Annotated in this window: 92 protein-coding genes, 5 tRNA genes and 4 pseudogenes (1 of these 101 running past the window's edge); 51 read left to right on the top strand and 50 right to left on the bottom strand. The window is 39.1% G+C overall.

Annotation, left to right across the window (positions count from 1 at the left end; genetic code table 11):
* Together adhE and L2735_RS02055 are read left to right on the top strand one after the other, a co-directional pair.
* Positions 1 to 1824, top strand: the 3' portion of a protein-coding gene (gene adhE / locus L2735_RS02060) for a bifunctional acetaldehyde-CoA/alcohol dehydrogenase (RefSeq protein WP_248983118.1). The gene continues 795 nt to the left of window position 1, outside the view; only the last 1824 of its 2619 coding nucleotides appear in the window; its start codon lies off the left edge, out of view; it ends in the stop codon at positions 1822 to 1824.
* A gap of 236 nt (positions 1825 to 2060) precedes the next feature.
* A complete protein-coding gene (locus tag L2735_RS02055) occupies positions 2061 to 2639 on the top strand; it encodes a DUF1569 domain-containing protein (protein WP_248983117.1) in 579 nt (192 codons plus the stop codon).
* Between the two features lie 78 nt (positions 2640 to 2717).
* Here the strand turns inward: L2735_RS02055 and L2735_RS02050 are convergent, their stop codons facing one another.
* The 6 genes from L2735_RS02050 to zwf all read right to left on the bottom strand — a co-directional run bounded on the left by L2735_RS02050 (position 2718) and on the right by zwf (position 9233).
* On the bottom strand, positions 2718 to 3239 hold the full coding sequence (locus L2735_RS02050; protein ID WP_248983116.1) for a GNAT family N-acetyltransferase: 522 nt from the start codon (positions 3237 to 3239) through the stop codon (positions 2718 to 2720).
* 116 nt (positions 3240 to 3355) lie between these two features.
* Complete coding sequence (locus L2735_RS02045; protein WP_248983115.1) at positions 3356 to 4354, bottom strand: hypothetical protein; 999 nt, start codon at positions 4352 to 4354, stop codon at positions 3356 to 3358.
* A gap of 198 nt (positions 4355 to 4552) precedes the next feature.
* Entirely contained in the window at positions 4553 to 5194 is a 642-nt protein-coding gene (locus L2735_RS02040; RefSeq protein WP_248983114.1) for a bifunctional 4-hydroxy-2-oxoglutarate aldolase/2-dehydro-3-deoxy-phosphogluconate aldolase, read from the bottom strand.
* A 19-nt stretch (positions 5195 to 5213) separates the two neighbouring features.
* Complete coding sequence (gene edd, locus L2735_RS02035) at positions 5214 to 7040, bottom strand: phosphogluconate dehydratase (RefSeq protein WP_248983113.1); 1827 nt, start codon at positions 7038 to 7040, stop codon at positions 5214 to 5216.
* A gap of 11 nt (positions 7041 to 7051) precedes the next feature.
* On the bottom strand, positions 7052 to 7750 hold the full coding sequence (gene pgl / locus L2735_RS02030; protein WP_248983112.1) for a 6-phosphogluconolactonase: 699 nt from the start codon (positions 7748 to 7750) through the stop codon (positions 7052 to 7054).
* A 10-nt stretch (positions 7751 to 7760) separates the two neighbouring features.
* On the bottom strand, positions 7761 to 9233 hold the full coding sequence (zwf, locus tag L2735_RS02025) for a glucose-6-phosphate dehydrogenase (protein WP_248983111.1): 1473 nt from the start codon (positions 9231 to 9233) through the stop codon (positions 7761 to 7763).
* Between the two features lie 330 nt (positions 9234 to 9563).
* Here zwf and L2735_RS02020 point away from each other — a divergent pair, with 330 nt between their 5' ends.
* Positions 9564 to 10418 carry a MurR/RpiR family transcriptional regulator gene (locus L2735_RS02020; protein ID WP_076541003.1) on the top strand — a complete coding sequence of 285 codons (855 nt, stop codon included), beginning with the start codon at positions 9564 to 9566 and terminating at the stop codon, positions 10416 to 10418.
* Positions 10419 to 10624: 206 nt separating this feature from the next.
* Positions 10625 to 12064, top strand: a complete 1440-nt coding sequence (gene pyk / locus L2735_RS02015) for a pyruvate kinase (RefSeq protein WP_248983110.1) — start codon at positions 10625 to 10627, stop codon at positions 12062 to 12064.
* A gap of 144 nt (positions 12065 to 12208) precedes the next feature.
* Here pyk and L2735_RS02010 read toward each other — a convergent pair whose 3' ends face one another.
* The 3 genes from L2735_RS02010 to smrA form a co-directional block, all read right to left on the bottom strand.
* Positions 12209 to 14485, bottom strand: coding sequence for an acyl-CoA dehydrogenase (locus L2735_RS02010; protein WP_248983109.1), 2277 nt, complete (start codon positions 14483 to 14485; stop codon positions 12209 to 12211).
* A gap of 9 nt (positions 14486 to 14494) precedes the next feature.
* Positions 14495 to 15139 (bottom strand): TetR family transcriptional repressor PsrA, encoded by a 645-nt coding sequence (gene psrA, locus L2735_RS02005; protein WP_248983108.1) that lies wholly within the window; start codon positions 15137 to 15139, stop codon positions 14495 to 14497.
* A gap of 1144 nt (positions 15140 to 16283) precedes the next feature.
* On the bottom strand, positions 16284 to 16874 hold the full coding sequence (gene smrA / locus L2735_RS02000) for a DNA endonuclease SmrA (protein ID WP_248983107.1): 591 nt from the start codon (positions 16872 to 16874) through the stop codon (positions 16284 to 16286).
* 128 nt (positions 16875 to 17002) lie between these two features.
* On the opposite strand from smrA, the gene L2735_RS01995 reads away from it, so the two are divergent.
* Both L2735_RS01995 and L2735_RS01990 read left to right on the top strand, forming a co-directional pair.
* Complete coding sequence (locus L2735_RS01995) at positions 17003 to 17620, top strand: YybH family protein (protein WP_248983106.1); 618 nt, start codon at positions 17003 to 17005, stop codon at positions 17618 to 17620.
* A gap of 95 nt (positions 17621 to 17715) precedes the next feature.
* On the top strand, positions 17716 to 18204 hold the full coding sequence (locus L2735_RS01990) for a YchJ family protein (protein ID WP_248983105.1): 489 nt from the start codon (positions 17716 to 17718) through the stop codon (positions 18202 to 18204).
* Between the two features lie 47 nt (positions 18205 to 18251).
* Here L2735_RS01990 and L2735_RS01985 read toward each other — a convergent pair whose 3' ends face one another.
* The 3 genes from L2735_RS01985 to L2735_RS01975 form a co-directional block, all read right to left on the bottom strand.
* Positions 18252 to 20429, bottom strand: coding sequence for a putative bifunctional diguanylate cyclase/phosphodiesterase (locus L2735_RS01985; RefSeq protein ID WP_248983104.1), 2178 nt, complete (start codon positions 20427 to 20429; stop codon positions 18252 to 18254).
* Positions 20430 to 20664: 235 nt separating this feature from the next.
* The gene (locus tag L2735_RS01980) at positions 20665 to 20952 is read right to left on the bottom strand and encodes a DUF406 family protein (protein WP_248983103.1); all 288 of its coding nucleotides are present in this window, start codon (positions 20950 to 20952) and stop codon (positions 20665 to 20667) included.
* Positions 20953 to 21084: 132 nt separating this feature from the next.
* Positions 21085 to 21588 (bottom strand): VC2046/SO_2500 family protein, encoded by a 504-nt coding sequence (locus tag L2735_RS01975; protein ID WP_248983102.1) that lies wholly within the window; start codon positions 21586 to 21588, stop codon positions 21085 to 21087.
* Between the two features lie 124 nt (positions 21589 to 21712).
* On the opposite strand from L2735_RS01975, the gene L2735_RS01970 reads away from it, so the two are divergent.
* The 4 genes from L2735_RS01970 (at position 21713) to L2735_RS01955 (ending at position 23383) form a co-directional block, all read left to right on the top strand.
* Positions 21713 to 21797: transfer RNA gene (locus L2735_RS01970), tRNA-Tyr, on the top strand.
* Between the two features lie 30 nt (positions 21798 to 21827).
* Positions 21828 to 21912: transfer RNA gene (locus L2735_RS01965), tRNA-Tyr, on the top strand.
* Between the two features lie 77 nt (positions 21913 to 21989).
* Positions 21990 to 22074 (top strand) — tRNA-Tyr (locus tag L2735_RS01960).
* A gap of 247 nt (positions 22075 to 22321) precedes the next feature.
* Positions 22322 to 23383 (top strand): PLP-dependent cysteine synthase family protein, encoded by a 1062-nt coding sequence (locus L2735_RS01955; protein WP_248983101.1) that lies wholly within the window; start codon positions 22322 to 22324, stop codon positions 23381 to 23383.
* A 125-nt stretch (positions 23384 to 23508) separates the two neighbouring features.
* On the opposite strand, the gene queE is transcribed toward L2735_RS01955, so the two are convergent.
* Positions 23509 to 24177, bottom strand: coding sequence for a 7-carboxy-7-deazaguanine synthase QueE (gene queE / locus L2735_RS01950; RefSeq protein WP_248983100.1), 669 nt, complete (start codon positions 24175 to 24177; stop codon positions 23509 to 23511).
* A gap of 248 nt (positions 24178 to 24425) precedes the next feature.
* On the opposite strand from queE, the gene queC reads away from it, so the two are divergent.
* Positions 24426 to 25118 carry a 7-cyano-7-deazaguanine synthase QueC gene (gene queC, locus L2735_RS01945; protein ID WP_248983099.1) on the top strand — a complete coding sequence of 231 codons (693 nt, stop codon included), beginning with the start codon at positions 24426 to 24428 and terminating at the stop codon, positions 25116 to 25118.
* A 104-nt stretch (positions 25119 to 25222) separates the two neighbouring features.
* Positions 25223 to 25858: a rhombosortase gene (rrtA, locus tag L2735_RS01940; RefSeq protein WP_248983098.1), complete on the top strand. Its 636-nt coding sequence runs from the start codon at positions 25223 to 25225 to the stop codon at positions 25856 to 25858.
* Between the two features lie 85 nt (positions 25859 to 25943).
* On the opposite strand, the gene L2735_RS01935 is transcribed toward rrtA, so the two are convergent.
* The 4 genes from L2735_RS01935 to L2735_RS01920 form a co-directional block, all read right to left on the bottom strand.
* A complete protein-coding gene (locus tag L2735_RS01935; RefSeq protein ID WP_248983097.1) occupies positions 25944 to 26411 on the bottom strand; it encodes a GNAT family N-acetyltransferase in 468 nt (155 codons plus the stop codon).
* A 55-nt stretch (positions 26412 to 26466) separates the two neighbouring features.
* The gene (locus L2735_RS01930; RefSeq protein WP_248983096.1) at positions 26467 to 27096 is read right to left on the bottom strand and encodes an FMN-binding negative transcriptional regulator; all 630 of its coding nucleotides are present in this window, start codon (positions 27094 to 27096) and stop codon (positions 26467 to 26469) included.
* Between the two features lie 52 nt (positions 27097 to 27148).
* Entirely contained in the window at positions 27149 to 27607 is a 459-nt protein-coding gene (locus L2735_RS01925) for an NUDIX hydrolase (RefSeq protein WP_248983095.1), read from the bottom strand.
* 76 nt (positions 27608 to 27683) lie between these two features.
* Entirely contained in the window at positions 27684 to 29063 is a 1380-nt protein-coding gene (locus L2735_RS01920) for a Na+/H+ antiporter NhaC family protein (RefSeq protein WP_248983094.1), read from the bottom strand.
* Positions 29064 to 29365: 302 nt separating this feature from the next.
* Here L2735_RS01920 and L2735_RS01915 point away from each other — a divergent pair, with 302 nt between their 5' ends.
* Together L2735_RS01915 and L2735_RS01910 are read left to right on the top strand one after the other, a co-directional pair.
* Entirely contained in the window at positions 29366 to 29839 is a 474-nt protein-coding gene (locus L2735_RS01915; RefSeq protein ID WP_248983093.1) for an Lrp/AsnC family transcriptional regulator, read from the top strand.
* A gap of 251 nt (positions 29840 to 30090) precedes the next feature.
* Positions 30091 to 31446 carry a sodium-dependent transporter gene (locus L2735_RS01910; RefSeq protein ID WP_248983092.1) on the top strand — a complete coding sequence of 452 codons (1356 nt, stop codon included), beginning with the start codon at positions 30091 to 30093 and terminating at the stop codon, positions 31444 to 31446.
* A 171-nt stretch (positions 31447 to 31617) separates the two neighbouring features.
* On the opposite strand, the gene L2735_RS01905 is transcribed toward L2735_RS01910, so the two are convergent.
* Positions 31618 to 32811 (bottom strand): cation:proton antiporter, encoded by a 1194-nt coding sequence (locus tag L2735_RS01905; RefSeq protein ID WP_248983091.1) that lies wholly within the window; start codon positions 32809 to 32811, stop codon positions 31618 to 31620.
* A 124-nt stretch (positions 32812 to 32935) separates the two neighbouring features.
* Here L2735_RS01905 and L2735_RS20140 point away from each other — a divergent pair.
* Positions 32936 to 33175: pseudogene (locus tag L2735_RS20140) on the top strand (hypothetical protein).
* A gap of 190 nt (positions 33176 to 33365) precedes the next feature.
* On the opposite strand, the gene L2735_RS01895 reads toward L2735_RS20140, so the two are convergent.
* The 7 genes and pseudogenes from L2735_RS01895 to L2735_RS01865 form a co-directional block, all read right to left on the bottom strand.
* Positions 33366 to 33782 carry a GNAT family N-acetyltransferase gene (locus L2735_RS01895; RefSeq protein WP_248983090.1) on the bottom strand — a complete coding sequence of 139 codons (417 nt, stop codon included), beginning with the start codon at positions 33780 to 33782 and terminating at the stop codon, positions 33366 to 33368.
* A 230-nt stretch (positions 33783 to 34012) separates the two neighbouring features.
* Positions 34013 to 35926 carry a S9 family peptidase gene (locus L2735_RS01890; RefSeq protein ID WP_248983089.1) on the bottom strand — a complete coding sequence of 638 codons (1914 nt, stop codon included), beginning with the start codon at positions 35924 to 35926 and terminating at the stop codon, positions 34013 to 34015.
* Between the two features lie 119 nt (positions 35927 to 36045).
* Positions 36046 to 36360, bottom strand: coding sequence for a hypothetical protein (locus tag L2735_RS01885; RefSeq protein ID WP_248983088.1), 315 nt, complete (start codon positions 36358 to 36360; stop codon positions 36046 to 36048).
* A 697-nt stretch (positions 36361 to 37057) separates the two neighbouring features.
* Positions 37058 to 37582 (bottom strand): VanZ family protein, encoded by a 525-nt coding sequence (locus tag L2735_RS01880; RefSeq protein ID WP_248983087.1) that lies wholly within the window; start codon positions 37580 to 37582, stop codon positions 37058 to 37060.
* 129 nt (positions 37583 to 37711) lie between these two features.
* Positions 37712 to 38474: pseudogene (locus tag L2735_RS01875) on the bottom strand (aspartate/glutamate racemase family protein).
* A 44-nt stretch (positions 38475 to 38518) separates the two neighbouring features.
* Positions 38519 to 38914 (bottom strand): annotated as a pseudogene (locus L2735_RS01870) (GFA family protein).
* A gap of 222 nt (positions 38915 to 39136) precedes the next feature.
* Positions 39137 to 40399 (bottom strand): metal-dependent hydrolase family protein, encoded by a 1263-nt coding sequence (locus L2735_RS01865; RefSeq protein ID WP_428848283.1) that lies wholly within the window; start codon positions 40397 to 40399, stop codon positions 39137 to 39139.
* A gap of 641 nt (positions 40400 to 41040) precedes the next feature.
* Between L2735_RS01865 and L2735_RS01860 the strand changes: the two genes are divergently transcribed.
* On the top strand, positions 41041 to 43074 hold the full coding sequence (locus tag L2735_RS01860) for a S9 family peptidase (protein WP_248983240.1): 2034 nt from the start codon (positions 41041 to 41043) through the stop codon (positions 43072 to 43074).
* Between the two features lie 77 nt (positions 43075 to 43151).
* Here L2735_RS01860 and L2735_RS01855 read toward each other — a convergent pair whose 3' ends face one another.
* Positions 43152 to 43466, bottom strand: a complete 315-nt coding sequence (locus L2735_RS01855; RefSeq protein WP_248983085.1) for a hypothetical protein — start codon at positions 43464 to 43466, stop codon at positions 43152 to 43154.
* A gap of 399 nt (positions 43467 to 43865) precedes the next feature.
* Here L2735_RS01855 and L2735_RS01850 point away from each other — a divergent pair, with 399 nt between their 5' ends.
* A complete protein-coding gene (locus tag L2735_RS01850; RefSeq protein WP_248983084.1) occupies positions 43866 to 44114 on the top strand; it encodes a hypothetical protein in 249 nt (82 codons plus the stop codon).
* A 220-nt stretch (positions 44115 to 44334) separates the two neighbouring features.
* Here the strand turns inward: L2735_RS01850 and L2735_RS01845 are convergent.
* The 3 genes from L2735_RS01845 to L2735_RS01835 all read right to left on the bottom strand — a co-directional run bounded on the left by L2735_RS01845 (position 44335) and on the right by L2735_RS01835 (position 47018).
* Positions 44335 to 44425: transfer RNA gene (locus L2735_RS01845), tRNA-Ser, on the bottom strand.
* Between the two features lie 280 nt (positions 44426 to 44705).
* Positions 44706 to 45107 carry a MerC domain-containing protein gene (locus tag L2735_RS01840; RefSeq protein ID WP_248983083.1) on the bottom strand — a complete coding sequence of 134 codons (402 nt, stop codon included), beginning with the start codon at positions 45105 to 45107 and terminating at the stop codon, positions 44706 to 44708.
* Between the two features lie 300 nt (positions 45108 to 45407).
* On the bottom strand, positions 45408 to 47018 hold the full coding sequence (locus L2735_RS01835; protein WP_248983082.1) for a BCCT family transporter: 1611 nt from the start codon (positions 47016 to 47018) through the stop codon (positions 45408 to 45410).
* A gap of 576 nt (positions 47019 to 47594) precedes the next feature.
* Between L2735_RS01835 and L2735_RS01830 the strand changes: the two genes are divergently transcribed.
* The gene (locus L2735_RS01830; RefSeq protein ID WP_248983081.1) at positions 47595 to 48215 is read left to right on the top strand and encodes a hypothetical protein; all 621 of its coding nucleotides are present in this window, start codon (positions 47595 to 47597) and stop codon (positions 48213 to 48215) included.
* A 968-nt stretch (positions 48216 to 49183) separates the two neighbouring features.
* The gene (locus L2735_RS01825) at positions 49184 to 49984 is read left to right on the top strand and encodes a hypothetical protein (RefSeq protein WP_248983080.1); all 801 of its coding nucleotides are present in this window, start codon (positions 49184 to 49186) and stop codon (positions 49982 to 49984) included.
* Between the two features lie 698 nt (positions 49985 to 50682).
* On the opposite strand, the gene L2735_RS01820 is transcribed toward L2735_RS01825, so the two are convergent.
* Positions 50683 to 50773 (bottom strand) — tRNA-Ser (locus L2735_RS01820).
* A gap of 81 nt (positions 50774 to 50854) precedes the next feature.
* Positions 50855 to 52132 (bottom strand): purine nucleoside transporter PunC, encoded by a 1278-nt coding sequence (punC, locus tag L2735_RS01815; RefSeq protein WP_248983079.1) that lies wholly within the window; start codon positions 52130 to 52132, stop codon positions 50855 to 50857.
* A 127-nt stretch (positions 52133 to 52259) separates the two neighbouring features.
* Between punC and punR the strand changes: the two genes are divergently transcribed.
* The 6 genes from punR (at position 52260) to L2735_RS01785 (ending at position 55637) form a co-directional block, all read left to right on the top strand.
* Positions 52260 to 53162 carry a DNA-binding transcriptional activator PunR gene (punR, locus tag L2735_RS01810; RefSeq protein WP_248983078.1) on the top strand — a complete coding sequence of 301 codons (903 nt, stop codon included), beginning with the start codon at positions 52260 to 52262 and terminating at the stop codon, positions 53160 to 53162.
* A gap of 320 nt (positions 53163 to 53482) precedes the next feature.
* On the top strand, positions 53483 to 54145 hold the full coding sequence (locus L2735_RS01805) for a Bax inhibitor-1 family protein (RefSeq protein WP_153913230.1): 663 nt from the start codon (positions 53483 to 53485) through the stop codon (positions 54143 to 54145).
* A 97-nt stretch (positions 54146 to 54242) separates the two neighbouring features.
* Complete coding sequence (gene tusD, locus L2735_RS01800) at positions 54243 to 54632, top strand: sulfurtransferase complex subunit TusD (protein WP_248983077.1); 390 nt, start codon at positions 54243 to 54245, stop codon at positions 54630 to 54632.
* 24 nt (positions 54633 to 54656) lie between these two features.
* Positions 54657 to 55013 (top strand): sulfurtransferase complex subunit TusC, encoded by a 357-nt coding sequence (tusC, locus tag L2735_RS01795; protein WP_248983076.1) that lies wholly within the window; start codon positions 54657 to 54659, stop codon positions 55011 to 55013.
* A 1-nt stretch (position 55014) separates the two neighbouring features.
* Complete coding sequence (gene tusB, locus L2735_RS01790; protein WP_248983075.1) at positions 55015 to 55305, top strand: sulfurtransferase complex subunit TusB; 291 nt, start codon at positions 55015 to 55017, stop codon at positions 55303 to 55305.
* On the top strand, positions 55299 to 55637 hold the full coding sequence (locus tag L2735_RS01785; protein ID WP_248983074.1) for a TusE/DsrC/DsvC family sulfur relay protein: 339 nt from the start codon (positions 55299 to 55301) through the stop codon (positions 55635 to 55637). Before tusB ends, L2735_RS01785 begins: the two co-directional genes overlap by 7 nt.
* A gap of 175 nt (positions 55638 to 55812) precedes the next feature.
* Here the strand turns inward: L2735_RS01785 and L2735_RS01780 are convergent, their stop codons facing one another.
* The 8 genes from L2735_RS01780 to lrp form a co-directional block, all read right to left on the bottom strand.
* Positions 55813 to 56946 carry a DcaP family trimeric outer membrane transporter gene (locus L2735_RS01780; protein WP_428848282.1) on the bottom strand — a complete coding sequence of 378 codons (1134 nt, stop codon included), beginning with the start codon at positions 56944 to 56946 and terminating at the stop codon, positions 55813 to 55815.
* 376 nt (positions 56947 to 57322) lie between these two features.
* Positions 57323 to 58027, bottom strand: coding sequence for a hypothetical protein (locus L2735_RS01775; RefSeq protein ID WP_248983073.1), 705 nt, complete (start codon positions 58025 to 58027; stop codon positions 57323 to 57325).
* A gap of 179 nt (positions 58028 to 58206) precedes the next feature.
* Complete coding sequence (gene serS, locus L2735_RS01770; RefSeq protein WP_248983072.1) at positions 58207 to 59493, bottom strand: serine--tRNA ligase; 1287 nt, start codon at positions 59491 to 59493, stop codon at positions 58207 to 58209.
* A gap of 18 nt (positions 59494 to 59511) precedes the next feature.
* On the bottom strand, positions 59512 to 59898 hold the full coding sequence (crcB, locus tag L2735_RS01765) for a fluoride efflux transporter CrcB (RefSeq protein WP_428848281.1): 387 nt from the start codon (positions 59896 to 59898) through the stop codon (positions 59512 to 59514).
* Complete coding sequence (locus L2735_RS01760; protein ID WP_248983071.1) at positions 59891 to 61222, bottom strand: replication-associated recombination protein A; 1332 nt, start codon at positions 61220 to 61222, stop codon at positions 59891 to 59893. The genes crcB and L2735_RS01760 overlap by 8 nt, the downstream gene beginning before the upstream one ends.
* Positions 61223 to 61228: 6 nt before the next feature.
* Positions 61229 to 61867: an outer membrane lipoprotein periplasmic chaperone LolA gene (gene lolA / locus L2735_RS01755; RefSeq protein ID WP_248983070.1), complete on the bottom strand. Its 639-nt coding sequence runs from the start codon at positions 61865 to 61867 to the stop codon at positions 61229 to 61231.
* A gap of 93 nt (positions 61868 to 61960) precedes the next feature.
* Positions 61961 to 64801 carry a DNA translocase FtsK gene (locus L2735_RS01750; protein ID WP_248983069.1) on the bottom strand — a complete coding sequence of 947 codons (2841 nt, stop codon included), beginning with the start codon at positions 64799 to 64801 and terminating at the stop codon, positions 61961 to 61963.
* 254 nt (positions 64802 to 65055) lie between these two features.
* Entirely contained in the window at positions 65056 to 65562 is a 507-nt protein-coding gene (gene lrp, locus L2735_RS01745) for a leucine-responsive transcriptional regulator Lrp (protein WP_055026025.1), read from the bottom strand.
* Positions 65563 to 65741: 179 nt separating this feature from the next.
* On the opposite strand from lrp, the gene ald reads away from it, so the two are divergent.
* The 3 genes and pseudogenes from ald to L2735_RS20135 form a co-directional block, all read left to right on the top strand.
* Complete coding sequence (ald, locus tag L2735_RS01740) at positions 65742 to 66857, top strand: alanine dehydrogenase (protein WP_248983068.1); 1116 nt, start codon at positions 65742 to 65744, stop codon at positions 66855 to 66857.
* A gap of 438 nt (positions 66858 to 67295) precedes the next feature.
* Positions 67296 to 67715 carry a secondary thiamine-phosphate synthase enzyme YjbQ gene (locus L2735_RS01735; protein ID WP_248983067.1) on the top strand — a complete coding sequence of 140 codons (420 nt, stop codon included), beginning with the start codon at positions 67296 to 67298 and terminating at the stop codon, positions 67713 to 67715.
* Between the two features lie 205 nt (positions 67716 to 67920).
* Positions 67921 to 68118, top strand: a pseudogene (locus L2735_RS20135) (hypothetical protein); the annotation flags it as partial.
* Between the two features lie 119 nt (positions 68119 to 68237).
* On the opposite strand, the gene L2735_RS01725 reads toward L2735_RS20135, so the two are convergent.
* From L2735_RS01725 to L2735_RS01710, 4 genes are all read right to left on the bottom strand, one after another.
* On the bottom strand, positions 68238 to 70484 hold the full coding sequence (locus L2735_RS01725) for a bifunctional diguanylate cyclase/phosphodiesterase (protein WP_248983066.1): 2247 nt from the start codon (positions 70482 to 70484) through the stop codon (positions 68238 to 68240).
* Between the two features lie 268 nt (positions 70485 to 70752).
* A complete protein-coding gene (locus tag L2735_RS01720; RefSeq protein ID WP_248983065.1) occupies positions 70753 to 71970 on the bottom strand; it encodes an RsmB/NOP family class I SAM-dependent RNA methyltransferase in 1218 nt (405 codons plus the stop codon).
* 202 nt (positions 71971 to 72172) lie between these two features.
* Positions 72173 to 73441 carry a sugar MFS transporter gene (locus tag L2735_RS01715; RefSeq protein WP_248983064.1) on the bottom strand — a complete coding sequence of 423 codons (1269 nt, stop codon included), beginning with the start codon at positions 73439 to 73441 and terminating at the stop codon, positions 72173 to 72175.
* Between the two features lie 109 nt (positions 73442 to 73550).
* Positions 73551 to 75179: an alpha-glucosidase family protein gene (locus L2735_RS01710; RefSeq protein ID WP_248983063.1), complete on the bottom strand. Its 1629-nt coding sequence runs from the start codon at positions 75177 to 75179 to the stop codon at positions 73551 to 73553.
* Between the two features lie 501 nt (positions 75180 to 75680).
* On the opposite strand from L2735_RS01710, the gene L2735_RS01705 reads away from it, so the two are divergent.
* From L2735_RS01705 to L2735_RS01690, 4 genes are all read left to right on the top strand, one after another.
* On the top strand, positions 75681 to 78407 hold the full coding sequence (locus tag L2735_RS01705; protein WP_248983062.1) for a TonB-dependent receptor: 2727 nt from the start codon (positions 75681 to 75683) through the stop codon (positions 78405 to 78407).
* A 142-nt stretch (positions 78408 to 78549) separates the two neighbouring features.
* Entirely contained in the window at positions 78550 to 80046 is a 1497-nt protein-coding gene (locus L2735_RS01700; protein ID WP_346348116.1) for a tryptophan halogenase family protein, read from the top strand.
* Between the two features lie 74 nt (positions 80047 to 80120).
* The gene (locus tag L2735_RS01695) at positions 80121 to 82019 is read left to right on the top strand and encodes a glycoside hydrolase family 13 protein (RefSeq protein ID WP_248983061.1); all 1899 of its coding nucleotides are present in this window, start codon (positions 80121 to 80123) and stop codon (positions 82017 to 82019) included.
* A 60-nt stretch (positions 82020 to 82079) separates the two neighbouring features.
* Positions 82080 to 84101, top strand: coding sequence for an alpha-amylase family glycosyl hydrolase (locus tag L2735_RS01690; protein ID WP_248983060.1), 2022 nt, complete (start codon positions 82080 to 82082; stop codon positions 84099 to 84101).
* Between the two features lie 181 nt (positions 84102 to 84282).
* On the opposite strand, the gene L2735_RS01685 is transcribed toward L2735_RS01690, so the two are convergent.
* The gene (locus tag L2735_RS01685) at positions 84283 to 84963 is read right to left on the bottom strand and encodes a TorD/DmsD family molecular chaperone (protein WP_248983059.1); all 681 of its coding nucleotides are present in this window, start codon (positions 84961 to 84963) and stop codon (positions 84283 to 84285) included.
* Between the two features lie 189 nt (positions 84964 to 85152).
* Between L2735_RS01685 and L2735_RS01680 the strand changes: the two genes are divergently transcribed.
* Positions 85153 to 85587, top strand: a complete 435-nt coding sequence (locus L2735_RS01680) for a hypothetical protein (protein WP_248983058.1) — start codon at positions 85153 to 85155, stop codon at positions 85585 to 85587.
* Between the two features lie 135 nt (positions 85588 to 85722).
* On the opposite strand, the gene L2735_RS01675 is transcribed toward L2735_RS01680, so the two are convergent.
* Together L2735_RS01675 and L2735_RS01670 are read right to left on the bottom strand one after the other, a co-directional pair.
* Entirely contained in the window at positions 85723 to 86265 is a 543-nt protein-coding gene (locus L2735_RS01675) for a 4Fe-4S dicluster domain-containing protein (protein WP_248983057.1), read from the bottom strand.
* Positions 86266 to 86289: 24 nt separating this feature from the next.
* Complete coding sequence (locus L2735_RS01670; protein ID WP_248983056.1) at positions 86290 to 88548, bottom strand: molybdopterin-containing oxidoreductase family protein; 2259 nt, start codon at positions 88546 to 88548, stop codon at positions 86290 to 86292.
* Positions 88549 to 89085: 537 nt separating this feature from the next.
* Here L2735_RS01670 and L2735_RS01665 point away from each other — a divergent pair.
* From L2735_RS01665 to L2735_RS01645, 5 genes are all read left to right on the top strand, one after another.
* The gene (locus L2735_RS01665; RefSeq protein WP_248983236.1) at positions 89086 to 91104 is read left to right on the top strand and encodes a glycoside hydrolase family 97 protein; all 2019 of its coding nucleotides are present in this window, start codon (positions 89086 to 89088) and stop codon (positions 91102 to 91104) included.
* Between the two features lie 528 nt (positions 91105 to 91632).
* Complete coding sequence (locus L2735_RS01660) at positions 91633 to 93216, top strand: MFS transporter (protein WP_248983055.1); 1584 nt, start codon at positions 91633 to 91635, stop codon at positions 93214 to 93216.
* 84 nt (positions 93217 to 93300) lie between these two features.
* Positions 93301 to 95826 carry a glycoside hydrolase family 15 protein gene (locus L2735_RS01655; protein ID WP_248983054.1) on the top strand — a complete coding sequence of 842 codons (2526 nt, stop codon included), beginning with the start codon at positions 93301 to 93303 and terminating at the stop codon, positions 95824 to 95826.
* 207 nt (positions 95827 to 96033) lie between these two features.
* Positions 96034 to 97104, top strand: coding sequence for an ABC transporter substrate-binding protein (locus tag L2735_RS01650; protein ID WP_248983053.1), 1071 nt, complete (start codon positions 96034 to 96036; stop codon positions 97102 to 97104).
* On the top strand, positions 97098 to 98441 hold the full coding sequence (locus L2735_RS01645; protein ID WP_248983052.1) for a GGDEF domain-containing protein: 1344 nt from the start codon (positions 97098 to 97100) through the stop codon (positions 98439 to 98441). The genes L2735_RS01650 and L2735_RS01645 overlap by 7 nt, the downstream gene beginning before the upstream one ends.
* A gap of 62 nt (positions 98442 to 98503) precedes the next feature.
* Here L2735_RS01645 and L2735_RS01640 read toward each other — a convergent pair whose 3' ends face one another.
* The 4 genes from L2735_RS01640 to L2735_RS01625 form a co-directional block, all read right to left on the bottom strand.
* Entirely contained in the window at positions 98504 to 99436 is a 933-nt protein-coding gene (locus L2735_RS01640; RefSeq protein ID WP_248983051.1) for a DUF808 domain-containing protein, read from the bottom strand.
* Positions 99437 to 99487: 51 nt separating this feature from the next.
* Positions 99488 to 100345, bottom strand: coding sequence for a transporter (locus L2735_RS01635; protein WP_248983050.1), 858 nt, complete (start codon positions 100343 to 100345; stop codon positions 99488 to 99490).
* Positions 100346 to 100721: 376 nt separating this feature from the next.
* Positions 100722 to 101762 (bottom strand): LacI family DNA-binding transcriptional regulator, encoded by a 1041-nt coding sequence (locus tag L2735_RS01630; RefSeq protein ID WP_248983049.1) that lies wholly within the window; start codon positions 101760 to 101762, stop codon positions 100722 to 100724.
* 89 nt (positions 101763 to 101851) lie between these two features.
* On the bottom strand, positions 101852 to 102550 hold the full coding sequence (locus L2735_RS01625; protein ID WP_248983048.1) for a DUF3334 family protein: 699 nt from the start codon (positions 102548 to 102550) through the stop codon (positions 101852 to 101854).
* Positions 102551 to 102844: 294 nt separating this feature from the next.
* Between L2735_RS01625 and L2735_RS01620 the strand changes: the two genes are divergently transcribed.
* The 13 genes from L2735_RS01620 to L2735_RS01555 all read left to right on the top strand — a co-directional run bounded on the left by L2735_RS01620 (position 102845) and on the right by L2735_RS01555 (position 115160).
* Complete coding sequence (locus tag L2735_RS01620) at positions 102845 to 104482, top strand: methyl-accepting chemotaxis protein (protein ID WP_248983047.1); 1638 nt, start codon at positions 102845 to 102847, stop codon at positions 104480 to 104482.
* 182 nt (positions 104483 to 104664) lie between these two features.
* Complete coding sequence (locus L2735_RS01615; RefSeq protein ID WP_102526216.1) at positions 104665 to 104922, top strand: HPr family phosphocarrier protein; 258 nt, start codon at positions 104665 to 104667, stop codon at positions 104920 to 104922.
* A gap of 11 nt (positions 104923 to 104933) precedes the next feature.
* Positions 104934 to 106628, top strand: coding sequence for a phosphoenolpyruvate--protein phosphotransferase (ptsP, locus tag L2735_RS01610; protein WP_248983046.1), 1695 nt, complete (start codon positions 104934 to 104936; stop codon positions 106626 to 106628).
* Between the two features lie 100 nt (positions 106629 to 106728).
* Positions 106729 to 107238 (top strand): PTS glucose transporter subunit IIA, encoded by a 510-nt coding sequence (gene crr, locus L2735_RS01605; protein WP_248983045.1) that lies wholly within the window; start codon positions 106729 to 106731, stop codon positions 107236 to 107238.
* A gap of 123 nt (positions 107239 to 107361) precedes the next feature.
* Positions 107362 to 107712, top strand: a complete 351-nt coding sequence (locus L2735_RS01600) for an ArsC family reductase (RefSeq protein ID WP_248983044.1) — start codon at positions 107362 to 107364, stop codon at positions 107710 to 107712.
* On the top strand, positions 107712 to 108845 hold the full coding sequence (dapE, locus tag L2735_RS01595; RefSeq protein WP_248983043.1) for a succinyl-diaminopimelate desuccinylase: 1134 nt from the start codon (positions 107712 to 107714) through the stop codon (positions 108843 to 108845). Before L2735_RS01600 ends, dapE begins: the two co-directional genes overlap by 1 nt.
* Entirely contained in the window at positions 108845 to 109534 is a 690-nt protein-coding gene (locus tag L2735_RS01590) for a M15 family metallopeptidase (RefSeq protein ID WP_248983042.1), read from the top strand. Before dapE ends, L2735_RS01590 begins: the two co-directional genes overlap by 1 nt.
* Positions 109535 to 109929: 395 nt before the next feature.
* Positions 109930 to 110745 carry an alpha/beta fold hydrolase gene (locus L2735_RS01580; RefSeq protein ID WP_248983041.1) on the top strand — a complete coding sequence of 272 codons (816 nt, stop codon included), beginning with the start codon at positions 109930 to 109932 and terminating at the stop codon, positions 110743 to 110745.
* Positions 110746 to 110887: 142 nt separating this feature from the next.
* Positions 110888 to 111517 (top strand): carbonate dehydratase, encoded by a 630-nt coding sequence (gene can, locus L2735_RS01575; protein WP_248983040.1) that lies wholly within the window; start codon positions 110888 to 110890, stop codon positions 111515 to 111517.
* A 257-nt stretch (positions 111518 to 111774) separates the two neighbouring features.
* Positions 111775 to 112959 carry an 8-amino-3,8-dideoxy-alpha-D-manno-octulosonate transaminase KdnA gene (kdnA, locus tag L2735_RS01570; RefSeq protein WP_248983039.1) on the top strand — a complete coding sequence of 395 codons (1185 nt, stop codon included), beginning with the start codon at positions 111775 to 111777 and terminating at the stop codon, positions 112957 to 112959.
* Between the two features lie 73 nt (positions 112960 to 113032).
* Positions 113033 to 114103 (top strand): 3-deoxy-alpha-D-manno-octulosonate 8-oxidase KdnB, encoded by a 1071-nt coding sequence (kdnB, locus tag L2735_RS01565; protein WP_248983038.1) that lies wholly within the window; start codon positions 113033 to 113035, stop codon positions 114101 to 114103.
* Between the two features lie 70 nt (positions 114104 to 114173).
* Entirely contained in the window at positions 114174 to 114911 is a 738-nt protein-coding gene (gene kdsB / locus L2735_RS01560) for a 3-deoxy-manno-octulosonate cytidylyltransferase (RefSeq protein ID WP_248983037.1), read from the top strand.
* A 27-nt stretch (positions 114912 to 114938) separates the two neighbouring features.
* The gene (locus L2735_RS01555; protein WP_248983036.1) at positions 114939 to 115160 is read left to right on the top strand and encodes a DUF2897 family protein; all 222 of its coding nucleotides are present in this window, start codon (positions 114939 to 114941) and stop codon (positions 115158 to 115160) included.
* The last annotated feature ends 183 nt before the right edge of the window (positions 115161 to 115343 follow it).

Below are 115343 nucleotides of genomic sequence, written 5' to 3'. Positions count from 1 at the left end.
TTCGCAACTCACGGTGGCTATATGCTAACAGTCGCTGAAACTAAAGCCATGCAAGATGTGATTCTTAAAAATGGTAATTTAAATGCTGACATAGTCGGACAAAGTGCTGCGACTATCGCTGCAATGGCTGATATAGAGGTACCAAGTTGGACTAAAGTGCTTATTGGTGAAGTGACTGAAATTAGTGATGCAGAAGCGTTTGCACATGAAAAACTATCACCACTTTTAGGCATGTATCGTGCAACAGACTTTAACGATGCCATGGATAAAGCAGAAGCATTAGTCACACTCGGTGGTATTGGCCATACATCAGGTTTATATACCGACCAAGATGGACAAAGTGAACGTGTTAAAGCTTTTGGTTTTAGAATGAAAACGGCTCGTATCCTAATCAATACCCCCGCATCACAAGGCGGTATCGGTGATCTGTACAACTTTAAACTCGCGCCATCATTAACTTTAGGTTGTGGCTCTTGGGGCGGCAACTCAATTTCTGAAAATGTCGGACCAAGCCATTTAATCAATAAGAAAACTGTCGCGAAAAGGGCTGAAAATATGTTGTGGCATAAACTACCTTCATCAATCTACTTCCGCCGCGGCAGCTTACCTATTGCACTTGAAGAATTAGAAACTAAAAAACGTGCCTTAATCGTGACTGATAAGTTTTTATTCAACAATGGCTACTGTGATGAAACCATCAAAATTTTAAAAGCTCAGGGTTTAGAAACAGAAGTGTTTTATGAAGTCGAAGCTGACCCAACACTTGCCATTGTTAAACAAGGTGCAAAAGTTGCTCAAAGTTTCCAACCTGATGTCATCATCGCTTTAGGTGGTGGTTCACCAATGGATGCAGCTAAAATTATTTGGGTACTATACGAGCATCCTGATGTCGATTTTGCAGACTTAGCACTTCGCTTTATGGATATTCGTAAACGTATTTATAAATTCCCTAAGTTGGGCGTAAAAGCACAAATGGTAGCCATTCCAACAACTTCAGGGACTGGTTCAGAGGTAACTCCGTTTGCCGTTGTTACTGATGAAGTCAGCGGTATGAAATACCCTATTGCTGATTATCAGTTAACGCCTAATATCGCGATTGTGGATCCAAACCTTGTTATGGATATGCCTAAATCACTCACCGCTTTTGGTGGCATTGATGCAGTAACCCATGCATTAGAAGCTTATGTTAGTGTTATGGCAAACGAATTCAGTGATGGCCAAGCACTGCAAGCGATGGATCTATTAGTTGAGTATTTACCCGCGGCATATGAACAAGGTGCAAATGCGCCTGTGGCTCGTGAAAAAGTCCATAACGGCGCAACCATAGCCGGTATTGCCTTTGCAAATGCTTTCTTGGGTATTTGTCACTCACTTGCTCATAAACTTGGAGCAGAGTTCCATTTAGCACACGGTTTAGCTAATGCCCTACTCATCAGTAATGTAATTAGATTTAATGCTACTGATATGCCGACTAAGCAAGCATCATTCAGCCAATATGATCGCCCTAAAGCATTGTGTCGTTACGCAACAATTGCTGAGCATTTAAAAATTGAAGGCGTTGATACGGTAGAAACGGATAGTGAAAAAGTTGAGTTGTTAATCGCTAAGATAGATGAACTCAAATCAGTAGTGGGCATTCCTGCTTCTATTCAAGAAGCTGGCGTTAACGAGGCTGATTTCTTAGCAAAACTGGATGAGTTAGCTGAACATGCTTTTGATGACCAGTGTACTGGCGCTAATCCACGTTACCCATTAATTAAAGAGCTAAAACAAATTCTAATTGATAGCTTTTACGGTACAAAGTATCAAGACGAACAAGCTTAATGATTACTTGATTTAAAACCTTGCTGCTTAGGCTTTATCCTTAATAAGAGTGTTAATAAAGCCAGTAATTAAGTCATAAACTAAAACGCTAGCCATTCAATTTGAATTGGCTAGCGTTTTTATTAGCGTATACTTTAAAACAACCATACTTAAAAACAACCAAGCAATGATTGCGACTAAACTCAGCTTCTGTTTTACTAATCATATTAATTCCAACAACTTTTAGTGAATGTTCAATGAATCGTCGTGTGTTTTTAAAAACCTTATTAGCTGGCGGGACTATATCTACTGCAGCGGTTGGAATAACTTGGTTTTCAATCGACATGGAAACTCAGCCACTTACTATTAAACACACACTGACAAAGTTAGCGAAGATAAAACAACAGTTACTAGCAATGACAAACACTGAAGATCTCATATCCTTTACAACTGGTAAGTGGGATTTAAATCAGATATTTAACCATTGCGCACAAAGTGTCGAATATTCGATGACGGGATATCCTGAGCATAAATCTGAAGTATTTAAACAGACAGTTGGAACCCTAGCATTTTCTGCCTTTGCAGCAAAAGGGAAAATGAAACACAATCTGAGTGAGGCAATACCAGGAGCCCCTGCATTGTTAGAAACAAAACCTTTGAGTACCGAATACATCCTAACTGCTTTAAGTCGTTTCACAACATCGTTAACAGATTTTGAGTCCTACACAGGGAAATTACAGCCCCACTTTGCCTATGGCGAACTTTCTAAACAAGAATATACTTTAGCCCATGCAATGCATTTCAATAACCATTTATTGGAATTAATTGTTGAATAACGTTATGTGCTAAAACCTGATTAATTACCTTTATCGCTTTATTAACTGAATACAGGCCTTAACAAGCACTAATTTACACTATAAGTTTAATTTCATTTCAACTAAGGTTTTGCTAAAACCAAGCTTTTTGTAAGCACGAATTGCAGCTTCGTTGTCATCATAAACATCAAGGTAAAAGTCATTAACTAATCGTTGTTTGCTCCATTGAACAAGTTTATCAATTAACAATTGATTAATTCCGTGCCCTCTATGCTCTGGAGCAACATACATAAAACCTAAATAGCCATGTTTATCGTGATTTAAAGATCGCTTTGAGGATCTTATTTGAACATAACCTGTAGCGATAATCCGGCCTTCTATTTCACCGACCAGTATGTAACTTTGATCATCTGTTAGTAAGCTTTCAAGATCATAGTAATATGCATTTTCAGATTTTATTGATGAATTAAAAGGTCGCTCTGCTTGCACAACTTGTTGCTCAAGTCCCTTCAATAAATCAATGTCTTGCGATGTTGCTTTTCTAAATTTAAGGTTCAATTGTTTTTCGCCTGCTATGAATAATCTGAAGTTTGCCAAAGTAGAACTTAGTGGTGCAGTCATTATTATTTACCAACATCACCAATACACTTCCCTAATACACGTCTCTGATATACTTCTTTGATACACGTCACTGTCACACACATGTAATTTAGCCAATTATTTTACCAAACTTCTGCTTATGACTGTCTACTACTTGTTACCGCTTCAATCAATGCATTAGGTCTGTCTACGCCAATGTAAATGCGAGTAATATCGGCCATTGGCCTTGATAGTGTTATTTCTATATTAGGAACGCCACTGAAATTATAACGTTTTACATGAGGTTGCCGTTTAATAAATTCATGATTCGTCGAGATACTTTGAATATTTAATATTGGAACGATCATAGTGTTAAACACCCCATAGCGAATAAATATGTTTTGTTTATCGATAGTGATGGGACGACGGGACATTGAAAGGTATTCAGCGATAAAAAACACTAAACTAAACAGAGTTAAAGCGGTAATGATATTTGCGGCGAAAGGCGACCAAATGAAATGTAAGACTAAATGCATTAATGGGATTTCAAATGCAATCATCAAAATAAAGCCAAGGGCATTAGATTGTTGGCTATCTTTCAAGTGATAGTAAAAAGCATGTTCACCAGAATAAAAATTAGATTTTATAAATCGACTACAAAAAATGAAGTACCAAACACGGACTTCTAGCAGCAATATATTAGCAATTGTATTATCACCAAACGTTGATTTAACGGCAGATTCAATAGCTAAGTCAGGATCTTCTTTTGTACTAACCGCTTGTTTAATCGCAACAAAAACACAGTAAATGGCACTTAGTTCCATAAAGACAAACAAGATCAATATGATGTAACGTAAATCTGTTAGATAGGGCCAAATAGATTGATGTTGCTCGGGAATAAAATAGCTTCCAAAGGTTACAAATAAAACAAAGTAACTAATAGACTTAATGAGAGCTTGCTTGACTGATTTAATGCATAACAAACAAATCAATGGCACTGTTATCGTGATATCAATTAAAAATAACCAGTCATGATTAGCTAAGCCATTGCTATTGAGCCAATTATCCGTGTTGAAGAAATAATACCAAGCACACAAAAGCAACAAGAAACTGATCAAAGGTATTTTTGATATCCAAACTTGAGACTGTGTTGTCATTCATAATCCTTCATGCATCATTCAAACATTAAGTGCTATGGCCTGAACAGGTATTTAGCATTGACTTAAAGCGGTAAATGGCTTTTTAAGCAATGCATTAACCAAGATAATTTTCACTCTGTTGATTATATTAATGATATATCAGGTATAAAAAAACCACCCAAAAGGTGGTTTTTTAACTAAGCAAAACGCTAACATCTAAAGAGCGCTAATTGCATCTTTACATAATTGAGTAATTCGTTCCCAATCACCCTGCTCCATTGCATCTGTTGGTGCGATCCAACTGCCGCCAATACAATCCACGTTTGGTAATGCTAAATAGTTTTTGTAACTATTAGGTGTAATACCACCAGTAGGACAAAAACGAATATTAGCTAATGGGCCAGAGAACGCTTTAAGCGCATTCACACCACCTGAAGCTTCAGCTGGGAAGAATTTAAAGTGGGTGTAACCCAATTCCATTCCTACCATGACTTCAGAAATACTTGCTACACCAGGAATTAAAGGCACATTGCCTTTCTTCGCAGCTTCAAGTAACCCTTTTGTCGCACCTGGAGTGATAATAAATTGTGAACCAGCATCAATCGCTTGCTGTAAATGAAGTTCATTTAAAATCGTACCTGCACCCACAATGGCTTCTGGTACTTCTTTAGCAATTAATTCAATTGCTTCTAAAGCACACTCTGTGCGTAAAGTAATCTCTAAAACACTTATGCCACCCGCAACTAATGCTTTCGCTAACGGTACAGCATGCTCAATTTTATTGATAACCATTACAGGAACAATCGGACTGCGTTTAAAAATATCTTGTGGCTGTAATGTCCAGTTATTCTCAAGCATTCGTTAATCTTCCTTACAATTAGTAAATTTCGTCAATGGCACTGGTACTGCGAGCGCCTGTTTCAGGACTGCTTAAACTACTTCGAAGTGCACCAAATAGTTCGCGTCCCATGCCATAACTTGAATGATGTAAATCCACTTTACCGGCAACCCGAGCAGCTAAGGTGGCTTCATCAACAAGTAAACTCAATTCGCCTGTATCGGCATTAACTCTTATTAAATCGCCATCTTCTACTTTGGCGATAATTCCTCCATCTAACGCTTCTGGCGTTAAATGAATAGCTGCTGGTACTTTACCTGACGCACCTGACATACGACCGTCGGTAACCAAGGCAACTTTAAAGCCTTTGTCTTGTAATGTTCCAAGGTACGGAGTTAACTTATGTAACTCAGGCATACCGTTAGCTTTAGGCCCTTGGCCTTTTACTACAACGACACAATCTCTATCTAGTTCGCCAGCTTGGAAAATAGCGTCCAATTTGTTTTGATCGTCAATCACAACAGCTGGACCTTCAACAATACGATTAGCACTAGGCACTGCAGATACTTTGATCACTGCTCGACCTAAATTACCTTTCAGTAATTTCAAACCGCCATTGTTTTGGAAAGGCGTACCAACATTGGTTAATACTTCTTTATCTAAACTGTCGGTAGGTCCATCAACCCATGTGAGTTTTCCATCTAAAATGCGTGGCTCTTGGGTATACTTACGAAGACCAAAACCTGCAACTGTATTGACATCTTCATGGATCAGACCTGCATCAAGCAATTCTTTTACTAAAAATGCCATTCCACCTGCTGCATGAAAATGGTTAATATCAGCGTGACCATTTGGATAAACCTTGGCCATTAATGGTACGCAGTCTGATAAATCAGAAAAGTCATCCCAGTTGACAATGATGCCTGCAGCACGAGCTGCAGCAACAATATGCATAGTCAGGTTGGTCGAGCCACCAGTGGCAAGGATACCGACGATGCCATTAACTACTGATTTTTCATTAACCACTTCACCAATTGGTGTATATTGCGTGCCCATTTCAGTTAAACGACACACTTGTTTGGCTGCCATCGCGGTTAATTCATCACGCAATGGATCATCAGGGTTTACGAATGAAGAACCAGGAAGCTGTAGCCCCATGATTTCTAACATCAACTGGTTCGAGTTTGCAGTACCATAGAATGTACAAGTACCGGCGCTGTGATAAGAGCTAGATTCAGCTTCAAGTAATGCAGCACGATCAACCTTGCCTTGGGCAAACTGCTGACGTACACGTGCTTTTTCTTTATTGGGAATACCAGACTTCATTGGGCCAGCAGGCACAAACATCATAGGTAAATGACCAAAACTCAACGCTCCAATTAATAAACCAGGGACGATTTTGTCACAAATACCCAGTAGTAATGCACCGTCAAACATGTTGTGAGATAACCCCACAGCTGTTGACATGGCAATCACTTCACGACTTAATAAACTCAATTCCATACCAGGTTGACCTTGAGTCACACCATCACACATTGCAGGTACACCCGCTGCAACTTGCGCGACGCTACCCACTTCTTGACACGCTTTTTTCAAAAAGTTTGGGTAATCTTCGTATGGTTGATGCGCTGAAAGCATGTCATTAAAAGCCGTTACAATGCCAATGTTGGCTTTTGTTAACTGGCGTAATGACTCTTTATCAGCGGGCTGACACGCTGCAAAACCATGGGCTAAGTTGCCACAGCTTAACGCGCTACGATGAACGCCTTTAGCGCTTGCATCATTTAAAGCTTGTAAGTATTTTTCACGAGAATCTTTGCTACGTTCGATAATTCTATCGGTAACAGCTTGAACTACTGAGTGCATAATTGACTCCTTTAAGCGCTATAGAACACATCAACGGGCGTTTTACGCTGCGCTAATACTGCTCTGATAGGCATTTCGTTCACATCGTCAGCTTGTAGTGCTTGGCGATAAACGGATAATTTTGATTCACCAACAAGATGTAGGTAAATTTGACGACTATTTAAAATCGCACCTTTAGATAAGGTAATGCGAGCATGTGGTGCAGTAGTTGGATTAACCGCCGCGCACAATGCATCAGTTGTAAATGCATTTTCTAACTCAGCACTGCATGGGAACCACGAACAAGTGTGGCCATCAGTACCCATGCCTAATACCACTACATCGAATGGCTTAGGGAAGTTAGCTAAAGATTCAATCGTCATATCACAGCCCTTCTCTGGGCTTTCAAACATATTTTTTAAACCGCGAAATTTGGCACTGGCCGCGCGGTTTTGTAATAAATGTTCACGAACTAAGCGCTCGTTAGAATCATTAGCTTCAGCATCAACCCATCGCTCATCCGCTAAAGTGACGTATACATCACTCCAATCAATGGCTTTATTACTTAATAACTTAAACAATTTAAGTGGCGTAGAGCCACCAGATACGACAAGGCTAGCCTTACCACGACTATCGACAGCATCTTGCAATTGAGTTGCAATTTTTTCAGCAAGCTTGGCTTCTAAATCGCTTGGCGTATCAAATGACTTAAATACAGATTCTTTAATCATCTTAAAATCCTTACTCGTCCCAAGAACGACCGTCTTTAGTGATAAGTGCTACAGAAGCAACTGGGCCCCATGTACCTGCAGGATAAGGCTTTGGTTTTTCACCGCCATTTTCCCAAGAGTTCATAATTCCATCGACCCATGTCCACGCTTCTTCAACTTCATCACGACGAACAAACAATGCTTGGTTACCAATCATAGCTTCAAGCAATAAACGCTCATAAGCATCAGCAATACGCTCGTTCTTAAACGTATCCGTGAAACTTAAATCGAGTTTAGTCGTTTGAATACGTTGCTTTTCTTCCAAACCTGGGACTTTATTCATCATTTGAATTTCAACGCCTTCATGAGGCTGTAAACGAATAGTCAACTTGTTCGGCGGAAGGTTGCGCATACTGTCGCGGTATAGGTTTAACGGTGGGTTTTTGAAGTACACCACAATTTCTGAACTCTTGAACGGCATGCGCTTACCACTACGTAGGTAGAATGGTACGCCTGCCCAGCGCCAATTATCGATGTCTACTCTTAACGCGACGAAAGTTTCAGTACTTGATTTAACGTTAGCACCTTCTTCTTCTAAGTAACCCGGAACTGGGCTGCCTTTTAAGAAGCCAGCTGTGTATTGGCCACGTACGGTATTTTCAAAAACATTATAAGGAGTGATAGGACGTAATGATTTAAGTACTTTTACTTTTTCATCACGAATGCTGTCCGCATCAAGATTGACTGGAGGATCCATCGCTACAAGGGTTAACACTTGCAATAAATGGTTTTGGATCATGTCACGCATTTGACCAGCAGTATCAAAGTAACCCCAACGTCCTTCAATACCCACTTCTTCAGCAACCGTAATTTGTACATGATCAATCGTACGGTTATCCCACTTAGAAGCAAACAAAGAATTAGCAAAACGAAGAGCAATCAAATTTTGTACCGTTTCTTTACCTAAGTAATGATCAATACGATAAACCTGATTTTCATTAAAATATTCTGAAACTTTGTTGTTAATGACTTTTGAAGACTCAAGACACGTCCCGATTGGCTTTTCAAGTACAATACGCGTATCAGGGTGTATTAAGTTTTGTTCGTTAAGACAACGACAGATATCACCAAAGATAGAAGGAGGAGTTGCAAAATAACTTACCATTACGCGCTTTGTTGGTTCTAGTAAGTCATGGAAAGCTTTATAACCTTCAGCTTCCGTAAAATTAGTGCCGATATAATGGCAACGAGCAATAAATCTTTCGAGGGTTTCTTCACATAATTCGTCTTTAACAAAAGTGTTTAAAGCTTTTTGAACTAAGGCGATAAACTCTTCTTGAGTGAAAGCATCTTTGGCGACACCAATCACTTTCGTATCTTTATCTAGCAGGTTTGCTTTATCTAATTGATAAAGTGAAGGCAGTAATTTACGTCTCGCGAGATCGCCCTTCGTACCAAAAAGTACAAAATCGCAAGCCTTAGCCCCTGATGATGAGTTACTCATTGCTTTACATACTCCTTTATATTGTGTGTCCATTGGCTATTATTTTTAGTTGCCGATGATTTAAAACACACTTTTGTTGTAATATAACAACAGAATTTGATTTGTGCATCTATAATTTGAAAATATTCGTTTGTCTTGTATCTAGCCTTTTTAACATAAAACCTGATAGTATTTTGGTGATAAAATTACTGAACTCGCTGTTTATAGTTACAGAAAAACTCGGTAAAGTGACTACATATCGTTTATAGAAGTACGAAAATTACTTCATTTACCCTTAAAATGTAATTTATGATATAAAATTACATCATCCATTTTAGCGGACAATTGCTTATGAATACCCTTGAAAAGGTGCAAAAAAGCCTTACACAATTTAGTAAGTCAGAGCGTAAAGTGGCAGAAGTTATCTTATCTTCGCCACAGACAGCTATTCACTCAAGTATAGCGACGCTAGCAAAAATGGCTGACGTCAGTGAGCCAACGGTGAATCGCTTTTGTCGTCGTTTAGATACTAAGGGTTTCCCTGATTTTAAATTACATCTGGCACAAAGTCTCGCTAACGGTACACCTTATGTTAGCCGCCATGTTGAAGAAGATGATTCACCAGAATCTTATACAACAAAAATCTTCGAATCTTCAATGGCATCCCTTGATACAGCGCGTCAGAGCTTAGATGTAGTCGCTGTCAACAAAGCAGTTGATATTCTTACACAAGCTAAAACAATTTCATTTTTCGGACTGGGTGCTTCTTCTTCTGTTGCCCATGATGCTCAAAATAAATTTTTCAGATTCAACGTACCTGTCATATGTTTTGATGACGTTTTAATGCAACGTATGAGCTGCATTGGATGTGATGAAGGCGATGTAGTGGTACTTATTTCTCATACAGGTCGCACTAAATCCCTTATTGAGATTGCCCGTATCGCCCGTGAGAACGGTGCAGCCGTAATCGGTATCACAGCGCGTAACTCTCCTCTTTCTCATGAATGTACCCTGCCAGTGACCATGGAAGTACCAGAAGACACAGACATGTACCTTCCAATGGCTTCTCGTTTAGCACAGCTTGTTACTATCGATGTTTTAGCAACAGGCTTTACCCTGCGTAGAGGCCCTCGTTTCCGTGACAATTTGAAGCGAGTTAAAGAAGTTTTAAAAGAATCTCGCGTTAATAAAGATCTTACTATTTAAATATTGCCTTTAAATTACAGGTCTAAAAAGCCGAACAGTATTGCCTGTTCGGCCTTTTTATTGTCTAAAGATCGATTCTGTCACAAAAATAAAACACTAAAACCGTTCTTTTTGTTTGTAACTTTCCTACAAAATGCCAAAATCTCTGTTAATATAGTTTCATTATTTGTACCGAATTCTTTTTCTTTAAATTAACGGAGTATCTTATGTTCCGCAGAACTAAAATCGTTACTACACTAGGCCCAGCAACTGACCGTGATGACAATCTACGTAAAATCATCGCAGCGGGTGCAAATGTGGTACGTCTTAACTTCTCACATGGTTCACCAGAAGATCACCTCAAGCGTGCTACAGACGCTCGTAACATCGCTAAAGAGTTAGGCGTTCATGTTGCGGTATTAGGCGATTTACAAGGTCCTAAAATTCGTGTTTCTACTTTCAAAGATAACAAAAAAGTTCAATTGAACTTAGGTGATACCTTTGTATTAGACGCAGCCTTAGGCAAAGGTGAAGGTGACGAAAAGCAAGTTGGTATTGATTACAAAGAATTACCAAACGATGTCACAATCGGCGATATTCTAATGCTTGATGACGGTCGCGTTCAACTACGTGTTGAATCAGTTGATGGGCAAAAAGTTTTCACTACTGTTACTGTTGCAGGCCCTTTATCAAATAATAAAGGTATCAACAAACAAGGCGGCGGATTAACCGCTCCTGCATTAACTGATAAAGACAAAGCAGACATTTTAACTGCGGCGCAAATTCAAGTTGATTACCTAGCTGTTTCATTCCCACGAACAGGTGCAGATTTAGATTTAGCCCGTAAACTTGCTGAAGATGCTGGTAGCTTCGCGCTAATCGTATCTAAAGTAGAGCGTGCTGAAGCTGTTGGTACTGATGAAGCAATGGATGATGTGATTAAAGCATCTGACGCTGTCATGGTTGCTCGTGGTGATTTAGGTGTTGAAATTGGTGACGCAGCATTAGTAGCTGTTCAAAAGAAACTCATTAAACGCTCTCGTCAGCTAAACAAAGTCGTTATTACTGCAACGCAGATGATGGAATCTATGATTTCTAGTCCTATGCCAACACGTGCAGAAGTGATGGACGTTGCAAACGCCGTACTTGATGGCACTGATGCTGTAATGCTTTCAGCCGAAACTGCTGCTGGTGACTTCCCTGAAGAAACAGTATTAGCAATGAGCAATGTGTGTAAAGGCGCAGAGCAACATCCTTCTGTTATGTCTTCAAAACATAGGCTTGATCAAAAGTTTAATTCTATTGAAGAAACGATTGCGCTTTCGACTATGTATGCAGCAAACCACCTTGAAGGCGTTAAAGCTATCATTAGCTTAACTGAATCTGGTGAGACAACTAAGTTAATGTCTCGTATCAGTTCTGCATTGCCGATTTTTGCTTTATCTCGTCATCAGAAAACTTTAGCTAAATTAGCTTTATTCCGCGGTGTTATGCCTGTTCAGTTTGATTCAACTGCAGTAGCTGCAGATGCATTAGCAACAGAGGCTTTAAAAGCTGTAGCGAAAGCTGGTTACCTTAAAACAGGTGACATGGTATTAATGACTAAAGGCGACGCAATGGAAACTGTTGGCGGCACTAACACTTGTAAAGTATTGGTCGTAGCATAATAGCCATTGACGCTTATATGTAATCTTTAAGTCTTTATTTAGTACAGTTTAAAGACATAAAAAAACCACCTCAATGAGGTGGTTTTTTAATATGTGTGTTTTAAATTGATCCAGGACTACGGAAGTCCTAGCTAGTGATGCAAACTATAACGTCTCAAAGTCATTAACGTTAATTGCGGCTAAGCGCTTTGCATCAGCATCAGTTAATAAATCATGCTCTTCTTGAGTAATGACATTTTTCTCTAACGCTTCTGCGAATGTCGCAAGTGCAGGTAGTTTAGGTGTTAATTCCCCTGCTTTTTGTGATTTTCTTATTTTAGCGTATAAGTGCTTACAGTTAATTTTTGCTAAAAACGCTGACTCGACCTCAGCAATCCCGCTCTTATCGCCTTCTAAGTCAGCACACAAGAAAGTGATTCTATCTCTTGCAGGTGAAGGTTGTAAGAAATTATCAGCTAATGTCGTTGCTTGTTTATCTGTTGGCGCATTAAAGTGATTACCAATAGGGAAGATAATCACTTTTAATAAAATACCAACAAGCTTGCTTGGGAAATTACGCGTCGCATCCTGTAAAGCTTTAGCTGCTAGATGCAAACGTTCAGTCATAACGTAATGAACAATTGGCAAGTCATCTTGCTGACGTCCGTTATCTTCAAACTGTTTAAGCGTCGCAGATGCAAGATACAATTGACTTAGTACATCACCCATACGCGCTGAAATCATTTCTTTACGTTTTAAATCACCACCCATTATCAACATCGATAAATCTGTCATGATAGCTAAGCCAGATGATAAACGACTCATATCTTTATAATATTGCTGGGTTGTTCCACTGACAGGTGAAGAGTTAGTTTTACTCGCTGTTAATGCATTAAATAAAGCCATCACGCCGTTTCTCGCTGCATAACCCATGTGACCCATTAGCAAAGAATCAAAACGGTTAATAGCCGCTTTTTGATCTTCCATTGCTGCTGTTTCCATTTCAGCTAATACATATGGATGACAACGGGTCGCACCTTGACCAAAGATCATCAATGAGCGGGTTAAAATATTGGCACCTTCAACAGTGATAGATATAGGGCTAGACATATAGGCATGACCTAGATAGTTTTTCTCGCCTAGCTGAATACCTTTACCTGATTGTATATCCATTGCATCTTCAACGACATCACGACCCAATTCAGTCATGTGGTATTTTGCAATTGCGGTAACCACAGACGGTTTAACTTTTAAATCAATACCGGTTGTTGTTAAGCAACGGGCAGCTTCTAGCTGATAAGTGTTAGCAATAATGCGTGCTAACGCTTCTTGAACCCCTTCAAACTTGCCTATTGGCATGCCAAACTGTTGTCTAACATAACTGTAAGCTGTTGTTGTTTTGGTTGCCATTTGCGCTGAAGCAGTAGCTAACGCAGGTAAAGAAATACCACGACCCGCTGACAAACATTCAACTAACATACGCCAGCCTTTACCTGCAAACTGAGGTCCACCAATGATCCAGTCAAGTGGAATGAACACATCTTTACCACTCGTTGTCCCGTTCATAAAGGCCATCATTAATGGATTATGACGACGACCGATTTCAACACCTTCATGATCTGTCGGGATCAGCGCACAAGTGATACCAATGTTTTCTTCATCACCTAATAAGCCATCAGGATCACGCATTTGAAATGCTAATCCTAATACCGTTGCTACAGGTGCAAGCGTAATATAACGTTTATCCCAAGTCAGACTTAACCCTAAAGTGTCTTCACCGTTAAACTCACGGCGACACACAATGCCTAAATCGGGGATAGCCCCCGCATCAGAACCAGCTTCTGGTCCTGTTAATGCAAAACATGGTAGCTCTTCGCCTACAGCAAGTGGTGGCAACCAACGTTCTTTCTGCTCTTGTGTACCGTAATGCGTTAGAAGCTCACCTGGGCCCAATGAATTTGGCACCATTACTGTTACAGCCGCACTAATACTTCTTGTCGCGATTTTACTGACAATCGTTGAGTTTGCATAAGCTGAAAACTCACGACCACCGAACTTTTTCGGAATGATTAAGGCAAAAAAACCTTCTTTTTTGAAGTAATCCCATAATTCAGGTGGTAAATCCTTACGGTTATGAACAATGTCATAATCATCAATCATGGTGAGTGCTGTCATCACTTGATTGTTGATAAAGTCTTGCTCTTCAGCTGAAAGGGTCGACTTTCCATAATTATGTAGGGTATTCCAATTTGGATTACCGCGAAATAATTCACCTTCCCACCAAACATCACCCGCTTCCATTGCTTCTTTTTCAGTACTTGAAAGAGGTGGTAAAACTTTCTTGAAAAAACTAAATACAGGACGCGTAATGAAACGCATCCTTAAATTACGCACACCAAACAACACGAAGAGTGCTATTAATACTAGTATTAGGACAGTCATGTTAATCCCTTATTCCTTTGCTAAAATTGGTACTGAAACGCCAGCGGCCATGTAAGGTATCACCTTACGGATAATTGCTTCGGTGTCGTTATGTTCACCATAATCAGCCTCTGCAATTTCATTCAATGCATCTGCTGAAGCCATAGTGAAAACGATAGTCCCTAAGGTAAAGTGTAGTCGCCAGAACATTTCTGCAGGCGGAATATGTGGGGCACTGGCTGAAACCGCTTTAACAAAAGCTTCGAGGTATTTACCATAATGAGTTGTGATAAACCATCTCAAATGCCCTTGGCTTTCAATGTAACCACGTCCTAATAACTGTAAAAAAATCGTGGTACCGCCATGACGAACTTGGTTCAATTCCAGCAAAGGCTTAATCAGTGATGAAAATATTTCATTTAAGTTTGCCAGCTCTGGATTTTTAAATAACCTTTGTATTTCAGCAGCTGCACTAGGCATGAAGACATCTAAATATCTTGCTAATACGGCACGAATGAGTTCTTTCTTTGAACCAAAATGATAATTAACTGAAGCTAAATTGACTTCAGCTTTACTGGTTATTAATCTTAACGATGTTTCTGAAAAGCCTCTTTCGGCGAATAACTTTTCAGCAGCATCTAGAATTCTTGTTTTTGTATCTGTTCTGCTTGCCATTCCATGACCCATTTTAATTTAAAACACCCGTTTAAATTAAACATTGAGCGCACAGTTGTCAATCTAATTTACTGAACTCACGATAAAGAAATCGAAGGGTTTGAGCTTTCATAACGGTGGCCTTCACAAGAAAATAGTAAACAGCATATTTATATATATTACCCTCGGGGAAAATGAGATGAATGCTGTAAGTTGAAATACCCTTTTAAACACCTGTCTAAGATACACAAATAATTAGCATTCTTGGATCTTGATGTAAGCCTATATCTGATAATTTATACAGGTTATGTTTGAAGAGGATTATTTTCCATTTATACAAGCTAGTAAGCCCTAAACAGTAGACTCTTTATAAAAGTGGTTTCACGCTTTGTTGGATACACCTTTGTAAAAATAAGAGCTGATTAGCTGTAGTAGCTTAGCCATTAATTCATCGACCTCGATTTAAACGATTCATTTCGAACCAAACTCAAAAAACCATTAAGCATTTTTATTTATCAGAACAGTGTTTTACTGTTCATGTGTTCATAATTCAGTAAGGCACATCTTTTATAATGAACAAATTGGTCGCTCAGCGCCCTTACCAAGTTAACTTTTTGCTAAAGCAGTAAAACCTCAAAAACACCAACCGGCAACATTACCAAAACGAACTACACAACAAAGTTACAACCATTGTGAAAAACTGTTCAATTCACTTCTAGTCTCACAATATTAACTAAAACTAGGTTATTTTAAGCTTCAAAATGACTAAGTTAATCGTCATTTAAATTGAGTTTTATCTAATAACTAAATTGTGGGTAAACCACAAAGGATTCTTCCAACTGTAAATTCGAAAACTAAAAAATATCGCCAGAGTTTAATTATTCGGTTTCATAGTTAGAAACCAAGGTCCCGTATGAAAAAAAGCAGTTATGTAAAATATCGAAAAAAACGAACCAAAAGACTCAACAATGAGATTGATGAAAAAGATAGTAACTTAGCCTCAATAGCTATTTTTGTTGGCTTATTATTAGTGTTAGCCTATTTATTCGTTTAAAACTATTTTTAAGAGACAATCAAAATTTTTTATTCATGAAAATATGAAAGCCCGTTGTACGGGCTTAATTATGGGTGTTGCAGTTATTGTCTGAATTCTGGCATACCATCACTACCTAAAGCCGCTCCCTTTTCTATTCGTTTCACTTGCAACAACTCTTTGCTGCTCTGATTTAACTAACATGACAAATAACGCGCCAGTGCCTCCATGTTCACGAGTCGCACTATGAAAAGCCTGAACTTCTTCAAGTTGTTCTAACCAGTTGTTTACTGCAGTCTTCATCAAAGCTGGGTAAGGTTTACTGTTAAAACCTTTACCATGAATAACCAGTAAGTTTCGCTCGCCTCTATTGTGCGCCTTTAGGACTAAATCAATAAGCGCCTCTCGGGCTTGTGACAAACTGTAAGCATGTAAATCAATCACCGATTTGATTTTATACTTACCTAAACGTAAGTGACGAAATACTTCTTCCTGAACACCATTCTTTTTATAACTGAGAACATCATCTGGTTTAACAGGTTCAAATATTGCGGGCGCTAGTGAAAGCTTTTGTAAATATTCATTTTGCTCGGCTGCTGCCCTTCTAGCGAGCTGTGCACCTGTAACACCCAGGGAGGACGCATGAAAGTGATTGTTGTTTGCTGTTAATGGTTTAACATCAGCCATTGCGGCCATAAATAAATCATCGTCTTGTTGCTGCATAATCCCCCTCCTACACACTTTGTAAAGATTCGACGCTTTTGATACTAGTAAGAATAATTTATAGTGTCACCCATATTTTGAAGATGTTGCATTCAATTAGAAATTATAATTAAGAGCATTATATTTACATGAGCCAAATCAAACTGTTGTTTATTAGTTATATCTCTTTCATGAGTTTTTTCGTATCTGCTGAACAAACAACAGATAATGAAGCGCTTAATGCAAATTATAAAGTTTTCTCTGCGGCATTTGAAAATTTAGACCTAAATAAAATCAATAATATATATACAAATGACGCAGTGTATATATCTGAAACCCTTGATAAAGAAATTATCACAGGCAAAGAGGCTATTCTTGGCCTTTATTCAGGTTTCTTTAAAAAAATAGCAAAAAAGTCTGCGCATATTGATGTGGACTTTAGAGTGATTAACCGTGAGTTGTCTGATAAAAATGCCACCGATGTTGGTTATTATCTGGTTCGCTTTCATCCAAGAAAAGAAACAGGTGAGCCAACAAGCGTCTTTTCCGGCAAATTTGTTTTAGTTTCAAGAAAAGGGAAAGACAACCAATGGCAATTTATTGTTGATTCAAACACAAAAGCCAATCCAGATTTCTACTTTTCAGCCAAACCTGTTTCTAATCTTTACTTTGGTCGTCAATTCAACCCTACTCTTGAGCCTGTTGAAGAAGTCGTTGTCGAGCTTGAAGTAGTCACTGAACCTGAGCCTGATACTCAAAATCACTAGACGTATTAAGCTAGGTTAGCTGTTCATTTCCTGCCGTTTTAGTAATAATGCTCCTATAGCGCATATTCCCGTAAAAACCTTTAGTAACTAAACCAATGAATTCAGATACCACTCTTTTATGCCCATGTGGCAAACCAAACAACTATATAGACTGCTGTCAACCTTACCATTTGGCCCAAAAATCGGCTAAGAATGTTGAAGACCTTATGCGTTCGCGTTATTCCGCTTTTGCGTTACAAGAATTTCAATATTTATTGGATACTCATCATCCTGATTACAAAAATGGATTAACCTTGCAATTGCTTGCACAGGGAGCTAACGAAACACAGTGGTTAGGATTAGATGTTGAACAGTCAAATCAAGACCCTAGTATTGGATCGGGTACAGTGACTTTTAAAGCCTGGTATCTCAATGAAGGGTGTATTGATGCAATATATGAATGTTCGCAGTTTAAGTATATAAACGGAAGTTGGTTCTACACTGAAGGACAGCAAAAACAGGCTCAATTACCTAAAAGAAATGACAAATGTATCTGCCATAGTGGTAAAAAATTCAAAGCTTGCTGTATGAAGAAACAATACTGATCTGAATATTTTGATTTAAATACTAGATATTAATCATTACTTAAATATTAATGAACCACTTTATTCTGTTCAAAAATGAACTTTGAAAACTCATTTTCTCTAATCGCAGGACTATACAAGAAGCCTTGAGCGTGATGACAACAGCTATCTTCTAGAAACAGTTCTTGTTCTTTGGTTTCGACCCCTTCCGCTGTTAACGAAATATTCAACGCTTTTGCCATAGCGATAATCGCACTGACGATTTCTCGGCTTTCGTGACTTGTGGTTAAATCGGAAATAAATGAACGATCAATTTTAAGCTTACTGATTGGGAATTGCTTAAGATATCGCATTGAGCTGTAACCCGTTCCAAAGTCGTCAATGGCAAGCCCGACGCCTAAATCAGCAAGTTCCTGACATAATCGTGTCGCATGACGTATATCACCCATTAATTCAGTTTCAGTTATTTCAAGAATTAAACTTTGCGGTTTTAAGCGATAACGAGTCACTAAATTCCATACTTGCTCAAAAAGGTTACCACTAAAGAACTGTCTCGCTGCGACATTAACGTGCATAACTATATCGACATTCTTACGTTGCCATAAATTCAATTGCTTACAAGCAGCCTCTAGTACCCAATCGCCAATCGCGTTAATCATTCCTGACTGTTCGGCGATCTCAATAAAAGCCCCTGGATATAACACACCTTTTTTAGGGTGATGCCAACGAATCAGGGCTTCGGCGCCGATGAATTTATGATTATTTAAATCCATTAAAGGTTGATAATAAAGCTCGAACTGTCTGCCACGAATAGCTGTCATTAAATCTCGTTCAATATCAGCATTATTTTTAAAAGTCGCCAGTAAATCATCATTAAAGATTTGATAATTCATCATGGCTTTCTTTTTAGCATATTGCAGGGCAATATCTGCACATGATAGCGGTGAAAACTGCGATGCGACCGCTGCCACATCAACAACTGCGATAGCAGCTTTAGGGTCAACTTTCTCGCGGCCAATAACAGAAGGTACAGCAAGTTTTTGATACAACTTAATGATTTTCTCTTCTAATATTTCAGCTGAAGCTAATTCAGGTAACAACACAGCAAATTCATCACTACCTACTCGAGCCACATCTACAGCATCATTACTTTGAGCAAAATGTTTTAATCGTCTTGCGACTTCAGTTAGTAGTGCATCACCTTGTTCATGACCACTAGTATCATTAAAGCGTTTAAAGCCCATCAAATCGATTAAAATTAATATGCCTTTGGTTGCTCTATCAAGTTGCTGAGTAAAATGAAGGCGGTTATGCAAACCTGTTAATGTGCAATTCCAAGCAAGGTTTTCTAATTCGTCTTTATGGCGACGTTGATCCGAAACATCAATACAAGATACTAGTGCATAATAGTTACCCTTCTGAGTAACAAAACGATTTGCTTGGTATTGTACCCAATATCTGCTGCCATCTTGCCTTACTAATTCTGTTTCACCCTTTACCATTTCTCCAGCAATGAGCTTTTCAGTTAGTTCATTTGCTAAGTCACGTTTACCACGAAAAAAATCTAGGGTGATTAATTCATTGTCTTGAACGACTTCTCGGCTAAGCCCGGTTAATTTCTCATGAGCCGGGTTGATATATTCTATAATTTGGGTTTTAAGATTAACCAACATCAAAACATGCTGAGCTTGTTCTGTCGCACTATGAAACAAAGTTAACCGTTCATCATTATCATAAGCGTACTGAGTGGCTAAAGTTAATGCCAATTGATCTGCAAATTGGCATGCGAACTCTATCGTTGGAATTGAAAGTTCTACATGATGATCAAACTCAATACACAGCAAACCTTCAATATGGCCGTTAATTCGAATAGCGACATCAAGGTTCGATTGAATACCAGACTGTTTATAATAATCTGAAAAGCAGGCTAAACGTTTGTCTGAGGCAGAAATGCTACTGGCAATGTGTCTGTAGCGGCGGATTTCTTCAAAATAGGTTTCAGAGGCAAAGTTATCATGCCTTAGTTGCTTAATAGCGTCACTGATGGCAACAACAGGCGATAAACAAGCAACCACTTTTTGCTCAAGTGCTTTATTACGCAGAGAAATGACTGACACGCAGGTTGCGTTGAAGTGTTTCAATAACAATTTACATGCTAATTCAGAGGTTCGGGTAAAATCCCCTTTCTCTTTAGCGACAGAGTTAACAATTAACTCTAATAAATGTTGTTGCTCAGTTTGTTTCATTATTATTCCCAACAAGACAGCATAGCAATCGGGTTGACCTCATTCTTAGGAGGTTTTATCGCATTTAAAGTCAGGGTAAGTAACTTACCCATTAAATTACAGTCACATAACTGTATGTATGATTAAGCTAAAAAGGCTTAATCCAAAAGTAGTACTGTTACGCAGGTTACACTTACAACAAAAAAATACAAGATGTAACCGGCGAATTAAAGATAACAATCTATAACTTGAGTGTTTATAGACTATTTTCTAATTGAAAAATCATTTTTTCGGCTGTGAACTCAAAATCGATGAAGACAGTTAAATGAGTTTCTGTTTTATCTAGACGAGTATTCACGTTATCAAAACGTGTCTTTGCCTTATTAATAATACTTTCAGCATCAGCTGCCGCATTATCGCCTTCTACTTGAAGGATAAGTTGAGTATCTTGTTCATCTATCACGGTACCAATATCAACAAATGAGCCACAGTCATTGCAACTATCACTGACTTGAACTTCTTGCTTAGTAATCGTTTTAATCATTCCAATCGCCTTTCAGTTCGTTAAAGCGTCAGCATATCGTAAAAACTGTAATTAATAATCTAGTTAGTTCACACAATTAGCAGAACATAATATTCAACAAATATTACAGAAAGAAACATTATTGCTTATTAATCAAGCAACTGCATAAAGTTGGTTAGCTAATGTTTCACTAATTTTACGTTGAGTGGCTAATTGATCTAAAAAATGTATTTGGTTTAAATCTGAAATGTCAGGCGCTTTCTGTTGATGCTTTAATTTAGTTAACTCGTCACAATTGGCTAAGACTATTTGCATCTCATCTTCATACTTACCACGGGTGACTAATGCTTCTGGGTGTAAAGCTTGTTTCAAATGAAATTGAGAGGCGCCACTTATATGAAAATCATTAGCATGGTTAACTGCCTGCTGCTCACTTAAATCGCATACGAGTTGCTGCTTTTGAGGTAGTTCAAAAGCTTTGTACAATTTTTCATCTACATTAAGTTCTTTATCAAGCTGAAATTGACACATGTCTCTTGCGTCAGTTGAAAGCATAGATAAAAGAAGTGCAAATTCACCACGTCGATCATGTTCAATCGCATCATTTAAGCGATTGCCCAGTTGTAGTTCATTGACTAAAGGAAACTCAATTTGCATATAAAAACATCATTAATAACAGCGATTGTTATTTTATCGACCACTTGAACAAATACTTGAGAGTTATTTTCGATTTTGGCTTTACTTATATTTAATTCGTGACTATTATTCTCGCCGCAATTGAGGAGGGGTTCCCGAGTGGCCAAAGGGATCAGACTGTAAATCTGACGGCTCAGCCTTCGAAGGTTCGAATCCTTCTCCCTCCACCATTTGCACTAGTGATAAATATACCGTTTCGTGGAGGGGTTCCCGAGTGGCCAAAGGGATCAGACTGTAAATCTGACGGCTCAGCCTTCGAAGGTTCGAATCCTTCTCCCTCCACCATTTATCGGTATGGTTAACACTTATATTTATTGTTGTGGCCAACAATGAATAACATAGCAAGACAAATAAGAAAATGTGGAGGGGTTCCCGAGTGGCCAAAGGGATCAGACTGTAAATCTGACGGCTCAGCCTTCGAAGGTTCGAATCCTTCTCCCTCCACCACTTCTTATACTTCCTGTTAATTTCAGATCAAATTCAACTCAATAAATTTTTAATCAATTTCCTTACATTTATATCAATATTTTATATTTAAATATTTCTTTGCCTATTTAATTCTCCCAATAAATTGATCCTAAAAAAATTACTTCACAATTAATTCAACAATTTTTATTAAAATTAGATGCAAACACTGTTAGCCGCTAATAATTGTGATTAAGATGATTCTTTTATTGTTCTATAGGGCTACACAATGTCAAAGCTATGGGTAAACCAAGCCATCGCGAAAATCGAAGCCGACTTTCAGCGAAGTGCCGATACACACTTAATCAAATTAGACCTCCCCCAGCTTGACGGTATCGATATTTATTTAAAAGATGAAAGCACCCATCCAACGGGTAGCCTTAAACATCGTTTAGCCCGTTCATTGTTCTTGTACGCTTTATCAAATGGTTGGGTAAAAGAAGACACCACTATAATTGAGTCCTCTTCAGGAAGCACTGCGGTATCCGAAGCATACTTTTCACGTTTATTAGGGCTGCCCTTCATTGCGGTCATGCCATCTTCTACTGCGAAGACCAAGATTGAACAAATAGAGTTCTACGGTGGACAATGTCACTTTGTCGACCACAGCAGTAAAATATATGCAGAGTCTCAACGTCTTGCAGAAGAGTTAAATGGCCATTACATGGATCAGTTTACTTATGCAGAGCGTGCAACCGATTGGCGCGGTAATAACAATATTGCCGACTCCATTTTCAACCAAATGAAGAAAGAGCCATACCCTATTCCCACTTGGATTGTAATGAGCCCAGGTACAGGCGGTACATCAGCAACTATCGGTCGCTATCTCAACTATCAGCAACTCCCAACACAATTATGTGTTGTAGACCCTGAAAACTCGGTTTTTTACGACTATTTTTACAAACGAGATTTATCATTAACCTGCGAAAATGGCAGTAAAATTGAAGGGATCGGAAGACCGAGAGTTGAGCCTTCATTTATAGCCGGTGTCGTTGACGAAATGATTAAAATTCCTGACGCGGCATCTCTTGCCACAATGAACTGGTTAGCCAGACTCATTGGCCGTAAAGTGGGCCCTTCTACTGGCACCAATTTATTCGGGATTATGCAACTGGCTTGTAAGATGAAGCAACAAGGGCAACGAGGCTCATTAGTCACTTTACTGTGTGATTCAGGTGAACGATATCTAGATACTTACTATGATGCACAATGGATTGCTGACAACATAGGCTCAACTGAGCAATATGATGAGTTACTGGCAAAGTTTGATAAAACAGGCAGCCTTAGCTAATCACATACGCTTTAGCTAAATAAGCTTGCAAACGTCATGTTTAATTAAATCTCATAGTAAAAAACCGCTTAAATAAGCGGTTTTTGATTTGTAAAATCATAAAAATTCAATATTGTTGCCATGCACTAGTCAATATCTAAGTATTTATGTGTTTGGATGGACAAGCGCCAGTTTCGAGCAATACAGGTTTTCATAGCAAGTTCTGTTGCCCTAGTTTTTTGACTGATAGGCTGCAAGCAAATTGTTTTATCGCTGATATCGATCGGAGCAAGTAAATTATCTAATTCATCAATATGTTTCTGTGTTGCAATAGGATGCTTAATTTCATTGGCGCGATTTAGTGCTTGTTCAAGTACTGCATAACCACCCTTCATGTTTACTTTTGGTGAAACCGTCACCCAAACATCTTGATGGCAAAGTATTTCAAATGTGCCACTGGTTTCAATTTGAATATCGTAACCTGCTGCAATGAAATCATTTGTCAAAGTCGTAACATCATATAAGCAAGGTTCGCCACCTGTTAATACAATATGCTTAGCGGTAAACCCCTTGGCTTTAAATGCATTAATAAGACTCGATGCATCATGCTCAGCCCAGCGCCCAATGGTGCCATCAACTTGGATCACTTGTTCTTGAGCAACTTTATTCTCAGCTAATACTTCCCATGTTTGTTTAGTGTCACACCAAGAGCAACCTACAGGACAACCTTGTAGACGAACAAAAATAGCTGGCACCCCCGTAAACGTCCCCTCACCTTGGATTGTTTCAAAAACTTCGTTTACAGGATACTTCATTGGCTAACCTTATTTAAAATGGCACTAAATCTCGTTGGTCTTGTAAAGTGCAGACCGATTCAAAGGCGCATTTATAGATGATTTTCGAACCAGCTGCAAGTTTTTGCTATCGCAAGCTGCATTAAGTTAAAATACATCTAAATTAATAATTAATTGAGTAATAACGGTATAATTTTTCTATTGAAACAAACTCTTTAAAACCAGTACTTCAGTAGCAAAGTGCAGTTATTATTTTTACGGTAAAATTTATGTCTAAAGCAATTGTAGTTTTCTCTGGTGGCCAAGACTCCACAACCTGCCTAATCCAAGCCATGACTCAATATGATGAAGTCCATGCTATTACTTTTGACTATGGCCAACGTCATCGTCAAGAAATTGAAATTGCACAGTCGTTAGCGAAGCAACTTAACATTGCGAGTCATAAGGTCATGGATGTTAGCCTGCTTAATGAATTAGCGATTTCATCACTGACTAGAGATGCCATTCCCGTTTCACACGAGCTAATGGACAATGGATTGCCGAGCACCTTCGTACCGGGTAGAAACATTTTATTTTTAACTCTCGCAGGTATTTATGCTTATCAACTAGGCTGCGAAGCAATCATTACCGGGGTTTGCGAGACTGATTTCTCAGGATACCCCGATTGCCGTGACGAGTTCATAAAATCAATGCAGCAATCTTTAGCATTGGGTATGGATAAGCCATTAAAGATAGTGACGCCATTAATGTGGCTCAATAAAGCTGAAACATGGGCACTAGCGGATAAGTACCAGTCGCTATCTTTAGTTACTGACGAAACATTAACTTGCTATAACGGTATCAAAGGCAGTGGTTGTGGCGATTGCCCAGCATGTTTACTCAGACAGCGTGGTTTAGATGAATACCTAAACAACAAGCAAAGCGTTATGGACTCTTTAAACGCTAAGCAATTAGCTGAGTAACATAGTCGTTGATAATTTTTAATGTTTAAACATTAAAGAAACCAATGAAAATTTGAGTGTTAACTATAATAAACAGCAATGTGAAGTGTAAATGGATTTAAAACATGGCAAGAAGAAGTAATAAAAGTGCAGGCACCTACTATTTCGCCATCATGGTCAGTGTATGTTGTTGTGTTTTGTTTGTTTTATCAATTAGCCCAATGGGTGCAGTTGATGTTAACAATCTATTCAGTTATCGCTATGACAACATTAGTGACGGGCAATATTGGCGAATAATTACAGGTAACTTGTTACATACCAATTTATGGCATTTGCTCATGAACCTCGCTGGTTTTTGGGTCATTTTATTTCTACACGAAATGCATTACAAAGGCAGTGCTAACAAATTCATCAGCTTGTTTTTAAGTCTCTGTGTATTTGAGGGGTTAGGGTTATATTTCTTTTACCCTGAACTTAAAGGATATGTTGGATTAAGTGGACTGTTACACGGTTTATTCACCTTCGGCGCTCTATTAGATATCCGTAAAGGTTACTTTTCTGGCTATCTGTTACTTATTGGTGTCTTTACAAAAGTCGGCTATGAAATGTATTTTGGAGCAAGTGAAAGTGTTAGTGCCATCATCAATGCTCGAGTTGCTACGGAGTCACATTTTATCGGCGTAATAAGTGGATTACTTTGTGGCTTAGTCTGGTTGCCGCTAACACGATTTTTTAAGCACAATAAAACTATCACTTCTTAAACGAAACTTATTGCCACCAGCTAAATATTTATTTAACTATATTTCGAAAACAGCAGCTAAGGTTGCTGTTTTTGTTTTATTGCTTTTAATCTTCAATCCCAGCACCTAAGTATATATTTGGCCGCCAAATCTGCATTAAAATTTCAGGATTTTCAATCGGTAGAAAACCATTTTGAGCGTATAAACCATGGGCGTCACGGGTGGCAAGCATCATTCTACGTAATCCAACCACGTTGTCATGATTAACAATCACATCGATAAGCCACTTACTTAACCCCTTACCTCTATGGTCATCCAAAATAAAAACATCAGCAAGGTAGGCAAAAGTTGCTTGATCAGTGATAAGCCTTGCAAAGCCAACCTGCACATTTGAATCTGTGAACACACTAAAACAAAATGAATGCTTAATCGCTTTTTGTAATGTTTTCATTGGAATGTCTTTAGCCCAATAAGAGCTAGAAATAAACGTGTGCACGATATCAATATCAATTTGGGCATTGTCGGTACTGATGTAATAACCATTAATATCATTGTGCCGTGTTTTATTTTCCAACGTTATATCCCTTGCCTATCTTTGATTGCAAGCCAGCTTGTATACAAACTAATATTTAGTCCACTTCTGTATGCCGCTTGGTATAAGCCAATAAGGCTTGGTCATCGAGTCTCGTAGATTGATTCAATCCAGCAATCACCCCAAGCTGATCTGCTGTTGTTCTGTGCTGACCAAGCTTAAGCTTTCCTTCAATGGATGTTATCGAGATTTTAAAACCAATAATAGCTTTCGAAAGCTTGGCTTTATATTCAGCTGGAATAAAGCCATGTTCACTTGCACTGTTATTTAAAGGTGACAGTAAACCTGATTCATATTTATCAATAGTATCTGTTAACACCTGCAACGTGGTTTCTTCATCCGTTAAAGACACCTCACCTTTTATATGAACAGCAGCATAATTCCAGGTTGGTACCGCAGGAAACGAATCGTACCAGGTTGGTGAGATATAACCGTGAGGTCCGGAAAAAACCGCTAAAATTGGCTCACAGTCCATTGATTTCCAGTGGCTGTTTGCTTTGGCAAGGTGGCCATATAGGGTACCCAATTCCCCCTCTTCACGTTTTAACAGTAATGGTAAATGTGATGCCGTTAAATTTGAGGTTGTTAGCACTGCAAACCCAAATTCATCGATAAAATCGTGAATTTGCTGCTGTGATTCCATTTGTAACTTTTTGGGGATATACATAGTTTATTACCTGGTTTCCTGCTTGGTATTTTGGATTTTTAATCGACTAAACTTAATCAATGATTTTTGTTTGAAGATATTCGGTTAGTCGCTGTTGTAAAGGGAGAATTGCATCTTGATTTATCAAGTACTCAGCTATCGGCATCAATCGCCAATATTGACCTTCATTACCAAAATGGATTGATTCAATTTCATTGCAAGTAGCTATCGCAGTGAAGAAATACGAATATCCATTTGCTGTTTGATTATTTCCCCGTTGTTTATATATCAACCTATCGATAGGTAACGCAATAGAAAATTCTTCATACAACTCTCGCAAAACACACTCTTCAGGAGTTTCATTGCCTTCTCGGCCACCACCAGGGAAATCCCACTTGTTTGGAAAAGGAATATGATCAAAATTATCTCTTCTGTAAACTACCAGTTGTTCTTGATAAATTAATGCCAACTTACAACCTGTAAAACCTCTATTCATATCATTGAAATCAGTCGGCATCAGTTCAAACCCCATTAACAAAAAACCAGTGACTAGCACTGGTTTAATAAATGATTAAGTTACCTGCTAAAAAAAGCAAATGTATAGAGCATCAAGCAATCACAATAAAGCCTATAAATGTAATCGTTGCAGCTATCAGAGTATAAGGTAACTGTGTAATGGCATGACTTACCAAATTACAACCCGCACCTTGTGCAGCCAATACCGTTGAATCACTGTAAAAACAAGCTTGGCTACCAAATGATGACGCTGATAATAAAGCCCCAATCACTAATGGAATATCAGCGCCTACCGCTTGTGCTAATGGCATCACAATAGGAATTGAAACTGCAAATATCCCCCAACTCGAGCCTGTGGCGAAAGCTAATAAAGCCATCGCAACAAACACCACTGCTGGCAAAAGCTGAGCAGTCATGTATGGACTCAAGCTTTCGATAACAAATTGCGGCAGTAATAATTGGTCGCAAACATCTTTAAAGATAAAAGCTGCTATGACAGTGCCAATTGCAGGCAACATGCTTTTAAAGCCATCTATCATTTGCTCCATCATTTCAGAAAATGGCATCAATTTCTGCACTGCATAATATGGGATAGTAATGACCATAGTGGCTAATAAGCCTAACCAAACATCAATATCAAAATACACCGTAAAACCCACTAACATTACAATGGGGACTAAGAAATTATGTAATTTACCTTGATGATCTGCTGTTTTAAATTCATCTTCCATGGCTTTAACTGCATAGTCATTACTGGTTTGTATGTCTTCAGACTCATCAACAGGAATACCAATGCCTTGTTTCGCTTTCAATTCTGCTTTTTTCATAGGGCCGATTAACGGAATAACCCCCATTACAACTAATGGCACCATAATCACAGCGACCCATGCATATAACATATACGGTATTGCAGACATGTACACAGTGATCGCTTGCCCAGTATCGGCTATGCCGTTATCAACTAATAAACCACCAAAGAAAACCGCCCAAGTCGATAATGGCACCAACACACAAATCGGCGCAGCAGTAGAATCGACAACATAAGCCAACATTTCTCTGGAAATACGAAACTTATCAGTGACACGTTTCATCGTCTCACCAACCGTAAGCGCATTGAGGTAATCGTCAATAAATATCGCGACACCTAATACAAAGGTCATCATCAAAGATGACTTAGGTCCTTTGGCCACTTTCAATGCATTCTTACCAAATGCAAAGGCACCACCAGTTCTGACTAGCAGAGCGATTAACGCGCCAAAAGTACCACACACCAAAATTAGCCAACCTATCGTTTCATCGGCCATGACTTTGAGAGAAATTTCTGAAAAGTTATTTAATGCTTCGGTTGGGTCGAGCATTAATAAACCCACAACAGCGCCTATCACCAATGCGAGGATAGGCCTTCTTAATATAATTGCTAATATCAAAACAACCACAGGCGGGATCAAGCTGATCGCTGATGGCTCTGTCATGACGTCTTTCCTTGTTTAAAATAGAGTTAGAAAATGGATGTGCAAAATAATGTCGTTATGTCATCGAGTCAACATAAATTAAACATTACAGGCAAATAAAATATGAATTTTTGACAGAGAAATCAACTTTGAAAACGAGCCACAGATATAACAAGAAATACAGATTAATATCCAGTTAAACTAAATGTTCAATATCTTTAATACCATTAAATTTGGTTTATTGGTTTTAGTTACTTTCAGCTGAGTCGAGATTATAATTAATTGATTTCTATTTTCACTCTTTTTAACTTCTAAGGCAGCGCATGAACGAATTAACATTAGATAAAATCGACTTTGCAATCCTAACAGAACTCCAACATCACGGTCGTTTATCAAATCAAGAGCTCGCCCAAAAAGTGGGCTTGTCGCCTTCACCTTGTTCTCGTCGAGTTAAAGCATTAGAGGATGCTGGCTATATAGCAGGTTACTCAACTTTATTGAATGCTGAACACTTTAACTTAGCACTCACAGTCTATATTCAGATTCGATTAGAAAAGCATACCAGCGAAACACTAGAAGCATTTGAAAAAGACATACTCAACTATCAAGAAGTACAAGAATGCAGCTTAATCACAGGTAGTGAAGCTGATTACCAGCTCAAAGTTTTAGTCAAAGACATGCAGAACTACAAACTGTTTTTACTGGACAAACTCACTGTGAATCCAAACATAGCAGGGATCCATTCGAGCTTTGTTCTTAAAAATGTCAAAAGCAGCACAGCAATCCCTATTAACTAAACGTGCGCCAGTTCAAACTTTCAAATAAAAACTAAATTACAGAAGATTGCGCAAAGCTCGCACCCTCAACAACTCAACAAAATTTAATATCAACATATTCTCTAATGGAAAGTTTAAATAGCCAAAAATAGCATAAAAATAACCATTAACATTACCAAAAGAGATTTACCAGCAATAAACCTTCATTGCAAAAGCTCAGAAAATCACTATTATCCGCGCTCTTTAAAATCTTAACTCATCAGAGAGTCATAATGAGCGCACATACAGACGGACATTTTAGTTCACGCATCGGTTTTATCATGGCAGCTGCTGGCTCCGCAGTCGGTGTAGGTAATATTTGGGGCTTTCCTACTCAAGCGGCTACTCATGGTGGGGGCGCCTTTTTATTAGTTTATGTATTACTGATCATTTTATTAGGCTACCCAATGTTAATGGCTGAATTGATGGTTGGTCGACACGGCCAAACAAACCCAGCCGACGCGATGGCTAAACTGGGTCGTAACAAATTAAGCCAAAACATTGGTAAAACTATCGGGTTAATCTCGATCATTACAGCCACATTAATTTGTACTTTTTACAGTATCCTCTCTGGCTGGTTTATCAGCTTTGCATTAGCGCCCATTGCAGAAATAGCCCAACAACCCAATATCGCGCATTGGTTAACTGATTTTTCGATATCAAGAAACCTAACCTTTACCTTAGTGTTTATTTGTTTAGTCATATTAGTCATTAGACAAGGGATACAAAATGGTATTGAACGATGGTCAAAACGCTTAATGCCTATGCTTTTACTGATGCTAATAGGCGGTGCTGCGTACATATTAAGTCAACCTGGAGCCATAACTGGCCTTAAAGTACTGTTAGTCCCTGACTTTTCGATGGTGTTTCATACTGATGTACTGGTTAGCGCACTAGGACAAACATTTTTCTCATTATCTGTGGGTACTGGTGCAATGATGGTTTACGGTGCTTATCTAAATAAACAAGAGAACTTAAGTCAGCTAACTGCATATGTGACACTAACAGATACCATGGTGGCATTCTTGGCTGCACTAATGATTATTCCAGCAATGTATGTCGCCCAACACAATGGCGTACAAATATTTGCTGATGATGGCAGTTTACTTAATTCAGATACTTTAGTGTTTACTGTTTTGCCTGCTTTATTTGATTCTATTGGTGGAATGAGTCAATACCTACTCGCCATTGTTTTTTTTGCATTAATGACAATTGCAGGTTTAACATCTGCGATGTCAATTGTTGAAGTTCCCACAAGTTATATTGTTGAGAAAACATCTATTAAACGTGGTAAAGCAACATTGATAGTAGGAACCGTCATTGCAGTAATAGCTTCTTTCATTGTATTTAACTTTAGTGCTCTATTTGGTTTTATTATCACCATGACCACAGAACGAGCTCAACCGTTAATAGCACTGGGAATAGCAATATTTATGGGCTGGGTTTGGCATAGAAACGATTTACTTGCTGAAATAGCTCAACAAGATGGCGTAAATCAAAACAGCTTATTCTGGCGTGTATGGCAGGTTTACGTAAAATATGTTTGTCCGCTATTAATCATCGTAATTATCATGCAGCTTTTTAGCTAAGTACTTTAACTAAGTACTTTAACTAAGTACTTTAACTAAGTACTTTAGTTACTTTGATACTTTACTCAATAAGATAAAAACCAGTATCCAGTTAATCATCTCAGAAGAAATCTTGAGAAAATCAACCGCGATACTGGTTTAAACTTCTAACTAAGGTTTAAATCAAAGTTATTATTTCTCACGATTACTTATCCATTTAGACAAAGGTTTCGCAGATATACCGTGAACAATTAAACTAATAAACACGGTGCAGATGACTGTCATTGCAATGAAATCACCGCCTGGCAGATCTCGCTCTAACATGATCACCACAAATACAATTGATGCTAGGCCTCGCGGGCCAAACCAACCAAGGAATAACCTCGAAGATATATCTTCGCCTTTACAGCCCAAAGCTAAAAATACAGGAAGCATTCTGACTATGGTTAAACTCAATAACGCATAGAGCAACATAGTCCAAGTAAATGACTCAAATGCAGGCCCAATAATCATGGCGCCAAACAGCATCCACGTTAAAAGAGCTAAGATTTCACCAATACCCTCTGTTGGTAAAATCAATTTCTGTTTATGCTCATTCATTAAATAACCAAATAATAAGCCCCCTGTGAACGCTGCTATATATCCGCTTCCTTCTAATGATTGTGAAATAGCAAAGCAGCACAAAGCAAGAGTTAATACTATGTTTTGGCTCCAGACTTCTGCAATCCAATTTTTGTTATAGCAATAAGTAATAAGCTTGGTTGCAATATAACTACATGAAAGACCGACAATTAAACCAACCCCTAACTCTTCTAAAAAATAGGTTAAGGCAATTTGCGTTACTTCTCCTTCAGCGACACTACCAGCAGCTAATGCTAAAAATACAAATAATATTGGCACGCATAAACCGTCATTTAACCCACTTTCAATATTTAAGCCTTCACGTAACTTGGGGGGAACTATTGGGCTAGATACAACAGCTTTACCAAGCGCTGCATCCGTTGCCGCAAGCATTGTAGCCAAAGCGGCAATCTCATAAACAGACAAATTGGGGAATAACAGATAACCCACGATGAAACCAAGTACAATAGCGCCAGGTAAACCATAAAGGAGCATTCTCGAAGGAATAGAGATATGACGTTTGAGGACACTCAAATTACTATTAGATGCATCGCAAAAAAGAACGACAGCAAGTGTTAGGTCTGCGAAAACACGCATCCCAGAACCATCAGCAGTTTTACCTAGCCAACCTAAGACTGATGGACCTAATACAAAACCAACAACCACAAAAACCATAGGCCCAGATATCATCGAATTTTCAACTCTACCTGCAATAACGCTATAACAGAACGCAAAAATGGCCAATATGGCCAACTCTTCATACATTATTCAATCTCCACATTTAGCTTATGGTCGATAAACCAATTAAGATTATTTATTAGGCCGTGTTGACCTTCGATGGTTAAATTTTGTTCGAGATAAAAGTGTTTTAATTGAGGCGGATGGATTGATGCCTAGTCATCTAAGCGAAATTCATCCAACAAAGAGTAAAACACTTTTAGTCGAACCCTTTGGGCAGCGTTTGTTGGCGATTTTTACTGCGTTATCGACTTTTTATGTAGAATAACTACACCACAAAGTCTCTGCCTTGTATAAATGGCCAACAATTCGCTGCAAAAACAACCTTGAAAGATCAACACCCCCTAATATCTCTACAGTAGACTTTTTAATAACTAGGTCGCAACTTTGATTTAGCTACAACTATGATTCTGCCAGTTAGGAGCTATTAATTCAGCACCTTAACACTTTTTAGTAACATCTTTTTATAAAACAGTAATAGGCTCTTATCGACATGTCTTAATAATTCTAATATCTCCCGAGGTCATGTTGGTTCTTGTTGATTGAATTACGTTCGAATCAGTGTTCTATTTAACGTCTCCTTAATCATAATGTTTAAATAAGAAATTTTGTTCAGGACAGCCTGGAAAACCAGGCGCGGTGCCGATGATTGTAAAACCATTCTTTTGATAAAAGTCAGAAGCTTGGAATGCCAAAGTATCAACTTGTGCAGCAAGACAGCCTCGCTTTCTGGCTTCACTTTCAGCGAGCGCCATAAGTTTATAACCTAGCCCTTCACCTCTTAGTTTTTCATCAACCCACAATACATTAATCAAAAACTTATTATAAATGGTTCTTCCTGCTAATCCTGCAATCACATTATCATTGTCATCTTTTATAACAACAGTTAGTGGCTTTGATGTTTCATCCCCCATTTGCTCATGATTAAATGAGCGCACACCTGCAACTAACTGCTCAACAATTTGTTCAGCTTCTGTATTTATCACTTCAATCTTCACGCTTATTTCCTTCAACACTCAGTTTGTTATTGTCGTCTGCAATTTGTTAATAGAGTCGCTATTAGACTAAAACACATACTACAAATACGCACATTTAAAATTGAATTTTTTTCACTACAAAAATATATATACTCAGCTCACGAATAAATCAACCAACAAAAAGGCCGCTACTCTGTAGCGGCCTTTAAATTTCTTATATGAATTTAAATCAACCCACCTTGAGAAATTAACTATAGGTATTGCTTAAGAAAAACCAAATACTTATTTGAAGCACTAATTCGATTATCCTTTTTACTGAATCCATGACCTTCATCATCAAAAATCAGATAATCAACATGAGTTCCACCAGCACGAATAGATTCAACCATTTCATCACTTTCGATTTTTAATACCCTTGGATCATTTGCCCCTTGCACTACTAACACAGGGCTTTTAACTTGATGACCAAAAAATACTGGAGAGATATTGTGTAACCTTTCTCCATCGACTGCAGGGTCACCTAATTCATCATATAAGCTTTTTCTGAACGCTTCCCAATATGGTGGAATGCTTTCTAGGGTTCGAACCCAATTGGTTACACCAAAAATATTGATCCCAACTTTAAACTCATCGGTGAATGCCATTGCAGCCATTGTTAAGTAGCCACCATAACTGCCACCCATCACGCCGATTTTATCAGCATCAACCCAATCTAAACTTTGTAGGTACTTTTTGTTATATACCACATCTCGTAAATCATCTTCACCATGACGTTTATCATCTAAGTGAAAGAATGTTTTACCGTAACCGCTTGAACCACGATTATTGATTTTAACGATCGCGTAGCCATTATTGACCAAATGCTGAACCGTGGCAGAGTAGCCCTTACGTGATTGCCCTCCTGGCCCGCCATGTATATAGATTAAGGCAGGCACTTTGGTAAACTCAGCTTGTTTAGGCTTATATAAAATAGCGGGGATCTCAACACCATCGAAGCTTTTGAATCGAATGACTTCGCCCGCCACTAAATTTTCTTCTTTGATCGCTGGATTGCCAGAGTTAGTCAGGCGCAATACTTTATCTGTGCCTAGTTTATGACTATATAAATTAGATGGTGAGGTATCGGAATTGATATAGAACACCATTGACGAAGAGTCTTGTGAGAAATTAACTCCACGTAGATCGCCACTAGGTAACGCAGGTAAAGACAGTGCTTTATTATTGCTAACATCAGTAATGGTTAACTGAGTTTGAGCATCAGCATTAATACCGGTAATTTGATAACGGCCATCTTTAGAAAAATAGCTAAAACTGACATCCCAATCCGCTTTATAGTTTAACTCACTTTCACCTGTACCAATATCATAGGTCCAAGCCTGGTTAAACTCGCCAAACTCATTGGTAGCATATAACAGCTGCTTATTATCTTTGGTAAAGGTATAGGCATAATAAGAAACATCACCAGTATGCTCTGTGATTAATCTAGGCTTAGACATCTTTAAACGTAAATCGACTAAATATAAATCGGTGTTGCTATTAGAATGATTTTTACTTAAAGCGATAAAACGTCCATTAGGACTTATGCTCTCTACAGTGAAGCCTGAATCATTTTTGTATATTAAAGAACGACTATAATCAGCTGTATTATATTGATAAACATCAAAATATTTTGGATCGCGTTCATTGGTCATTACAAAAAATGATTCATCACCTTCATGCCATGACAGCATCATTGCTTTAAGGCCTTCGCCAGGCGTTAAATCAATTTCTGACCCATCATAGTCTTGAACAAATAAATGGTTTAATTCATCTCCACCTTTATCAGCGCTATAAAGAAAACGATCGTCCTTTGGAAACCACGATTCAACATAGATTGACTCTTCTGTAGAAAATGTTAATTGAGTTGTTTTTAAACCATCTACAGGCACCTTGTAGGCATTAAAAATACCGCTATCATCATTACTAACCAGTACAGCACTACCAGAGTGATTTATCGACGAACCAAATACACTGGTGGTTTTATAGAACTCTTCTGCGCTATAACTTTTAAAATTGCTTTGTGCGGGAGGTGAAATTTGAGGGGCTGTTTGTACTTGTTTATCTGCAGTGGAGCAACCTGTCAGCACTAGCGCAATCACTGCGCTACTCATCAGCGTCTTAAGCATAATATATCCTTATTTGCTTGAAATTGATTTTCTCAATAAATTGACAACTCAACAGCTTACTAAGAAATTGAACACAAATTAAACTAACATTTACATGCTTTAATGGCTAATGTGTTTACTCATTTAAAACCTTTAAATTGTAACGCTTTAATTTGCTGTATTTCATCTGGCGTTAAGGCTTTATAGCCTCTTGGATAAGCCCAGCCATATCCCCAACGATAGGTAGTTGGAAAATATGGACTACCGCCGACACGCACGCCAGCTAGCATTAACTCAGCTATTTGAGGCTGTCCCACTTTTGCGACGCATTGTTTTAATCGTTTATCAGAGTCAAGTCTCTGTTTGTAACTGCCGCCTTGCCAATAATCAAAGTCATGGGCAGTACAACACTTAAGCCAAAGTTGTTGATGCTGTAAAGTGCCATCAGGGAACACACTGCAGCTATCAGAAGTGAATGGTACTATTTCATCGTCAAATGAAAGGTTATACCAATCAGCATAAGAACATGATCATTCTTACTGGTTAAAATCGCTTATAACTTCGTTATAAATTTTGTAGGTAGAGCAACTAGCTAGCTGCAATTCCAGCCTTGTTCTAAACGATTTTCCCTACGTAATATCTGATCACTTATTTATCCCAATTGGTATTAAATAAGCCGCCAGCAATCAAATAAGCTGACACCCACCCCGTATCTAAAATACGACTTATTGATTTTATTAAACAAGTTAATTCCGAAAAACCAGCAGATAGCTATGTTTATCTTGAGTTAGCATTTCTGTTTGTTCAGGTACGTGATAATTAATTAAGGCAGCGATAACAAAAAAAACCAGAAAGGTTACCGCCAGAGCAGCAAATATAACTGCTATAAATCGTAAAAATGTAGCCATAATTTTGCTAACTTTTTCTGATAAATTTATTCATCTTTGTATGATGATTTGATTTCTAAAATTTGCTCTAAGCATTGATTAAACAGAATGACCAATGCAGGGTCAAAATGTTTACCCGCTTCATCATTAATTAATTTTGCTGCGTCTTCAACAGACCATGCCTTTGGTATGGCCTTTCAAATGACAACACTGTAGAACTAAGGAATATATTACAAGGAGTTAGAATCACAATCATCATTTATCGTTAGCAAACATAACGGTGACGATATTTACTTACTAGTTTTATCGTTATATAACTAAACAAGCTTATCCCAAGCACATCTGCAATTAAATCGCTAATATCAAATGTCCTCGTCGCTATAAACCCTTGGCTTATTTCTTCAAGCAAAACAAAAATACTGATTATCCCAACGGCATAATAGATTCGAATTGGCTTTCTTGGATTAATTGGATTAGATGGATCATAGTTAAGCGTAAAGAAAGCACACTTAGACGCCAGTAAACTTATTGCTGTTAGGCTGCCAAATAGACAGAAATGACCCAATTTATCACCATATGGAATGGCTCTGACAAGATCAAAAAAGATATTATTCCCGCCAGAATTTGCTTGAAAGATAATCCACACGATAAAAGCTAAAAAACTAATACAGCTCAATATACTGACAATATATAACACTCTATTGTGATCAGTACGATTGATGTTTAGCTGCTTTTCATTAGCCGCTTTAATTTGATGACGAGATTTATCTGGGTCGGTATTAAGCGTCATTATCTAATTATTCCATTAATAACTGTCTACAAAGTACACAGCATTACTTGCTATCCATTAATAGAGATCAGATTACACATGAGCGCTTTATTTAAGCAAGCTAACATTAACAAGAATATACCTTTAAAATCATTGTATTGGTTTAGTTCCTAATGCTAAATCTATTGCAGCATTAGCATGGATTTTGGTTGTATCGTACAAAGGCACTTTAGTGTCAGATTGATTAATGAGTAACGCTATTTCTGTACAGCCCAAAATTACGGCTTCGGCGCCTTGGACAAATAACCCCTCTACAATCGATAAGTAAGCCGCTTTAGACTTCGGCGCCTTGGACAAATAACCCCTCTACAATCGATAAGTAAGCCGCTTTAGACTTCGGCTTAAACTCACCTTTACACAATTCGTTATATATAACCTCATGTACTACTTTTTGCTCTGACTCACTTGGCACTATAACGGTAATATCATGCTTATCTTTTAAACGTCCTTTATAAAAATCTTGCTGCATGGTGAACCCTGTGCCTAATAACCCAACTGTTTTAACGCCATCACTGATAAGTCGCTCAGCTGTGGCATCTGCAATATGTAAAATCGGAATATTAATGTGGGCTGATATTTCTTCATAGACTTTGTGCATCGTATTAGTGCAAATTAATAGAAAATCAGCACCCGCTTTTTCTACATTTAGCGCAGTTTGAGAAAGGATAATAGCTGTTTGTTGCCAATTGCCTTGATGCTGCAACTTTTCAATTTCATCAAAATCAACACTCAACATCGCTATTTTTGCGGAGTGTAAACCTCCCAACTGCCTGTTAACCCCTTCGTTGAGAGCTTTGTAATAGCTCGCCGTTGATTCCCAGCTCATCCCGCCAAGCAAACCGATGGTCTTCATATTGATTTCCTATTAAAAAGAATTAAAACAGCACTGTATATTTTCTACCGATCAGCGGGATGCGCTACCCCATCGTATAAGCTGACTTGTTCAATTTTTAAAGGGTTAATCCCATCTAAACAAGCTATGTTAAAACCAAATTGTTTTGGATTGGAGCGGCGCTGATGATGGGCATAAATTCCGCAAATTTGACAGAAGTAATGATTCGCCGTCATGGTATTAAACTAATACAGGCTCAAATAGTCTTCGCCTTTAATAAATCGAATCGCGTCCAGAGTAATTGAAGCAACAATAGCACCACGGCGGCGGCACATACTGCAATCACAGCGCCGAACATCCACTAAACCATCAGGTAATGACAATTCCATTTGTACAGCGCCGCAATGGCAACTTGCTTGGTGCAAAGGCTGTATTTTAACTTTATCCACCTCAGTCAATATGATCATTACGCTTCCTTATTCTGTTAACTGTATTACATCCAATTTACTCGGTGGTGATTAGACAATAAGTTAACACGATTATTAGAGCTAAATGAACTAACAGATTGAAGCTGACGTCTTGAATCAGAAAGATGAACAAGAATGATAAACCAGACCGATTAAAGACAGTCGCTAAATAAAAAAGGAGCCAAGGCTCCTTTCTTTTGTTACTTTTTACATTGATTACTGCTTGTAAATTTTTCCGCCTTTCATAACAAAATCTACATCTAATAACTCTTCGATATTCTTAAGTGGACTGCCATCTGTGGCAATAATATCGGCATATTTACCCACTTCAATGGTACCTAACTTTTCAGACATATCGATGAGATCAGCAGCATTAACAGTTGCCGACTTTAAGATATCGCTGTTTGTCATTCCGGCTTGATGCATTAAAACCGCTTCTTGGGCATTAATACCATGTTTAGACACACCACTGTCTGTACCAAATGCTATTTTAACGCCTGCTTTGTAAGACTTTTCAAAGTTTGCCAACATGTCAGGACCGACTTTTATCGCCTTAGCCTTTACGGGTTCAGACATAAAACCAGAGGTTTCGGCCATATCCACAACCGTCGCGCCAGCTAATAATGTAGGCACTAAATAAGCCCCAGTTTGCTTAAACAATTTAATGGTTTCGTCATCAGCGTAGCTGCCATGTTCAACGCTATCGACACCTGCGCGAAGTGCGGCGTTAATCCCGGCTGTAGCATGTGCATGACTAGCAACTTTTCGGCCTAAACCATGCGCTGTTTCAACAATCTCTTTTAACTCTAAATTCGTCATTTGTTGGCCAGTACCCGTATCGGTATCAGATAACACGCCACCAGTTGATGCCACTTTAATAGCATCAGCGCCATATTTGATGGCTTGTCGGGTCATTTTACGGCACTCGTAAGGTCCATCACATAACGTTTTTGGCGACTTCATCGCTAACAAATCAGGCGCCATGCCGTCAGCATCTAAGTGCCCGCCTGTAATCGAAATGCCAGCAGCCGCAATGATACGTGGGCCATCTATCCAGCCTTTCTCGACGCCATCACGTAATGCATACATTTGCTCGGGTTCACTTAATAAATCCCTTACTGTCGTAAAACCTGACATCAAGGTCGTTTTGGCATAATGAACGCTTTTCATCGCCACATCAGCATCTGAGAGTTTCACTGTGTCTTTGGTGTTATCTGGCCCCAGTTCCATTTGCAGATGGACGTGCATATCCATTAAACCTGGCATAACAAAGCTGTCTGACAAATCAATCAGCTTGGCATCTTTAGCAATCTTATTCGCCGCGACAAATCCTTTTTTAACCGCAATAATTTCACCGTCTTTAATAACAACAGTTTGCTTAGTCAGTGGCGACTTGCCAGGTATAGTGAGTAGTTCACCGGCATGAATCACTTTGGTTTCAGCAAACACAGAGTGAGACAACAAAGCGCTGACCATCATTGAAGCTAGCGTTAATTTTTTTGTAAATTGTAGTTTTTTTATTGTTTTCATAAGAAATATACCAGCAGCAACAAAGGCTTTATTATTAGGGCCTGTTGAGCTTTCAAGGTTGTTTTTGCAGCGAATTGTTGGCCATTTATACAAGGCAGAGACTTTGTGGTGTAGTTATTCTGCATAAAAAGTCGATAACGCAGTAAAAATCGCCAACAAACGTTGCCCAAAGGGTTCGACTAAAAGTGTTTTACTCTTTGTTGGATGAATCTTTGTGAATAAAAGGTGCTTAGATGACTAGGCATCAATCCATCCGCCTCAATTAAAACACTTTTATCTCGAACAAAATTTAACCAGAAAAGATCAACAGACCCTAGTTTTTTAGTTTATATTATTTAAAACATTATCAAGGATAGGCATTTAAGGCCTATCTCAATAGACACTTAATATAACTCACCCAACACGTATGTAAATATTAGTTCACATAATTTTACCATTTTCGGGTCTTGTGGTAATTTATGCTTACAAAATTAACCCTCTAATTAATATAAAAAAGGGTTATAAAAGTCCATCGAACCTCATTCGCTTTCATTAATAGTCAAGGAATACTTATGAACAAAGGCATATATCTGGTGTTAATGATGACGCCAATGGCCGCAGCCATTGGCACATCATCAGCATTAGCCAACACCACAACGACTGTCCCACCTACCAATACATTACAACTTGAAGATATCTTCACATTGGAATATGCCTCCAATCTTGAAATTAACAATGATGGCGACGAGGTCTATTTTGTCCGTAATTACATGGACATTCATAACGATAAAAAGCTTGGGAATATTTGGAAAGTCGATAGTAAGAAGCGTTTAACGCCAGTAACTAACGGTTTGCATTTGGACTTTTCACCGACATTGTCTCCCGATAACTCGAAGCTCGCTTATATTTCAACAGCCAGTGGCTCACCACAAATTCACATTAAATGGTTAGAAACCGGTGATGCAGGTCAAATGAGTCATTTTAGCCACAGTCCGAGTAACCTTACTTGGTCACCTGATGGCACACAAATCGCTTTTACTCGCTTTGTACCGAGCAAACCTAAATCGGTCGTGTCACTGCCAGGTAAACCTCAAAATGCTGAGTGGGCTAAACCTGCTGTCTACATTGATGACATGTATTATCGTTTTGATGGCGCAGGTTTTACCAAACCAGGTAACAGCCATATCTTTGTTATGTCAGCCAATGGCGGCTCAGCAAGACAAATCACCCAAGGCGAATTTGATCATCGCGGCAATATCAGTTGGTCTAAAGACGGTAAGCAATTGATTTACGCAACCAATACCCGTGAAGATAAAGAGCTTGAATGGACAGACAGTAATATTTTTAGTGTTAACCTCCAATCTCAACAAGTGACACAATTAACCGATCGACTAGGCCCTGATAATGCACCGCATGTATCACCCAACGGCAAATACATTGCATATTTAGGTTACGATCAACACCACATGAACTATGAGAACACCCTACTCTATGTCATGGATATCGACGGCAAGAATAAACGTGCGATAACAACCGATTTAGACCGTTCAATTAATAGCATCCAATGGGCTGATAACAGCAAAGCTGTGTATATGAGTTATCACGATAAAGGTGAAACTTATGTGGCTTACCAGCCGTTAAGTGGCAAGCGCAAAATCGTCGCTGAAAATCTAGGTGGACTTGCATTTGGCCGCCCATACACAGGCAGCGAATTTGATGTCGCAGAAAATGGCACTATTGCTTTCACTTACTCAAACCCGCAACGACCAGCAGATATTGCTATTACTCGAAAAGGGAAAACCAATCAGTTAACTGATTTAAACAGTGATGCGCTTGATTACAAGACATTAGCTGATATTAAAGAAATTAATGTGAAGTCATCTTATGATGATAGAAATATTCAAGCTTGGGTTGCATACCCACCTAATTACCAAGCCGACAAAAAAGCCGGTAAAACATTCCCTCTAATTTTAGAGATCCATGGCGGCCCAGTAACTAACTATGGCCCTCACTTCTCTGCCGAAATTCAGCTAATGGCGGCAAGTGGCTATGTGGTGGTGTATGCCAACCCTCGAGGGAGTGACAGTTATGGTAAAGAGTTTGCCCAAACAATTCATAATAACTATCCAAGCCAAGATTATGATGACTTAATGTCAGTTGTTGATGGCGTGATCGCTCAAGATGCAATTAATGAAGATGCTTTGTTCGTCACTGGTGGCTCAGGTGGTGGTGTATTAACAGCATGGATTATCGGCCATACCAACAGATTTAAAGCAGCAGTTGTCGCCAAGCCAGTCATTAATTGGTATAGCTTTGCTTTAACCACTGATATTTATCCGTTTGTGATTAAAAATTGGTTTAAAAAAATGCCATGGGAAGATACAGCCCATTACATGAAACTGTCGCCAATTAGTTATGTCGGCAATGTCACCACACCAACTATGCTATTAACAGGTGAAGCAGATCAACGAACACCGATTGCTGAAACAGAGCAGTATTACCAAGCACTTAAACTGCGTAACATCGATACTGCGATGGTGAGAATACCAGATGCACCTCATGGTATTTATAAAAGACCAAGTAACTTAATGTCTAAAGTTGCCCATATTCTATGGTGGTTTGAGCAATATCAACAGCCTCAGTAAGCTGTGAGCATTTAATTTTATAAATAACAAAGCCAGAGTCATGACTCTGGTTTTTTCTTATTTGCGATATTTAGTTTTTAGCTGTCTTCCTTAATTGCCCAACCCTTTACTGCGATACAGTCCGCATGCTGATTAAAAAATAAAAACAGATTAGTAAACGCGATACCAGCTTCAGCTTTTGTTGATTGACTATCCAACATTGCAGCCTTACCTTGAGATGCCATCAGTGCACAGTCACTTGCCTGCTGTACGAATATTTCATTATCTGCTGCCATTTCACCATACTCAGGATGAACTACGATTGGTGGCGTTGTACTAATAGAACAAGAGATAAGTGAGGTAACTATTAAGCATAAGGTTAAGAATTTGGTGGCTTGGCCTGTGAATGTCATAAGAATCCTTTCTGTATATCTCGATTTTATTTGTGCTTAATGATGATACTGATTTAAACGTAAGTTAGCAGCTATGTCCTTGATGATGCATTCTTCTATATTGAAGTAAACCACTTGTTCTAACTCAGCTTTATCACATTAATACAAAGAATTTAAGCAGAACCTCTTCATCTTCTCCTCATGTAAAAAGCGTTATTATCTATATTATTTAAATCAAATTGTCAGGGATTACATGTTCACTATTGCACTAAAACAGATTCGCCAACATTTTATTAATATCTTTATTTTTATCTGTTCGTTCGCTGCTTTTGTCGTGAGTCAATTATTAATGACTCACTGATTTATTTATCAGTTCTATCAGTTCTTTTAGTAAGAAATCGATTAAACAGGAGTTAACCTATGTTGTACTTAACTGACATATATGAGCAAGTTATAGGTCAAATTAAAACTAAATTCCCATTGTTATTAACGATCATCGTAACGGTTTTGATGAGTGGTTGCACCACAGTAACCCATTCCCCTGCAGTAAAAGCTCATTCAGCAAAAGTATCATCTACAATAGTCCATCATCACGTCGCACCTAAAAAGGTCGTTGTTGTAAAACCAGTAAGGAAATCACAAGTCGTAGTGATCAAAAAATATCGCTAGTAACTCTATGTCGGGTTATTAATTGAATAATCACAATAACTAACTCTTAAAAATCATAATGCCCTTTGTAAAATAACGGGCTCTTTCGATAAATATGGCAGATAGATTGAAATTTGAACCCTACATTAATGCGCTACAAACCTTTTAACTGTAGGGTCGAACTATCTCAAATTCCACAAAGCAAAAAGCCCGCTAATAACTTAGCGAGCTTCTCTTAATATGGCGGAGAGATAGGGATTTGAACCCTAGATGGGCTACAAACCCATGCCGGTTTTCAAGACCGGTGCATTCGACCACTCTGCCATCTCTCCGAACGCCGAGAATAATAAGGGGATGAGCTTGTACTGTAAAGGATAATTTCGAAATTAATCGCTGTTTGTTTAAGTTAGCATCACTCTGATCGTTTTTTATCATCATTGGATAAATTAAACTCAGTCAGTCAATAAAGCTTTATTCAAATTGAAGCCCAAATTGGCCGTAAACACCGAATCCAACTTGTACAAAACTTTGGCTTATAAAAAAAGTCACTTCCTTAAATAGAAAGTGACTCTCAATAAATCGTGAAGTTGAAACAAACTTATAAAAGATTAGTTAGCCTGCATTACAACATTCTTGCTTTCTACATAATTTGAAATTTCTAATGTGTGCAAGAGCAACAATGACGGCACCAAATATAGTTGCCACTTTTTCCCCTACCTCACCTAATAAATCATGGCCATAAAGGGCTGATGCCGCTAATGCAATGAGTCCTGTCACTGCTAACAACAATACTTTTGTGTCTTTATGACGTTTACAACCTAATAAAACGGCGACAGAACTCGTTGGTAAAACAATCCAAACCATCACTTGATGATAAAGATGATCGGATAAAGGCAACGCCGATAATGATGGTAACAAAGCGAGTAAAATTGGAGTTGCAACACAATGTATTGCACACAAAGCTGAAATGGCTATGGCGAATTTGTCTAACACAGACTGAGTGGCGTGGTTCATTTTCTTCCTTAAAAACACAATTGGGTTATTTCAGTTCAGGTTAATATTAGACATGATTACCAAACAAAATGCTACTATGTATCATTTATATTATTTGCCTTCACTCAACATAGTTAGAATAATTCAACCTAAGCTTTTCTATATTTTTATAAATTGAAATTTGTAGCTCAAAATTTAAGTACAAAAAAGCCCATTACATTGAGTAACAGGCTTTCATAAAATAGTAGTGAGAAGGCGTTAACTTTTTAAAACGTAAATCACAACATCGTTTTTATCTTTAGACTAAGTCTCATTACTGAACTAGATAACTTTATCGGCTTTATCCAATCTACTTTTTTGTTCAACTTCAGTGAGCAAACCTCTAATTAAACTTAAACAACCTAAAAGCAAAATAATGGTAAAAGGCAGCGCGGCAATAATCGTAATTGATTGTAAAGCTTGAATTGACTGCGTTCCGCCAATCCATAACATTACCATTGCAATAGCTCCAGAGATCACAACCCACACTACCTTCTGGCGCTCAGGGACTTCTAATTTACCGCCCGCAGTCATACCGTCAATCACGATAGAACCAGAATCTAAAGTCGTCACAAAGAAAACAATAATGAGTGCGATCGCAATGAGTGATAAAATGTTACCCAGCGGATAGGCCTCTAACATGTAAAACAAACTTAGCGATACGTCTGTAATACCTTGATCGATACCAAGCTGCCCTACTTTATCAATGACCTGTTGAATAGCCACACCACCAAAAGTTGACATCCAGGCTGTAGTTACAGCTGTCGGTATGAGCAATACACATAACAAAAACTCACGAATCGTTCTGCCTTTTGAAATGCGCGCGACAAACATGCCGAAAAATGGTGCATACGCGACCCACCAAGCCCAGTAAAAAACAGTCCAACCATGCAACCATGTCGTATCCTCACGACCAGATGACTGACTTAAAGGAATGATATTTTTCACATAGCCCGTCACTGCTGTAGCGAGTGAATCAAGTACTGTGGTGAAATTAAGCGCTGCAATGAATCCGATAAATATAAAGGCGATAATCATGTTTAGGTTACTTAATAGCTTCACCCCTCCATTCATGCCGCGCAGTACAGAGAAAGTAGCTAACCCCATAATGAGCAGGATAATACCCTGCTGGAGGAAGATATTATTTTCAAACCCAAACACATGGCTAATGCCACTGGCAGCCTGCGTTCCACCTAAACCGAGTGAAGTAGCTAAGCCAAACAAGGTAACCAACACAGTTAAAACATCAATCACATCACCTGTTTTGCCCCAGACTTTATCACCAAATATTGGATAAAAAACCGAACGCATGGATAAAGGCAGCCCTTTGTTATAAACAAAATAAGCGAGGCAAAGCGCAGTCATCCCATAAATTGCCCAAGCGTGAAATCCCCAGTGAAAAACGGTTGCCCCTAATGACACTTCACGGCCTTCTGCAGTATAAGGGTCAACACTTAATGGAGTCCCAAACCAATTGGTGAAAAATGCGGTAGGTTCTGCAACGCCCCAAAAAATTAACCCAATCCCCATTCCCGCAGCAAATAGCATCGCTATCCAGGACATCATGGAATAATCAGCCTCTGCTTTATCGCCACCTAAGCGAATTTTACCCAAAGGTGAAAACGCAATAACAACAGCGAAAAGCAGCATTAAATTAGCTCCCCACATGAATAGGAAGTCAAAATTTGAAAGCACGGATCCTTTTACTGAGTCAATGGCAGCTTTAGCGTCAGCTGGTGAAAGTAGTAATAAGGTAACGATGAATAAAAGAGATAGGCCGACTGAGGCGGTAAAAACGGTGTTGTGGACATCCATACCCAATTTATTAACGTTATCTTGTCCAATTTGATAATCTGTAGATTCAATACTGTATTTGTCTGATTTAAAACTCATAAATTATGATGTTCGTATATTCGATTAACGAATATAAAGACCACTCCATTTTGCTTAATGTTTGATTAGCTACCTGCATCACTATTCCGACTGTGATGCCTCCTAAATAAGGAAATCAAGGCTACAAGCAAATCCCAAGTGTGTGATTCTAACATAAAATACCATCGCAATTTTGATGTAGTCCATTTGACTTAAAAAAAACAACATATAGAGTCATAACCTTAAATAATTGCAACTTACGCTTAAAACTAACAACAAGCACAATGGGTTGAGTCATAAAGATAATTACTTAATCAAATTTGATTAAAGTTAAATGTTGGATTTCGAGTGTAATTAGCAAGTTGAGAGGTGCTGAATGGTAAATCTCATTTTTGGACATTAATCAGTTAGAGCTAATTCTCAAAATCCTTTAACTCACATTACGATAAGTAAGGCTTAATTCAGAACCATTACGGAAATTGCTGTGGTCTGCTTCTAATTGACTGGTAAAGTTAGCTATTCTAGTAAGGTTAGATTAGTGACACAATCAATAATTCGTAGAAAATAACCCGAGCTTCACGATTGAAAGGAGTTACTTTGGCTTTTAATTTTGAGACCAGCACACACATTGAACATGGTTATTTATTAAAGCCCTATATAGATAAAGAGATGGAAGAATTTCCTATAATCTTTGATAGGTTTTGTGCCGCACTTTATATGGCAACTATGGCTTGTAGCAATTCAGATACTCCTCAAATTAGCGAAGAAGCAAGAAAATCCGCTTATTTAAGGGCATCCCTAGCTGAGTTTACAGGGCTAGTAGATATACTAAACGTTACTATGCCGCACATCCCTAAGAATCTATATAGCCATTATAAAAGTAGCAATGCCTTATTTCATATGCTTAATCTACTCAGAAATTACAATATACATTTGGCCAAGAGTTCTCTTGAGCAAAAGACCATGAAAATTCGTTATCTTTTTGATATGGAGAATGAACACGACCGCACAATTGATTACATCTCAAACCTATCCGTGACAGAATTATTGCGATTAAATTGCGCAAAATGCTATACAAGAAAACAGTTAGAAGAACTAGTGCAATATTTCGAGTATCAGCAGCATGAATTCGAGATTCAAACTTTAATCGAGAAAGGTATATTAGATTTTTCTGAACATATTTTAGAGCTCTTAAAGAATACATCTAAAAAGGAATAAAGGAGTTTGTAGTGGATAACAGATATTGGCCACGGTTTTGTAAATTACTGCAATAACTCGGAGTCTATCATTAGGTAAAATTATGTCATTAGCACTAGTTTGTAACTAACTTAGTGGCATGAAAGAGTTATGAACAGCAACTTTATAATTCATTTATCTCTGCTTAATTATCGAAAACCATCACTTCAATCTAATCCATTGCCTGCCGCAGGAATGTTCAGGATGAACGGAATGCCGCGATCACATGGATGTGAAAGAGCGGCCTTATGTGCAGATACAACTGCGAGACGCTGGCTCTTGATTTAAAAGTAAGCATCCCTGTAAGCTCTGCTAAAACATCCATGTTTTGGTCATATTTGTTCCAGAAAAATGGTGACATTCCCACCGTCCTTGGCGGTCAAAAGCTCGCTGCTGTATCTACACTGGGATTATTATCTCTTCGATTTGACTGTATTGTTAAAAACTTAAAGAACTAAAAAGATCAGGGATCTATTCGGTCTACAAACGAATTTCAAAGCTGGATAATCCCCCGTTGGAAATTTTTCGCTTTCCAGAAAATTTCGCCGGGGCTGCTGGGCAGATGCAAGAGGGGTGAGCATTTTCAACCTTCTTGCTCTGCTCTTTATAACAAATGGGCACAGCACCACGACTATAACTTGCTAAAATAGCTTACAAGTTTTGAATCAAAATCGTGTGTACTATTTAAGCTGAATTACAACGACTTTAGACCACATTCAGGTGGCGGAGCTAAAGGCACGAAGGGGACTTCACTTTACCTCTAAGTGCCCCTCATCTTTTACACTAAGCGATAACCGTCATATTGTTTAAAATATTCCAAAAGCGCATTCATAGAAAATAATACTGTTGTTAATTTTAACTTCACTAGTTTTAGAATCAAAAAACTCCCATAATTGAAAAGAGCAAATGAATGCAATAGTATATAACAAGCTAAATTAAAAGGAATTATGATGAAAAAAGCGTTAATTGCTTTAGGGGTAATCTGTTTAACTTTTACTGCAACAATTCGTTCCGAAGAGGCAGCACCACTCGCTTTAAAAGTAGGATTTTGGGAGGGTATTGGTATTGATACCTTTTCTTACGAGTTACTTCAAATTAACCCAAATGGGAAGCATAGAGCTTACACTTTGGGCATTCATGGTGGTTTCCAAAGTTATCAACTTAACGGTTTTGACAATAGTGATATCAGCTGTAATAACTCTGAATGTACTATTACTATGCCAAAACCAATTAGAAATGAATTTACCCACCTTATCATCACTCCATTAACCAAGGAACGTTATAACGTCATTGAGATAGTTACTGATAAAGACCAGAAACATATTTTTAGCAGAAAATATGAACTTCAAAAACAATCAGGTCGATCAACTCCAAGGCAATTTATAGCTAAAAACAAGCAACGTTTACAATCAATTTCTTCATACGATGATAAAGAAATAAATGGGTTTTGGACTGGTGTCATGACTAATACTGATAGCTCATCATTAATTAGCTTCGACATTGATCCTAATTCATCATCTCAACTCGTACGATATATCAATGGCACACAATTCAATTTTAGCCTTGATTTTGCACCTGGTGATATTGAAACATTAGGCAAACTAACCACAATCGAAACTATATCTTCAGAATCTACGACGAAAATAGTCATGGAACAAATAGTCCCCAATGCATTAGAAGGTGTTATTTACTCCGATAATTTCATGGGTTCATTTAAGTTATATCGAGTTAAAGCGCCTAAATCTGATTAACTGGTCGTCCTATAGCTTTGCTTACTAGGTTCTTATTCAAAATCACCCCGGTTGCTCTTTAATTACCACATTCTGGTGGAGGATGCTTAATGGCCTTAAGGGAGTTCCCCCTTAACAGTAGCTTGCGTGCTCATTTTTGGGGATATAAAAAGTGAGATGCAAGCTTAACTGGTTAACTACATGACACATTTTACATTCACCATTTTTGATATCCGAACATCATGCTCTAATTGGATCCGAAACAACGCATTATTATCCGCCTTCCAAGATTTGCAAGACACCCCTGCACATCTTCAAAACACTACTTTTGCTTCTCACTACCACTCCACCTTAAAAGCATTTACTGTTATGTGTATGCCCAATCAACTTTGCAACGACATACGCTTCAATACTTACCGGTTCCTGAAAGCAAAAAGCCCGCTAAATATTAGCGGGCTTTTCTTAATATGACGGAGAGATAGGGATTTGAGACCTACATTCAGACGCTACAAACCTTTTAAACAACTTCCCAAATATCTCATACTTCAGAAAGCAAAAAAACCGTTACTTTGCAGTAACGGGCTTTTCTAAATATGGCGGAGAGATAGGGATTTTAACCCTACATTGACGCGCTACAAACCTTTTAACTTTAGAGTCGAACTATCTCAAGTTCCAAAAAGCAAAAAGCCCGCTAATAACTTAGCGGGCTTCTCTTAATATGGCGGAGAGATAGGGATTTGAACCCTAGATGGGCTACAAACCCATGCCGGTTTTCAAGACCGGTGCATTCGACCACTCTGCCATCTCTCCGAACGCCGAGAATAATAATGCCCTCGACGTTTCATGTAAAGCAATAAAACTAATAAAACTAATCGATTGCCTGACTTAGCATCAATCTGCTGTATTTTTGTCAGCCTGGACAGCAATTCGAGCAGGATCTGGCTTTACAAAACACTGCTTAACTGAGTCCCAGCTATCATGCTTTGATAAACGGTAACCGATAAAGACACCAATCGAGCTCAATACAATACCTAAACCAATGGTCATTTCAGCATACTGTGCCAACATCGCCACAATACTTGATGCTCCAAATGCCATGCCGATTTGAATAAAGTTCTGTAGGCCAGCTGCCTTGGTCGCATTTTTGCTAAACTGTTGTAGTGCGTTATTCACAACAATTGGATAGATCGCACCGTTAGCGGCCGCTAATACAGAGAAAACAATCAGCAGTGGGAAGATAGTTTCAGCTGGAATGATTAACGTTACTAATGCAATTGCTGCAACACAAACAAAGAATAAGCCTAATACGTAGTTAAGTGCTTTAGTGCCGCCACAATTTTTGACGAGCACTTTGCTCATGTAGCCACCCACGATGAACATAATTGTTTGTGGAATAAAGCTTAAGCCTATCGCCTGTGCTTCATAGCCATATTTAATCATTACACTCGGCCAAACAGTCAGGTAACTAAAGAACGCAGCAGAACAGGCACCAAAAATAACCACATTACCTAAGTAACGGGTGTTCTTTAAAATGCTTTTATAGCTGATGCTCTCTTGCGCTTCAGCTTGTTTACTTTCGCCGCCAACTAACCACTTGGTTAACACGATTAACAGTAACGCCACCATTACTAAGGTAACGAATACTGCGCGCCAACCAAAATTACTTACTATAGAAGCACCAACTAACGGTGCTACCGCTGGTGATAATGCTACTAATGGCATAATGTTGGAGAATATTTTCTGTGCTTTTTCAGCATCATACTTCTCAACAACAATAGCTTGCCAAATAACGCCTGCACTACATGCACCTAAAGCTTGAAAAAAGCGTGCGATATTTAACATCACAATCGATTCACTGGCGACGATGGCACCACTCGCTGCTGCAAACAAAGCAAGCCCGATAATCAATGCTTTTTGCTTACCGACTTTTTCAACTAAAGGTCCATATAACAATTGACCTAATGCAAGACCCGCTAAAAAGGTCGTTAAAGAAAATGCTACATTACTCAAGCTTGTTGAAAATGAATCAGCAATATTTTGAAACGCAGGTAAATACATATCTGTAGCAATAAAGCCCAGCATGCTGAGTAAAGCAAGATAGCCTAATAAAATAAAGTACTGTAATTTAGCTGAGCTGCTCTCAGAAGACTTTGATGGTGCATTGTTCATGTGAAAATGTATTCCAAATTGGGACTGTTAGAAATCAGCGTGCAGTCTAATCACTTGCAAAAGTATTGTGAAACGTTTACTTTTGATGACTGCATTCATAAATTTTCACAGCAAAGGATAGCCCTCTATGCTTTCAGAACAAGCATTGGAAATGATTGATATAGTCGCTCGTGTTGGTAGTTTCACCGCTGCAGCCAATCAATTGCACAAAGTTCCATCAGCCGTTAGCTATGCCGTAAAACAAATAGAAGATGAACTTGGTGTCATTTTGTTTGAAAGGCATCATCGTAGTGTAAGTTTAACTGAACCTGGTAAACATTTTGTGCAGCACGCCCGTGAACTGCTTGCAGAAATGAATGACTTAAAACGCAGTACGCAACGTGTCGCTAACGGCTGGCAACCCACTTTATCGATAGCATTGGATAATATTGTGCGTGCAGATCGAATCAGTGTGTTAATTGCAGACTTTTATCGCCACTTCAGTGATGTTGAGTTAATTATCCGCATTGAAGTGTTTAATGGCGTTTGGGAAGCATTAGCCACAGGAAGAAGTGACATTGCTATTGGCGCAACAACAGCCATTCCTGTTGGTGGCGTATTTCAATATAAAGACATGCGCGATATTGAATGGGCATTCTTAGTAAGTAAAAACCATCCATTAGCACATATCGACCGTCCTCTTACTGATGACGAAATGCGCCAGTACCCGTCTATTTGTCTTGAAGATACATCGCGAGAGATCCCTAAGCGCACAACTTGGCTGTTAGACAACCAACGCCGCTTAGTGGTGCCCGATTGGATCAGAGCAATTAATTGCTTCAGAGACGGTTCAGGTATTGGCTACATGCCACTTAACCTCGCTAAACCTTTTATACAGTCAGGCTCGCTTATCTCAAAAACATTAGAGAACCCCAAAAATGCCAGTCCGTGTTGTTTAGCATGGAACCAAGAAAAGATGTCTCCTGCCCTTGAGTGGGTTTTAGACTACTTAGGTGACACTGAGAAGTTACATAGAGAGTGGTTGGCTTAACTTGAATTAGCAGGAATTACCCCCATATTAGTTTTATGGTCAATACTCAACGGAATTTAACAGCCCTGAGTGAATTCAATAATTAATGTTCAGTTAAGCTAGTTTTTTAACAATAGACCTTAATATTAATAAAAATAATAAAGCGGGTTGATTTGCCGACAAAAACCAACAATTTTTGAAGCTAAATCAATTCGTTTATGAAGATAACTTTAAGCTGTAGTAAAGCTGAGGTATCATCAGCTTAAGTAAATAGTAATTTATCAATTTGTTCCAGAGCTTTTTCATTAAGGAACAACCCTTTTAACGTCTTGGAGACTGTTATGAATCAACAAACTTTGTCTGGCCAACAAGCCACGACGATGGAAACCAATAAACTCATTAAAAACACATACATGTTATTGTCGATGACTTTAGCATTTGCTGCTGTAATGGCAGGTGTTGCAATGGCAATGAATATCGGTCCTTTCATGTCTATCGGTCTATCACTTGGTAGTATCGTAGTGATGATGGTGACGTTGAAAAAAGCAGATAACGCTTCAGGTTTAGCTTGGATTTTTGCCTTCACCGGTATGCAAGGTGCATCATTAGGCTACATTCTTAACCATTATGTGGGAATGGCTAATGGTCCTGAGTTAATTATGCAAGCCTTTGGTTTAACTTCGGTTATCTTCATTTCGCTTTCAGCATATGCTATTACGACTAAGAAAGATTTCAACTTCATGGGTGGCTTCTTATTCGCTGGCTTGTTAGTTGTTATCGGCCTTTCACTTATTAACATGTTCTTCGTTAATAGCGGTGCAATGTTTATGGCGCTTCAAGCTGCTGTAGCAATGATCATGGTTGGTTTAATCCTTTATGATACAAGCCGTATCGTAAACGGTGGCGAAACTAACTACATTCGCGCTACGATTTCATTATTCTTAAACTTCATTAACTTATTCATGGCCCTACTTCACTTGTTAGGCATGGGTAACGATGACTAATCTGCGAGTGCCTGCTTTTTTCCTCGGTCGATGACCTTGTGATTAATCAGTTAACTACGCTAAAATGGCTCCCTTACAGGAGCCATTTTTTATTGTTATGAATAAATTTATTATCCAAGTTAATGGCACAGTCTATGGCTCAACCGCGAGTTTTAGAGCCCTTCGCTTTACTGAAAGCGTATTATCACTGGGTCATCAAGTCAGTAGTATTTTCTTTTATCAAGACGGTGTAACAAATAGCAGTGCGCTTATTTGCCCAGCCTCAGATGAACATGACTTACACCGTGCTTGGGAAAGGCTTGCTAAAGAGCATAATCTTAAGCTAGTAAACTGCGTCTCGGCAGCATTGAGACGTGGTGTATTATCAGAGCAAGATGCTCAAGAAAATAACAAAACGTCAGCTAACGCCAGTAACCATTTTGTTATGGGTGGTTTAGGTGAACTTGTCACTGGTATTGAAGAGTCTGATAGGCTTATTTGTTTTTAAGATGACGCAAAAAGGTTTAATACGATGAAAAAAATCTGCGTCATATTCAGACACAGTCCAACTGGCAATACTTCAAGTCGCGAAGGCTTAGATTTTGCTATGTTAAGCGCAAGCTTTGAGCAGGAAGTCAGTGTGGTATTTACTGATGAAGCTGTGCTGCATTTATTAGCAGGTCAACAACCTGAGTTAGTTGGCAGCAAAGACTACCTATCAACGTTTAAAGCGTTGAGCTTATACGACATTGAAACAGTGCTTGTATGCCACGATTCAGCTAAACGGTTCGGTATAGCATCCAGTGAGTTTAATTTCGAAGCCGAATTGGCATCTGCTACGCAAATTCAGCAATTAATTCAAGACGCCAATGAAGTGGTGGTTTACTAATATGATTTTACATCAAGTTCAAACCTCTGCCACAGTCGATAACGCCCTCAACTGCTGTTTACGCTACATTGACGACTCAGACAGTATCTTACTCACAGACGATGCGCTCAATTGTTTACTCGATAAACAATGGCAGCAACGTTTATCAAATTATAAACTGTACGTACTGATTGAAGATATTGAAGCTAGGGGCTTAAGTCATCGCTTACCTCAGTCTACCAATATTTCAATCATAGATTATGACCAGTTCGTTCTGGCTACACTGCAACACACTAAGGTGATCACTTGGTAGATTCATTTGACTTTAATGGCCAGCAGATAGAAATTGACGCTAAAGGCTATTTAAAAAATTACACTGACTGGCAAGCCGATATGGCGCCAGTGCTCGCGCAAACCGAAGATATTGTGCTGACAGACCAGCATTGGGAAGTTATCAACTTCGTTCGTGATTTTTATTTAGAATATAAAACAAGCCCTGCGATCCGAGTGCTTGTTAAAGCTATTGGCCAGTCTTTAGGGGCAGATAAAGGCAATTCAAAATACCTTTATACTCTATTTCCTGTAGGCCCTGCCAAACAAGCGACTAAGATTGCTGGACTGCCTAAACCAGCAAAATGTATCTAAATTGGCACCTACGAATCTAGAAACCAGAAGAACTAGAAACCATAAGAGTTAGAAACCAGAATATCTAGATGCCAGAATACCTAGAAGCATAAAATCAAAAAAGGAGACATACAGTCTCCTTTTTATTGATGAAATACTATAAAACTAACAGCATTTGTAAGTGCTATAGCGCAATTTATAGAACGTATTTAGCAGAGAACATGACTCGATTAAGTTCTCCTTCTACATCACTTTCTTTACTGTTTTTAGCATACATATATTCAACGCCAAATGTTAAAGGCTTAATAGGTGAATAAAGTAAGTTCACATAGCCTGAATAAGAGTCTTTGTTAGCATTCTCTCCTGTTAAATCCACATCGTTATCTGCACTGAAAGCTGATGCTGTAATACTGCTACGCCACTTATCATTCCACCAATGGCGATAAGCGATATAACCACCAAATGAGCTTATTGCTTCAATATCCCCGTCGCTATCAAGCACGCCCGCATTGACATAATTAAGCGCCATGTAACGTCCAAGCCCTTCGCCATAGGTTGCACTGAATTTAATATCATCTTTACCAACAGGTAAAATACCGCTAAAACTGACACCATAACCTAGTGCAGTAGAGTCGAACTTTATATCGTCATATGTCGAGTCAACGTTCAATTGTCTTGCTAAAGCTGCCACGGACAACTTAGCACCGCCTTCCGTTTTCATGTTATAGCGTGCTACAAAATCTGGCACCATGCCACTGCCACTGACTATTCGAGAAGAGCTCTGATTTTTGTTTAAGGTCGTTTCAGGGTTTTCTATTGAAAACTGAAAACCACCATTTGTATAACGAATTTGAGCTTGACGAACAAAAGGAGTCCCTTCTGCTGCGCCAACAAAGTCTAAATTCTCAGGTAAAGCTGAAGGATTTTGGAATGTTGTCCAAGTTTGACCGAATGTCCAGTTGTCATAGCTAATGAAAGCATGACGAATACGAGGTGAATAACTGTTTGAAACTCGCTCATTACCATCAGCATGGGTCATAAAATCAAGTTCAATGAAACCTGTAAGCTTATGGCCATCCATATCTGTCATTGTTTTAAAGTTAAAACGAGATTCCCTTGCTTGAAAGTCAACAACTTGCTCACTATTACCATCGACACCGTAAATGGTGCCTGGCACATAAAACTGTCTAGAAATATGCCCTGAATCAGGCGCACCATTACTATAATTGCTAAACATAGTATCGACTTTAATATATCCGCCGAATTGCATATCAGTGTCATCAAGAACTGAAGCATTAACACTGGTTGCGCTAAGTGCACTAGTAACCATGACCCCGATTACACTCAATTGCTTTTTGTTCAGTGAGAAAGGATTGTTGATTGTTTTTTTATTTGCAGAAACTAGAGAATTTTTCATTACATCACCCTTGTTATTTGAATAACAAAATCATAGTTTTAGAATTGATTCCAAAACGAGAGTTACAAGGTGGTTTAAAACAAATGACACACTTGCCTTTAAAAAGTTAAATACGTGTTAGATATTATGAGTTTTAGTGATAAACAAGAAGTTTTGGCGCTAAGTCCAAATTGTGAACGGCATCTTTATAGCTTAAATGATTTAGTCAGTTTTTGGGTGAATAATTAGTCTTTGAGTTAATCATTGGCCTTTGACTTAGAAGATAGTCCTCCTATTTAACTTGACTCAATTAGTTATCTGGCAAATATTCGCGACCTGACTTGATCAAGTTGCTTTCACCTATCCTTTTATCATTAAGCGCCTTGCCATAATTTTCACGACAATGTGAGCATGGGCTCATGGTATTGATTAATCGGCCACGTTTTGAATATTTTCGTATATAAGCATGTGAAATGGTCACATTTTGCCTGTTCAGTAACGCTGTCTTGGCAATTTTTGACTTTAAATTGAATACCGCAGCATCTTCAGCACACTGAGAATCATCAGCTCTACCCCAGCCTACAGTTTCAAAACCTGAATCATCTATATATTTTGCAGCGACCCATGGCCCACTGTGATGGCCTGTTGGTTCTCCATTAGGAAAGTAAGAGGGTTTATTGGCAAGTTCATAAGGAATAAGCTCAAGTGGATCAGTCGGTGCTTGTTCGCAATTTACATCTAAAGCCGAACTTGGCTTTTTGGTCACAAAGAAATGATGGTTATGGCTAAGTTTCACATCACGTAGTTTACTCACAAGCTGCGGATCAGGATGACGAGTATCTACAGCATTAATTGTAACAATGACTGCTACAGCCCCACTACGGGCAAGAATCTCATCGCCAACATTAAGCTTTGAAGCTTTAATCCATTGCTGATCTATAAAGCAAAAGTCATGCATGCTTTCAACATACATTAATGTGGTTAATTCATTGATTGAATATTCTATTTCTAACATCTTATTGTGGCTTTGAACTTAGGTAAATTGACAGACTTTTAGTTTTTAACATGAGTACTTTTAGCTTGTAACATGAGCATCATATAGCTAGTAAAAGTGATTATATCAGTTAATTGCAGGCATAAAAAAACCAAACTTAATGTTTGGTTTTTTTGCCTAACATATACAGTGGATAAGGTTTAACCGATCTTTTCTAGGCCACGCATATAAGGACGTAGCACTTCGGGAACCGTGATTGAACCATCAGCATTTTGGTAGTTTTCTAAAATAGCGACTACTGTACGACCGACAGCTAAACCAGAACCATTTAGTGTATGTAAAAGCGTTGGCTTTTTATCATTAACACCACGGTAGCGAGCTTGCATACGACGAGCTTGGAAATCTTTCATGTTAGAACAAGAAGAGATTTCACGGTAGGTGTTTTGCGCTGGTAACCACACTTCTAAATCATATGTTTTTGAAGCGCCGAAGCCCATATCACCCGTACATAACATCATTGTACGGTATGGAAGACCTAAGCCTTGTAGTACTTTTTCAGCATGACCAGTCAATTCTTCAAGTGCCGCCATTGAATCTTCTGGCTTAACAATTTGAACAAGTTCTACTTTATCGAACTGATGCTGACGAATTAGACCACGTGTATCACGACCGTATGAACCCGCTTCACTACGGAAACAAGAGGTTAATGCCGTCATTTTAAGTGGCAGATTAGCTTCTTCAACAATTGTGTCACGAACCATGTTGGTTAATGGCACTTCTGCTGTTGGAATTAAGCTTAAACCTTGACCTTCTTCAGTCGCAGGCTTGGTGTGGAATAAATCTTCACCAAACTTTGGCAATTGACCTGTACCTAATAAGCTTTCTTCATTCACTAACACAGGTACGTACATTTCAGTGTAACCGTGCTCTTCTGTGTGAAGATCTAACATGTATTGACCCACAGCACGGGTTAAACGTGCAACTTGGCCTTTCATCACGATGAAACGTGAACCGGTAATTTTCACGGCGCTTTTGAAGTCTAATCCGTCTAGGCCTTCACCAAGATCTAAATGATCTTTAACTTCAAAATCAAATTTTGTTGGCTCGCCCCAAGTGCGAACTTCAACGTTGTCATTTTCATCAGCACCACTAGGAACAGCTTCATCAGGTAAGTTAGGCATGCTCATAGCGATACCATTTAACTCAGCTAATAACTCAGCTAGTTCAGTTTTTTTCGCATCCAGTTGAGAACCTAAGTCCCCTACTTTAGCCATGATTTCACTGACATCTTCACCACGAGACTTAGCTTGACCGATGGATTTAGAGATAGCATTACGGGATGCTTGTAATTCTTCTGTTTCCACTTGTAGCGACTTACGTTTTTCTTCTAAAGCTGTAAGACGGCTAACATCAAGGATAAAACCACGTTTAGCTAAAAGCTCAGCTGTGACTTCAAGTTCGTTACGCAAAAATTTTGGATCTAACATGTTTTATATTCTTAATAGTTAAATGCGAGAAAATACTAGCTGCTGGCCGACATACACCATGAAAATACATAGGATGACATTCAACAACACGTTGAGAATTGCTTTTACAAAGAGTCCTTCTTGCATCAGCAATAATGTTTCATTGGAAAAAGTCGAAAAGGTCGTTAACGCTCCTAACAGCCCAACACCAACCATGGCTTTAATTTCAGGACTAAGGTGACTTGTTTCGAGACCGATGGCATAAACAATGCCCATCAAGAAAGATCCCAATATATTGACCAACAGTGTACCAAAAGGGAAACTGCTTCCAAATAGCTGAAGCATTAAAATTGAAATAACATAGCGAAAAACTGCACCAATTGAGCCACCAAGTGCCACAAACATGATATTGGTCAAGCTAATCATAGCGTTTTACCTCACTTGTTCTGTCAAGTTCAGCTAAATGAATCAGCTTATCCTTAATGCGCTTTTCAAAACCGCGCTCGGTAGGATAATAAAACTGACTTTGCTGCAGTGTCTCTGGAAAGTAATTTTCGCCAGGGGCATAAGCGCCGGGTTCATCATGAGCATAGCGGTATTCAGCGCCAAGTCCCATGTTTTTCATTAACTGTGTTGGCGCATTACGAAGATGATCAGGCACCGACTCGTGGCCCGTTTCCCTTGCTAATGCGCGTGCGGCTTTAAAAGCGGTATAAACAGCATTACTTTTTGGTGCACTAGCCAAATACACAATGGCTTGTGCAATGGCACGTTCGCCTTCTGCAGGGCCAACGCGATGAAAACAATCCCAAGCGTTGAGCGCGATATTCATAGCTGTAGGGTCAGCATTACCGATGTCTTCTGAAGCAATTGCAAGCAGTCTTCTTGCTACATATAAAGGATCGCCGCCGCCTTCTAAAATTCGGCAATACCAATACAGTGCTGCATCAGGTGATGAACCACGCACCGATTTATGCACTGCGGATATCAAATCGTAAAATTGATCGCCATTTTTATCGTAAGCCGCCATTTGATGGCCGGCGACCTGAGTGAGCATTTCTTGGGTAAAACTATCATTATCACTGACTAAGTCACTCATTAACTCTAATAAATTAAGTGCCTTACGTGCGTCGCCATCTGAGGTGGCAGCTAATTGCTGCATAACATCATTTGGCATAGTGAAATTGCGTTTACCAAAACCACGTTCAGTGTCTGTTAAAGCTTGATTGATAATTTGAGCAATATCATCACCGTCTAGGCGATTGATGAGATATACCCTTGCTCGTGACAATAAGGCGTTATTGAGTTCAAACGACGGGTTTTCAGTGGTGGCACCAACAAAAATCACCGTACCATCTTCGATAAATGGCAAAAAGGCATCTTGTTGGCTTTTATTAAAACGATGGACTTCGTCAACAAACAGCAAGGTACGTTGGCCTCGACTTTGAGCCACGGCTTTAGCTTGTTCAATGGCTGCACGAATCTCTTTCACGCCCGACGTTACCGCTGATATACGCTCGACATGGGCGTTCGCATAGTGAGCAACTAATTCGGCTAATGTGGTTTTACCGGTACCTGGTGGGCCCCAAAGCAGCATCGAATGAGCTCTGTTAGCTTCTAATGCTTGTCTTAAAGGTTGACCCTCACCCAGTAAATGACTTTGCCCGACGTATTCATTTATCTCCCTCGGTCGCATTCTAGCGGCTAAAGGACGAAAGTCAGGGGCAAAATCAAAACCTAAATTAGACACAGTGACCTACTGGGCAGCGTTGCTACGTTGATCATCAATATCAACATTGGCCGGAACGACAAAATCAAACAAGCTTTGCTCATCTTCTGCCACACTTGTTTGATTAGTTAACACAAACTGGCTGTGGTTACCTTGCTCATCGAGTAAGTTAAAATCAGTCAATTGAGTCGTATCAAAACAAACGTTCACGGTAACAACACTGCTTTCAAGTGACTTAGGCTTAATTAAGTAACATGCTTTACCCGACTCAGGTTTTACTTGGCTAACATGGTACTGCGCCCACGTTGCTTCATCACGATGTACAAGTAATGCAATTGGTGATGCCTCAACCGCATCAGCAAAATCCATCACAGTGACTTCTTCTGCGAACGGATTGAAAATCCATAAATCTTTACCATCAGCAACAATCAGTGATTCGTCAGGCTGAGTGAGATGCCAATAAAACTTGTTTGGATAAGCAAGTGCAAAAACACCTTCACCAGATTGAATCACTTTATTATTGATATCAGTAACCGTTTGGCTAAAGTCAGCTTTTAACGAATCAAGCGACTCGAGTTTTTCACGCAGAACACTCGAGTCATCTGCTTGAGCTGGAGCTGCTAGCAACACGGCTAACATTGATAATAAACCAATACATTTTTTCATTTTTATACCTACTACTTAATTCAGTTAGCGTACCCAGTAAGTGCATCAAATAACTGTATCTAATATTTGTATCTAAAAACTATAAGATACCTTCTAGCCACGTGGGGGTGGCGGCGCTAATACTTCACGATTACCATTGTGGCCTTGGCTACTAACAATCCCTTGGGATTCCATCATTTCGATAATGCGGGCTGCGCGGTTATAACCAATTTTAAACTTACGTTGCACGCTTGAAATTGAACCTCTGCGGGTTTCAGTGACAAAAGCGACGGCCTCATCGTATAACTGATCAGTATCGTCATCGCTTTCGGCGGTTTCACCCGGTAACAAAACTTGTTCTCCGTCACTAACACCATTAAGAATTTCTTCTACATACTGTGGTTTTCCACGTGCATGCCAATCAGCTACGACTTTGTGCACTTCATGGTCATCAATGAAGGCGCCATGAACACGGACAGGTACACTGGTGCCTGGAGGAAGATAAAGCATATCACCCATACCAAGCAGTGTTTCTGCACCTTGCTGATCCAAAATAGTACGTGAATCGATACGCGATGATACTTGGAAAGCAATACGTGTCGGTACGTTGGCTTTAATCAAACCCGTAATAACATCTACCGATGGGCGCTGTGTTGCTAAAATTAAGTGAATACCAGCAGCACGGGCTTTTTGAGCGATACGAGCGATAAGCTCTTCGACTTTTTTACCCACAATCATGATCATGTCAGCAAATTCATCAACGACGACGACTATAGACGGTAATTTATCAAGTTCAGGCGCTTGCTCATCCATACTCTCTGATGATTTCCAAAGCGGGTCTACTATCGGTGTACCTGCTTCTTTGGCCAGTTTTATCTTGGTGTTGTAGCCTTTAAGGTTACGCACACCTAATGCTGACATCAGTTTGTAGCGACGCTCCATTTCACCCACACACCAACGAAGTGCATTCGCAGCTTCCTTCATATCTGTGACAACTTCACATAACAAATGAGGAATGCCTTCATACACTGAAAGCTCTAGCATTTTCGGGTCAATCATGATGAAACGAACATCTTCTGGGCCAGATTTATACAAAATACTGGTGATCATGACGTTCACACCAACAGACTTACCTGAACCTGTCGTACCGGCAACAAGTAGATGCGGCATTTTACCTAAATCAACCACAACGGGATCGCCTGCAATATCCTCACCAAGCACCATTGATAAATTTGACTGACTTTCATCAAAAGTTTTGCTATCCAGCACATCGCGCATGAACACGGTTTCACGGAACTTGTTCGGTAACTCTAAGCCGACATAAGCTTTACCCGGGATAACTTCAACTACGCGTACGCTTTCAGCCAATAATGAACGGGCTAAATCTTTCGATAGATTAGTAATTTTCGACGCTTTAACACCAGGTGCTAGTTCAAGCTCAAAGCGAGTCACTACAGGACCTGGGAAAACACCAACAACATTGGCGACAATATTAAAGTCAGCTAACTTGGTTTCAACTAACCGAGCAACAATATCTAGCTCATCTTTTGTAATTGGGTTTTCTTTACGATCTGGTACATCGAGTAATGTAATACTTGGCAAAGGTGGCATGGCAACACGAGGTTGGCTCATCACAACTTGAGGTTCTTGCCCTGGAATGATAACCACACCTTCGGCGATATAAGGCTTATCAGTAGTTGCTGCAACTGGGTTATTTGCTGCGTGATTTGCTGCGTTAGCACTGCCATCCGAATTGTGTTGTTCACTGCTTTGCTGGTTTTTAACCGCTGCAGCCATTACAGTCGCACCAATAGATGTTGTGCGTTCAAACTCATCACCGAAATCTATGGTTTGATCATTATTGGCTCCGGTAGCATGAGCAGTTTGATTAGTATGAGTTAAATCGACAGCTGGCGCATCGCCTGTAGCAATCCAAGGTTCTGCCGAGTCATCATTTTCATTATTAATACTAACTTGCGGCTCTACTCTGCCCTGCCCATTGACTGGCTCTAGTTGATTTTGGTTATCAACGTCATCATCTTGGTTGTCGTCAGGGGTATTATCTCGAGCTGGAATAATCTTAGATTTCATTCTCGCAAAGACAGATTGCTTAACTGGCTCAGATTCATACTCGTCTTCATCAACTTCTGATTCGGATACTGCATCTGAATGAGTTTCAAATTGTGGCTCTAACTTACCGCCGTAGGTTCTTTCTGTAGATTGAGTATCAGTCGTTTCCGTTACTTCGCCATCGATAGCTTCATATTCATCTGACTTATCTCGTCTTTGTTTGAACTTATCGACCACAGACATAAAGCCGCGGGTATCTTCTGTTTCATTTGAACCGTTCAAGTAACTTGGAAGACTAATCAATTTTTTAACGCACCATATGGTGCCGTAACCTGTCGCTTCAATGACAGTTAACCAACTGATACCTGTGGTTAAGGTAAAACCTGCGCCAATAAAACACAGCAGTAACAGTGTGGTTCCGAGATTATTAAAGTAAGGCAACATAGCTTGGCTAATAACATCACCTGCTACTCCGCCCGCAGAAAACACATACATATCGTCAGCATTCATGCTGGCTAAAGCTGCCAATGCTAATACCATCAACATAAAGCCGATGATCCGTAAACCTACAGAAAAGTAATCTATTTCAAATAATTTATGAGTGCGGTTAAAAATAAACCAACCGGTTGCCGCTATGATGACTGGAATGAGATAGGCGATAAAACCAAAGAAATAAAATAAAACATCTGCAGTCCAAGCTCCAACTGCGCCAGTTAGGTTATTAATTTCACCTTGAAAATGAGACTGGCTCCAACCTGGATCATTTGGATCAAAGCTGCTGAGTGCCAGAAGAATGTAAGTTGCTGTCATGCAACAAATGATCAATCCACCTTCTAGAAGACGTTGAAGGCCACTAAGTGTTTGAAGACTATTTCCCTGAGACAAACGAAAACACCCGAATAAGAATTAAATAAGAATGATAACAATAACAGAATATCGCTGATGTTGCAGTGATTATGCAACGCTAAGAAGCCAAGCTCAACCTAATGTTTTCAGATAGATGGCAGCTTAACCAAAAATTAATTTACTGTTTATTAATAGGCTATTTTTACATCAAAAAAGCAGCGTTTTTAAACTTGAAGTAAATTTTAGGCAAAAAAATAAAGGGCTGTGCCCTTTATTTTTATTGGTCAGAAAGTTTAGTAGCTGTCCGCTAATAAATTTAATGCGACTTTATTAGTTTGTTTGACTTCTTCCATGACCACATAAGTACGAGTATCAGAAACTGATGGCAACTTAAGTAGTGTCTCACCTAATAAACGACGATATGCCGACATATCAGATACTCGAGTCTTCAATAAATAATCAAAGTCTCCAGACACTAAATGACATTCTTGAATATCATCGAGTAACTGAACGGCTTTGTTGAAGCGCTCAAAAATATCAGGCGTATCGCGTGTTAACGTGATTTCCACAAATACAAGTAAAGATGCACCAAGATAATGAGGGTTAACTAATGCAGTATAGCCATTAATGTAACCTTGTTTCTCGAGACGCTTAACTCGCTCTAAACAAGGAGTAGGACTAAGCCCTACTCTTTTCGATAACTCCACGTTTGATATGCGACCATCAACTTGAAGTTCATTGAGGATATTACGGTCAATCCGATCTAAATCTTTTACAGAATTTTTCTTATTATTTGCCATATTATTAACCTTGCTTTAGCACAAAAACAACATATTCATCTTTTAATGTGTAAAGTTTAGCAGCATAAACTGCGTCTTGGGCACTATACTAGACTTCCCTGAAATAAGCACGTTCAGGCGAGCGATTATAATAACAATTGAACTGTCAACAACGACAACAGAGCAAATAGAGGCACATAATGATTATTGGTATCCCTACTGAAATCAAAAACCACGAGTACCGTGTAGGTATGGTTCCTTCAAGCGTTCGCGAATTAACGATTAAAGGCCATGATGTATTCGTACAATCTGATGCTGGTATTGGCATTGGCTTTACCAATCAAGATTATATTGACGCTGGTGCTTCTATTTTAGAAACAGCCGCAGAAGTGTTTGCACAATCAGATATGATTGTGAAAGTTAAAGAGCCTCAAGCTATTGAGCGCGCTATGCTTCGTGAAGATCAAATCCTATTCACGTACCTGCATTTAGCCCCTGATATGCCGCAAACTGAAGACTTAATCAAAAGTAAATCAGTCTGTATCGCTTATGAAACTGTTACAGATGACCGTGGTGGCCTTCCTTTATTAGCACCTATGTCAGAAGTCGCTGGCCGTATGTCAATTCAAGCAGGTGCTCGTGCCCTTGAAAAGTCATTAGGTGGACGCGGTATGTTACTTGGCGGTGTACCAGGTGTTGAACCAGCTAAAGTCGTTATCATTGGTGGCGGTATGGTTGGTACTAATGCTGCACAAATGGCTGTAGGCATGGGCGCTGACGTAGTTGTACTTGACCGTAGCATCGATGCGTTACGTCGTTTAAATGTTCAGTTTGGTTCTTCAGTGAAAGCTATTTACTCGACAGCTGACGCTATTGAACGTCATGTAATTGATGCTGACTTAGTGATTGGCGGTGTACTTGTACCAGGCGCTGCAGCACCTAAGTTAGTGACCCGTGACATGATTTCACGTATGAAACCAGGCAGTGCGATTGTCGATGTAGCAATTGACCAAGGAGGCTGTGTAGAGACTTCTTACGCAACAACTCACCAAGATCCAACTTACATTGTAGATGACGTGGTTCATTACTGTGTAGCGAACATGCCTGGCGCTGTAGCTCGTACTTCTACTTTTGCACTTAACAATGCAACGCTGCCGTACATTCTTAAGCTTGCAAACTTAGGTTACAAAAAGGCGCTACTTGCTGATCAACACTTACTAAATGGCCTAAACGTTATCCATGGTAAGTTGGTATGTAAAGAAGTTGCTGAAGCGTTAGCACTTGAGTTTACAGAAGCTAAAATCATGCTTGGCTAATGCTTATTTCACAGTAGTAAAATCATGTTGTGCTTAAAAACCGCTCTTGGAGCGGTTTTTTTATATACAAAAATCATCGAAATAGGCTTAATTTCAAACCATTTAAAATGTGACAACTTGCATCATTCGTTCATTTTACAACCAGCTTACAAGTGTTTGCTAAAAACTCGATAATTATTACTCAATAATTAAAGCTAGTTAATTGATTAGCTAAAATAGTCGAATAATGTTCATTATCTCAAAGCTATCCTCTACAACCCCCATTCAGTAAGAGTTTCATTAAAATAAAAACATAATTTGTTCTTAAAATAACATCAATATTTTGCCATAGGGTTTTATCCTGTGTAATTTTTTTTAAGCAGTGTTTTTGACTATTGGTAAAATAGCTAAAATTCTCTACAATTTAGTGATTATTTTCGTATTAAGAAGTGACTTAAAATGTGGTTTCAAAAACAAATTAACTTAAAGTCTCGGCCTCGTGGTTTTCATTTAATCACTGATGAAATCCTACAACAAATTCCTGAGTTAGCTAATTTCTCAGTTGGCATCATGCATGTTTTTTTACAACATACATCAGCCTCTATCACCATTAACGAAAACGCAGATCCAAGTGTTAGACAAGACTTTGAATCCTATTTTAATCGCACTGCAGCTGAGAATGAGACTTATTATGTGCATACCTATGAAGGTAGCGATGATATGCCAGCGCATTTAAAATCCAGCTTATTGGGATGTGAATTATCTATTCCGATCAGCCAAGGACAATTGGCAGTGGGCATGTGGCAAGGGATCTATCTTGGCGAACATAGAAACCACGGTGGCAGTAGACAAGTGTTAATTACCATTCAAGGCGAATAATTAATTGCCATTTTTGGTCTTAGCTAGTAATTGAAAATAGGTAATGAGTTAACTGATACTAGGGCCTGATGATCTTGCTGGTTAAGTTACGTTAGAAAAAAAAGTATTTTAATTGAGGCGGATGGATTGATGCCTAGGGCCTGTTGATCTTTGCAGGTTAAGTTTTGTTCGAAATAAAAGCGTTTTAATTGAGGCGGATGGATTGATGCCTAGTCATCTAAGCAAAATTCATCCACCAAAGAGTAAAACGCTTTTAATCGAACCCTTTGGGCAGCGTTTGTTGGCCATTTTTACTGCGTTATCGACTTTTTATGTAGAATAACGACACCACAAAGTCTCTGCCTTGTATAAATGGCCAACAATTCGCTGCAAAAACAACCTTGAAAGATCAACACGCCCTAGTCACCTAAGCATCTTTTATTCACAAAGATGCATCCAACAACTTAGAGCAGCGTTCATCATCTTCAATTTGAGTAATAATGAACAGTTTAATGACTCAAAGCTTGTTAGACAGTTAGTGACTTATTGAGAAGCCAGCAAGTCATAAAAAGCTTGTTTAGGCATTGGCCTATAGAAAAAGTATCCCTGTATAGCATCAACATGATTGTTTTTGACAAAATCTAACTGCGCTTGAGTCTCTACGCCTTCAGCTGTTACTGAAAGTTCAAGTGCATTACTCATACTGGCAATAGCTTCTACCAATGCTTTATGACGGGGCCCTTGTTCTATCTTTTGAATAAAGGCTTTGTCGATTTTAATTTGATCCACTGGAAAATTAACTAGGTAAGATAACGATGAGTAACCTGTTCCAAAATCATCAACTGAGATTTTAATGCCCCAATGACGCAATTGATTTAATAGAGTCTCAACATTTTGGTGTTGTTCCATCATCAGTGACTCGGTTATTTCTAAGGTCAATAAATCAAATGGAAAATCTGACATTGCTTGATCGCGAATAAAGTCTTCAAAGAAACAAATAAATTGTTTTTGCAGATCATCGGTTAAAAATTCACATGTGGAAACGTTAACAGCCAACGCTATCGGGTGTCCTTGTTGCCAACGTTCAGTAATAATTGCCAGTGCTTGCTGTCTAATCCACTTGCCAATAGGAATAATTAGCCCAGACTGCTCAGCTATAGGAATAAACTCCTCTGGGGAAATAAACTCACCGTTAAGTTGCCAGCGGAGCAAAACTTCAGCTTTTTCGATTTTAGATGAGTGAATAGAAACAATAGGTTGAAAATACAGCTCGAACGCCTCATCGTTAATTGCCTTACTCAGTTCCATTTGTAAATATGCCGTTCTTTCAGCATTTTTTTGCATAGCTTTATTAAAAAACTGATAGCTATTACGACCTTTCAACTTAACATCATACATTGCTTGACTAGCAAAATTAATTAACGATTCAACAATGGTAGAGTCTTCTGGGTAACGTGAAATCCCAATGCTCATTGTCGGGTGGATATGCAGTCCTTCAATCACCACAAGCTCTGCAACTGATAAATTAATCTGTTTAGCAATCGAGATCAGTTCTTGGACGGTTATTTGACCGGGTATAAATAAACCAAATTCATCCCCTGCCATTCTTGCTAATAAACTATTTCTTGGTGCAATTAACGTTAATCGATCAGCGACTTCTTTTAGTAATCCATCGCCATTTTCATTCCCGAGGCTGTCATTAATTAATTTGAAATTATCAATATCCATTAATAGAACACTACATGCGATATTTTGCTGCTTAGTGCGTTCATGCTGCCAAACATAATCGTATATTTTATCTAAGAAACAACGACGATTAGCTAAGCTGGTCAGTGCATCATTGTTAGCTTGATAATGGATTAATTTATTGGCACTTTTATGTTCACTAATATCAGTTATTAACCAAGAAAAACAATTTTGCTCGCCATGATAATCTCTGAACGTAGTAACGGTGACTTCTGCATCAAAAGTCTGCCCATTTCGTTTGTAACCTATTAATTCCCCCTGCCACGTTTTACCTCTAGTTAGATTTTTAAGCATCGAAACTAACGATTTTTCGTCTGACTTTTCAAAAAAGACTTCGGGTTCAAACACAGACTTATCCGCAGTAAAATCCCGTGTAATAGTCTTAAACATCGGATTAACCTGCAATAAAGAATGAGTGTCAGTGGTAATAACCAATCCCATTGGTAACTTACTGAATATACGGCTGGTTAACCTTTGCAGGTGTAATGCCTGACTACGCTCTATGGCTAAACTTCCTAACTTAGCCGCTTCTTGGATCAATTCAAGGTCTAAATCAGACGGAGACTTTTTAGTATCATAATACATAGCGAATGTGCCGAGCACTTCACCATGAGAGTCAATAATAGGTTCAGACCAACACGCTTTAAGTCCTGCTTTGAGTGGCAACTCTTTGTAAGCAGCCCAATTAGGATGGGTTTCAATATCCTCAACAATAATTCGTTTACCCGTTGCAGCGGCCGCGCCGCACGATCCAACTTCGGGGCCGATTTCTACGCCGTGTATAGCTTGATTATATTCTTCAGGAAGACTTGGAGCCGCACCATTTAGCAGTCTTTTTTTATCATTACTGATTAATAGAACAGAAGCTTTGGTGCCTATTTTTTGTGCTTCGATGGAAAGAACTAAAGAATGAAGGATTTCACGAAGGGGTGAGCCAGAAAGAACCATAGATAAAATTGTACTGTAGCGCTCAATGCTCGATGAGCGGTGTGTTAACACATCAAAATTTTCAGTGCTTTTACTTATATACTGCGCGCTATCCATAGAGCTCCTACAATCACAATCATCTATAACTGCTTATGACAGTTTTAATTTTCTATGTTCTGTACATGAAGATTATGCATTATTACAGCTAAAATCAACAAAGTTGTTACACTGTGGCAATTAGTATATTTGTACTAATTTTCCCATCTGTCTATTACAGCTAGAAAAACTCAAAACTACCATGTTATATGCTACTTAAAATAAAAAAGCAGTATTGTCTGCTAACAATACTGCTTCTAATACTTGTTTTATTTTAAAACAATAGAGTTTACGCTTCGCTAACACGTTCGATGCGAGCTAAATAAAATCCATCAAAACCATGTTCTGAAACGAGAATCTCTTCATCATCGAGCAATGTAAAGTGTGGGTTAGCTGCGATAAAAGCATCCACTTGATTTCGGTTTTCATCAGGCATGATAGAACATGTCGCATAAACCAAGATCCCACCCACTTTCACCATACGGCTATAGCTTTGTAAAATGTCTTTCTGCAACTCTATTAGTACAGGTAAACGCTCTGGTGTATCGCGCCACTTAGAATCAGGGTTGCGTTTTAGTACACCTAATCCTGAACACGGAACATCTAGCAGAACACGATCTGCAGTCAGCTTTAAACGCTTTATAGTTTTACTGCTAGCGATGATACGGGTTTCAACATTGTGAGCGCCAGCTCTACGAGCACGAGATTTGAGGTTATCTAATTTCCATTGCTCAACATCCATGGCAAGTAAACGACCTTTACCTTTCATTTGCGCAGCAATATGAAGGGTTTTGCCACCTGCACCAGCACAAGCATCAACAACGCGCATGCCCGGTTTTGCATCTACAGCTGCTGCAACAAGTTGCGATCCAGCATCTTGTTGTTCAAAAAAACCTTCTTTAAACGCAGCTGTTTTAAATAGTGCTGAATCTGAACGTACTTCTAGTGCACTTTCAACACCTTCAACCTCTACTGTCGCAACTAACTCTTTGGTTAAACGTTGTTTTAACTCATCGCGTGTACCTTTTAATGAGTTAGCACGAATATAACGCTTCGGTACGGCCGCTAATGCAGCTCTTTCAGCAGGCCATTTATCACCTAACTGCTCAGCGCCTAACGTATCTAACCATTCAGGACAGCCATCCCATAAAGCCGGTTGTGTTTTAGCTTGTGCAATACGTTCAGCTAAATCTTGGGCATCAACTTGTAGTGCATACTCCATTTTTGGTAATTCAAGCTCATGGAATAAATGCCAACCATTGATTAGTTTTGACCCCATACGCTCAATATCGTCAGCTTTCATGTCAACGATGTAACAATAAAGGTTTAATCGACGAAGAATATCACCTGTGACAGTGGTTATGCGGGCTAATTCTGCTGGCGGATATTGCATGCCAGAAAAGTTGTGAGAATATGCTCTATCTAATGGTTTACCATCAGTTAACACCATGGTTAGCACATCAATTACCAGTTCAGATGAACTGCCAGAAAGTGGGAAAGTCAGCATTGGGGATCTCACAGAGTAAAGAAAAAGAAGTTATTACAGAAAAAGCGCTTGGATCATAGGAGCTAACTTGCTCTAGCGCAAGTATTGATTACGAATAATCAGGGTTAACTCTATTTAAAATATAATAAAAGCCCTAAATATAAAAAGCAGCCATATGGCTGCTTTTTATATCAAACGAAGTAACAAAAATTAGTTGGTGCTTTTAAGATAGTTGAGAGCCCTTAGCACCATAAAACACGATAAAGGCATAACAAACTACCGGCAAGATAAAGGCTGGTTGTATGCCCATTGAATCAGCCATAACACCTTGAAGTAGCGGAATGATTGCGCCACCCACAATGGCTAAACATAATATGCCACTGCCTTGAGATGTATGTGGACCAAGATCCCTTAGCGCTAAACTGAAAATCGTTGGGAACATAATAGAATTAAACAAACCCACAGCCAGAATCGCGTACATAGCAATTTCTCCACTGGTGTACATTGCAATTAATACTAAAAGTGCGGCTACCAAGCCATTAAATGCCAACACTTTACCAGCTGCAATCTTTTGCATCACTGCAGAACCAATAAAGCGGCCTACCATTGCGCCGCCCCAGTAATAGGTAATGTATTTCGCAGCGTCAGCTTCTTTAAGCCCAACGATATGCTCTTCACCTAGAAAGTTAACTAAGAAGCTACCAATTGAGACTTCTGCACCCACATAAACAAAGATACCAACTGCACCGAGAACTAAATGCATACTTTGTGTTGCGCTGGTTTTACCTTTATAGCTCACTTCACCTGTTGAGTTTTGTTCAACATGGGATTCAATAACAGGAAGTTTTAACTTAGCAAAAATGATTGCAAGCACTGCTAATGTAGCTGACAGAAACAAATATGGCATTTTTACCACTTCTGCCTCAGCTTGTGCATGTCCTAACTCGCCTACTGCACCTGTGGCTACAGATAGAATCAATATCGCGCCAAAATAAGGAGCAACTGTGGTTCCTAATGCATTAAAAGCTTGGGTTAAATTTAGACGACTTGAAGCAGTTTCTTCACTACCAAGAGCATTCACGTAGGGATTAGCAGCGACTTGTAAGATAGTGATGCCAGATGCAAGCACAAAGAGTGCACCTAAAAACAGACCATAAACGGCAAAGTCAGCTGCAGGGTAAAACAATGCACAACCAATACTTGCAATCACAAGTCCAGTGACTATGCCTCTTTGATAGCCTAATTTTTTAACTAAATTACCAGCAGGCAATGAAACTAAAAAATAAGCCCCAAAGAAACAAAATTGAATCAGCATCGCTTCGGTATAACTAAGCGAGAACACAGCTTTCAAATGTGGAATGAGAATGTCATTTAAGCAGGTAATAAAACCCCACATAAAAAACAACGAAGTCAGTGATACAAGTGCAAAACGATATTTACCATCACCAGAATGGGTGACGGTGGCTGTTCCGCTAGAAATTGTTGAGGCCATAATTAAGATTCTCTAGTTATTGTATTAAGACACTACTGCTTGATTATAAAAATTGAGTATTCCAAATTTATAAAAGAAAACAGCAACTCTAGGTTGCTGTTGTCATATATCAGTCGATGATGGCAAAAAAGCTATTAAATGCTGCAAGCTTTAAGATTTTTTCGTTAGCAAGTACACCAGACGTTAAGCCATGATTATCGATAACTTGCTTGATATTGAACTTTGAAACATCAAACTGGTTATCGGTATTTGCCAGGTTAAATACCACTAACAAAGTTTGAGTTTCAAAATGACGTGTAAACGCGAGTACAGGCTCTTCGCTTTCAATAAACTTGATATCACCAGCAACCAATGCTGGATATTGTTTACGCCAAGCCAAGAAATGGCGATAAGCATGTAAACTTGAATCTGCATTTGCTTCTTGTACATCTACAGATAAGGCTTTATGTTCAGCAGGAATAGGAAGCCATGCTTGCTTATTCTCACTGAATCCTGCTTGTTGATTATCCTTTAACCAGGGCATTGGCGTCCGGCAACCATCTCTTCCCTTGAACATCGGCCAAAATGTAATGCCGAAAGGATCTTGTAATTGTTCAAACTCAATTGGCGCTTCGGTTAAACCCAGTTCTTCACCTTGATAACTACATACACTGCCGCGCAATGAACATAATAAACCGTTAAGCATTTTAACCAAATCAGGATTCGTTTCGCCTTTGCCCCAACGCGTTGCTACGCGCTGCACGTCATGATTTCCTATGGCCCAACAAGGCCAACCATCACCAATGCTGGCTTCTAGCTCTTCTACCGTTTGTCTTATATAAGCTGCACTAAAGTCGTTAGTGAGTAACTCGAAGCTGTATGCCATATGCAGGCGATCATCACCTTGAGTATATTCTGCCATCGTAGCCAATGAATCTTCAGATGACACTTCACCTAATGTCACTGCGCCAGGATACTTATTGATTAATGCACGTAAATCTTCAATAAAGCCGACTGTTTGAGGTCGTGTATTGTTGTAATAATGATATTGGTAAGCATAAGGGTTATCTTCACTAAACCCTCTTCCTTGACGTTGATCTTTAGGTTTTGCCGGATTATCGCGTAATTGCTCATCGTGATAACAAAATGTAATGGCATCTAAGCGAAATCCATCAACGCCTTTTTTAAGCCAAAACTCAACATTATCAAGTACTGCCTGTCTCACTTCTGGATTGTGAAAGTTTAGATCTGGCTGGCTTTTAAGAAAGTTATGCAAATAATACTGCTGACGACGTGGTTCCCACTCCCAAGCGCAGCCACCAAATATCGCAAGCCAATTGTTAGGCGCTGTTCCATCTTCTTGAGGATCTGCCCATACATACCAATCGGACTTATCATTATCTCTACTTAGTTTACTTTGCTTAAACCAAGCATGCTGCTCTGAGGTGTGGCTTAACACCTGATCAATGACAACTTTGATGTTCAATTGATGTGCTTTAGCGATGAGTTCATCAAAGTCATTCATCGTACCGAACATTGGGTCGACATCTAAGTAATCACTGATGTCATAACCAAAATCTTTCATTGGCGACTTAAAGAAAGGAGAGATCCAAATAGCATCGACATTCAAGCTAGCTATGTAATCAAGTTTTGCAATAATTCCCTGTAAATCACCCACTCCGTCGCCATTAGAATCCATTAAGCTTCGTGGATATATCTGGTATATCACTCCGCCGCGCCACCATGATAACTGACTCATTGCACACCCTCTGTAATAGAGAACTAACTATTAAACGACCTTGACCTAGTTAACTCTTTGTTGCGACCCAGTAACAGGTCGTCATTATTATTTAATTGCCTCGAGGATACGTGAATATGGAAATCAGGTTCAATAGAGCTGCATACGTATGCAAAGAATTAAACCATTTTATAAAATTACTTTCAAACACCTTAAGTGCTACAATTCAATAACTTAACCAACTACCAACATGACTTTTAAATGTTAATTAAAAGTAAAAAAACAGCCATTTTTACTTTGCACAACCTTTGAATACGTATGCATAACGTTGTCGATGAAAGAAAGCTAGGAGTAGTATCTTCACTGTTCCGCAACAAAACGGAAATAAACCTCAGCGCTTATGCAGTCAATTAAGCAAGCTGAAGGAAAATACTATAAAGACTGTAATTATAAATAATAGAAATCTAGTAGCTCTACCTTACAAACATAAGAGCTACTGGCCATTCAGAAGGGGAAAGATGGATGTCGCTATTTAAACCAAGCTTGCTAACGTTAGCAATGGTTGCTGCCAGTACAAGTATGTACGGCTTTGCAGCTGAAGCAGAAGATGCTGCTACTGCAGACGAATCAATTGAAGTACTAAAGGTCACCGGTATTCGCCGTAGCTTACAAGAGTCTCAATCATTGAAGATGTCTTCATCATCAATTGTTGAAGCTATTTCAGCTGAAGATATCGGTAAACTACCTGATGTCAGTATCGCAGAATCACTAGCACGTCTTCCTGGTGTATCAGCTCAGCGTCTTGATGGCCGTGCAAACGTCATCTCTATTCGTGGTATGGGTCCAGACTTTACTACTGCAACTCTAAACGGTCGCGAGCAGGCATCTGTCAATGACAACCGTGGTGTTGAATTTGACCAATACCCTTCTGAATTATTAAATCGTGTAGTTGTATATAAATCACCTGATGCAACTGTTATGGCTCAAGCCATTGGTGGCACAGTTGATATGCAAACCATTAGTCCATTAGCACATGGCGAGCAAACATTCGCTATTGGTTTACGCGGCGAAATGAATGACCTTGGCGCACTAAACAGTGGCTCAGAAGACACGGGTTACCGTGGCAGCATCTCTTATATTGACCAATTTGCAGATGACACAATTGGTATTGCATTAGGTTACGCACGTATGCAGTCACCTAACCAAGAAGAACGCTGGCAAGCATGGGGTTATCCAGAAAATGATGCAGGTGATAGTGTTCTTGGTGGTGCTAAACCATTTGTTCGATCAAGTGAACTTGAGCGTGATGGTGTATTAGCAGTCTTTGAATATGTACCTAATGATTTTTACCAAACTAAAGTTGACCTTTATTACTCAAAGTTCACTGATGACCAACGTTTACGTGGTATCGAAATCCCTGCTGCTTGGGGCGCAAACGGCGGTGTAGTTGCTTCAGAAACTGAAGATGGCCTTGTTACTGAAGGCACTATTAATGGCGCTGAGGTTGTGATTCGTAATGACGTTAACAAACGTGATGCTGAATCATTATCGATTGGCTGGAATAACAAATTTACCATTAACGATAATTGGTCTGTAGAAGCTGATATCGCCCTTTCAAAAGCTGAACGTACTGATATTGGTATGGAAAGCTACAGTGGTACAGGTCGTGGTACTGGTGTTGGCGCGGTTGATGATTTAGGTTTTGCTTATAATGGCGACGGTGGCTACAACTTTACTCACGGTTTAGATTATGCTGATCCAAACGTTATCAAGTTAGGCGATCCACTAGGCTGGGGTAGCCCACTTGGTGCTAATACCCAAGATGGTTTCATTAACAAACCTGAAATTGAAGATGAATTAAAGTCATTTCGCCTAAGTGCTGAATATGTGTTTGATGAAGGCATTATGCGTAGCATCGAATTTGGTGTTAACCGAACAGACCGTGAAAAAACCAAACTTGATAAAGGTTATTTCTTAACGCTTGAAGGTTATGACGGCACTGATCCTAACTATGTTATGACGGTACCAGATGAGTACTTACTTAGCCCTACTTCACTAGATTTTTTTGGTATGGGTGATGTATTAAGTTACGACTCGTTAGCATTTTACAATGACGGTAATTACATTGAAACTGATGTTGCTGATGTAGATGGTAGTCGTGCGGTAAATTCTTGGGAAGTATCTGAAGAAGTTACTACCGCTTTCGTTATGGCAACGATTGATACAGATGTTTACGACGTTCCATTAACGGGTAATTTTGGTATACAAGCGGTAATGACAGATCAAAGTTCAAACGGTACTGCTACTACTATTGAAAATGATGTATTAGTCACTAACCCTAATTATGACAGTGCTTCATACACTGAATGGTTACCAAGCATCAACTTAGGTTTTGAAGTAGCTGATGGTCAAATGCTTCGTGTTGCTGCAGCTCGAGTATTGACCCGTTCGCGCATGGATCAAATGAATGCAAACATCGGTTATAGCTATGAACAAAACCCTACTTCTGGTGTCAACTGGACTGGTGAAGCAGGTAATACGCAACTGCGACCATGGCTTGCTCGCCAATATGACATTAGCTATGAAAACTATTTCAGCGACCAAGGTTATTTTGCATTAGCAGTCTTTTATAAAGATTTAGAAAACTACACGTATAGACAAACATCATTTATCGATTTTACTGATATCGTTCCACCACAAAACCCTGATACTGATAATCCAATTGGTAGTTTTGAACAGTGGCAAAATGGACAAGGCGGTTATGTTCAAGGTATTGAAGCGTCATTCTCATTAGACTTTGGTTTATTTGCTGACGTATTAAATGGTTTTGGTACTGTGATGAGTGGTTCTTACAATGAGAGTGAAGTAAAAGAAACCTCTGATAGTGAATCTACGACGTTACCTGGTCTATCAGAGAAAACATTCAATGCGACTGTTTACTATGAGAACTCAGGCTTTGAAGCACGTGTTAGCTCACGCTACCGTAGTGATTTCTTAGGTGAAGTCACCGCAATCAGCTTAACTCGTCAAAATGTTAACGTAAAAGCTGAAACCGTGGTTGATGCACAAATCGGTTATGACTTCTCTGAAAGTGGTATTGATGCCCTTTACGGTTTATCAGTATTGTTGCAAGTGAATAACTTAACCAATGAGCCTTTCACTTCTTACACAGGTGATGATGCTCGTCATGTACGTGACTACCAAAACTATGGTCGTAACTACATGTTAGGTGCGAACTACAAGTTCTAAGTCATGACTCGTTCTGAGTTGTTTAAAGTGCTCACTCTTTTTAAGAGACAGCAATGAAAAATAAGCCTCTGTAACCTGTTACAGGGGCTTTTTTTACTCATAAAACCAAGTCAAATTAAACAAAAACATAAAGGCGATTACTGTGAATAACAATAAAATCAAAAACATTGTAATTGTAGGTGGTGGCACATCCGGTTGGATGACTGCGGCCATGTTAATCAAACTTTTTAAGAAACAGCTCAACATCACCTTAATCGAATCAGAAGATATCGGTACCATTGGCGTAGGAGAAGCTACCATCCCTCCTCTACAAATATTTAATAGTGTTTTAGGTATTAAAGAAGCTGATTTTATTAAGCAAACGGAGGCTAGTTATAAACTCGGTATTCAGTTTGAGAACTGGGGGCAACAACAAGACAGTTATATGCATGCCTTCGGTGACATTGGAAAAGATATTGGTTACACCCAGTTTCATCATTATTGGTTAAAGTCGAACCCGCAAGATGCCATGTCTTTTTGGAACTACTCTTTAAATTATCAGGCTGCTAAAACCAATAAATTCGATATTATGGATAGTGTTGCTGGCTCACCATTAGCTGGCATAACTCACGCTTATCATTTTGACGCAACGCTTTATGCGCAAATGCTTAGGCAATACAGCGAAAATTTATCGGTAAATCGTATAGAGGGCTTAATCACTTCAGCAGAGTTAACTGTTCAAGGTGATATTGAATCCGTATCGCTTAAAGACGGCCAAGTGATTAAAGGCGACTTATTCATAGACTGCTCAGGTTTTGCAGCATTATTAATAGAAAAACAACTGAACGTTGGTTATGAAAATTGGCAACATTGGCTGCCTTGTGACAGTGCTTATGCCGTACCTTGTGAACGAACCGAACCGTTAGTGCCCTATACTCGCTCAATTGCCCATAATGCTGGCTGGCAGTGGCGCATTCCATTACAGCATCGTACGGGAAATGGTCTAGTTTACTCCAGTAAACACATCTCTGACGAGGCTGCAAAAGCACTATTACTTGAAAATCTTGATGGCAAAGCATTAGCTGAACCTAAAAAAATAAACTTCAAAACAGGCCGCCGTGAAATGCAATGGCACAAAAACTGTGTCGCAATCGGCCTATCAAGTGGCTTTTTAGAACCGCTTGAATCGACTAGTTTGCATCTAGTTCAATCTGCCATTATCCGCCTAACTAAATTTTTCCCCCACAATGGTATACAACAAGCCAATGTTGATGAATATAACCGACAGTCAAAACAAGAATTTGAACAAATACGCGACTTTATCATTCTTCATTATCACGTCAATAACAGAACCCATTCTTCAAATAAGCCAGATCTATGGCAGCAATGTCGCGACATGCCGATACCTGATTCATTAAAGCAAAAAATCGAATTGTTTCGTGCAACAGGAACGGTAACGCGTTATCAAGATGAACTTTTCACTGAGGCTGCTTGGGTCCAAGTACTGTTAGGACAAGGTATTGAACCAGAGGACTATAATCCCCTTGCCAACAACATTACCGATAGTGATCTAAAAGAGTTTTTAGCTAACGTGAAGCAAATCATTGCAACAGCTGTCAATCAAATGCCTAGCCATGATGATTTCATCAAGGGTTTATAAATTTATTAGCAGTCTTTAACAGATTCTATCTAGCAAACAATCATTATTAAAAAATAGAATAAAAGGTTTTCAACATGACTTTTCAACCCAATAAATTGACCTATTCTCTACTGGCTACTTTAATGTTTTCAGTGCCTTCGTTTGCCGAAATTACCAATCTTTCTGTTGAGCCTGAATCATGGTGGGCTGATATGCAGAACAGCCAATTACAAATACTGGTATATGGCGAGAACATTAGTCAAATGCAGGTTAAGTTAGATCAATCTCAGGGCGTAAAACTGAAGCAAACTCATCAATCAATCAGCCCCAATCACCTTTTCATCGACCTTGATTTAAAAAATGCTCAACCTCAAACACTGCAGTTCGGGCTTTATGACAACGACACATTTGTACAAAGCTTTGATTACTCAATACAAGCTCGTGAAGCAGGTTCTCGTGATAGACAAGGTTTTAGCAACAAAGATGTTATCTACCTCATCACACCAGATAGATTTGTGAATGGTAATCCAGCCAATGATAACCACCCTACTATGTTAGAAACCATCAATCGCGCAGATAAAGACGGTCGACATGGTGGCGATATCATGGGGATCCGCAAAGCTTTACCCTACCTACAAGAATTAGGTATCACCCAGTTATGGATAAACCCATTACTAGAGAACAACCAAGACAAATACTCTTATCATGGGTACTCAACCACAGACTTTTACAAAATTGATCCTCGCTTTGGCAGCAATGAAGAATACAAGTCATTAGTTGAAGAAGCGCAGCAATTTGGTATTGGGATCATCAAAGATGTCATAGTTAATCACATGGGCTCGGGTCACCGTTGGATGGCTGACTTTCCTACTGCAACATGGATAAATGGCCAAAGTGAGTGGCAACAAGACCCTAAAAACATCATGTATACCAGTCATCGTAGAACCACAGTCCAAGATCCATACGCAATGGCTAATGATAGAGCTGAATTTGAAAATGGCTGGTTTACTGACACTATGCCAGACATGAATCAAAACGATCCATTTATGGCCACATACCTGATACAAAATAGTATTTGGTGGGTGGAATATGCCGGTTTAAGCGGCATTCGCGAAGATACTTATTCTTATGCAGACAAGTCATTTTTGACTCGTTGGTCAAAAGCTATTATGGATGAATATCCAAACTTCAATATTGTCGGTGAAGAGTGGACTGATAACCCAATTACAGTCAGTTATTGGCAAGCAGGAAAACAAAACGCCGACGGCTATGTATCACACACACCTAGCATGATGGACTTTCCTTTGTATGAGGTTCTTATTTCAAGCCTGACAGAAAAGGAAGATTGGGGCAGCGGTTTAATAAATCTATATGAGATGTTAGCCAATGATGTAGTGTACGCAAAACCAACTGACCTCGTGTTATTTGAAAGTAATCACGATACTAACCGCTTATACAGTTTAATGGGCAATGACTTAGCCGCTTATAAAATGGCAATGGCTTATGTGGTGAGCAGCAATCGCATTCCACAAATGTTTTATGGCACTGAAGTACTAATGGAAAGTCCCACTAAAGATCGTAATGACGGTCTAGTTCGCAGTGATTTCCCTGGTGGATGGCAAGACGATTCAGTGAATGTTTTTACTCAGAAAAACTTAACGTCAGAGCAAGTAGATGCACTTAACTTTAATAAATCTTTATTAAATTTCCGTAAAACCTCACTAGCACTGCAGCAAGGTAAACTATCTCATTATGTACCCAAAGACGGGGTGTACGTACAAGCAAGAAGCTACCAGCAAGCTGGAAAGTCTGAAGATGTGTTGATTATTTATAATAAGAATGAACAGGCAATTGATATTGATTTATCGCGCTTTAGTGATGTGATTAACAATAACAAAGTGGGGCTTGATATTTTTAGTCAACATTCGTATTCATTAGATAAGTCGCTCACTTTACAAGAAAAAGGTGTCACTATCTTAAGCTTGAGTCAGTAACAAAAATTTGCTCGATACAGCATATAAAATCAAAACTAACATCAGTCAAAAGAGACAGATATGCAATTAAAACCGACAAAGTTATCCAGTTTGCCTTTATGGACTCTCGCATTAATACTGGGAGGATGTTCAGGTCAAAACAGTAATGGTACGCAAACTACAGTGGTGAGTTCAGACAAGGAACCAACAGTTAAAGCTGAGCCTACAAACAAGGTAAATCAGGCTATTCCATTACAAGGAAAGCCCGTTGTATACCAAGTGTTTACTCGACTATATGGTAACACCAATACCACCAATAAACCTTGGGGAACCATAGATGAAAATGGCGTAGGAAAATTTAGTGATTTTACTGATGTAGCACTGCAAGACATAAAATCACTTGGTACCACGCACCTTTGGTACACAGGGATCCCTCATCACGCAGTGATTAATGACTACACCGAGTTTGGTATCAGTAATGATGACCCTGATGTGGTTAAAGGTCGTGCGGGCTCTCCTTATGCCGTAAAAGATTACTATAACGTTAATCCTGATCTCGCAGATAACCCAAAGCAACGATTAGCGGAATTTGAAGCGTTAATTAGCAGAACTCACAATAATGGCATGAAAGTCATCATTGATATTGTCCCAAATCATGTCGCCCGTCGTTATGAATCACTTGACCAAAACACCGCTTTACCTGAAAACCGCCATTTCGGGAAACTAGATAATACTCAAGTTGAATACGCTAAAAATAACAATTTTTATTATGTTGTTGGTGAAGAATTCAATGTGCCAGAGCCTATCAACGGATATTCACCTTTAGGCGGTGAACTGCATCCTTTAGCCGATGGCAAATTTAACGAAGTTCCTGCAAAATGGACAGGCAACGGTTCACGCTTGGCGAAACCCGATGCCAATGACTGGTATGAAACAGTCAAGGTTAACTATGGTGTCAAACCAGATGGTTCATATGACTTTCCGGTGCTACCTGAGGATTACGCTAATAAAACGGCTTCGGAGCATCACCAGTTTTGGCAATCACAACAGCCAGAATCGATCCCAGACTCTTGGGTTAAATTTAAAGACATCACAGAGTTCTGGTTAGCAAAAGGTGTTGATGGTTTTCGCTATGACATGGCTGAAATGGTGCCCGTAGAGTTTTGGAGTTACCTAAACAGTAATATTAAACAGTTAAACCCAAACGCATTCTTATTGGCAGAGGTGTATAACCCGAGCCTTTATCGCGACTACATTCATTCAGGAAAAATGGATTATTTGTACGATAAAGTCGACTTATATGACACTCTTAAAGATATTATTCATGGCAAAGAATCTACCGCTCAAATTGCCGCTGACCAAGCTAAGGTAATGGATATTGAGCAGCACATGCTTCATTTCCTTGAAAACCATGATGAACAACGTATTCATACCACTGATTTTGCAGGTAGCCCAGAAGCCGCCCTACCCGCTATGGTTGTTTCAACCACCATTAGCCGTTCGCCGACGTTATTGTATTTTGGTCAAGATGTTGGTGAACAAGGAGCTGAAAATGCAGGATTTGGTCAGCCAACAAGAACCAGTATCTTTGACTATGTTGGCGTGCCAGCACACCAACGTTGGATGAATAATGGCTTGTTTGATGGTGGGCAATCAACAGATGCTGAAAAATCGTTACGCAAATACTATCAAATCTTACTAAACCTCAGTCATACCGCACCTGCTTTAAGTGGCAATTACTTTGAGCTGGATAGTGCAAACCGTTCAAAGCTTTCAGAACATGCACAACCGATAGCACAAGAGCTAAACTATCAAGCTGGGTACAACGATAAGGTATTCGCGTTTAGTCGTTACAATGATACTCAAGTATTGGTTGTAGTAAGTAATTTTAGTAAATCGGCTGAATCATCTTTCGCATTAACCCTGCCAACTGAACTCATCAATTTAGCGAAACTTGATAAGGCTCAATACCCATTAACAGACTTGTTAAACCCGAGTCTTTCACAGCCTGAGCAACTGCAAATAATTGATGGTATCGGCACGTTACAGATAAAGTTAAATCCACTTGAATCTAAGGTGCTTGCTATCAATCTAAAACAATAACAGCAAGGCACTAACTTGCTGATAGCTCTATGGTCATTCATCTTGAGCCATGGAACAAAGCTAGGCTGTTAAATCGCCACTGTAAGCAATAAAAAATAGGCCAGATAATTAACTTATCTGGCCTATTCCATTTGTGTTATTTAAACAATGCTAATTCATAGTGACTTAACGCTATTTGTTGCTATTTATATAACACAACAGGCTCAACTGATATTTGATAATCCTGCTCTAGTTGCTCTAGCAATATCTGGCTTAGTTGCGCAGTTGCACCATAAAATTTTGATTCACTGTTTTCAACAACGAGAGATAAAAATCGACCAGACCATGGTAATAAATGTAATTTTAACAAGGTCGCCGCCCTATCGGTCTCGGGATGCTCACATAAAGACTCATTAAAATCATTGAGGCTGGAATTATCTTCAGCTTCATCAAGCTCCATACAATGAATTAAGGCGACTAACATTAAACTAAAATGATCAACGGGTTCATTTTGAGCAAGCGTAAAGTTCAACTGATATTTTTTACAAAACTCCATAAACGCGAGTGTTGTTAAATCAAATAAACGATTCTGTTTATTGAGGTACACCGATCCCCAAGGATAAGCCAACTTACCTTTGGGACGTAAAAATAACATATTAAAATCTTGTTTTAAGTCCACTAATGGAGTTTCAATGGCAAGTTGCTTAATGTCTTTTAGCAGGATTAAAACTGGATCTTGCAAGTTAGTGTTATTTGTTATGAATAATGAGGTATCCAGTTCAGATATCGTTTTTTTTAATTCTTCATCAGGATATCGATAAAAAATTTCAGCTATAAGATTAAACATTAACGCCTTAGATTTAACGTTATCAGCATTAGTCATGTTATTTCCTTATTATTTAATTCACTCAATAGTATTTCAGGTTATTATTTATGTCTGTGATACATTCCAATTTATAAAAATATTTAAAAACAATTTATAAGATAGTGATTCAGATCATTAATCTTGTTAGGAATTATTTGTATTATAAATTATTGCTGTTAATACATGATAGGTAAAATTATGTTAGTCATGAGTTTTAAAGAAAGATGGCGTGCAGCGGAACTAGCCAGTGCAATAGAAAGAAGCTTAAAGGATGAAGCTGTGTGGTTAGCTTCCCCAAACACTGCAAAATCAATAGATGCTATCAGTAGAAAGCTGTCTAGCCTTGTTATAACAGACTTTATTAGAGTAGACCCTCTGCCTAAGACCTTAAATGAAGCCGAGCTAATGACTGTATTTTTTAATGCCTTTAGCATCATAATCAATAAAAGTGTTAATCAAGAAACCATTACAAAAATAGATTACTCAATTATTGCATTAGCAAGAGGCTTCGCTTTAGATATTAATTTATCGCATAACCAAGAGTTATTAGATCATGCTAGCTCAGTTATTCAAGTTGCAAATAACTGGGAGAAACATATTAGAGAATTAAATCAAAGCAGAAACTCTCGGTTCACTGTTTAAATTTTTATAAATATATTAGTTTATTTAAAGTGTCACCCAAATAACAAACACCAGTATTTAACTGGCGTTTTTATTAAACTTTCGTATTAGTTTAAGTTATAAAAAATTCTTATAAACCTAAACTAAATTTGAACATTAATTTCTTAGTTTAATAAACACTGTCGACGGTCCTGTCCCTAAATCTTGGTGACCATCACCTGACAAACTCGCCCCAGGTAGTGCTAACGCTTCGCTTTGATCCATCACATCTAGTACTTGTACAGGGCAGCCTTGGACGCAATAAGGTTTTTCATCTATTGCAAGTCTGTCTTTACACATATCGCATTTAGATAAGATACCACGATTAGGGTCCACTTTAGGTGCATTATAAGGACATGCAAATTTACATGCGCCGCAACCAATACACATACTATCGTCGATATAAACTATGCCATCAGCACGTTGAACCATTGCACCTTCAGGGCACTTTTCCACACACAGTGGATCAGCACAGTGATGGCAAGATTGGCTTAAGAACACCGATACTTGTCTACCTTCACTATTGATTTTTTCACCTTGGCTAATATCGCGCAAAGAGATGAATTCATTCAGATCATTACCAGCTTGGCAGGCTACTGTACACGCTTCGCAACCTACACAGTTTTCTTGGCGAAATACAAAACATTTTTGTTCAGTCATTTGTTTATTCCTTAATGAATTAGGTTACGCCAAAGCGATATCAACACGAGTTGAGTGGAATGTTGAACCATGGTTCATGTCGGTTAACTCACTGTTCGTTAACTGGTTAATCGCTGTGTTACTGCCATTTTCATTAAGCTTCTTCCATGCATTCTTCCACGCGAAGATGGTGCCAGCAGGTGTCATTGCTTCTATCCGAGCGGTATATTGAATAGTGACATCACGTTGACCATAACGACTCGCCACTAGCTTGACTTGATCGCCATCACTAATCCCTTTGCGCATCGCATCATCAGGGTGAATATAAACAGTATGCTGCGGGAAAGTACCTTCAATGTACTTTACATTCGCCCATTGAGAGTTACTGAGTTTTGGATGAGCTGGTGACAATAAACGGAATTCTCGCGCTTTTTCATCGTCAGTCATGCCTTTTGTTGCAAAATCATCTGACTCTGGCGTACCAGTATCAATAACTGGATTGAATTTTTCAGGATCGAAATAAGTGCCGCTAATATCTTTAAATTCAATTTTTCCGCTTGGTGTCGGGAAGTCATAATTTTTACGGTATGGGTAATCCACAACTGGGCTATCCCAATTCTGAACACACAACTCATCGTAACTAATGTTGCCTTGCCAAGTACCACGTAAAATATCGTCAATACTTTCACTGAATTCTGGGTCGCTGTACCCCATCGCTTTAGCTAAATCTTGGAAAATTACCGTATCAGGTTTTGATTGATATAAAGGGCTAATTGCTTGGGTGCTGTGTTTAGCATAGTAACAATGGTAGCTATCAATCATGTTTGATTGCTCAATGTAACTTGAGGTTGGTAATAGATAATCAACATAGTCCATAGTATCGGTTTGGAATAAATCGATACCGACTAAGAACAAATCATCGCGCATTAAACCAATTTCAATTAAATCTGCATCTGGCGCGATAGCAATTGGGTTACTTGAATACACAATCATTGCTTTAATTGGGTCACACGGTTCATCAAAAGCAAGCGGTCCAACTTGACCATCTTCATGTTGATAATCTTCTGGTAATAGTGATTTGCCAATTTCACTGATATTAACGGTATCTCGTACTGCATCTTCTGGCGTTAAGTGATTCCCGCTACAGTAACCCCAATTAAACATGCCACCAGCTTGAGTATTCAAGTACACAACACCTGCACCTACTTTACCGATATTACCAGTAAGGGCCGCTAGCGTTGGAATAGCTTTAACCATACGTCCGCCATTAAGCGTACGTTGTAAGCCATAACCAATTCGGATCATCGCGCATTCAGCGCCGGCATAAGCCCTAGCAAATGACTGATATTGTGCTTTAGTTACACCCGTTTCAGCTTCAATTTGCTCATGAGTAAACTCTTCTAAACGTGCCAAAAGCGCATCATAGTCTTGAGTATGTGCATCGATGAAACCAGTATCGTGTAGACCTTCTTCAATTAGCGTTTTAGCAATACCGATGACTAAAGTTGCATCTGTACCAGGTGTTGGCTGAAGCCAGATATCAGCTTGGGAGGCGAGCGGCGTTCTTGCGGGGTTAACCACTAAGATCTTTGCACCTTTATCACGAGCTTCATTAATGAACTTAAGATGATGAATATTAGTGGCTTGCTCGTTAGTCCCCCATGACACAAAACACTTGGTATTCACATAATCTTCTGGGCTTGGCCCTGAGAATTCACCCAAAATAGAACTCATGCCTGAATATCCTGCACTAGCACAAATGTTTCTTTGTAAGTTACGACCGCCAATACGGTTAAAGAAACGATTTGAGCCTGAGCTTGCACTAATGCCGCTATAACCTGAGTAAAAATATGGCACGATGGCATTACCGGTATAGGTCTCGATAACTTCGTTTAATTTAGCAGCAATTTCACTGTTAGCCTGTTCCCATGTAATCGGTTCAAACGTAGCACCAGGGCCACGAGGTCCAACGCGTTTCATCGGTTGCTTAATTCGTTCTGGGCTATATATTGACTCTAAATAAGCATGGCCTTTAACGCACGGGGTTCCTGCTGTAACTGGGTGCGATGTGTCGCCAGTAATAGAAACAGCAACACCATCTTTGGTAGAAACTAACAAGCTACATCTGTCACCACAGTTACGCGGACAAGTAGTATGGAATATACCGTCTGGTTCAGGTGTTGGAGGCTCAGTTACTGGTGGTTCACTTGGTGAGTCATCATCGCTGCTTGAGCAACCCATGATGCTAGCAGAAAATGCAAATGCACTACTGCCTTTTAAAAAGCTACGTCTGTTCATTGCCATGATAGTTTCCTTGTTATTATTTAAGGAAACCATAACAAAGGTAAAATTTACCAAACACTAGATTTGTGAAGATTATCTAACTAGGTCAAGTAATTAGCTGCAATATTAATATGATCACAATTGCTATTTATGGAAATACCAATTACTAATAGCAGGCTATTATTGAAGTGTTTTTACACAAAAACTGCTAAACAATTCCAAGTCATATATATATGTATCAGCAAAGCCTTTACCCCTAACAAGCAAATATCGATACATCTAGTTTTTTGACAATTTATTTATTGTGTGATTTTTGCCCAAATTTTATTTTCAAAAAATAAAAAATAGTTATCAGTGTTTAATATTCATATATGAATAATATACGTTTTAAAGGTTGAATACGTATGCAGGAAATTGCAGCCAAAATATGAACAGTTTTAGTATGAGGAGATATAAATAATTATAAAAATGGAGTAATAGATGTCGTTTTCAACAAGGATTGCATCAGCCAGAACGAATTCTCAGACTATACCAGCCAATAAGTTAGCTACGTTACCTATGATTGTTGCTTTAACATTAATGGCTAGTCACAGTGTGGTTGCTAAAACCGTCTCAGTGAATTCTCCTGACGACAATATTTCTATTTCAATCACTGATGACAACGACAGACCTGAATATAAGGTCACTTTTAATGGTAAAGATGCCGTACTCAGCTCAAGACTTGGCTTAGTATTTGAATCACTTGGTGAGTTTGGCAGTGGATTTGATATTACTGATAGCTCAAGCTCCTTAAATTCGTCTCGCTGGCAACAACCTTGGGGCGAACGCGAATGGATTGAAGATAACCACAACAAACTCAGTACCACCTTTTCGAACGGTCAGTATCAATTTACTCTGGAATTTAAAGCGTTCAATGATGGTATTGGCTTTAGGTATATCGTGCCGAAACAAGCTGCACTAACTTCAACGGATTCGCTCAATATCACCAATGAATTAACCGAATTTTCTGTCCCTGATGCCCACAATGCCACCGCATGGTGGATACCAGGTCGTGGCTGGAATCGCTACGAGTATTTATATAACACCACTAGCGTTATTAAAGTCGATCGTGCCCACACACCATTTACTTATAAATTAGCTTCTGGGCTCCATCTCAGTATTCATGAAGCAGCCCTGACAGACTATGCCGCTATGGTGCTCGACCAACGACGAGACGGCACACTTAAAGCTGATTTAACCCCATGGTCAGATGGTACATTAGTCAAAACCCAACCCGGTTTTAAAACACCTTGGCGAACCATTCAAATTGCTGAAAAAGCCACAGGATTACTTAATTCAGATTTAATACTCAATTTAAATGAGCCCAACAAGCTTGGTGATGTGTCTTGGGTTGAACCAGGAAAATATGTTGGTATTTGGTGGGGCATGCATTTAAATGAGAACACATGGGGCTCTGGAGAAAAGCATGGCGCGACCACCAGCGAAACTAAACGATATATGGACTTTGCGGCTCAGTATGGTTTTGATGGCGTGCTCGTTGAAGGCTGGAATTTAGGTTGGGATGGCAGTTGGTTTCATAATGGCGACGTTTTTAGTTTTACCCAATCATATGATGATTTTGATATTGACGCAGTAAGTCAGCATGGCGCCAGTAAAAATGTTCGTTTAATCGGTCATCATGAAACATCAGGTTCAGTGACTAATTACCGCAACCAAATGAGTGATGCCTATGATTTATACCAAGCTCATGGCGTGACACAAATCAAAACAGGTTATGTTGCTGATGGCGGTGATATAAAACGTGTGGATGAAAATGGCATTACCCGTCACGAGTGGCACGACGGTCAGTTCATGGTGAATGAGTATTTGCACAGCATTAAAGAAGCTGCAAAACGTGGAATTAGCATTAATACTCACGAACCAGTAAAAGATACAGGCCTTCGCCGTACCTACCCTAACTGGATAGCAAGAGAAGGAGCCCGCGGGCAAGAGTTTAATGCTTGGGGCACACCGCCTAATAATCCAGAACATACCGCTATCTTGCCTTATACCCGAATGCTATCTGGCCCTATGGACTTTACTCCAGGTATTTTTGATCTCGCTCCAAAAGGCTTAGACGCTGTTAATCGTGTACAAACGACCCTTACAAAACAATTAGCCTTGTACGTTGTGTTATATAGCCCAATACAAATGGCTGCGGACTTACCAAGAAACTATGTTGAAAGACTAGATGCATTTCAGTTCATTCAAGATGTTCCGACTGATTGGAGCCAAAGCATAGCGGTTGCTGGCGAGATTGGTGATTATGTTGCATTTGCACGTAAGGATAGAGCTTCAGAAGATTGGTATCTAGGGGCGCTAACCGACGAAAATGCCCGTAAAATTGACATTAAATTAGACTTTTTAAGCCCTAATAAACAATACCAGGCCCAAATTTATCGTGATGGTGAAAAGGCCAATTGGAAAACTAATCCATATGACTATGTCATTGAAACTAAAACCGTCACGGCAAAAGACTCACTTGTGATGTCATTAGCCACCAGTGGTGGTACTGCTATAAGATTTAAAGCAATATAGTAACAAGTAAGTCCTAGATTCAAAACTCAGTTCTCCCCCTAAAAGCCTGATGTGCAATGTCTTCATTGCCTTCAGGTTTTTCTTCATTTACAGTGCGTTATTCTACATCTTAAATTAAAATCTAGAATCTAAACTCGCTGCACCCCTGTTACAAATATGATCACCTTTCGTTGTGCATAAATGATGAATACGTATGTAATTAGTTGTGCCAAAATCCGCCTCAAGGCTAATATAAAACCTGCTAAATTTCTTCCTCTGCTTGTGGGGATGGAATGGGCTAGGTCGTTACTGGCGCATCACCTTCATCGGATTGTGTCAGGTTTTGAGTACCTTTGTTAACTTCTTATCAACCGAAGATAACAATACGAGCTCTTTGGCGAATACCCGTCTTAGGGAGATGAGTATTCGCCATTTTTTTAACTATCGTTTTATCGGACGTATTAAGTACCTAGCGCTAGCCACTAGTAAAATAAGAATTCAGCCATGATGCTGAACGAGCCATTTATAATGGAAGATAAAGGAAGATACATGTCTGCCGAAAATATTCACCAATCTCAGGATCTAAGTCAGGTCAAACGCCGTCAGCAACCAGAACTCAGCTTCTGGCAAATTTTTAATATGTGCTTTGGTTTTTTGGGGATCCAATTTGGTTTTGCACTTCAAAACGCTAATGTCAGTCGTATTTTTCAAACCTTAGGGGCTGAAATTGATGAAATCCCTATTCTATGGATTGCCGCTCCTTTAACCGGTCTTATCGTTCAACCTATCATAGGTTACTTAAGTGATAACACCTGGAACGGCTTAGGACGTCGTCGCCCTTATTTTCTTATTGGTGCAATCTGTACCACACTTGCATTGTTTATCATGCCGCACTCTCCTGTTCTTTGGGTTGCCGCAGGTATGCTGTGGATAATGGATGCATCGATTAACATTGCAATGGAGCCATTTCGTGCATTTGTCGGTGATAACCTGCCAAAATCACAGCGAACCCAAGGCTATGCAATGCAAAGCTTCTTTATCGGTATCGGCGCAGTGGTTGCTTCCGCCCTACCTTACTTATTAACAAACTACTTTGATGTTGCTAATACCGCACCTGAAGGTCAAATTGCTGACTCAGTTCGATATGCCTTTTATTTTGGCGGCGCAGTGTTATTTCTTGCAGTTGGTTGGACAATCATTACTTCTAAAGAATATTCGCCAGAAGAAATCAGTGCATTTCAAGCCCATGACGAAGCAGACTCAGGGACAGAAACTTCGGAAGAAATTCGCACGCGAACACCACAACAGTATCAGTTTGCAGCCATGTTATGGATGGCCGTAGGCGCGGTATCGACAGGTCTAGTATTCGGTTTTGATTTAGACAAACAACTTTATATTTTAACCATAGGTATTTTCACCTTTGGTCCTTTGCAGTGGTACTGCTCTTCAGCACTTAAGAAAGTTAAATCAACTGACATTGCAGAGCGCGAAGCGTTAGGAATGGTATTCAATGTTGTCGATGATTTATTTCATATGCCAAAAGCCATGCACCAACTGGCCATAGTGCAGTTTTTCTCATGGTTTGCTTTATTTGCCATGTGGATTTATACCACATCAGCTGTGACGTCATATCATTACGGCACTTCAGATGTACTGACAAAAGCATACAATGATGGCGCTGATTGGGTTGGAATGCTGTTTGCTTCTTATAACGGCTTTGCCGCTCTTGCCGCTATCGCAATCCCCTTCTTAGCCAAAGCTGTGGGCATTCGCTTTGCTCATACCATTAACTTGTCTTTAGGTGGATTTGGACTCATCAGCTTTTTCTTCATTACTGATCCAGCCTTGTTGTGGATACCTATGATTGGTGTTGGTATCGCTTGGGCATCAATTTTGTCAGTCCCTTACGCTATGTTATCAGGCATTTTACCGCCTAAAAAAATGGGCGTATTTATGGGGATTTTTAACTTCTTTATCGTCATCCCTCAACTTTTAGCTGCCAGTGTATTGGGTGTTATTTTGAAAACTTTGTTTGATGGCGAACCTATATTTGCACTTATTACCGGTGGCGTGTTCATGATTATTGCTGGTGTTGCCGTGTTATTTGTCGACCAGCCAAAAAGCGACGTTTAAATATATTCAACAAACTGGCTAGTGAGACAACTTACCTAGCCAGAAATATTATAAAAATAGAATTCAAATTGGGGAAAATCAGTGATGAAAACCTTGTTAAACAATGCCACGACACATAAAAAAACACCTTTAGCGCAAGCTGTGAATGTGGCGTTAATTAGTGCATCAATATTGGCATTATCGGCATGCTCTCAAAACGATAGTGAACAGAATGCGAGTAACTCTTCAGAAAAAGCGCCAACTGCCGCTTCTTCAACAGCTGTTATTTCTACATCTGATGTCCAATCAGCACCAGGCGCGCCAGGTATTGACCCAACATGGGCATTTTCAGGCAAAACTGGCATAGGTACATCGTACGAACCTTATGTAGACGGTCAATATCAAAGCAGCGTTGATAACCCTGTGAGTAAAGTATGGTTCTCTCTTGCCCAAGGCATTCTTACTGAAACCATGTACGGCATGATCCATAACGCTCAACTTAAAGAAATGCAGTTTATTGTTACTGGTGAAGGTTTTGTTGATACAGAGAAAGAAGACACCATCAGTACCATCGAGTATCTACATCAAGATGAGCAAGGCCGACCTTTATCATTAGCTTATAAAGTGATTAACAAAGCTAAAAACGGTCAATATCAAATTGAGAAACACTTTTTTACTGATCCAAACCGTGACAGCATGATGATGAAAGTTGTTTTCACTGCATTTGCTGACGACGTAACTCCTCATTTATATGCAAATCCACATGTCGATAATAGCGGCGCTAATGACATTGCCACTATTGAAGGTCAAGCTTTGCTGGCTTACACCGATAAAGCTGATTCATCCGTGATGACAATAAAATCTGATGTTGCTTTCACTCAAGCAAGCGCTGGTTTTGTTGGCACATCAGGTGGCCTGGTTGATTTAAAAGATAATGGAAAATTGAATAACCTTTATCAAACCACCAGCACTGATAACACATCTGTTGGTAATGTTGCGTTAACCGCTCAATATTCCACTCTAAACAAAGCCCAAGGCGAAAACACACTTGAGATGAATGTTGTGATTGGCTTTGGCGCTGATAAACAAAGCAGTTTAGCAAACGCCGATGCTACACTGGATGCAGGTTATGACAAAGTATTAAGTGCTTATTTAGGTGATGATAAACATATTGGCTGGAAAGACTATTTAGCTTCATTACCTGCTATCAATGGTATGAGTGTAAATACGACCGATGAAGGTCAACTCCTCTATACCAGCGCATTAGTATTAAAAGCTCAAGAAGATAAAACTCATGCTGGCGCGTTAATCGCCTCTTTATCAAACCCTTGGGGTGATTCAGTTTCTGCTAAAGTCGGTAGTACTGGCTATAAAGCAGTGTGGCCAAGAGATTTCTATCAATGTGCAATGGCATTTCTAGCCTTAGGCGATACTGAAACACCTAAAGTTGCCTTTGAATATTTGAAAAAAGTACAAGTGAGCCAACAAACTCCTGAGTATGTAGGCACTCCAGGTTGGTTCTTACAAAAAACCCATGTTGATGGCGAAATTGAATGGGTTGGCGTACAACTCGATCAAACTGCAATGCCAATCATGCTGGGTTGGAAGTTATGGCAAGCTAACGTATTAACAGATGCTGAAATCACCCAGTGGTATCAAGAAATGCTCAAACCAGCAGCTGACTTCCTAGTCACTGGCGGTAAAGTAAAACTGGATTGGAATGACACAGAAATCACTCCGCCGAGCACTCAACAAGAGCGCTGGGAAGAACAAGCTGGCTTCTCGCCTTCTACCACAGCAGCTGTGATTGCAGGTCTTATCGCAGCAAGTGATTTAGCTAAACTCGCTAAAGATGGTCAAGGCGAGGAGTACTTAGCGATTGCTAAGAAACTTGAAGCCAGCCTTGAAAGTACCATGGTCACGAATAACGGCGAATTAGCAAAAGACAACAAACCTTATTACGTGCGTATTAGCCCAAATGGGAACCCTAATAACAATGATAAATTACTTGATAACAACGGTAAGCCAGGTTTAGACCAACGTACTATTTTAGACGGCGGCTTTTTAGAATTAGTTCGTTATGGTGTAAAAGTAGCGAACGATAGCGTTATTCAAAACAGCGTAATGTTAATCGATGACACCAGTCTTGAGGATAATTTACGGGTTAAGTATGAATTTACCGCTAAAGATGGCAGTAAAATCCCAGGCTTCAGACGCTATGGTAACGATGGTTACGGTGAAGATATTACAACGGGTTTGAGCTACGCGGAAAAAGGCAATACAGCTGATCAACGTGGTCGAGTGTGGCCTTTCTTTACCGGTGAACGTGGTCATTATGAACTTGCTTTAGCAAAATCTACCGACACACTAACCCCTGAAGTACACCAGCAATTGATTAATACTTATGTTCAAGGGATGGAAACTTTTGCTAATGAAGGCATGATGCTTCCAGAACAAGCATGGGACGGAGTTGGCAATCCAACTCGCTATAACTACGCTATGGGTCAAGGTACAAACTCAGCAACACCACTGGCTTGGACCCATGCCGAATACGTGAAATTAGTTCGCTCAATGACAGACAAAGCGGTTTGGGACTTCTACCCTGTCGTTGCAGAGAAACTAAAAAAGTAATCACGGTCGAACAGTTCAACTGTCATTAACCATGACTTCAGGGCTCAATTCCATCAAAAGGCCACTTAATTGTGGCCTTTTAATTTCCTTGTATTTAAAAAGTGATTCAAATATCATCAATTCACTAAATGTCAGTAAATAACCCTGCATTTTCTTGTACTTAATCTAGTATTAACTACAGATAATAATTTGTCTAAGGATCGGACTTTGAAAAGCAAATATCTTTCTGTTTTAAAAAATACAGGCTCGATTAAGCTAGCAATTATTTTTGCCATCTGCATAACAACGTCTTTATTGCTATTGTTTTTCTCAGCAAGTAACCCAGAGCCAATTGATAAACCAACAATAAAAATTGGAGTATCTCAAACCCCACTAACATCTCCTTTTATCGTAGCAAAACATTTATCATTATTTGAGCAAGCATCACTAAATGTAGAACTAGTTGATTGTTTTGGAGGCGTTGCCTGCAGTGAAGCATTGATTGATGATCAAGTAGACTTCGCAACAGCATCCGAATCAGTAGTGATGTTTAAGAGTTATCAAACTCATGATATTGCTCTACTCGCAAGTTTTGTTCAATCAACTAATGATTTAAAGTTATTGACGTTAAACAAACACCTTTCCTTTGATAACAAGTCAATCAATAACAGCGAATTAAATCACCTTGGCAATACACAACATAAAGTAGGGATTGTTAAGGGTAGTTCTAGTGAATATTATTTTGATACTTTGCAAATAGCACAAGGTTTGGATACCGCTAATATCGAGAAGGTGTATTTAACACCAAAAGAGCTTGTTGATGCTTTGATAAATAAACATGTAGATGCGATTTCTATCTGGGAGCCCTATGGTTATCAAGTGAATATGTTATCTAATGCCCCTATGACTAATTTAGGAATACAAGGAATATATCAACTTCACTTTAATTTAATTTCGAAGAGATCCCGCCTATCGCAAATCAATACATTGGAAGACAGGCAAGTAAATAAAATCATAGTAGTTCTAGAGCAATCAATTAATTGGATTAACGAAAACCCCGACGCTGCAATGAATATTGTTGCAAAACACCTCAACGTCCCTTTAAACCAAATCAAGTGGTCATGGGATGACTATATTTTTAGGTTAAGTATAAGCAGCACACTACTTTCAAGCCTTCAAATGCAGTCACACTGGGCAAAGCAGCAAGGTTTAGTCCAAGGAAAAGAACCAAACTTTCGAGAGGTCATCTTCAGCGAGCCATTTGAAGAAGCCAAGTCGGCTATGGAGTTGTCATGGTAAATTCTATAAACGGAAAACTCATCACCTTGCTATGTGTCAGCTTTATTTTCACCTTATTGCTTAGCTATTCATTTTTCCAGATACATTTAGCCCAACATAAAAAAACTGATGCATTGCAGTACTTTTCAGCGCTGCAAAAAAATATTGATGATCTTCGAAGCCAGTTTTGGCTTTTTTCTCAAAGGCAAGATAAAGCCAGTTTTGCTCAAGTAACACAATCTCATCAATCGCTGACCAATAAGCTCGAAAAACAAAGCTTTTATAATCAACGGGTGTTTAATCTAAAAAAACTCACCAATGATATGTCATCTTTATTAAATCAAGAACTGAAACTGTCCTCTCAAACTGTTGGACTGTCTGATAATCAGGTAACTCAAGCAAGAAACTTATTACAAAATCGCTATATTATTTTGATTGAAAATATGTCTGAAGAAGTCGCCTATTTAAATAAAAATACATTAGATAGCAATGAACGTGCTATCACTTCAGTTATGCTTTACTCTGCCCTAGGCCTTATCCTCACAGGTACATTTGTACTTGCGATAAACTTCTCAATTTATCAACGCTTTAAAATAGGATCTAATCGAATAAAAAAAGGAATTGAAACGCTATCAAAAGGTGACTTATCACATAAAATTGATGCAAATAATTTAGATATCGAGTTTGGTCTTTTAGCATCTTTTTTTAATGATATGACCAGTAAACTTGATGCTAGTATGATGTCAAAACAAGAGCTAGAAGATGAAGTAAACCGTCAAACTAGCGAACTTAAAAAACAAAAACAGCAACTCCAAACCCTATCTGAAAAAGACCATTTAACCGGAATTATGAACCGTAGAGCCCTAGAGCAATCGCTAGACTTAATTATTGCTAATGCAAAATTGAGTCAAAGTAAAGTTGCGCTATTCTTTATCGACGTTGATAATTTTAAAATCATCAACGACACCATAGGTCATGACGCTGGTGACACAGTACTTAAAAAAGTGGCATTACGATTACAACAATGTATTCGTAAAACCGATATTGTCGGTCGCTTGGGTGGAGATGAGTTTGTGGTATGTTTAGGTCTGACGGATAACTTAGACCAAATTTCGCAAAAAGCACAATTAATCTTAGATACGATCAGTCAACCTATTGAATTTAATGGAAGCACAATTAATATATCCACAAGTATGGGAGTGAGTTACTACCCTTTCCAAGCAAAATCGAGAAATAGGTTAATTAAGCAAGCGGACGAATTTATGTATAAAGCTAAAGAGTTAGAAGGATCTGCATGCTTTGATGGACAAGAAGTACTTGCCCAAAATCACTTATCAAACAGAACAATGAGTGGTTAATGCAACTATTTGAACAAGCTACAGAGTTTGATTCCAATATTAATCACTAAAGAATAGTATTATCAGCCTTTAATGATAGCAATCATGTTCATCACAATGACTGCCAAAGCACCTGCAACTATACCAAATACGGCATTTAATATACTCGGTGTAATCGCTGCTAAAAAACCGCCAACGTAAGCAAGTTCACTCATAAGTGACGCTATCAACGCAATCTGCGAGCCAATGGCATGAATGCCATGGGTTAATATGCCACCACCGACCATAAACATGGCGATGGTGCCAACTATGGTGAGTCCTTTCATTAAGTATGGAGCTGAAGCCAATAACCAGAACCCCATTTTATGCCATAGGGCAACTATGTGTCCCTCACCTTTACGTTGAGTAAGATAAAGTCCCAAATCATCAATTTTAACGATACCAGCAACTAAACCATAAACCCCTAACGTCATAATGATGGCTATAACACTCAAGGTTAAAAACTGACTCAGTAAACTACTTTCGGCAACGACGCCTAAACTAATTGCGATAATTTCAGCTGACAACACAAAATCAGTTCTAATTGCCCCTTTTACTTTCTTTTTTTCAAAATCAGCAATGTCTTGTGCCGATTTTTCGATAACTTGTTTCTCTGTTATTTCGGCTTGTTTATCTTTTCGATGCACGTAGGAATGATGAACTTTTTCAAAACCTTCAAAACACAAAAACAAACCACCAAACATCAGCAATGGTGTAATCGCCCAAGGAATAAAAGCACTAATCAATAAAGCTGCAGGGACTAAAATTAATTTATTGAAGAATGAGCCTTTAGCCACCGCCCAAACTACTGGTAATTCACGCTCAGAAGCCACACCTGACACTTGCTGAGCATTTAAGGCTAAGTCATCACCTAACACCCCAGCCGTTTTTCTGGCTGCGATTTTACTCATTGCAGCTACATCATCTAAAATCGCAGCAATGTCATCCAATAACATTAATAAGCTTGCACCTGCCATATTTCGTCCTTGTATTTCTCTTTATTGATTCCACTAATTAAAAGGGGTCAGTTAAAAAGCATATTGCCAAACTAGCCCGAATGTATCGAAATCATTTCCGATACGGGTAATCACTCCCGTGCTGACATTAAGCTTTATGCTGTGATGCTGATTAAAAGCCAAAGAATAAGTTAGACCAAAGCGAGAATTATCTTGTGAATCATCAGCATCGACACCGTTTTTAGTGGTTTCGCCTCCAACAAAGTAATTACCGCTTAACGATAACCAATGCCCACGACCAATACTATAAATAATATGCCCTTGAAATGTGTATTGAGCCTGCTTCTCAAGTTCGGTTTGATTATAAAATTCATCGTTATCACTATAGAGCCTAATAGATGTCATCGCACTGTATTGCCAATCACCTGCGGTATATGACATACCGATACCAGGTCTAAAAACCCATTGGTTGGCTCCAGCATTAATGAGTTTATTTTTGTCATAAGTCCCTACGGGTAAACTTAATTGTAAACTAGTACCGATCACTAACCCTTCTTCATATTGAGCAAAATCTTTGCGCTCAAGAGCGCGAGCACCGTAGAAGTTCCATGTCAGCCTTATATTCGGGTCGCCATAGCCACAACGATCCGCTTCTACAACTTCATTTTGGTAATCTGCAGAGCCTTTCATACAAATCCTGGCCATCGACATATCTAATTTAGAAGAACTGCCAGCGATAGCAAAAGAATGAGCATAACCTAATACAGCAGCGTCTAGTTTCAGGTGAGCATCTTTTAAAGGGACTGATGGCGAAGGTGATAACGCACCTTCAGAATGTAAATAGCCAACAGCCATAAATTGCATATCAATAGGGATGTTGGTATAGCTTCGGGGTTCAAGATCTTGCGATTTAACCTGAATGGAAAACACGCTAATGAAACAACATAATATCACTGAGTTTCGTGACAGTAGCGGCTGAAATTTCGATATAATTCTCAAATAGTCCATACTTTTAATAAACTCATTATCCTTAATGGCGCTTAGTTATTTGAGTACTTTATAGTTTAAGTCTTAAAAATAAGTTTCAACAACATTCAAAGCTGCTCTCAATCATGTTGCCGTTATCATATTCAAACAATAACGGCGCAATAGTTTAAATATCAGTATTTGCGTCAGTACTCGTTTACCCACTTGTGCTAACGCCTTGCACGAGGCCAAATGTTAGTGTCGATCAATTTTATTCATCACATCATCAAAATGGCTAGCTCTTACTGAGTAATCAACCTCGGGGTTCGCTGTTAATTGGCTAATCTTCCGTTTCAGTATTACCACCACATGAATGACGGACAACCATATTCGTTGGAATAAGTTGTGGGCCCACTTCTTTGCCTCGGATCAGTTTTAATAGACTCTCTACTAAAATTTCCCCAGCTAGCTTAGTATTTTGCTTAACCGTTGTTAATGAAGGATTAGCAAAACTTGCAACTGGAATATCATCATATCCCACTACTGCGATGTCTTCTGGTACCCTCACGCCACGTTTTTTAAGTGCACGGATGGCGCCAATTGCAATTAAATCACTGGCGGCGAAAATCGAGTCAAATTCATGGCCGCTATCTAATAATTTCATCGCAGCATCAAAACCAGAGCTTTCAGTACTAATCGCGTCAAATTGACATTTTTTATTCAATTTAATCCCGACTTTTTTAAGTACCTCAGCATGACCTAAGTAGCGGTCACGAAACTCAGGGCTGTGCTCAGAGGCGTCACCTAAGAAGGCTATTTTAGTTAACCCTAATAAAATCATATGTTCAGTCGCGATAACTCCGCCTTGATGATTATCACAGCCGATAGATAACACTTCTTTGTTGTTATGCTCAGCCCCCCAGATAATGAAATGAGTATTTTGTTCTAATAACTTTTGCAGCTTGTGCTCATAATCTACGTAGTCGCCATAGCCCAATAAAATAATGCCATCTGCCTTATTGCTGTCTTCGTAATCGGCATGCCAATCACTGGATAGTTGCTGAAAAGACACTAACAAGTCGTAGCCTTGTTGGGCTGTAGCACGAGTAATAGAGCCAAGCATTGAAAGGAAAAATGGATTAATTAACGATTCATCGTTGGTGGGATCTTCACAGATTAATAATGCCAAAGTATGGCTATTTTGAGTGCGTAAGTTACTGGCATTCTTATCAACTTTATAATTGAGTTCTTTTGCAATAGCTTGAATTCGTTGACGAGTTTCGAGATTAACCAAAGGACTATTTCTCAAAGCACGAGAAACAGTTGATTGAGAAACGCCAGCGCGATAGGCGATATCAATGGAGGTAGCTTTAGATGTCATATTAGCATCAGGCCTTTTTATAGTTATTTTAGGTACTCACACCCAGTTTATACCTAAAATAATCTTAATAATCACCGTTTTAATTTAATTTATAAGCCTAATTCATTCAATAAATCATCGGCATCATCTGCTACCACAACAGGTGCATCTTTTTTCGCAACTGATTTACCTTGGGTGTTGTTACTATTTCCGTGTGCTTCGATCAATGAATCTGGGTCAAATTCTTCATCTAATTCAAACTCTTTGAGTTTAATAAACTCAGTTTTATCCATAGCAAATTCAAGATAGAAAATATGATTATCAGCAGTTTTAAATGACACTCGTCTTGATACTGCTTCATCTAAATTAGTGTCAATCGATATAGTTAACTCTTTATTGATGGTTAACATTTTAGGCTGACTTTGGCTGATCGACGTTTGTAATTCTTTTGATATAGTTTTGATGAAATCGCCTAAAATTTGATTCATCAATTCACCCATGACATTTCCCACATCATCTGAGGTGTGTGAGAAAGCAAGTTCTGACTCTGGCATTCCCATGTTAATCATATATCTACGGTATATCTCAATGGCAGCTTCTTTTGAAAAATTGATGACAACTAAACCAGAGAAACCACCGTCAAAAATCGAAAAACAGCCTAGGTCAGGCTTTAAACAGGTACGCGTGATATTTTGTACCATCCCAGCATGAGTCACTTGGCTGTCACTAGTACTTGAAAGAACATGAGAAACTGAATGACACAGCTTAAGTAAGATGTCATCCGTTGTAACAATTTGAACTGAATCCATAACAATGTTTACCTAGTTTTATTTTCCATCATTCTGAGGCTTATCGCATAATAAATCAAAGGCAAAACAACTCATTATCAAAAATAAATAAAACCCGTAACAACCCAAGCGTTAACATCTTGAAAAACATCGCTTTACCTCCCTAGCAACAGCACTTAACCCTAAGTTCAAAATGTATCTTTTTGTAAAAAAATATCAGTGGATCACACTTCTTATATTTACAAGTTCTTTATAGGATAAAAACTGTCTATATTTACGCAATACATTGTAGCAATTCATTTTTTAAGGGTACTTATGATCGCCTTCCTCAGACAGTTAACCATTTTGAAACGACTTATCATTATGTTAGCTTTGGCGGCTATAGGTACGGTATGTTTCGCCAGTTTTTCAATCAATGAACAATACAATAACCTTCTCAATCAAAAAATAGTCCAAATTGAAGCGCAAGTTTCTACTGCAACGTCTTTACTCAATTCGCTTACTAGACAAAACAATAATCAAGTTGATGAAACTAACTTTAAACAATACGCTTTATCGTTAATTTCTGACCTGCGTTATGGTAACAATGAATCCTACATCGTCGTCGATGCTGATAATGTCATTATTAGCTTTCCTGAAAACAGTATGCTCGAAGGCCGCTCTTTTGATAGCTACATTGCATCAGACGGATCTAAACCACTTATTGACCTCGTTAACAACGCGAGGAGAATGACAAAAAGTCAGTTTGAGTATCAAGCTAACCTTCCTTCTACTTCTGGTATTGAAACAATTTTATCTGGCGCAGAATTCTATCCAGAATGGGGCTGGACTATTATTGCTCATGGAAGTTCGAGTGATGTGATAGACAGCATGGGTAGCGTGGTCATTAATTATTTAATTATTATGATGCTTATTTCTATCCCTATTTTTGGCTTTTTCTTACTACTGAATGTGTCTATCACCTCTCCTATCAATGCAGCTATTGCAGCAATGGAAGATATTGCTAAAGGTGAAGGCGATTTATCTAAACGTTTAGACAACAGTGGTAAAGATGAAGTCGCCAAAATGGCTGATGCATTCAATGATTTCGTCATAAAAATTGCCGCTGTAGTGTCAGAGTTAAAGCCACTTGGTAAAGAACTTGATATGGACGCGCAGCATTTACTTGTTGCAGTAGAAGAGTCAAATCAAAGCGCTGAGCTTATCCATAGTGAAACACAAAGTGTTGCTACAGCAGTCAATCAAATGCTGGCGACTACCAATGACATGGCCCAAAACACTTATCAAGCTGCTGATGGCGCTAATAACGTTAAGGTGCAAGCACAACAATCCCATGCATTTATGCAAGAAACAGTACACGAAACCGACTTACTGGTTACTGAGCTTAAAAATGCCGAGAATGTAACCCATGATTTAGGCAAATCATCTGTAGAAATCAGTACTATTTTAGATACCATTGGTGGAATTGCAGATCAAACCAACCTACTCGCTTTAAACGCTGCAATTGAAGCTGCCCGCGCAGGTGAATATGGCCGTGGTTTTGCGGTTGTTGCTGATGAAGTCAGAGCCCTAGCAACTCGCACGCAAGCATCAACGAACGAAATCAATAAAATTATCACCAACATTCATGATGGCGTTGAGCTGGTAATTAAGAGTAATACTGAAACCCAAGAGCAATCAATTCAATTACAATCTAAAGCGATTCAATCACAAGAAGCTATGACAGAAATACTTGCTGTTATTGCTAATATCAGTGACATGAACACCCAACTTGCTAGCGCGACTGAAGAACAGTCGCAAGTGACTGAAGAAATAAACCGTAATATCACGACTATTTCTGAATTAACCGAAATCGCTGTAAGAACCAATGAAACTAACTCAGATGCGGCTCAATCACTGCAAACCATTAGTCAAAATGTCACCGAAAGCTTAAGCCAGTTCAAAACAGATTAATTAACCTGACAAGCAGCGAAATCACCTTTACAAATTAGAGGCGCGAATTAATGACTCGCGCCTCTTATTTGTTAGATGAATCATATTTAATTTCAAAACCAAGTTAATGCTATATATCGACTGTAAGCCCGCTAAGGTTTACGGTATTATTCTGCCTATAATTTTTAAAAGAGTTAGTTTAGATGTACGAAAAAACCGTCACTATTATCGCTCCCCACGGAATTCACACCCGACCAGCTGCATTATTGGTCAAAGCTGCAAAAAACTTTGACTGTGACGTCATAGTCGAATGTAATGGTAAACAAGCAAGTGCCAAGAGTTTGTTTAAATTGCAAACATTAGGGTTATATCAAGGCCAATCTGTTAAGGTATTTGCTGATGGAGAACAGGCTGAAAAAGCAGTAGAGACTGTCTCTGAATTACTTATCACTCTCAGTTAACAGGAACGTTTATGGCAGTAACAGGTATTGTTGTTTCCCCCGGAATTGCTTTTGGCCAAGCCGTTCATATTAATCTTCACAATCAAACTGTCGATTATCGTTTATTACCTGTCGCCAATATTGCTAAAGAGTGTGAAAAAGCCACTAAAGCCATTGGCTTCTTAAGTTCTCACCTAAAGCATTGCCAAGCTAAAATTGAACCGGACAGCGAGCATTTTCATTTAATCGATGCTGATATCATGCTGTTAGAAGATGACGATTTAGCTGAGCAACTCAAAAATTACATTACCCGATTTAGATTTTCTGCAGTTGTTTCTGTTGAACGAATATTTGCTCAACATGCTGAAGAGTTGGCTCAGCTAGATGATCCATATATGGCAAATCGCAGCAATGACGTACTTTGCCTAGGCAAACGTTTGATGTCTGCGGTCAATGGTACCTTGCAGTGGGATGTATCTAAACTCACCGACAACAGTATTTTACTAGCTGAAGATATTACCCCTGCTGAGTTTGCCACCATTCCGTTAAATAAAATTAAAGGAATCGTGCTTCAAACTGGTGGTTTGACCAGTCATACAGCCATTTTGGCAAAAGCTGCAGGGATCCCTGCTTTATTAAGTTGCCAATTTAATACCCACGACATCACTGATGGCAGCCCGCTGATTTTAGACGCCATCAGTGGTGAACTGCACATCAAGCCATCTCCTGAAACAACACTGCAGTTAAAGCAAAAGTCAGAGCAAGAAACACAGCGACGTGCTGCTTTACTGCAATATGTTGATAAGCCCAGTGTTACCCGCGATGGCCACCCAGTATGTCTACTGGCCAATGTCAGCAGCTTAAATGATGTCACTCAAATTGAGCATAGCGGCGCAGCTGGCATTGGCTTATTCAGAACTGAATTTTTATTAATGCAAGTGGATTCGGTGCCTGATGAAAAACAGCAATATCAGCAATATTGCGATGCACTTCATAGTTTAAACGGCAAAGTGCTGACTATACGTACCTTTGATATTGGTGCTGATAAAGAAATCCCCTGTTTAAGCCAGCAATACGAAGATAACCCCGCTTTAGGCGTGCGCGGCATACGCTATAGCCTTCAGCATCAATCTTTATTTACCACTCAAATTAAAGCTGTTCTTAGAGCAGCTAATCATGGCCGGATAAGACTTTTATTTCCTATGGTGAATCAAGTTGAAGAACTTGAGCAAGCATTTGAGTTAATAGAATCCTGCAAGCAACAACTTATTGAAGAAGAAAAAGGATTCGGCGAACTCAATATCGGCATAATGGTAGAAACACCAGCTGCCGTACTTAACTTGCCGCACTTATTACCAAAGCTAGATTTTGTCAGTATCGGCAGTAACGATTTAACTCAGTATACCTTGGCTGCAGACCGTGGAAATCCTGAGCTAGTAAAGGACTACCCACCTGTATCACCGGCCATGATTCGATTTATTAAAATGGCAGTGGACACCTGTAAAATCCATCAAATCAAAGTGTGTTTATGCGGTGAATTAGCCAGTGATACGAAACTAATTAGCTTATTAGTCGGTCTAGGTATTGACGAGTTAAGTGTCAATACCGCCAGCTTATTAGATGTTAAAGCGACTATCTGTAATGGCCAATATCAGCATTTTTACACCCAAGCACAACAGGCATTAGGCTTTAGCCACATAGAACAATTAAACGAGTTATTCAGTTAATTTGACTTTATTTAGTATTTTTCAATATTTATTGTTTATAAAAAAATCAGACAACACTAGAATAAAACCATAAAAACATTATAAAAAGAGGCTATATCTCATGGGATTTTTAAGCCGTATACGCCGACTTATTTCAGGGCAACCTACCTTAACCGGTGGTATTCAAATTTTTGCACCTGTTTCAGGCGACCTAGTAGAAATAGAACAAGTACCTGATGTCGTCTTTGCTGAAAAGATCGTCGGCGATGGATTAGCCATTAACCCGACCGGTAAGCTTATTTTAGCACCGATTGATGGCACCATAGGTAAAATATTTGAAACCAATCATGCTTTTAGTATCGAGTCCCCTCAAGGTCTAGAACTATTTGTTCATTTTGGCGTAGGCACAGTTGAGCTGCGCGGAAATGGTTTTAAACGATTGGCAGAAGAAGGACAACAAGTAAAAGTAGGCGATCCTATTTTGGAATTTGATTTGGAGTATTTAACTGATCAAGTTGAAAGCCTTTTGACCCCAGTTGTACTTGCCAATATGGAAGACGTGCAATATCTCGTTAAAGCTGAAGGCCAAGTCACGGCGGGTAAAGATGTCATCTTTACCGTTGAGCTTTAACTAAAGAAACAAAATCGAAATAAACTCTACAAATTGACATTGCGCAGCTGCTTAAATAGCAACAAATCATTATTAAATTGAGCAGCTAAGCGCTACAACAAGATTCAAGGATATATTCACACAATGAGTAATAGCGTTATATACGGCATTAAAAACTGCGATACCGTTCGTAAAGCACGTAAATGGTTAGAAGCAGAAGACCAAGCTTTCACCTTCCATGACTTTCGTGAGCAAGGCATTAACGCTGACATCATTAATCAATGGTTTGAACTAACTGATTGGGAATTGTTGTTTAACAAACGTAGTACCAGTTTCAGAAATTTAACTGATGAGCAAAAAGCGGATATCACTAAAGAAAAAGCGCTGCAGTTAATGGTGGAGTTTCCAACGTTAATTAAACGTCCAGTGTTGATTCAAAATGAGCAAATTCTACTTGGCTTTAAAGCTGCAGACTACCAAGCGTGGTTTAAATAATGACTCAAGAAGTATTAGAACTGGCCAAAGATTTACTGTCTCGCCCGTCGGTCACGCCATTAGATGAAGGCTGTCAGGAGCTCATGGGCGATAGACTTGCTGCTGCAGGGTTTAATATTGAATCCATGGTCTTCGATGATACCACTAACATGTGGGCTAGACGTGGCAATGAAAGCCCAGTATTTTGTTTTGCTGGTCATACCGACGTTGTACCAACAGGTGACTTAAGTAAATGGCATACCCCACCTTTTGAGCCAACTGTCATTGACGATTATATTCATGGTCGCGGCGCGGCGGACATGAAAGGCTCTTTAGCTGCCATGGTTGTTGCTACTGAGCGATTTGTTGCCAAGCATCCTGATCATAAAGGTTCAATTGCTTTTTTAATTACCAGTGATGAAGAAGGCCCGTTTATCAATGGCACTACTCGTGTTATTGATACTCTCGAAGCACGTAATGAGAAAATTACTTGGTCATTAGTTGGCGAGCCTTCATCAACCCATAAACTCGGAGACGTGGTAAAAAATGGTCGCCGCGGCAGTTTAACGGGCAATTTAACCGTTAAAGGTATACAAGGTCATGTGGCTTACCCTCACCTTGCTGATAACCCAATCCACAAAGCATCACCTGCACTGGCTGAGCTTGCTCAAATGCATTGGGATAATGGTAATGAGTTTTTTCCGCCAACCAGTTTTCAAATAGCCAACATTAATGGCGGTACCGGCGCATCCAACGTTATACCTGGTGATTTACAAGTCATGTTTAACTTCAGATACTCAACTGAAGTCACCGCAGAGGAATTGATTAAGCGCGTGCTTAATATCCTAGATGCTCATGGTTTAGATTACGACATCAATTGGGTGTTTAATGGCTTACCTTTTTTAACAGGTGACGGTCCATTATTAGAGGCCACTAAAGCCGCAATACTTGACGTTACTGGCTATGAAACTGATCCACAAACCTCAGGTGGCACATCTGATGGTCGTTTTATCGCGCCAACTGGCGCCCAAGTGATTGAACTTGGACCGGTAAATGCCACCATTCATAAAATTAATGAGTGCGTTAAAGTATCTGACTTAGAAATTTTAGCCCTGTGCTATGAATCTATTTTGGAAAAACTACTTTGCGAGTAATGGCACCACAGCCAGCACTAGAACATCCAGTCCTGTATGGACTGGATGATGCTCATTTAGTTTCGTTTGGCAATTTCCTGCTGACTGAAGCAACATCATTAGCCTTTAAATCAATGCAACAAAAAGCATTAGCTGATGGCATTGATATCCAAATATGTTCTGCTTATCGCAGTTTCGAACGTCAAATGGCCATTTGGAACGGAAAAGCTCAAGGTAAGCGCCCTTTACTCGATATTCGAAATCAGCCATTAAATCCATCATCTTTAACTGATAATGAATTGGTAGACGCTATTTTATGCTGGTCTGCTTTACCAGGTGCATCACGGCACCATTGGGGCACCGATATCGATGTTTTTGACGCTAAGCAGATTAGTAAAGCTGACTTGCAATTAATTAGCGATGAATATGAAAATGAAGGGCCCTGTACCAATTTAGCCAATTGGCTAACAGCACATGCACAGCAGTTTGGTTTTTACTTACCATATCAGCCAAATCAATCTGGGGTGAGCCCAGAGCCATGGCATTTAAGTTATTACCCTGAGTCATCAAAGCTTTTATCACAATATCAACCAAATTCCTTAAGACAACTCTTGTCTCAATCTGAAATCACTTTACAATCAGCCCTGCTTAAAAAGCTCGATGAATTAGTCGAACAGTATGTGTTTTATGTCGCCGATATCCCAAAGTAAATCGCTGGTATTATTTTATTAGTGAAATAGAATTATCGATAATTAAGATACAACGCTTACTTGTAAATTAACCTATGTTAGGGCGTGTTGATCTTTCAAGGTTGTTTTTGCAGCGAATTATTAGCCATTTATACAAGGCAGAGACTTTGTGGTGTAGTTATTCTACATAAAAAGTCGATAACGCAGTAAAAATCGCCAACAAACGCTGCCCAAAGGGTTCGACTAAAAGTGTTTTACTCTTTGTTGGATGCATCTTTTTAAAAAGAAGTGCTTAGATGACTAGGCATCAATCCATCCGCCTCAATTAAAACACTTTTATCTCGAACAAAGTTTAACCAGCAAAGTTCAACACGCCCTAATAACATTAATCACCGTTTTACGTTTTAGAGAACTCCATGACGCCATTAAAATCTCACAGCTTCAACATCAATAGTCAAAACCTTAGCTTTACTGATGTTGGCCAAGGTCCTGTCTTACTGTTTATTCATGGTTTTCTTGCTGATAACACTATGTGGCAGCCCCAAATCGATGCCCTAAGTGAACATTATCGCTGTATCGCAATCGATTTATGGGCACATGGTCAATCTGATCCTATGCCAGCAGGTACCACGTCGCTGGTGACCATTGCAGAGCATTGCTTAGCCCTACTCGCCTCATTAGACATCAGCCAATGTACAGTCATAGGTAATGGTACAGGCAGTGCTATCGCCGCTGAAATGGTACTCGCTAAACCAACACTAGTTGCCAAGTTAGTTATGGCAAATGGTTTTATTGGATTTGAACCACAAGTGAATTGTGCCAAATACCAAGCTTGGATTGATCAAGCCAACCAGCAAAATGAATGTAATGAAGAGCTCGCTGAAACCGTCGCCGATAAATTCTTTACACCCAATAGTCAATCAGACGCTAAAACGGCCTTTACACAAAAACTAACACAATTATCAAAACAACAAATAGAACAGCTCGCGTTATTCAGTCCGTTAGCTTTTTATAAACGCGATACTTTAGAGCTTGTTGAGCAGTTCACCTTGCCTTGTTTAATTCTTATTGGTGAACAAAACCAACTAAGAACAATGTTAGAAGCCTATTTAATGCAAGACTGCATTACAGGTAGTAAACTAATTCAAATTGCTGAAGCAGGACATTTTGCTAATATTGAGCAAACAGCAAAAGTGAATCAACTCTTATTAAGTTTTCTTAACGACGCTTGAAATGCTTCGAAAAGTTAATTCAAATGGATAGACCAGCATAATCAAAATTGCTGATATACTCTTGAAAATGATGAAAATCTGCTAAATGGCTGATTAAAACAAACTCTACATACTTCACTTTTATTTGGGTCTATAACATTAAATGAAATTACTTAAGCCTCTTTTTGATAACAATCGCCGCTGGGCTGAACGTATAAATCAAGAAGACCCTGATTTCTTCCAGCAACTTGCAGAGCAACAACATCCAGAATACTTATGGATTGGTTGTTCAGATAGCCGCGTACCATCAAATCAGATTATTGATTTGATGCCTGGTGAAGTTTTTGTTCACCGTAATATTGCCAACATGGTGATCCATACCGATCTCAACTGCCTATCAGTGATTCAATACGCTGTTGAAGTACTTAAAGTTAAGCACATCATGGTTGTTGGTCATTATGGTTGTGGCGGCGTTAAAGCCTCAATGAGTAACGATCGCTTTGGTCTCATTGATAATTGGTTAGGCCACCTTAAAGATATTTATCGTTTACATCGTGCCGATCTAGATGAACTTGATGAAGAGCAACGCTTTAATCGACTATGTGAGCTTAACGTGATGGAACAAGTTGCTAATGTCACCAGTACATCAATTGTTCAAGATGCTTGGGATCGTGGTCAAGAACTCGCTATTCACGGTTGGATTTACGGGATTAACAATGGTTTATTAACAGACTTAGATGTGACTGTTTTCAGTGAACACGCTAAGAATAACTCTGAAAATTTATCTAATTAATCATCTTGAGTTTTTAAACAACAAAGCCCACTGAAACGTGGGCTTTGTTGTATTTGTCTACTATGAAAAAGTATTAGTTCTTTGAATATATTGGGCTTTGATGAATATTCCCATTTAATAAATCTAAAGCATTTTATTTTCCATACTATGAAACTCGAACAGCATATAGTTAATGCAATTCAAGCCCTAACCCAGTTATAATCTTCGGGTTTATTTAGCGAGATCATACGCAAAGCATTTTAAAGGAGATAATTTCCATGCCAGGTTTTGAATTATTTGGTCCGGAGGAAAAGCAAGAAGTCGCTGATGTGATGGAAAACGGTTTTACCTTTCGTTATAACTTCGAACACATGCGTAATGATCGCTGGAAGACTCGTGAGATGGAAGCCCTTCTTTGCGAAAAAATGAATGCAAAGCACGCACATCTTGTTTCTAGTGGCACCGCCGCATTACAAACAGCTATGGCTGCTGCAGGTATTGGCGCGGGTGATGAAGTTATCGTTCCTCCGTTTACTTTTGTTGCCTCAGTAGAAGCTGTATTCATGGCAGGCGCAGTGCCAATTTTCGCTGAGATTGATGAAACGCTTTGTTTATCTCCTGAAGGCATTGAAGCTGCAATTACTCCTCGCACAAAAGCAATTAACCTTGTTCATATGTGTGGTTCTATGGCTAAAATGGATGAAATTTTAGCGGTATGTAAAAAACACAATTTAGTCATCCTTGAAGATGCATGCCAAGCCATTGGCGGCAGCTACAAAGGTAAAGCACTAGGTACTATTGGTGACGTGGGTTGTTACTCGTTTGATTCTGTTAAAACCATCACCTGCGGTGAAGGCGGCGCTGTCATCACGAATAACGAAACTATTTACAACCATGCTCATATGTTCTCAGATCATGGCCATGACCATGTCGGTAATGACCGCGGCGCTGAAGGCCACCCAATCATGGGCTTGAACTTCCGTATTTCTGAAATGAATTCAGCTATGGGTCTAGCTCAGCTTCGTAAATTAGACAAGATTATCGATATTCAGCGCACCAACAAAAAGTTAATTAAAGATGCAATGGCTGATATTCCAGAAGTGACATTCCGTGAAATTCCAGATCCTAAAGGTGATTCAGCAGGTTTCTTAACTTTCTTGATGCCAACAGAAGAGCGCACAGTTGAAATTAGCAAGAAGTTAGCTGAAAACGGCGTTGATGGGTGTTTCTACTGGTATGTGAACAACTGGCATTACCTGAATAACTGGAAGCACATAAAAGAGCTTAAGTCTTCTGCTGCTTTACCCATTACATTAATTCAAGAACGCCCTGATTATACTAAGGTTCAAACACCGAAGTCTGATGCCATCATGAGTCGCACAATCTCAATGTTAATCAAACTGTCGTGGACAGAAGCAGAAATAGCGCAGCGTATTGAAAATATCAAGCGTGCTTTCGCTTAATTTACAATCAATAGTATTAGTTTCTTCAGTTATTAATGATAATGACTCAATTAAATCTCAAGGATGAAACTTGATGAGTTTTAAAAACTTCAAATGTGTACCAAAAATGATTTTTGGCCGTGGGTCATTTGCTCAGTTAGATGCAGTATTAGCAGCCGAACGTAAAGCAGCCAATGACTTCGTGGTATTTTTAGTTGATGATGTTCATCAAAATAAGTCGCTTGCTGGACGTTTACCTGCTAAAACACATGACTTAATTATCTATGTTAACGTTGAAGAAGAACCCACAACGAAACAAGTCGACGCACTAACAGCACAAGTTCAAGCTTTTAATACTAAACTTCCTGTAAGTGTTATTGGTCTAGGTGGCGGCTCAACACTCGACTTAGCCAAAGCGGTTTCACTTATGTTGACTAATAATGGCGGCAGCGCTGAATACCAAGGCTGGGATCTCATTAACAACCCTGCAGTACATCATATTGGCATTCCAACAATTTCAGGTACTGGTGCAGAAGCGTCACGCACAGCAGTACTTTGTGGCCCTGTTCGTAAACTTGGTTTGAATTCAGATTACACCGTATTTGATCAAATCATTATGGATTCAGAACTTATTGCAGGTGTCCCGACTGAACAATGGTTCTTCACTGGTATGGATTGTTACATCCACTGTGTTGAATCGTTAGAAGGGACTTACTTAAACGAATTTGCTAAAGCATATGCTGAAAAGTCTATGGACTTATGTCGTGAAGTCTTCATTAATAATCATGAAGAAAAAGACGACAAACTGATGATGGCATCTTACATGGGCGGTATGAGTATCGCATACAGTCAAGTAGGTGCATGTCACGCTATATCTTATGGTTTAGGCTATGTATTAGGGTATCACCACGGGATAGGTAACTGTTTAGCGTTTAACGTGCTTGAAGAGTTTTACCCTGAGGGTGTTGAAGAGTTCCGTAAAATGATGGCACTCCATAACATTAATTTACCAAAACATATCTGTAGAGACCTACCAGATGAAACTATCGCTAAGATGGTTGCTGTAACTAAGAGCATGGGACCATTATGGGACAATGTGTATGGCGCAGGCTGGGAAGAAAAAGTTACCGATGAAATGCTGACTAAGCTATTTCGTCGAATTTAATTTAACCATAAAACAAATTTCTAGGGTTCATTAGGCCCTTTATTTACCATCTAAAAAAATAGGTTTATCGATGAAAGTTACTCTTTTAATTCCAGCTAGATATGGTTCTAGCCGATTCCCTGGCAAACCATTAGCACCAATCAATGGTAAACCGATGATCCAACACGTCGTTGAACGGGCATCATTAGCTAAAGGGGTCGATAATATTTATGTTGCAACTGATGATGACCGCATTAAAGAAGTCGTAGAATCAATTGGTGGTCAGGTTGTGATGACAAGTTCTGATGCTGCATCTGGCACAGATCGAATCAATGAAGCTATTAGCAAACTGGGCTTAGCTGATGATGATTTAGTCATTAACCTTCAAGGAGATCAACCTCTTATTGATCCAATTTCTATTGAGCAAATTATCACCCTATTTAAACGCCATCCTGGAGAGTTTGAAATGGCGACATTAGGTTTTGAAATTGTTGACGAAAAAGTACGTCATGACCCTATGCATGTTAAAGTTGTATTCGATAATGAGTTTAACGCGTTGTACTTTTCTCGATCATGTATCCCTTTTGGCCGTGACACTGACGATTACCCAGTGTACAAACATATTGGTGTTTATGCTTACACGCGTCGATTTGTGAATGCTTTTGCCAAGTTACCTCTTGGACGCCTAGAGAACCTAGAAAAACTTGAGCAACTCCGTGCGTTAGAATATGGGTATAAAATCAAAGTAGCAATTAGTGCGTTTGATTCACCAGAAGTTGATACACCAGAAGATGTTCGCAAATGCGAGCAACGCTTAGCTGTTGATTAAATTCATTAAAATTCAATTGAGGTAGGCATGGATTTATCTGGTTTAGAAGTATGGATTATTATTATTTTAGTTGTTGGTATTATTGCCAGTAATCTAGCTGTGCTGAAATACAGCGCTAAATTTAAAATGCCTCAGTTTGGTGATCCTAAAAAACCGAGTAATGAAAGCTCTGATATAGAAAGTCCTGATACTGAAAGCGACAAAACTGAATCATCTTCTGATAGTGACAAGAATAATACTAGGCACTGAAGCGAAGCTAATAACACGAAGCAGACAAAACGAAGTAAATAGCATTTATAAAAAAGAGACTCATTTGAGTCTCTTCAGATTAATGACAAACCCCCACTTTTTTTAAGTGGGGGTTTTATTTTATTGGTTTATACGCATTTCACGACGTTTATTTAAAAACACATCTTGAGCAATATTGTTGGT

It is taken from the genome of Shewanella olleyana (assembly GCF_023283825.1).
GTDB classification, from domain to species: Bacteria; Pseudomonadota; Gammaproteobacteria; order Enterobacterales; family Shewanellaceae; genus Shewanella; species Shewanella olleyana.
This window is presented reverse-complemented; position numbering and strand designations above follow the sequence as displayed.

What these genes read in the sequence shown, in the direction of transcription:
- kdnB (WP_248983038.1), top strand. Translation starts at nt 113,033, where the DNA reads ATGAGTTTTAAAAACTTCAAATGTGTACCAAAAATGATTTTTGGCCGT.
- crr (WP_248983045.1), top strand. Translation starts at nt 106,729, where the DNA reads ATGGGATTTTTAAGCCGTATACGCCGACTTATTTCAGGGCAACCTACC.
- L2735_RS01675 (WP_248983057.1), bottom strand. Translation starts at nt 86,265, where the DNA reads ATGACTGAACAAAAATGTTTTGTATTTCGCCAAGAAAACTGTGTAGGT.
- L2735_RS01660 (WP_248983055.1), top strand. Translation starts at nt 91,633, where the DNA reads ATGTCTGCCGAAAATATTCACCAATCTCAGGATCTAAGTCAGGTCAAA.
- tusC (WP_248983076.1), top strand. Translation starts at nt 54,657, where the DNA reads ATGAAAAAAATCTGCGTCATATTCAGACACAGTCCAACTGGCAATACT.
- L2735_RS01710 (WP_248983063.1), bottom strand. Translation starts at nt 75,179, where the DNA reads ATGAGTCAGTTATCATGGTGGCGCGGCGGAGTGATATACCAGATATAT.
- pgl (WP_248983112.1), bottom strand. Translation starts at nt 7,750, where the DNA reads ATGATTAAAGAATCTGTATTTAAGTCATTTGATACGCCAAGCGATTTA.
- serS (WP_248983072.1), bottom strand. Translation starts at nt 59,493, where the DNA reads ATGTTAGATCCAAAATTTTTGCGTAACGAACTTGAAGTCACAGCTGAG.
- L2735_RS01600 (WP_248983044.1), top strand. Translation starts at nt 107,362, where the DNA reads ATGAGTAATAGCGTTATATACGGCATTAAAAACTGCGATACCGTTCGT.
- L2735_RS01920 (WP_248983094.1), bottom strand. Translation starts at nt 29,063, where the DNA reads ATGACAGAGCCATCAGCGATCAGCTTGATCCCGCCTGTGGTTGTTTTG.
- L2735_RS01690 (WP_248983060.1), top strand. Translation starts at nt 82,080, where the DNA reads ATGCAATTAAAACCGACAAAGTTATCCAGTTTGCCTTTATGGACTCTC.
- L2735_RS01835 (WP_248983082.1), bottom strand. Translation starts at nt 47,018, where the DNA reads ATGAGTTTTAAATCAGACAAATACAGTATTGAATCTACAGATTATCAA.
- L2735_RS01735 (WP_248983067.1), top strand. Translation starts at nt 67,296, where the DNA reads ATGTGGTTTCAAAAACAAATTAACTTAAAGTCTCGGCCTCGTGGTTTT.
- L2735_RS02055 (WP_248983117.1), top strand. Translation starts at nt 2,061, where the DNA reads ATGAATCGTCGTGTGTTTTTAAAAACCTTATTAGCTGGCGGGACTATA.
- kdnA (WP_248983039.1), top strand. Translation starts at nt 111,775, where the DNA reads ATGCCAGGTTTTGAATTATTTGGTCCGGAGGAAAAGCAAGAAGTCGCT.
- L2735_RS01630 (WP_248983049.1), bottom strand. Translation starts at nt 101,762, where the DNA reads ATGACATCTAAAGCTACCTCCATTGATATCGCCTATCGCGCTGGCGTT.
- L2735_RS01865 (WP_428848283.1), bottom strand. Translation starts at nt 40,399, where the DNA reads ATGATGGTCAGCGCTTTGTTGTCTCACTCTGTGTTTGCTGAAACCAAA.
- crcB (WP_428848281.1), bottom strand. Translation starts at nt 59,898, where the DNA reads ATGATTAGCTTGACCAATATCATGTTTGTGGCACTTGGTGGCTCAATT.
- rrtA (WP_248983098.1), top strand. Translation starts at nt 25,223, where the DNA reads ATGGCAAGAAGAAGTAATAAAAGTGCAGGCACCTACTATTTCGCCATC.
- L2735_RS01720 (WP_248983065.1), bottom strand. Translation starts at nt 71,970, where the DNA reads ATGCTGACTTTCCCACTTTCTGGCAGTTCATCTGAACTGGTAATTGAT.
- can (WP_248983040.1), top strand. Translation starts at nt 110,888, where the DNA reads ATGAAATTACTTAAGCCTCTTTTTGATAACAATCGCCGCTGGGCTGAA.
- L2735_RS01910 (WP_248983092.1), top strand. Translation starts at nt 30,091, where the DNA reads ATGAGCGCACATACAGACGGACATTTTAGTTCACGCATCGGTTTTATC.
- L2735_RS01725 (WP_248983066.1), bottom strand. Translation starts at nt 70,484, where the DNA reads ATGGATAGCGCGCAGTATATAAGTAAAAGCACTGAAAATTTTGATGTG.
- L2735_RS01990 (WP_248983105.1), top strand. Translation starts at nt 17,716, where the DNA reads ATGAATTCAGATACCACTCTTTTATGCCCATGTGGCAAACCAAACAAC.
- L2735_RS01775 (WP_248983073.1), bottom strand. Translation starts at nt 58,027, where the DNA reads ATGTTAGAAATAGAATATTCAATCAATGAATTAACCACATTAATGTAT.
- L2735_RS01640 (WP_248983051.1), bottom strand. Translation starts at nt 99,436, where the DNA reads ATGGCAGGTGCAAGCTTATTAATGTTATTGGATGACATTGCTGCGATT.
- smrA (WP_248983107.1), bottom strand. Translation starts at nt 16,874, where the DNA reads ATGCAGCAACAAGACGATGATTTATTTATGGCCGCAATGGCTGATGTT.
- tusB (WP_248983075.1), top strand. Translation starts at nt 55,015, where the DNA reads ATGATTTTACATCAAGTTCAAACCTCTGCCACAGTCGATAACGCCCTC.
- L2735_RS01625 (WP_248983048.1), bottom strand. Translation starts at nt 102,550, where the DNA reads ATGGATTCAGTTCAAATTGTTACAACGGATGACATCTTACTTAAGCTG.
- zwf (WP_248983111.1), bottom strand. Translation starts at nt 9,233, where the DNA reads ATGAGTAACTCATCATCAGGGGCTAAGGCTTGCGATTTTGTACTTTTT.
- L2735_RS01680 (WP_248983058.1), top strand. Translation starts at nt 85,153, where the DNA reads ATGAGTTTTAAAGAAAGATGGCGTGCAGCGGAACTAGCCAGTGCAATA.
- L2735_RS01880 (WP_248983087.1), bottom strand. Translation starts at nt 37,582, where the DNA reads ATGACGCTTAATACCGACCCAGATAAATCTCGTCATCAAATTAAAGCG.
- L2735_RS01855 (WP_248983085.1), bottom strand. Translation starts at nt 43,466, where the DNA reads ATGACATTCACAGGCCAAGCCACCAAATTCTTAACCTTATGCTTAATA.
- L2735_RS01995 (WP_248983106.1), top strand. Translation starts at nt 17,003, where the DNA reads ATGAGCCAAATCAAACTGTTGTTTATTAGTTATATCTCTTTCATGAGT.
- L2735_RS01905 (WP_248983091.1), bottom strand. Translation starts at nt 32,811, where the DNA reads ATGTATGAAGAGTTGGCCATATTGGCCATTTTTGCGTTCTGTTATAGC.
- L2735_RS02040 (WP_248983114.1), bottom strand. Translation starts at nt 5,194, where the DNA reads ATGCTTGAGAATAACTGGACATTACAGCCACAAGATATTTTTAAACGC.
- pyk (WP_248983110.1), top strand. Translation starts at nt 10,625, where the DNA reads ATGTTCCGCAGAACTAAAATCGTTACTACACTAGGCCCAGCAACTGAC.
- L2735_RS01985 (WP_248983104.1), bottom strand. Translation starts at nt 20,429, where the DNA reads ATGAAACAAACTGAGCAACAACATTTATTAGAGTTAATTGTTAACTCT.
- psrA (WP_248983108.1), bottom strand. Translation starts at nt 15,139, where the DNA reads ATGGCAAGCAGAACAGATACAAAAACAAGAATTCTAGATGCTGCTGAA.
- L2735_RS01850 (WP_248983084.1), top strand. Translation starts at nt 43,866, where the DNA reads ATGTTGTACTTAACTGACATATATGAGCAAGTTATAGGTCAAATTAAA.
- lrp (WP_055026025.1), bottom strand. Translation starts at nt 65,562, where the DNA reads ATGGCAAATAATAAGAAAAATTCTGTAAAAGATTTAGATCGGATTGAC.
- L2735_RS02045 (WP_248983115.1), bottom strand. Translation starts at nt 4,354, where the DNA reads ATGACAACACAGTCTCAAGTTTGGATATCAAAAATACCTTTGATCAGT.
- kdsB (WP_248983037.1), top strand. Translation starts at nt 114,174, where the DNA reads ATGAAAGTTACTCTTTTAATTCCAGCTAGATATGGTTCTAGCCGATTC.
- L2735_RS02010 (WP_248983109.1), bottom strand. Translation starts at nt 14,485, where the DNA reads ATGACTGTCCTAATACTAGTATTAATAGCACTCTTCGTGTTGTTTGGT.
- L2735_RS01825 (WP_248983080.1), top strand. Translation starts at nt 49,184, where the DNA reads ATGAAAAAAGCGTTAATTGCTTTAGGGGTAATCTGTTTAACTTTTACT.
- L2735_RS01590 (WP_248983042.1), top strand. Translation starts at nt 108,845, where the DNA reads ATGGCACCACAGCCAGCACTAGAACATCCAGTCCTGTATGGACTGGAT.
- L2735_RS01980 (WP_248983103.1), bottom strand. Translation starts at nt 20,952, where the DNA reads ATGATTAAAACGATTACTAAGCAAGAAGTTCAAGTCAGTGATAGTTGC.
- L2735_RS02020 (WP_076541003.1), top strand. Translation starts at nt 9,564, where the DNA reads ATGAATACCCTTGAAAAGGTGCAAAAAAGCCTTACACAATTTAGTAAG.
- tusD (WP_248983077.1), top strand. Translation starts at nt 54,243, where the DNA reads ATGAATAAATTTATTATCCAAGTTAATGGCACAGTCTATGGCTCAACC.
- punR (WP_248983078.1), top strand. Translation starts at nt 52,260, where the DNA reads ATGCTTTCAGAACAAGCATTGGAAATGATTGATATAGTCGCTCGTGTT.
- L2735_RS01615 (WP_102526216.1), top strand. Translation starts at nt 104,665, where the DNA reads ATGTACGAAAAAACCGTCACTATTATCGCTCCCCACGGAATTCACACC.
- edd (WP_248983113.1), bottom strand. Translation starts at nt 7,040, where the DNA reads ATGCACTCAGTAGTTCAAGCTGTTACCGATAGAATTATCGAACGTAGC.
- L2735_RS01645 (WP_248983052.1), top strand. Translation starts at nt 97,098, where the DNA reads ATGGTAAATTCTATAAACGGAAAACTCATCACCTTGCTATGTGTCAGC.
- L2735_RS01685 (WP_248983059.1), bottom strand. Translation starts at nt 84,963, where the DNA reads ATGACTAATGCTGATAACGTTAAATCTAAGGCGTTAATGTTTAATCTT.
- queC (WP_248983099.1), top strand. Translation starts at nt 24,426, where the DNA reads ATGTCTAAAGCAATTGTAGTTTTCTCTGGTGGCCAAGACTCCACAACC.
- L2735_RS01580 (WP_248983041.1), top strand. Translation starts at nt 109,930, where the DNA reads ATGACGCCATTAAAATCTCACAGCTTCAACATCAATAGTCAAAACCTT.
- ptsP (WP_248983046.1), top strand. Translation starts at nt 104,934, where the DNA reads ATGGCAGTAACAGGTATTGTTGTTTCCCCCGGAATTGCTTTTGGCCAA.
- L2735_RS01715 (WP_248983064.1), bottom strand. Translation starts at nt 73,441, where the DNA reads ATGGCCTCAACAATTTCTAGCGGAACAGCCACCGTCACCCATTCTGGT.
- L2735_RS01860 (WP_248983240.1), top strand. Translation starts at nt 41,041, where the DNA reads ATGGCCGCAGCCATTGGCACATCATCAGCATTAGCCAACACCACAACG.
- dapE (WP_248983043.1), top strand. Translation starts at nt 107,712, where the DNA reads ATGACTCAAGAAGTATTAGAACTGGCCAAAGATTTACTGTCTCGCCCG.
- L2735_RS01915 (WP_248983093.1), top strand. Translation starts at nt 29,366, where the DNA reads ATGAACGAATTAACATTAGATAAAATCGACTTTGCAATCCTAACAGAA.
- L2735_RS02050 (WP_248983116.1), bottom strand. Translation starts at nt 3,239, where the DNA reads ATGACTGCACCACTAAGTTCTACTTTGGCAAACTTCAGATTATTCATA.
- L2735_RS01925 (WP_248983095.1), bottom strand. Translation starts at nt 27,607, where the DNA reads ATGGGGTTTGAACTGATGCCGACTGATTTCAATGATATGAATAGAGGT.
- L2735_RS01665 (WP_248983236.1), top strand. Translation starts at nt 89,086, where the DNA reads ATGATTGTTGCTTTAACATTAATGGCTAGTCACAGTGTGGTTGCTAAA.
- L2735_RS01670 (WP_248983056.1), bottom strand. Translation starts at nt 88,548, where the DNA reads ATGGCAATGAACAGACGTAGCTTTTTAAAAGGCAGTAGTGCATTTGCA.
- L2735_RS01620 (WP_248983047.1), top strand. Translation starts at nt 102,845, where the DNA reads ATGATCGCCTTCCTCAGACAGTTAACCATTTTGAAACGACTTATCATT.
- queE (WP_248983100.1), bottom strand. Translation starts at nt 24,177, where the DNA reads ATGAAGTATCCTGTAAACGAAGTTTTTGAAACAATCCAAGGTGAGGGG.
- L2735_RS01780 (WP_428848282.1), bottom strand. Translation starts at nt 56,946, where the DNA reads ATGGTTACTAGTGCACTTAGCGCAACCAGTGTTAATGCTTCAGTTCTT.
- ald (WP_248983068.1), top strand. Translation starts at nt 65,742, where the DNA reads ATGATTATTGGTATCCCTACTGAAATCAAAAACCACGAGTACCGTGTA.
- L2735_RS01705 (WP_248983062.1), top strand. Translation starts at nt 75,681, where the DNA reads ATGTCGCTATTTAAACCAAGCTTGCTAACGTTAGCAATGGTTGCTGCC.
- L2735_RS01555 (WP_248983036.1), top strand. Translation starts at nt 114,939, where the DNA reads ATGGATTTATCTGGTTTAGAAGTATGGATTATTATTATTTTAGTTGTT.
- L2735_RS01890 (WP_248983089.1), bottom strand. Translation starts at nt 35,926, where the DNA reads ATGCTTAAGACGCTGATGAGTAGCGCAGTGATTGCGCTAGTGCTGACA.
- L2735_RS01930 (WP_248983096.1), bottom strand. Translation starts at nt 27,096, where the DNA reads ATGTATATCCCCAAAAAGTTACAAATGGAATCACAGCAGCAAATTCAC.
- punC (WP_248983079.1), bottom strand. Translation starts at nt 52,132, where the DNA reads ATGAACAATGCACCATCAAAGTCTTCTGAGAGCAGCTCAGCTAAATTA.
- L2735_RS01655 (WP_248983054.1), top strand. Translation starts at nt 93,301, where the DNA reads ATGAAAACCTTGTTAAACAATGCCACGACACATAAAAAAACACCTTTA.
- L2735_RS01840 (WP_248983083.1), bottom strand. Translation starts at nt 45,107, where the DNA reads ATGAACCACGCCACTCAGTCTGTGTTAGACAAATTCGCCATAGCCATT.
- L2735_RS01695 (WP_248983061.1), top strand. Translation starts at nt 80,121, where the DNA reads ATGACTTTTCAACCCAATAAATTGACCTATTCTCTACTGGCTACTTTA.
- L2735_RS01805 (WP_153913230.1), top strand. Translation starts at nt 53,483, where the DNA reads ATGAATCAACAAACTTTGTCTGGCCAACAAGCCACGACGATGGAAACC.
- lolA (WP_248983070.1), bottom strand. Translation starts at nt 61,867, where the DNA reads ATGAAAAAATGTATTGGTTTATTATCAATGTTAGCCGTGTTGCTAGCA.
- L2735_RS01975 (WP_248983102.1), bottom strand. Translation starts at nt 21,588, where the DNA reads ATGCAAATTGAGTTTCCTTTAGTCAATGAACTACAACTGGGCAATCGC.
- L2735_RS01955 (WP_248983101.1), top strand. Translation starts at nt 22,322, where the DNA reads ATGTCAAAGCTATGGGTAAACCAAGCCATCGCGAAAATCGAAGCCGAC.